At 69.3% G+C, this 113,245-nt stretch carries 101 protein-coding genes and 1 tRNA gene (2 of these 102 only partly in view); 66 read left to right on the plus strand and 36 right to left on the minus strand.

Features of this window, described 5'->3' with window-relative positions; translation table 11 throughout:
• The 6 genes in view from rutF to rutA are tightly spaced (at most 22 nt apart) and all read right to left on the minus strand, a layout consistent with a single transcriptional unit that may run on beyond the window.
• A protein-coding gene (gene rutF, locus BM013_RS32115) for an NADH-dependent FMN reductase RutF (protein ID WP_093132691.1) crosses the window boundary here: on the minus strand, window positions 1-73 show its beginning. 485 nt of this gene lie to the left of the window's left edge; the window shows 73 of its 558 coding nt (coding positions 1-73); the start codon lies at window positions 71-73; its stop codon lies beyond the left edge, outside the window.
• A 12-nt stretch (window positions 74-85) separates the two neighbouring features.
• A complete protein-coding gene (locus tag BM013_RS32120; RefSeq protein ID WP_093132693.1) occupies window positions 86-682 on the minus strand; it encodes a malonic semialdehyde reductase in 597 nt (198 codons plus the stop codon).
• Entirely contained in the window at window positions 679-1,494 is an 816-nt protein-coding gene (gene rutD, locus BM013_RS32125; protein WP_093132695.1) for a pyrimidine utilization protein D, read from the minus strand. The genes BM013_RS32120 and rutD overlap by 4 nt, the downstream gene beginning before the upstream one ends.
• Before the next feature lie 5 nt (window positions 1,495-1,499).
• Window positions 1,500-1,901 (minus strand): pyrimidine utilization protein C, encoded by a 402-nt coding sequence (rutC, locus tag BM013_RS32130; protein WP_093132696.1) that lies wholly within the window; start codon window positions 1,899-1,901, stop codon window positions 1,500-1,502.
• 22 nt (window positions 1,902-1,923) lie between these two features.
• Window positions 1,924-2,715: a pyrimidine utilization protein B gene (gene rutB / locus BM013_RS32135; RefSeq protein ID WP_256221805.1), complete on the minus strand. Its 792-nt coding sequence runs from the start codon at window positions 2,713-2,715 to the stop codon at window positions 1,924-1,926.
• A 14-nt stretch (window positions 2,716-2,729) separates the two neighbouring features.
• The gene (rutA, locus tag BM013_RS32140; protein WP_093132698.1) at window positions 2,730-3,845 is read right to left on the minus strand and encodes a pyrimidine utilization protein A; all 1,116 of its coding nucleotides are present in this window, start codon (window positions 3,843-3,845) and stop codon (window positions 2,730-2,732) included.
• Window positions 3,846-4,062: 217 nt separating this feature from the next.
• Between rutA and BM013_RS32145 the strand changes: the two genes are divergently transcribed.
• From BM013_RS32145 to BM013_RS32155, 3 genes are all read left to right on the plus strand, one after another.
• The gene (locus BM013_RS32145) at window positions 4,063-4,515 is read left to right on the plus strand and encodes a YybH family protein (protein WP_093132700.1); all 453 of its coding nucleotides are present in this window, start codon (window positions 4,063-4,065) and stop codon (window positions 4,513-4,515) included.
• Between the two features lie 68 nt (window positions 4,516-4,583).
• Entirely contained in the window at window positions 4,584-5,630 is a 1,047-nt protein-coding gene (locus BM013_RS32150) for a YheT family hydrolase (RefSeq protein WP_093132892.1), read from the plus strand.
• Between the two features lie 4 nt (window positions 5,631-5,634).
• Window positions 5,635-6,195, plus strand: coding sequence for a DUF2946 family protein (locus BM013_RS32155; RefSeq protein ID WP_093132702.1), 561 nt, complete (start codon window positions 5,635-5,637; stop codon window positions 6,193-6,195).
• 69 nt (window positions 6,196-6,264) lie between these two features.
• Here the strand turns inward: BM013_RS32155 and BM013_RS32160 are convergent, their stop codons facing one another.
• From BM013_RS32160 to BM013_RS32175, 4 genes are all read right to left on the minus strand, one after another.
• Entirely contained in the window at window positions 6,265-6,924 is a 660-nt protein-coding gene (locus tag BM013_RS32160; RefSeq protein WP_093132704.1) for a c-type cytochrome, read from the minus strand.
• A 115-nt stretch (window positions 6,925-7,039) separates the two neighbouring features.
• Entirely contained in the window at window positions 7,040-8,467 is a 1,428-nt protein-coding gene (locus tag BM013_RS32165) for an efflux transporter outer membrane subunit (protein ID WP_093132706.1), read from the minus strand.
• A complete protein-coding gene (locus tag BM013_RS32170) occupies window positions 8,460-11,624 on the minus strand; it encodes an efflux RND transporter permease subunit (RefSeq protein ID WP_093132708.1) in 3,165 nt (1,054 codons plus the stop codon). Before BM013_RS32170 ends, BM013_RS32165 begins: the two co-directional genes overlap by 8 nt.
• Window positions 11,625-11,641: 17 nt before the next feature.
• The gene (locus tag BM013_RS32175) at window positions 11,642-12,952 is read right to left on the minus strand and encodes an efflux RND transporter periplasmic adaptor subunit (protein ID WP_093132710.1); all 1,311 of its coding nucleotides are present in this window, start codon (window positions 12,950-12,952) and stop codon (window positions 11,642-11,644) included.
• Window positions 12,953-13,130: 178 nt separating this feature from the next.
• Here BM013_RS32175 and BM013_RS32180 point away from each other — a divergent pair, with 178 nt between their 5' ends.
• Window positions 13,131-13,802 (plus strand): TetR family transcriptional regulator, encoded by a 672-nt coding sequence (locus BM013_RS32180; RefSeq protein WP_093132712.1) that lies wholly within the window; start codon window positions 13,131-13,133, stop codon window positions 13,800-13,802.
• 43 nt (window positions 13,803-13,845) lie between these two features.
• A tRNA-Arg gene (locus BM013_RS32185) sits at window positions 13,846-13,920 on the plus strand.
• A gap of 402 nt (window positions 13,921-14,322) precedes the next feature.
• Here the strand turns inward: BM013_RS32185 and BM013_RS32190 are convergent.
• Window positions 14,323-14,715, minus strand: a complete 393-nt coding sequence (locus BM013_RS32190; protein ID WP_093132714.1) for a hypothetical protein — start codon at window positions 14,713-14,715, stop codon at window positions 14,323-14,325.
• A gap of 368 nt (window positions 14,716-15,083) precedes the next feature.
• Here BM013_RS32190 and BM013_RS32195 point away from each other — a divergent pair, with 368 nt between their 5' ends.
• The 4 genes from BM013_RS32195 (at window position 15,084) to BM013_RS32210 (ending at window position 17,137) form a co-directional block, all read left to right on the plus strand.
• Window positions 15,084-15,209 (plus strand): YHYH domain-containing protein, encoded by a 126-nt coding sequence (locus BM013_RS32195; RefSeq protein WP_094030734.1) that lies wholly within the window; start codon window positions 15,084-15,086, stop codon window positions 15,207-15,209.
• A 15-nt stretch (window positions 15,210-15,224) separates the two neighbouring features.
• Window positions 15,225-15,518 carry a hypothetical protein gene (locus BM013_RS32200; protein WP_093132716.1) on the plus strand — a complete coding sequence of 98 codons (294 nt, stop codon included), beginning with the start codon at window positions 15,225-15,227 and terminating at the stop codon, window positions 15,516-15,518.
• A 402-nt stretch (window positions 15,519-15,920) separates the two neighbouring features.
• Complete coding sequence (locus BM013_RS32205) at window positions 15,921-16,301, plus strand: hypothetical protein (RefSeq protein WP_093132718.1); 381 nt, start codon at window positions 15,921-15,923, stop codon at window positions 16,299-16,301.
• A 71-nt stretch (window positions 16,302-16,372) separates the two neighbouring features.
• Complete coding sequence (locus BM013_RS32210) at window positions 16,373-17,137, plus strand: hypothetical protein (protein WP_093132720.1); 765 nt, start codon at window positions 16,373-16,375, stop codon at window positions 17,135-17,137.
• A gap of 60 nt (window positions 17,138-17,197) precedes the next feature.
• Here the strand turns inward: BM013_RS32210 and BM013_RS32215 are convergent, their stop codons facing one another.
• On the minus strand, window positions 17,198-18,892 hold the full coding sequence (locus BM013_RS32215) for a phospholipase D family protein (protein ID WP_093132722.1): 1,695 nt from the start codon (window positions 18,890-18,892) through the stop codon (window positions 17,198-17,200).
• A 242-nt stretch (window positions 18,893-19,134) separates the two neighbouring features.
• Here BM013_RS32215 and BM013_RS32220 point away from each other — a divergent pair, with 242 nt between their 5' ends.
• The 3 genes from BM013_RS32220 (at window position 19,135) to BM013_RS32230 (ending at window position 27,427) form a co-directional block, all read left to right on the plus strand.
• Window positions 19,135-19,818 (plus strand): response regulator, encoded by a 684-nt coding sequence (locus BM013_RS32220; RefSeq protein WP_093132724.1) that lies wholly within the window; start codon window positions 19,135-19,137, stop codon window positions 19,816-19,818.
• A 14-nt stretch (window positions 19,819-19,832) separates the two neighbouring features.
• On the plus strand, window positions 19,833-21,668 hold the full coding sequence (locus BM013_RS32225) for a hybrid sensor histidine kinase/response regulator (protein ID WP_143098428.1): 1,836 nt from the start codon (window positions 19,833-19,835) through the stop codon (window positions 21,666-21,668).
• A gap of 65 nt (window positions 21,669-21,733) precedes the next feature.
• Window positions 21,734-27,427, plus strand: coding sequence for an alkaline phosphatase D family protein (locus BM013_RS32230; protein WP_093132727.1), 5,694 nt, complete (start codon window positions 21,734-21,736; stop codon window positions 27,425-27,427).
• Between the two features lie 33 nt (window positions 27,428-27,460).
• On the opposite strand, the gene BM013_RS32235 is transcribed toward BM013_RS32230, so the two are convergent.
• Window positions 27,461-28,225 (minus strand): AraC family transcriptional regulator, encoded by a 765-nt coding sequence (locus BM013_RS32235; RefSeq protein ID WP_093132729.1) that lies wholly within the window; start codon window positions 28,223-28,225, stop codon window positions 27,461-27,463.
• A gap of 132 nt (window positions 28,226-28,357) precedes the next feature.
• Here BM013_RS32235 and BM013_RS32240 point away from each other — a divergent pair, with 132 nt between their 5' ends.
• Together BM013_RS32240 and BM013_RS32245 are read left to right on the plus strand one after the other, a co-directional pair.
• Window positions 28,358-29,176: a sulfite exporter TauE/SafE family protein gene (locus BM013_RS32240; RefSeq protein ID WP_093132730.1), complete on the plus strand. Its 819-nt coding sequence runs from the start codon at window positions 28,358-28,360 to the stop codon at window positions 29,174-29,176.
• Between the two features lie 71 nt (window positions 29,177-29,247).
• Window positions 29,248-29,976, plus strand: coding sequence for a glutathione S-transferase (locus BM013_RS32245; protein WP_093132732.1), 729 nt, complete (start codon window positions 29,248-29,250; stop codon window positions 29,974-29,976).
• A gap of 12 nt (window positions 29,977-29,988) precedes the next feature.
• On the opposite strand, the gene BM013_RS32250 is transcribed toward BM013_RS32245, so the two are convergent.
• Window positions 29,989-30,486, minus strand: coding sequence for a hypothetical protein (locus BM013_RS32250; protein ID WP_093132733.1), 498 nt, complete (start codon window positions 30,484-30,486; stop codon window positions 29,989-29,991).
• A 96-nt stretch (window positions 30,487-30,582) separates the two neighbouring features.
• Between BM013_RS32250 and BM013_RS32255 the strand changes: the two genes are divergently transcribed.
• On the plus strand, window positions 30,583-31,485 hold the full coding sequence (locus BM013_RS32255) for a LysR family transcriptional regulator (RefSeq protein WP_093132735.1): 903 nt from the start codon (window positions 30,583-30,585) through the stop codon (window positions 31,483-31,485).
• Window positions 31,482-32,018 (plus strand): RNA 2'-phosphotransferase, encoded by a 537-nt coding sequence (locus BM013_RS32260; RefSeq protein WP_093132737.1) that lies wholly within the window; start codon window positions 31,482-31,484, stop codon window positions 32,016-32,018. Before BM013_RS32255 ends, BM013_RS32260 begins: the two co-directional genes overlap by 4 nt.
• Here the strand turns inward: BM013_RS32260 and rsmI are convergent.
• On the minus strand, window positions 32,015-32,965 hold the full coding sequence (rsmI, locus tag BM013_RS32265; protein ID WP_093132739.1) for a 16S rRNA (cytidine(1402)-2'-O)-methyltransferase: 951 nt from the start codon (window positions 32,963-32,965) through the stop codon (window positions 32,015-32,017). The two genes, BM013_RS32260 and rsmI, sit on opposite strands and share 4 nt — an antisense overlap.
• Window positions 32,966-33,010: 45 nt before the next feature.
• On the opposite strand from rsmI, the gene BM013_RS32270 reads away from it, so the two are divergent.
• The 15 genes from BM013_RS32270 (at window position 33,011) to BM013_RS32340 (ending at window position 46,234) form a co-directional block, all read left to right on the plus strand.
• Window positions 33,011-33,409 (plus strand): YraN family protein, encoded by a 399-nt coding sequence (locus BM013_RS32270; RefSeq protein WP_093132741.1) that lies wholly within the window; start codon window positions 33,011-33,013, stop codon window positions 33,407-33,409.
• 86 nt (window positions 33,410-33,495) lie between these two features.
• A complete protein-coding gene (locus BM013_RS32275; RefSeq protein ID WP_093132743.1) occupies window positions 33,496-34,137 on the plus strand; it encodes an SIS domain-containing protein in 642 nt (213 codons plus the stop codon).
• A 16-nt stretch (window positions 34,138-34,153) separates the two neighbouring features.
• The gene (locus BM013_RS32280) at window positions 34,154-34,852 is read left to right on the plus strand and encodes a WbqC family protein (protein WP_093132745.1); all 699 of its coding nucleotides are present in this window, start codon (window positions 34,154-34,156) and stop codon (window positions 34,850-34,852) included.
• Entirely contained in the window at window positions 34,849-35,793 is a 945-nt protein-coding gene (locus BM013_RS32285; protein WP_093132747.1) for a glycosyltransferase family 2 protein, read from the plus strand. Before BM013_RS32280 ends, BM013_RS32285 begins: the two co-directional genes overlap by 4 nt.
• Window positions 35,790-36,611: a phytanoyl-CoA dioxygenase family protein gene (locus BM013_RS32290; protein WP_256221806.1), complete on the plus strand. Its 822-nt coding sequence runs from the start codon at window positions 35,790-35,792 to the stop codon at window positions 36,609-36,611. The genes BM013_RS32285 and BM013_RS32290 overlap by 4 nt, the downstream gene beginning before the upstream one ends.
• 48 nt (window positions 36,612-36,659) lie before the next feature.
• Entirely contained in the window at window positions 36,660-37,451 is a 792-nt protein-coding gene (locus tag BM013_RS32295; RefSeq protein ID WP_093132749.1) for a class I SAM-dependent methyltransferase, read from the plus strand.
• A complete protein-coding gene (locus BM013_RS32300) occupies window positions 37,444-38,082 on the plus strand; it encodes a class I SAM-dependent methyltransferase (protein ID WP_093132750.1) in 639 nt (212 codons plus the stop codon). The genes BM013_RS32295 and BM013_RS32300 overlap by 8 nt, the downstream gene beginning before the upstream one ends.
• Window positions 38,079-38,744 carry an acetyltransferase gene (locus BM013_RS32305; protein ID WP_093132752.1) on the plus strand — a complete coding sequence of 222 codons (666 nt, stop codon included), beginning with the start codon at window positions 38,079-38,081 and terminating at the stop codon, window positions 38,742-38,744. The genes BM013_RS32300 and BM013_RS32305 overlap by 4 nt, the downstream gene beginning before the upstream one ends.
• Window positions 38,741-39,664 (plus strand): glycoside hydrolase family protein, encoded by a 924-nt coding sequence (locus tag BM013_RS32310; RefSeq protein WP_093132754.1) that lies wholly within the window; start codon window positions 38,741-38,743, stop codon window positions 39,662-39,664. The genes BM013_RS32305 and BM013_RS32310 overlap by 4 nt, the downstream gene beginning before the upstream one ends.
• A 7-nt stretch (window positions 39,665-39,671) precedes the next feature.
• Complete coding sequence (locus BM013_RS32315) at window positions 39,672-40,088, plus strand: GtrA family protein (protein ID WP_093132756.1); 417 nt, start codon at window positions 39,672-39,674, stop codon at window positions 40,086-40,088.
• Window positions 40,085-40,966, plus strand: a complete 882-nt coding sequence (locus BM013_RS32320) for a class I SAM-dependent methyltransferase (RefSeq protein WP_093132758.1) — start codon at window positions 40,085-40,087, stop codon at window positions 40,964-40,966. Before BM013_RS32315 ends, BM013_RS32320 begins: the two co-directional genes overlap by 4 nt.
• 14 nt (window positions 40,967-40,980) lie before the next feature.
• Window positions 40,981-42,048, plus strand: coding sequence for an acyltransferase family protein (locus BM013_RS32325; RefSeq protein WP_093132760.1), 1,068 nt, complete (start codon window positions 40,981-40,983; stop codon window positions 42,046-42,048).
• 38 nt (window positions 42,049-42,086) lie between these two features.
• A complete protein-coding gene (locus BM013_RS32330; protein ID WP_143098429.1) occupies window positions 42,087-44,108 on the plus strand; it encodes a hypothetical protein in 2,022 nt (673 codons plus the stop codon).
• 35 nt (window positions 44,109-44,143) lie between these two features.
• Window positions 44,144-45,295 (plus strand): dTDP-4-amino-4,6-dideoxygalactose transaminase, encoded by a 1,152-nt coding sequence (rffA, locus tag BM013_RS32335; protein WP_093132764.1) that lies wholly within the window; start codon window positions 44,144-44,146, stop codon window positions 45,293-45,295.
• A gap of 150 nt (window positions 45,296-45,445) precedes the next feature.
• Entirely contained in the window at window positions 45,446-46,234 is a 789-nt protein-coding gene (locus BM013_RS32340) for a BON domain-containing protein (protein WP_093132766.1), read from the plus strand.
• Window positions 46,235-46,287: 53 nt separating this feature from the next.
• Here the strand turns inward: BM013_RS32340 and BM013_RS32345 are convergent, their stop codons facing one another.
• Window positions 46,288-47,196, minus strand: a complete 909-nt coding sequence (locus BM013_RS32345; RefSeq protein ID WP_093132768.1) for an NAD(P)-dependent oxidoreductase — start codon at window positions 47,194-47,196, stop codon at window positions 46,288-46,290.
• An 88-nt stretch (window positions 47,197-47,284) separates the two neighbouring features.
• On the opposite strand from BM013_RS32345, the gene BM013_RS32350 reads away from it, so the two are divergent.
• Both BM013_RS32350 and BM013_RS32355 read left to right on the plus strand, forming a co-directional pair.
• On the plus strand, window positions 47,285-47,770 hold the full coding sequence (locus BM013_RS32350) for a MerR family transcriptional regulator (protein WP_093132770.1): 486 nt from the start codon (window positions 47,285-47,287) through the stop codon (window positions 47,768-47,770).
• Entirely contained in the window at window positions 47,767-49,335 is a 1,569-nt protein-coding gene (locus BM013_RS32355) for an MFS transporter (RefSeq protein ID WP_093132772.1), read from the plus strand. The genes BM013_RS32350 and BM013_RS32355 overlap by 4 nt, the downstream gene beginning before the upstream one ends.
• Window positions 49,336-49,356: 21 nt before the next feature.
• On the opposite strand, the gene BM013_RS32360 is transcribed toward BM013_RS32355, so the two are convergent.
• Both BM013_RS32360 and BM013_RS32365 read right to left on the minus strand, forming a co-directional pair.
• A complete protein-coding gene (locus BM013_RS32360) occupies window positions 49,357-50,493 on the minus strand; it encodes a PilT/PilU family type 4a pilus ATPase (protein WP_093132774.1) in 1,137 nt (378 codons plus the stop codon).
• Window positions 50,494-50,518: 25 nt separating this feature from the next.
• Entirely contained in the window at window positions 50,519-51,562 is a 1,044-nt protein-coding gene (locus BM013_RS32365) for a type IV pilus twitching motility protein PilT (RefSeq protein WP_093132776.1), read from the minus strand.
• Between the two features lie 51 nt (window positions 51,563-51,613).
• Between BM013_RS32365 and BM013_RS32370 the strand changes: the two genes are divergently transcribed.
• Window positions 51,614-52,315: a YggS family pyridoxal phosphate-dependent enzyme gene (locus BM013_RS32370; RefSeq protein ID WP_093132779.1), complete on the plus strand. Its 702-nt coding sequence runs from the start codon at window positions 51,614-51,616 to the stop codon at window positions 52,313-52,315.
• Between the two features lie 51 nt (window positions 52,316-52,366).
• Here BM013_RS32370 and BM013_RS32375 read toward each other — a convergent pair whose 3' ends face one another.
• Together BM013_RS32375 and BM013_RS32380 are read right to left on the minus strand one after the other, a co-directional pair.
• Window positions 52,367-52,834: an Lrp/AsnC ligand binding domain-containing protein gene (locus tag BM013_RS32375; protein WP_093132781.1), complete on the minus strand. Its 468-nt coding sequence runs from the start codon at window positions 52,832-52,834 to the stop codon at window positions 52,367-52,369.
• Window positions 52,835-52,978: 144 nt separating this feature from the next.
• Window positions 52,979-53,419: a hypothetical protein gene (locus tag BM013_RS32380; RefSeq protein ID WP_093132783.1), complete on the minus strand. Its 441-nt coding sequence runs from the start codon at window positions 53,417-53,419 to the stop codon at window positions 52,979-52,981.
• 266 nt (window positions 53,420-53,685) lie between these two features.
• Between BM013_RS32380 and BM013_RS32385 the strand changes: the two genes are divergently transcribed.
• From BM013_RS32385 to BM013_RS32415, 7 genes are all read left to right on the plus strand, one after another.
• Window positions 53,686-54,960 (plus strand): Glu/Leu/Phe/Val family dehydrogenase, encoded by a 1,275-nt coding sequence (locus BM013_RS32385; RefSeq protein WP_093132785.1) that lies wholly within the window; start codon window positions 53,686-53,688, stop codon window positions 54,958-54,960.
• Between the two features lie 64 nt (window positions 54,961-55,024).
• A complete protein-coding gene (locus BM013_RS32390; RefSeq protein ID WP_093132787.1) occupies window positions 55,025-55,546 on the plus strand; it encodes an alpha-ketoglutarate-dependent dioxygenase AlkB family protein in 522 nt (173 codons plus the stop codon).
• Window positions 55,547-55,572: 26 nt separating this feature from the next.
• Window positions 55,573-56,445, plus strand: a complete 873-nt coding sequence (locus BM013_RS32395; protein ID WP_218153708.1) for an ADP-ribosylglycohydrolase family protein — start codon at window positions 55,573-55,575, stop codon at window positions 56,443-56,445.
• A 10-nt stretch (window positions 56,446-56,455) separates the two neighbouring features.
• Window positions 56,456-57,082: a nucleoside/nucleotide kinase family protein gene (locus BM013_RS32400; protein ID WP_093132791.1), complete on the plus strand. Its 627-nt coding sequence runs from the start codon at window positions 56,456-56,458 to the stop codon at window positions 57,080-57,082.
• A gap of 93 nt (window positions 57,083-57,175) precedes the next feature.
• On the plus strand, window positions 57,176-57,919 hold the full coding sequence (locus tag BM013_RS32405; protein WP_371281355.1) for a DUF2242 domain-containing protein: 744 nt from the start codon (window positions 57,176-57,178) through the stop codon (window positions 57,917-57,919).
• Window positions 57,920-57,988: 69 nt separating this feature from the next.
• Window positions 57,989-58,459 carry a MarR family winged helix-turn-helix transcriptional regulator gene (locus tag BM013_RS32410; protein WP_093132795.1) on the plus strand — a complete coding sequence of 157 codons (471 nt, stop codon included), beginning with the start codon at window positions 57,989-57,991 and terminating at the stop codon, window positions 58,457-58,459.
• Window positions 58,456-59,493 (plus strand): FUSC family protein, encoded by a 1,038-nt coding sequence (locus BM013_RS32415; protein ID WP_093132797.1) that lies wholly within the window; start codon window positions 58,456-58,458, stop codon window positions 59,491-59,493. Before BM013_RS32410 ends, BM013_RS32415 begins: the two co-directional genes overlap by 4 nt.
• Here BM013_RS32415 and rocF read toward each other — a convergent pair.
• Window positions 59,490-60,401 (minus strand): arginase, encoded by a 912-nt coding sequence (rocF, locus tag BM013_RS32420; protein ID WP_093132799.1) that lies wholly within the window; start codon window positions 60,399-60,401, stop codon window positions 59,490-59,492. The two genes, BM013_RS32415 and rocF, sit on opposite strands and share 4 nt — an antisense overlap.
• Before the next feature lie 196 nt (window positions 60,402-60,597).
• On the opposite strand from rocF, the gene BM013_RS32425 reads away from it, so the two are divergent.
• A complete protein-coding gene (locus tag BM013_RS32425) occupies window positions 60,598-60,990 on the plus strand; it encodes a hypothetical protein (protein WP_143098430.1) in 393 nt (130 codons plus the stop codon).
• 12 nt (window positions 60,991-61,002) lie between these two features.
• Here BM013_RS32425 and BM013_RS32430 read toward each other — a convergent pair whose 3' ends face one another.
• Window positions 61,003-63,084, minus strand: a complete 2,082-nt coding sequence (locus tag BM013_RS32430) for a prolyl oligopeptidase family serine peptidase (protein WP_093132803.1) — start codon at window positions 63,082-63,084, stop codon at window positions 61,003-61,005.
• 270 nt (window positions 63,085-63,354) lie between these two features.
• Here BM013_RS32430 and BM013_RS32435 point away from each other — a divergent pair, with 270 nt between their 5' ends.
• The 6 genes from BM013_RS32435 (at window position 63,355) to BM013_RS32460 (ending at window position 68,702) form a co-directional block, all read left to right on the plus strand.
• Window positions 63,355-65,091, plus strand: coding sequence for a WS/DGAT/MGAT family O-acyltransferase (locus BM013_RS32435; protein ID WP_093132805.1), 1,737 nt, complete (start codon window positions 63,355-63,357; stop codon window positions 65,089-65,091).
• Between the two features lie 172 nt (window positions 65,092-65,263).
• Window positions 65,264-65,818 (plus strand): hypothetical protein, encoded by a 555-nt coding sequence (locus BM013_RS32440; RefSeq protein ID WP_093132807.1) that lies wholly within the window; start codon window positions 65,264-65,266, stop codon window positions 65,816-65,818.
• A 55-nt stretch (window positions 65,819-65,873) separates the two neighbouring features.
• On the plus strand, window positions 65,874-66,362 hold the full coding sequence (locus BM013_RS32445) for a phasin family protein (RefSeq protein WP_093132809.1): 489 nt from the start codon (window positions 65,874-65,876) through the stop codon (window positions 66,360-66,362).
• A gap of 27 nt (window positions 66,363-66,389) precedes the next feature.
• On the plus strand, window positions 66,390-67,025 hold the full coding sequence (locus BM013_RS32450; RefSeq protein ID WP_093132811.1) for a TetR/AcrR family transcriptional regulator: 636 nt from the start codon (window positions 66,390-66,392) through the stop codon (window positions 67,023-67,025).
• Window positions 67,026-67,111: 86 nt separating this feature from the next.
• Window positions 67,112-67,891: an esterase/lipase family protein gene (locus BM013_RS32455; protein WP_093132813.1), complete on the plus strand. Its 780-nt coding sequence runs from the start codon at window positions 67,112-67,114 to the stop codon at window positions 67,889-67,891.
• Between the two features lie 103 nt (window positions 67,892-67,994).
• Complete coding sequence (locus BM013_RS32460; protein WP_143098431.1) at window positions 67,995-68,702, plus strand: DUF1444 domain-containing protein; 708 nt, start codon at window positions 67,995-67,997, stop codon at window positions 68,700-68,702.
• A gap of 28 nt (window positions 68,703-68,730) precedes the next feature.
• Here BM013_RS32460 and BM013_RS32465 read toward each other — a convergent pair whose 3' ends face one another.
• Window positions 68,731-71,970, minus strand: a complete 3,240-nt coding sequence (locus BM013_RS32465; RefSeq protein ID WP_093132817.1) for a bifunctional cytochrome P450/NADPH--P450 reductase — start codon at window positions 71,968-71,970, stop codon at window positions 68,731-68,733.
• Window positions 71,971-72,169: 199 nt separating this feature from the next.
• Between BM013_RS32465 and BM013_RS32470 the strand changes: the two genes are divergently transcribed.
• Window positions 72,170-73,723 (plus strand): class I adenylate-forming enzyme family protein, encoded by a 1,554-nt coding sequence (locus tag BM013_RS32470; protein WP_093132818.1) that lies wholly within the window; start codon window positions 72,170-72,172, stop codon window positions 73,721-73,723.
• An 18-nt stretch (window positions 73,724-73,741) separates the two neighbouring features.
• Here BM013_RS32470 and BM013_RS32475 read toward each other — a convergent pair whose 3' ends face one another.
• Window positions 73,742-75,004 carry a branched-chain amino acid ABC transporter substrate-binding protein gene (locus tag BM013_RS32475; protein WP_093132820.1) on the minus strand — a complete coding sequence of 421 codons (1,263 nt, stop codon included), beginning with the start codon at window positions 75,002-75,004 and terminating at the stop codon, window positions 73,742-73,744.
• A gap of 22 nt (window positions 75,005-75,026) precedes the next feature.
• A complete protein-coding gene (locus BM013_RS32480; protein WP_093132822.1) occupies window positions 75,027-75,716 on the minus strand; it encodes a TetR/AcrR family transcriptional regulator in 690 nt (229 codons plus the stop codon).
• Window positions 75,717-75,840: 124 nt separating this feature from the next.
• Between BM013_RS32480 and BM013_RS32485 the strand changes: the two genes are divergently transcribed.
• The 4 genes from BM013_RS32485 (at window position 75,841) to BM013_RS32500 (ending at window position 82,673) form a co-directional block, all read left to right on the plus strand.
• Window positions 75,841-77,454: an AMP-binding protein gene (locus BM013_RS32485; RefSeq protein WP_093132896.1), complete on the plus strand. Its 1,614-nt coding sequence runs from the start codon at window positions 75,841-75,843 to the stop codon at window positions 77,452-77,454.
• Between the two features lie 13 nt (window positions 77,455-77,467).
• The gene (locus BM013_RS32490; RefSeq protein ID WP_093132824.1) at window positions 77,468-80,779 is read left to right on the plus strand and encodes a carboxyl transferase domain-containing protein; all 3,312 of its coding nucleotides are present in this window, start codon (window positions 77,468-77,470) and stop codon (window positions 80,777-80,779) included.
• 64 nt (window positions 80,780-80,843) lie between these two features.
• Window positions 80,844-82,172, plus strand: a complete 1,329-nt coding sequence (locus BM013_RS32495; protein WP_093132826.1) for an SGNH/GDSL hydrolase family protein — start codon at window positions 80,844-80,846, stop codon at window positions 82,170-82,172.
• Window positions 82,173-82,298: 126 nt separating this feature from the next.
• A complete protein-coding gene (locus BM013_RS32500; protein ID WP_093132828.1) occupies window positions 82,299-82,673 on the plus strand; it encodes a YXWGXW repeat-containing protein in 375 nt (124 codons plus the stop codon).
• A 59-nt stretch (window positions 82,674-82,732) separates the two neighbouring features.
• On the opposite strand, the gene BM013_RS32505 is transcribed toward BM013_RS32500, so the two are convergent.
• From BM013_RS32505 to purU, 3 genes are all read right to left on the minus strand, one after another.
• A complete protein-coding gene (locus tag BM013_RS32505; protein ID WP_093132830.1) occupies window positions 82,733-84,058 on the minus strand; it encodes a S1 family peptidase in 1,326 nt (441 codons plus the stop codon).
• Between the two features lie 13 nt (window positions 84,059-84,071).
• The gene (locus BM013_RS32510) at window positions 84,072-84,818 is read right to left on the minus strand and encodes a DUF2846 domain-containing protein (RefSeq protein ID WP_093132832.1); all 747 of its coding nucleotides are present in this window, start codon (window positions 84,816-84,818) and stop codon (window positions 84,072-84,074) included.
• Between the two features lie 71 nt (window positions 84,819-84,889).
• On the minus strand, window positions 84,890-85,738 hold the full coding sequence (purU, locus tag BM013_RS32515) for a formyltetrahydrofolate deformylase (RefSeq protein ID WP_093132898.1): 849 nt from the start codon (window positions 85,736-85,738) through the stop codon (window positions 84,890-84,892).
• A gap of 94 nt (window positions 85,739-85,832) precedes the next feature.
• Between purU and BM013_RS32520 the strand changes: the two genes are divergently transcribed.
• From BM013_RS32520 to BM013_RS32535, 4 genes are all read left to right on the plus strand, one after another.
• Window positions 85,833-87,167, plus strand: coding sequence for an omega-aminotransferase AptA (locus tag BM013_RS32520; RefSeq protein ID WP_093132834.1), 1,335 nt, complete (start codon window positions 85,833-85,835; stop codon window positions 87,165-87,167).
• A 274-nt stretch (window positions 87,168-87,441) separates the two neighbouring features.
• Entirely contained in the window at window positions 87,442-87,954 is a 513-nt protein-coding gene (locus BM013_RS32525; protein WP_093132836.1) for a hypothetical protein, read from the plus strand.
• Window positions 87,955-87,968: 14 nt separating this feature from the next.
• Window positions 87,969-89,363 carry a CsgG/HfaB family protein gene (locus BM013_RS32530; protein ID WP_256221807.1) on the plus strand — a complete coding sequence of 465 codons (1,395 nt, stop codon included), beginning with the start codon at window positions 87,969-87,971 and terminating at the stop codon, window positions 89,361-89,363.
• A 135-nt stretch (window positions 89,364-89,498) separates the two neighbouring features.
• Complete coding sequence (locus BM013_RS32535) at window positions 89,499-94,820, plus strand: beta strand repeat-containing protein (RefSeq protein WP_093132840.1); 5,322 nt, start codon at window positions 89,499-89,501, stop codon at window positions 94,818-94,820.
• 105 nt (window positions 94,821-94,925) lie between these two features.
• On the opposite strand, the gene BM013_RS32540 is transcribed toward BM013_RS32535, so the two are convergent.
• Entirely contained in the window at window positions 94,926-95,783 is an 858-nt protein-coding gene (locus BM013_RS32540) for a ChaN family lipoprotein (protein ID WP_093132842.1), read from the minus strand.
• Between the two features lie 72 nt (window positions 95,784-95,855).
• On the opposite strand from BM013_RS32540, the gene BM013_RS32545 reads away from it, so the two are divergent.
• Window positions 95,856-96,911 carry an AbrB family transcriptional regulator gene (locus tag BM013_RS32545; protein WP_093132844.1) on the plus strand — a complete coding sequence of 352 codons (1,056 nt, stop codon included), beginning with the start codon at window positions 95,856-95,858 and terminating at the stop codon, window positions 96,909-96,911.
• A gap of 93 nt (window positions 96,912-97,004) precedes the next feature.
• Here the strand turns inward: BM013_RS32545 and BM013_RS32550 are convergent, their stop codons facing one another.
• Window positions 97,005-97,316 carry a BTH_I0359 family protein gene (locus BM013_RS32550; RefSeq protein ID WP_093132846.1) on the minus strand — a complete coding sequence of 104 codons (312 nt, stop codon included), beginning with the start codon at window positions 97,314-97,316 and terminating at the stop codon, window positions 97,005-97,007.
• Between the two features lie 103 nt (window positions 97,317-97,419).
• Window positions 97,420-98,613 carry a DUF3108 domain-containing protein gene (locus tag BM013_RS32555; RefSeq protein ID WP_093132847.1) on the minus strand — a complete coding sequence of 398 codons (1,194 nt, stop codon included), beginning with the start codon at window positions 98,611-98,613 and terminating at the stop codon, window positions 97,420-97,422.
• A gap of 149 nt (window positions 98,614-98,762) precedes the next feature.
• On the opposite strand from BM013_RS32555, the gene BM013_RS32560 reads away from it, so the two are divergent.
• A complete protein-coding gene (locus tag BM013_RS32560; protein ID WP_093132849.1) occupies window positions 98,763-99,860 on the plus strand; it encodes a fumarylacetoacetate hydrolase family protein in 1,098 nt (365 codons plus the stop codon).
• Here BM013_RS32560 and BM013_RS41985 read toward each other — a convergent pair.
• Window positions 99,833-100,669 carry a helix-turn-helix transcriptional regulator gene (locus BM013_RS41985; RefSeq protein WP_256221808.1) on the minus strand — a complete coding sequence of 279 codons (837 nt, stop codon included), beginning with the start codon at window positions 100,667-100,669 and terminating at the stop codon, window positions 99,833-99,835. The genes BM013_RS32560 and BM013_RS41985 overlap by 28 nt on opposite strands.
• A gap of 109 nt (window positions 100,670-100,778) precedes the next feature.
• On the opposite strand from BM013_RS41985, the gene BM013_RS32570 reads away from it, so the two are divergent.
• From BM013_RS32570 to BM013_RS32580, 3 genes are read left to right on the plus strand one after another with little or no spacing between them, the layout of a single operon-like run.
• Window positions 100,779-102,548 (plus strand): FAD-dependent monooxygenase, encoded by a 1,770-nt coding sequence (locus BM013_RS32570; protein WP_093132851.1) that lies wholly within the window; start codon window positions 100,779-100,781, stop codon window positions 102,546-102,548.
• A complete protein-coding gene (locus tag BM013_RS32575) occupies window positions 102,545-102,781 on the plus strand; it encodes a hypothetical protein (protein WP_093132853.1) in 237 nt (78 codons plus the stop codon). Before BM013_RS32570 ends, BM013_RS32575 begins: the two co-directional genes overlap by 4 nt.
• 39 nt (window positions 102,782-102,820) lie before the next feature.
• Complete coding sequence (locus BM013_RS32580; RefSeq protein WP_093132855.1) at window positions 102,821-103,795, plus strand: Bug family tripartite tricarboxylate transporter substrate binding protein; 975 nt, start codon at window positions 102,821-102,823, stop codon at window positions 103,793-103,795.
• Window positions 103,796-103,867: 72 nt separating this feature from the next.
• Here the strand turns inward: BM013_RS32580 and BM013_RS32585 are convergent, their stop codons facing one another.
• Window positions 103,868-105,088, minus strand: coding sequence for a toxin-antitoxin system YwqK family antitoxin (locus tag BM013_RS32585; protein WP_371281368.1), 1,221 nt, complete (start codon window positions 105,086-105,088; stop codon window positions 103,868-103,870).
• Window positions 105,085-105,498, minus strand: coding sequence for a VOC family protein (locus tag BM013_RS32590; protein WP_093132857.1), 414 nt, complete (start codon window positions 105,496-105,498; stop codon window positions 105,085-105,087). The genes BM013_RS32585 and BM013_RS32590 overlap by 4 nt, the downstream gene beginning before the upstream one ends.
• Before the next feature lie 121 nt (window positions 105,499-105,619).
• Here BM013_RS32590 and BM013_RS32595 point away from each other — a divergent pair, with 121 nt between their 5' ends.
• The 4 genes from BM013_RS32595 (at window position 105,620) to BM013_RS42275 (ending at window position 110,608) form a co-directional block, all read left to right on the plus strand.
• Window positions 105,620-106,855: a TraB/GumN family protein gene (locus tag BM013_RS32595; RefSeq protein WP_256221809.1), complete on the plus strand. Its 1,236-nt coding sequence runs from the start codon at window positions 105,620-105,622 to the stop codon at window positions 106,853-106,855.
• 11 nt (window positions 106,856-106,866) lie between these two features.
• Complete coding sequence (locus tag BM013_RS32600; RefSeq protein ID WP_093132861.1) at window positions 106,867-107,238, plus strand: DUF2946 family protein; 372 nt, start codon at window positions 106,867-106,869, stop codon at window positions 107,236-107,238.
• Between the two features lie 117 nt (window positions 107,239-107,355).
• Window positions 107,356-109,665 (plus strand): TonB-dependent receptor, encoded by a 2,310-nt coding sequence (locus BM013_RS32605; protein ID WP_093132863.1) that lies wholly within the window; start codon window positions 107,356-107,358, stop codon window positions 109,663-109,665.
• A 94-nt stretch (window positions 109,666-109,759) separates the two neighbouring features.
• Entirely contained in the window at window positions 109,760-110,608 is an 849-nt protein-coding gene (locus BM013_RS42275) for a copper chaperone PCu(A)C domain-containing protein (protein ID WP_371270948.1), read from the plus strand.
• 15 nt (window positions 110,609-110,623) lie between these two features.
• On the opposite strand, the gene BM013_RS32615 is transcribed toward BM013_RS42275, so the two are convergent.
• Together BM013_RS32615 and BM013_RS32620 are read right to left on the minus strand one after the other, a co-directional pair.
• The gene (locus tag BM013_RS32615) at window positions 110,624-112,378 is read right to left on the minus strand and encodes a phospholipase D family protein (RefSeq protein WP_093132866.1); all 1,755 of its coding nucleotides are present in this window, start codon (window positions 112,376-112,378) and stop codon (window positions 110,624-110,626) included.
• A gap of 109 nt (window positions 112,379-112,487) precedes the next feature.
• Window positions 112,488-113,245 carry the final stretch of an ATP-binding cassette domain-containing protein gene (locus BM013_RS32620; protein WP_093132868.1) on the minus strand. It continues 1,150 nt past the right edge of the window, so the window shows 758 of its 1,908 coding nt (coding positions 1,151-1,908); the start codon falls outside the window, past its right edge — the gene reads right to left on this strand; it ends in the stop codon at window positions 112,488-112,490.

Consider the following 113,245-nt stretch of genomic DNA (forward strand, 5'->3'; position numbering starts at 1 on the left):
GAAGTCCAGGCAATCCTGCCGGCATGCCGTTCGGGTTCGATGAAACGGTGTGGGAGGCCATGGTGTTCAGCATGTCGCGGCTCCGTCAGGCCAGCACGCAGGCTTCGTCGAAGGGCAGGCGCGGCAGGCGCCCGAACACCTTCGACGCGTCGCCGTGGCCGAGGTTGATGAGGAAGTTGACGCTCCAGTCGGTGCCCTCGAAGAAGGCGGCGTCGACCTTCGCCTTGTCGAAGCCCGACATCGGGCCGGCGTCCAGGCCCACCGCGCGCGCGGCCAGCAGCAGGTAGCCCGCCTGCAGGCTGGCGTTGCGAAAGGCGGTCTCGTGCGCGGCCTCGGGGCTGCCGGTGAACCAGCTGCGCGCGTCGGCGTGCGGGAACAGCGTGGGCAGCTTGTCGTAGAACTTGCGGTCCCACGCCGCGATGACCGTGACGGGCGCGCCCATCGTCTTGTCGAGGTTGCCTTTGGAGAGCGCGGGCGCGAGGCGCTCCTTGCCCTCGGGCGTGCGCACGAACACGAAGCGCGCGGGCGAGCAGTTGGCCGAGGTCGGGCCGAGGCTCGCGAGCGTGTAGATCTGCTGCAGCTGCGCGTCGGTGACGGGTTCACCGGTCCAGCCGTTGTGGCTGCGCGCGGCGGTGAAGAGCAGCGACAGCGCGGCGTCGTCGAGGGTGGTGCGAGTGGTCATGCGGGAAGAGGAGATGGCGCGGGCGCATCGACCCGCGAAAGAAAGGCCAGCAGGGTGCTGTTGAACGCATCGGCCTCGGTCACGCTGTGGGCGTGGCCGCCGTGCGCCATGAGGTTGAGCGTGGCGTTGGGCAAGCCGTCGGTCAGGCGCAGCGAGCAGGTCCAGGGCACGAGCACGTCGTCTTTCGCGGCGGCCACCAGCGTGGGGGCGGCAATGCCGGCCAGGCGCGCGTCGATGTCGAAGGCGCGCAGCGCTGCGATGCGCGCGCGCATGTTGGCCTCGCCGGGGAAATGCGCGAAGGCGTGATCGACCTCGTCCGCCACGCGCTTCGCATGCGCGGCGCACCACGCGGCGGGGTACAGGAAGATCGGTTGCGCTTCCACATACGCGCGCGGACCGACGGCGCCGAGCAGCGCGAGCCGTGCGTCGAAGCAGCGCGCCGAATGCGGGTTGGGCTTCGACCAGGCGTTGATGAGCACCAGGCGCTCGATGCGCGACGGTGCATCAAGCGCCAATTGCAGCCCCACGAGCCCGCCGAGTGCATGGCCCGCGAAGTGGCAGTGCGAGGTGTTCGTGGCGTCGAGGATCTCGCGCACGTCGTTCGCCATGTCGGCGATCGCGTAGGCCTCGGGCAGCGCGGCGGGGCTGCGGCCCGTGCCGCGCTGGTCGTAGGCGATCACGCGGTGCCCCGCGGCAATGAGCGCGCCCAGCTGCGGCTGCCAGAACCCGGCCGAGCCGCCGAGGCCCGACGACAGCAGCACGGTGGCGGCCGCATCGGACGGCCCGTGCACCTCGTAGTGCAGCGCGGTCATGCGGCTCAGCCCTTCGGGTCGATCTTGCCGACGTGCGCGATCGAGGCGATCTCGATCAGCGCATCGGGCTTCACCAGGCCGCACTGGATGCAGAAGCGCGCCGGCTTGGTGCCGGGAAAGAACTCGGCATACACGGTGTTGATCTTCGCGTAGTCGGCCCAGTCCTTGATCATGATCTGGTTGAAGGTCACGTCGTCCATGGTGCCGCCGGCGGCCTCGACCACGCCCTGGATGGTGGTGAGCACGTGGCGCGCCTGCGCGGCCGCGTCGCCCACGTGGACCACGTTGTTGTCCTTGTCGAAGGGCAGCGTGCCCGACACGTAGAGCACGCCGTCGGCGAGCGTGCCGGGAACGTAGGGGGCGAGGGGAACGCCGGTGCCGGGCGGGATGATGGCTTGCTTGGGCATGAGGAAGGCTCCTTGGAAAGAATCAGGCGGTGGCGGCTTCGGCCGGGGCGGTTTGGGCCACGTGTTCAGGCGCGAAGGTCTGGCAGAACCGGTCCACCGTGGAGACCCATCCGAAGAAGGTCTCGACGTTGTAGACCGAGGCCTTCTGGATCGCGGGCCCGCCGAGCTCGTGCGTGGCGTCTTCCAGCATCACCGCGAAGTACTCGAGGTGGAACGCGTCGCGCAGCGTCGACTCCACGCACACGTTGGTCGCGATGCCGGTGAACACCAGGTGGCGGATGCCGCGCGCGCGCAGCGTGCTGTCCAGCGTGCTGTTGAAGAAGCCGCTGTAGCGCGTCTTGGGCACGACGATGTCGCCGGCCTGCGGCTTCATCTGCTCGATGAGCTCGTAGTCCCAGCCGCCCTTGGCGAGGAACTTGCCCTGCAGCTCGGGCCTGGCGCGCATGGTCTTCAGCGCGTTCGACTTGTGCCAGTTCGGCGAGCCGGGGCCGCCGGCCTCGACGTACGACGCGTCCCAGCCGTTCTGCAGGAACACGACCAGCATGCCGGCCGCGCGCGCCGCGGCGATGGCGCGCACGATGCCGGCAATGGTGCCTTGCGCGCCCGAGATGTCGAAGCCGGCCGAGTCGACGTAGCCGCCGAGCGAGGCGTAGGCGTTCTGCATGTCGACGACGATCAGCGCGGAGTCGGTGGCGTGCAGCGCGAGCGGTTCGGGGCGCGCGGGCAGGACCCGCGGTGCGGGCGCGCCGGGCAGGCGCGGCGCGCCCACGGGAATGTTCGAGGTGAGGGTGGCGTTGCGTGCGGGTGTGCTCACTGGGGCTCTCCTGTTCAGGCCGCGAGGCGCTCGGGTTCGGCCACCTGCGAGGGCACCGGGCTGTGCACGTGCGCGCGGCTCTTCATGAGCGGCTGGATTCGCTCGCCGAAGGCTTCCACGCCCTGCACGAAGTCGTCGAAGGTCAGCAGCACGCCTTCGGTGCCGGGCACTTCGGCCACTTCGTCGAGCATGCGTGCCACGCTGGCGTACGAACCCACGAGCGTGCCCATGTTGATGTTCACGGCCGAGGTGGGGTCGGCCATCTGGCGCACGTTGGTGTCGGCGCCCGATTTGGTGTCGGCCGCGCCCTGCTGGCCCAGCCAGGCAATGGCCTCGTGGTCGGCGCCGGCCTTGTAGTGCTCCCACTTGGCGCGCGCGGCCTCGTCGGTCTCGTCGGCAATGACCATCATCAGCACGTAGGTGGTGACGTGGCGGCCGGTCTTGGCGATGGCCTCGATGAGTTTCTCGGCCGCGGGGGCGAAGGCCTTGGGCGTGTTCACGCCCTTGCCGAAGCAGAAGTTGTAGTCGGCGTATTTGGCGGAGAACGCCATGCCCGCGTCGCTCTGGCCGGCGCAGATCACCTTCATGTCGGCCTGCGGCTGCGGGCTCATGCGGCAGTCGTCCATCTGGAAGTGGTCGCCCTTGAAGTCCGACTGGCCGGTGCCCCACAGGTCGCGCAGCACCTGGATGTATTCGCTCAGGTATTGGTAGCGCGTGCCGAAGAACTGGTCGCCGGGCCACATGCCCATCTGCGAGTACTCGGGGCGCTGCCAGCCCGTGACGAGGTTCAGGCCGAAGCGGCCGTTGGAAATGGAATCGATGGTGGACGACATGCGCGCCACGATGGCCGGCGGCATGACCAGCGAGGCGGCCGTGGCAAAGAGCTTGATCTTGCTGGTGACGGCGGCCAGGCCGGCCATGAGCGTGAACGACTCGAGGTTGTGGTCCCAGAACTCCGTCTTGCCGCCGAAGCCGCGCAGCTTGATCATGGACAGCGCGAAGTCCACGCCGTAGCGCTCGGCCTTCAGCGTGATCTGCTTGTTGAGTTCGAAACTGGGCTTGTACTGCGGGGCGTTTTCGGAAAGCAGCCAGCCGTTGTTGCCGATGGGAATGAAGATGCCGACGTTCATGGAAAGGCTCCTGTTGCGGGGTTGTGCAACGCCTTGCATGCGCCGTGCCAGTTGAATAAGTCGTTTTGAATCAATGGCTTAAGAAGATTCGGTGTTCAGGTTTTGACCATTTGGTCCAAAGTGGAGCAGCCGAACGGTCCGGATTGCCGCCGCACGGTGCGGGCCGGACCAAACCGGTGCAGTGCCGCGGTCACGGAGTGCGCGGCAGAATCACGCCATGCCCAAGACCCCACTCCGCGCCGCCGCGGCCATCAGCGGCACTGCCGACGATGTCGAGGCCGCCTTCTACGAAGCGCTGCAACGCGGCGACATCGATGCGCTGATGGCCTGCTGGGCCGACGAGGACGAGGTGTTCTGCGTGCACCCCGGCGGCCCCCGGCTGGTGGGGGCCGTGGCGATCCGCGCGGCCTTCGAGCAGATGTTCGGCAACGGCGCCATCCACGCCATGCCGGCGAAGGTGCGCAAGATCGAGTCGCTGGCCAGCGCCGTGCACAACGTGCTGGAGCGCATCGAGGTGCTCACCGCCGAAGGCCCGCGCCATGCCTTCGTGTTGGCCACCAACGTCTATCACAAGACCGCCGAAGGCTGGCGCATGGTGGCGCACCACGCGAGCCCCGGCAGCGCACGCGAACCGGACGACGCCAACGATCCGCCCCAGACCCTGCATTGATGCCTTCCTTCGTTTCTTACTCCCCTTCTTCCGCGTCTTCTTCGCCGGCATCGTCTTTTCAACCGGCGCTGGCCTACGCCGCGCCGCGCTGGCTGCCCGGCGGCAACCTGCAGACCATCTGGGCCGCGCTGTATGCGCGGCGCTTCGACGGCCCCGCGCCGGTCTACCGCCGCGAGCGCTGGCCCACGCCGGACGGCGATTTCGTCGACGTCGACTTCGTCGATGCGCCTGCTTCGGCCGCCAAGGCTGCGCCCCTGCTTGTGCTGTTCCACGGCCTCGAGGGTTCCTCGCGCAGCCACTACGCGGAGGCGTTCGCCGCGTTCGCCGCCTCGCGCGGCATGGCCTTCGCGGTGCCGCATTTCCGCGGCTGCAGCGGCGAGATGAACCTGGCGCCGCGCGCCTACCATTCGGGCGACTTCGAGGAAATCGGCTGGATCCTGGCGCGCATGCGCGACCAGCATGCGCAAAAGGGCGGCGGGCCGGTGCTGGCCGCGGGCGTGTCGCTGGGCGGCAATGCGCTCATGCGATGGGCTTCGGAAGCGGGACAAACCGCGTCGGGCGTGGTGAGCGCCGTGGCCTCGGTCTGCGCGCCGCTCGACCTGGCCGCGGGCGGCGAGGCCATCGGCCGCGGTTTCAACAAGCTCGTGTACACGCGCATGTTCCTGAACACCATGAAGCCCAAGGCGCTGGCCAAGCTGGCGCAGTTTCCGGGCCTGTTCGACCGCGAGCGGCTGCTGGCGGCGCGCAACCTCCACGACTTCGACAACGTCTTCACCGCGCCGCTGCACGGTTTTCGCGACGTCGACGACTACTGGTCGCGCGGCTCGGCCAAGCCGCACCTGGCGTCGATCCGGGTGCCCGCACTGGTGGCGAACGCGCGCAACGACCCGTTCATTCCCGCGAGCAGCCTGCCCCGCGCCGGCGAAGTGGGCCCGCACGTGACGCTGTGGCAGCCCGAGCACGGCGGCCACGTCGGCTTTCCGATGGGGCCGCCGCCCGGCCATGTGCGCGGCATGCCGGAGCAGGTCGGCAACTGGCTGCAGATGCAGTTGCACATGCAGTCGCACGGCGGCACATTGACTGACGGCGCGGGCCTGCCGGCAGGAAGAGAATGACGCCATGGACGACATCGTCAAACAAGCATTGGCCAAATGGCCCAACGTGCCGCACTGCTACGGCTGGCTCGGCCTCGACGCGCGCGGCAACTGGTACATGCGCGACGACCGCACCCAGGCGCAGGGCCCCTTCCGCAGCGCCAAGGGCTCGATGCTGCGGCACGACAAGCTGATCGACTTCATTCACCGCAACTACGAGCACGACGACGAAGGCCAGTGGTTCTTCCAGAACGGGCCGCAGCGCGTGTACGTGGAGCTGGAAGCCGCGCCGCTGGTGTGGCGCGTGGCCGAGGAGGGCGACGGTTTCACCGTGACCTCGCACACCGGCAAGGCGGTCGAGGTGTCGGGCTGCCTGCTCGACGCGGAAGGCCGGCTCTACCTGGCCTCGCCGATCGGCCTGGGCCTGGTGCACACGCAGGACGTGGGCATTGCGGCCGAGGCCGTCGAGCGCGGCCTGTGGACGCCCGAGGCCGTGCAGGCCGACGAGTTGCCGGCCCGCTTCGGGCATGTGCTGAGCCCGGCGGAGCGCCATGTCGAAGCGGCTCCGGCGCCGTCCAAGCCCTGAACCCGCGTTTTCGACGCCCATGAAAAAGCCGGCGCTGGGCCGGCTTTTTCTTTGGATTAGGGAAAACGCTTACTTCGGTGCAGCGCTGGCCTCGGAGGCCGCAGGGGCTGCGGGCGCCGCTGCGGGTGCTGCGCCTGTCGCAGGAGCAGCACCCGAAGCGCCTTCGGCCGGGGCTGCAGCCGCCGGGCGGTCGGGCACCGGGAACTTGGCGCCGCCGGCATTGGCCATGTAGACCACGGCACGGCCCACTTCGAGGTCTTCGAAGTCGCCGCCGCCCTGGGCAGGCATGGCGCCCTTGCCCTTCAGGGCATGTTCGAGGAGGGTGGCGTAGCCCTGGCCTATGCGAGGGCCCCAGGCCGCGGCGTCCTGGAAGTGCGGTGCGCCGGGGATGCCCGGGGCGCCGTGGCAGGTCGCGCACTGGGCCTTGAAGACCGCTTCGCCGGCCGCCAGGGGGCGGTTGGCGTCACGGATCTCGATGGCACCGATCTTCTTCAGTCGCTCGGCCACTTCGCGGTCGCGCGCTTCCTTGGTCACCCCGTAGAGCGCCATGTTGTCGCCCTCCGCGGTCCCGGCGGGCTTGTTGCCCGAGACCACATAGGAAACAAGTCCCACGATGATCAGGATCGGAATGATGAAGGAGAAAAATACCGCGAGCAGCAGTTGCTTCGGGTTCTTGATCGGCCCGGTGTGGGCTTCTTCTGTGGCCTGGTAATGCGGGTCTGCGCTCATTGGCGTCCTCAATATCGGGGGCTCGTCGGGGGGCGTTTCCTAACCAACCGGCGATTATAGAGAGACCCCCCGCCGAACAGGGCAAGGGACCACCCTTAGAGGACACCTTCGCGTCTCAACCCTTGTTGGCGTCGCGCGTGGCCCAGCCGCCACCCAGGGTCTTGTACAGCGTGACCTGGTTCTGCAGCTGCAGCAGCCGCGTGGTCACGGCCGACTGCTGCGCCGTGAACAGCGAGCGCTGCGCGTCCAGCAGGTCGAGCGCGCTGGCGATGCCGTTGCGGTAGCGCAGGTCGGAGAGCTTGAAGCGCACGCCTTCGGCCTCGGCCTGCGCACGCTGCGCGCGCACCTGCTCGCCCAGCGTGGCGCGGCCCGCGAGCGCATCGGCCACTTCGCGGAACGCCGTCTGGATCGACTTCTCGTACTGCGCCACCGCGATCTCGCGCCCGGCCTTGGCCGAGTCGAGCGTGGCGATGTTGGCGCCGGCATTGAAGATCGGCAGCGTCACCGTGGGCGCGAACGACCAGGCCTTGGAGCCGCGGTCGAACAGGCCCGAGAACTCCGAACTCGCGGTGCCGATGCTGCTGGTGAGCGACACGCGCGGGAAGAAGTTGGCGCGCGCCGCGCCGATGTTGGCGTTGGCCGCAATCAGCTGCTGCTCGGCCGAGCGGATGTCCGGGCGTTCGGCCAGCAGGTCCGACGGCAGGCCGGCGGGCACGTCGGGCATCGGGCTGATGCCGTCCAGGCCCTTGGTACCACCGGCGGTGGCCTCGGCGGGCACCGGCGCGCCCAGCAGCAGCGCCAGCGCGTTCTCGTCCTGCTGGCGTACGCGCAGCTGTTGCGCATACGAAGCGCGCGCGGTTTCCAGCAGCGAGTTCGCGGCCTGGAAGTCGAGCTCGGACGACACGCCGTTGTCGAAGCGCAGCTTCGTGAGGCGCACCGACTCGTCGCGCGTTGCCAGCGTCTGGCGCGTGATCTCCAGCAGTTCGTCGTCGGCCAGCAGCGTGAGCCAGCCGTTGGCGACCGAGGCGATCAGGCTGATCTGCACCGCCTTGCGCGTCTCGTCGGTGGCCAGGTACTGCGCCAGGGCCTGGTCCTTCAGCGCGCGGATGCGGCCGAAGAAGTCCAGCTCCCAGGCCGTGAAGCCGAAGTTCACGGCGTACTGCGAAGACACGCTGCCCTGGCTCGGGTCGATCGCGCGGTAGGCGTTGGGGCTCGAGCGCGAGCCCGTGCCCGTGAGGCCCAGCGCCGGGAACAGCGCCGATCGCTCGATCTGGAACTGCGCGCGCGCCTGCTCGATGTTGAGCACCGACACCCGCAGGTCGCGGTTGTTGGCCAGCGAGGTCTGGATCAGGCCCGCCAGGCGGGCGTCGGTGAAGAAGTCCTGCCAGGGCAGGTTGGCCGCGGCCTGGCCGGCCGGTTGCGACGGGTCGCCCGGGTAGGTGGTCGGCACCGGCGCGGCGGGGCGCTCGTACGTCGGAATCAGCGAGCAGCCGGCCAGCAGCATGGCCGCTGCCAGGGCCGTAGGAATCAGTTTCTTAGTCATGCTTGGGTTCCTCCTCGATGCCGGCGGCGGCGGCATGCCGCTTGTCGGCCTCGCGTTGTCGTGCGCTGCCCTTGAACAGCGTGCGCACCACCACGAAGAAGATAGGTACGAAGAACACGGCCAGGGCGGTGCCGGTGATCATCCCGCCGATCACGCCGGTGCCGATGGCACGCTGGCTGGCCGAGCCCGCGCCCGAGGCGAGGAACAGCGGCAGCACACCCAGCCCGAAGGCCAGCGACGTCATGATGATCGGGCGGAACCGCAGGTGGGCCGCGGTGAGCGCCGCTTCCACGACCCCCTTGCCCTGCGCCTGCAGGTCCTTCGCGAACTCGATGATCAGAATCGCGTTCTTCGCGGACAGGCCGATGATGGTGATCAGGCCCACCTGGAAGTACACGTCGTTCGAATACGAGCGCAGCATGGTCGCCAGCAGCACCCCGATCACGCCCAGGGGCACCACCAGGATCACCGCCAGCGGAATCGTCCAGCTCTCGTACAGCGCGGCCAGGCACAGGAACACCGCCAGGATCGCGAAGCCGTAAAGAATGATCGACTGCGAGCCCGCGAGCTTTTCTTCACGCGACTGGCCGGTCCATTCGAAGCCGAAGCCTGCGGGCAGTTGCGCCGCGAGCTTTTCCATCTCGGCCATCGCGGCGCCCGTGCTGAAGCCGGGTGCCGCGTCGCCGCTGATGCGGATCGCCGGGTAGCCGTTGTAGCGCACCGTCTGCGTGGCGCCCTTGACCCATTTGGTGGTCGCGAACGCCGCAAGCGGCACCGGCAGGCCCTGGCTGTTGCTGGCGTTCAGCTTCAGCAGGTCGTCGGGCTGCATGCGGGCCGGCGCATCGGCCTGCACCACCACGCGCTGCAGGCGGCCGCGGTTCGGGAAGTCGTTCACGTAGCTGGAGCCCAGCGAGGTCGACAGCGTCGAGTTGATCGCGTCGAAGGTCACGCCCAGTGCGTTGGCCTTGTCGCGGTCGATGTCGATCTGCAGCTGCGGCGCGTCTTCCAGGCCGTCAGGGCGAACCTGCGCCAGGATCTTGCTCTGCCCGGCCATGCCCAGCAGCTGGTTGCGTGCGTTCACCAATGCCTCGTGGCCCGCGCCGGCGCGGTCCTGCAGGCGGAAGCTGAAGCCGGTCGCGTTGCCCAGCTCAGGAATGGGCGGCGGGCTCAGCGGGTAGATGAAGGCGTCGCGGATGCCCGACAGCGCACCGAAGGCACGGCCGGCCAGCGCGCTGGCGGAGTGGGCCGGGTCCTTGCGTTCGTCCCAGTCCTTCAGCGTCACGAAGGCAAGGCCGGCGTTCTGGCCCTGGCCCGAGAAGCTGAAGCCCATCACGCCCACCATGCTCTGCACTTCGGGCTGCTTCAGGATGAAGCCTTCGACCTGCTGCATGACCGACAGCGCACGCTCCTGCGTGGCGCCAGGCGGCAGCTGCACGTTCACGATGATGTTGCCCTGGTCTTCCTGCGGCAGGAACGAGCTCGGCAGGCGCATGTAGGCCACCACCACCGCGCCGATGATCGCCGCGTAGATGATCAGGTAGCGCGCCGCGCGGCGCAGCAGGCGCGAGACCACGCTTTCATAGCCCTTGGCCGTGCGCGTGAACACCCGGTTGAACCAGCCGAAGAAGCCGCGCTTCTCGTGATGGTGGCCGGCTTCCACCGGCTTGAGCAGCGTGGCGCACAGCGCGGGCGTGAGCGACAGGGCCATGAAGGCCGAGAACGCGATCGACGCGACCATCACCGCCGAGAACTGGCGGTAGATGTTGCCGGTCGAGCCGGCGAAGAACGCCAGCGGCACGAACACCGAGATCAGCACCACGGTCACGCCGATGATGGCGCCCGAGATCTGCTTCATGGCCTTGCGCGTGGCTTCGAGCGGCGACAGCCCCTCTTCGCTCATGATGCGCTCGACGTTCTCCACCACCACGATGGCGTCGTCAACCACGATACCGATCACCAGCACCATGCCGAACATGGTCAGCACGTTGATCGAGAAGCCCAGCGCCAGCAGCGTGGCGAAGGTGCCCAGCAGCGCCACCGGCACCACGATGGTCGGGATGATCGTGTAGCGCCAGTTCTGCAGGAAGATGAACATCACCACGAACACCAGCGCCACGGCTTCCAGCAGCGTCTTGACCACTTCGGTGATCGAGATGCTCACGAAGCGCGAGCTGTCGTACGGAATCGCCCACTTCACGCCCTGCGGGAAGTACTTGGAGAGCTCGTCCATCTTGGCGCGCACCGCCTTGGCGGTCTGCAGCGCGTTGCCCGAAGGCGTCTGCTGCACGCCCACGCCCACGGCCGGCTGGCCGTTCAGGCGCGCCGAGGTGGCATAGGCCTGGCCGCCCAGTTCCACGCGGGCCACGTCCTTCAGCCGCACGGTCGAGCCGTCGGTGTTGGCGCGCAGCACGATTTCCTTGAACTGGTCGACGTTGGCGAGCTGGCCGTTCACCACCACGGTGGCGGCAATCGCCTGGCCGGGCACGTTCGGCAGGTCGCCGATGGTGCCGGAGGCCACTTGCGCGTTCTGCGCCTTGATGGCGTTGTTCACGTCGGCGGCCGACAGGTTGAAGCCCTGCAGCTTGGTCGGATCGATCCAGATGCGCATCGCGTTCTCGGTGCCGAACAGCTGTGCCTGGCCCACGCCGGGAATGCGCTGCAGTTCGGGAACGATGTTGCGCGAGGCGTAGTCGCCCAGTGCCACCGGGTCGTAGGCCGGGTTGTCGGACGAGAGGATCGTGAACAGCAGGAAGTTGTTGCGCGACTTGTCCACGCGCACGCCCTGCTGCGTCACCGTGGCCGGCAGGCGCGGGGTTGCGCGCGACAGCCGGTTCTGCACGTCCACCTGGGCGAGGTCGGGGTCGGTGCCCTGCTCGAAGCTGATCGTGATGGTGCCGGTGCCGTCGGCTTGCGCCACCGATTCCATGTAGATCAGCCCTGGCGAGCCGTTCATTTCACGTTCGATCACGGACAGCACGCTGTCCTCGAGCGTCTGGGCCGACGCGCCGGGGTAGGCGGCGTTGATCACGATGGCTGGAGGAGCCACCGGCGGGTACTGCGAGATCGGCAGCTGGGTGATTGCGACGCTGCCCATCACCAGGATGAACAGCGCGATCACCCAGGCAAAGATCGGGCGGTCGATAAAGAATTTGGCCATGCGGGCGCGCTCCTAACTTACTTCTTCTCGGCCGGGGCCGAAGCCTGGCCACCGGCCGCGGGGGCCGCTGCGGGTGCTGCTGCAGGTGCTGCTGCAGGTGCCGAGGCGGCTGCCGCGGGGGCGGGGGCGGCGTTGGGGTCCGTCTTCTTCCAGGGCACCGCCTTCACGGGCGTGCCGGGCGGCATCATCTGCAGCTTCTGGAAGCCGTCGACCATCACCTGTTCGCCGGCCTTCAGGCCGTCGAGCACCACCCACTGGTTGTCCTTGGCGGCGCTGATCTTCACCGTGCGCTGGCTGATCTTGCCGTCGGCGCTCACCACCGAAACCGTGTCGCCCTGCTGCGTGCGGGTCACGGCCTGCTGTGGCAGCGTGATCGCGTTGGTGGCCTGGGCCTGCTCCAGCTTCACGCGCACATACAGGCCCGGCAGCAGCTCGCCCTTGGGGTTGGGCACTTCGGCGCGCAGCGTGATCTGGCCCGTGGTCGAGTCGACCGTGAGGTCGGAGAACAGCAGCTTGCCTTCCAGCGGGTAGTCGGAGCCGTCTTCCAGCACCACGCGGATGCTGGCGGCTTCACCGCCGCCGGCGCGCTTGTACTGGCCGTCGGCCACGGCGCGGCGCAGCTTCAGCACTTCGGTGGCCGACTGCGTGAAGTTCACGTACACCGGGTTGATCTGCTGCACCACGGCCAGCTCGGTGGCGTCGCCTTGGCCCACCAGCGCGCCTTCGGTCACCAGCGCGCGGCCGATGCGGCCCGCGATGGGCGAGGTCACGTCGGCGTAGCCGAGGTTGATTCGGGCGGTCTGCACCGCGGCGCGGCCGGCGGCCACGTCGGCCTCGGCCGTCTTCTGCGAAGCCACGGCCGTGGCGTATTCCTGCTTGCTCACCGCGTTGGCCTCGACCAGCGGCTTGTAGCGGTCGGCCAGGGCCTTGGCCTGCACGGCGTTGGCTTCGGCGCGGGCCAGCGTGGCCTGGGCGTTCTGCGAAGCGGCCACCAGCGGGGCGGGGTCGATGCGGAACAGCAGCTGGCCGGCCTTCACGTCGCTGCCTTCGCGGAATTCGCGTTTCAGCAGGATGCCGGCCGCGCGGGCGCGGACCTGGGCAACGCGGGAGGCCTCGAGGCGCCCGGGCAGTTCGGTGACCAGGCCGACGTCGGTCGGCGCAGCCACGACCACGCCCACTTCGGGGGCGGGGCGGGCGCCGCCGGGGGCACCGCCGGCGGCGGGCGCATCGCTCTTGCCGCAGCCCGCAAGGACCAGGAGCACGACGGCAGCCACGGTCGCGAGACGCGGCGAAAAGGACGATTGACGCGAGACATGCAGGAGAGGCATGCGATTCCTTTGAAGCGAAGACGGGAGATGGCGCGTTCTCGGAGCGAACCGGAAACCTGTACAGCCAGGCGGGCCATCGGGGAAGCCGGGTAGTTTACATACATTCATGGATGTATAGTGACAGCCACGCAATGGCCCCACGATACGTAAAGGGCGTTGCCTTTACAAATCAGGAGACTTGGTGGCACGTCGTACGAAGGAAGAAGCACTGGCTACGCGGAATCGCTTGCTCGATGCCGCGGAGCTGCTGTTTCAGGCGCAAGGCGTCTCGCAGACCACGCTGCAGCAGATCGCGCAGCAGGCCGGCGCGACGCGGGGCGCCATCTATTGGCATTTCAAGGACAAGGCCGATCTCTTCAACGCGATGATGGAGCGCGTCATCCTCCCGCTGGAGGCCGGCCCCAAGGCCGCCATTGCCATCGGCAGCGACGACCCGCTGGTCGAGATCGAAGAGGGCATGGTCCACGCGCTCACCCTCATGACCACCGACCCGCAGGTGCGCCGCGTGTTCGACGTGGCCACCCACAAGGTCGAGTACACGCACGACATGGCCTCGGTGCAGCAGCGCCACCTCGACGCGCGCAACGCCTGCGTGGTCGATTTCGAGAAAGCCCTGCGGCTGGCCGCGCGGCGCGACCGCATCAAGCTGCCGGTGCCCGGCTACGTGGCGGCGCAGGGGCTGCACGCGCTCATCAGCGGGCTCATCCAGAACTGGCTGCTCGACCCCGAGGCTTTCGAGCTGGTGCCCACGGGGCGGCGCACGTTCAGGGTCTATCTGGCGGGGCTCGGCTTCGCCCGGCCGCTGCCCGGCGCCCCTGTTGCGAACGAACCCGAAACACTGGCCGCCTGATAGGCCATAATCACGGGCTCCGGCGCGTGCCGGAACCCCCATCCTCGCTGTATTTCAACGGATAGAATTCGGCCCTCCGAAGGCTGAGATCCAGGTTCGATTCCTGGCGGCGGGACCAAATATGAATCCGGAAGAGTGAAAACTCTTCCGGATTTTTTTTTCCGCTCTGGGAACGAGCAATGCGAGCTCGCAGTGGTTCGCCAATGGTTGTGCATCAGCAGGGTGCACGTTCGGCGGCATATTTTCCAGAAGTCGGGCCCATATGCTTCACCGGTTTTTCAGCGTAGCTTGAAGCTCAGTGGAAGAAGGCTCGCGGTGTCTTGTGCAGTCGGGAAAGCCGGGCTGTCGCGATCCGTGGGCCCTACTGAATGACGGCGCTGCGTATGTCGGAGGCGGCTGAGCGATTCATCGTGACGCTTGGAGCCCGCAAGATGAGCTTCAGCGTTGCGCCCAGTAGCAGACATTTGGTCTTCCCGAAAGCAGTCACTGATTGAAAAGGCAGGACCGCCCAAAGCTGTCGTCAGTAGCGCGCGGAAGCAGACATTCGAGACTGGGCTTGGTCGACTATCACCAACCCCGTCTTTTCTCGAAAAATGACCGCAAGTGAGTTCCTGATCGTCTGCCATTCCCAGTCCCCCGGCAGAAACTCAATACGGTATTCGATGTACCCATCAAGTGACGCCGCGTCGTCTTGACTCAGCGTTGCTGTGAAGCCCGATATGCCGAGATCTACGTCGAGGTGGTCGACTCGACGAACGATTTGGTCAACGACCATCACCTCAATTCCGCTTGAATCGGTCTTGCGAATCAGGGAAAAGCAGTAGTCCTGCAGCGGGTCATGGCAATAAATGTAGGCCGCTCCATCGTAGTCGCTGTGCCGCGGTGAAGCACTGACGGTTGCGTGAAGCTGCATTTCACTCCCATATATGTCATTAAGCAGTCCAGCCGGCTGACGTCGGATCTGGCCCGTTGTGATGGTGGCATATGCGCGCCATGGCAATCACTGGATGTTCTCGATTGTGCTGAGAAACTCGGGGTGGCCTTCGCTGGGTACGCTCCAAGGGGACAGCCGCGCGCAACTGCGCAAGACAACGGGCTGTTGGCACGTGCAAAAAAGATGCGCCCGCATCTGACCCACATAACGGCGGATCTGCCATCTCGACAAGCCGCGTCAAAGATCTTTTATCCCTTGCTCCCATGAATATGGGGCCTCGCAAACCCTCGTGGCGCCAATCGCACCGGGCACCACACTTCAGCACTCTTAAAAGCTGAGGAGACAACATGAAGAAGATGGCGGTTTTGATTGCAGCCATTTGCATGAGCTGCGGCGTGCTGGCCCATTCAGGGGGCACGGACAAGAATGGCTGCCATCGAGATCACAAGAACGGCGGTTCCCATTGCCACTGATGCGGAAGGTATGAAATGAAATCGATCATTGTTTGCGCAGCAATCCTGGCGTTGGGCTCTTCCGCTTTTGCCAGGGGCGGCGGTGGGCACAGTTCGAGTGGCCATGGCTCGCATTCATCAAGCTATGGCTCCAGCACTGGGTCAAGCTCAAGTGGTAGCCATTCGACCAGCGGCTACACCAAGAGCAATGGAACTTATGTCGCTCCGAGCCATGCGACCAACCCGAACAGCACGAAGGCGGACAACTGGTCCACCAAGGGCAATGTCAACCCCTACACAGGCAAGGCTGGGACCAAGTCTCAGGATTGACGCCGCAGGAGACTTGCTCTCTGTGCATCAGGAATCAGAGTTGCCGACGCCAGCGATGGTGCTGCCGCGATTGGGCTCGAGGCGCTTCTTCAGAAGATTCCAGTGTTTAGGCTGCTTGCTTGAGCAGGGCGCCATGCGCACGCCCCCTCGATATACTGCGCCCGTCACGCCAAAAGCGTGACCGGGATTGGTCTCCTGAAGCATCTCTGCGACGCAAGCCGCAGTTCCCCGCAGGGTCTGCGGCTTCGTCGTTCGTGCCTCCAGTTTTGGCGGCTCGACGGGCGGGCGCAAGCCCGGCCGGTTCTCGCAAGAGGTGCCCGGTAGACCAACCTGTCGAGCTGCCGCCTTCGATTGGTCTCGGGAGCGGTGGTTTCAGCAAACCGCACCTCTTGGAGGCCATCCATGCCTGATTCCGTCAATGCGTCCGCGCACGACCCTTCATCTCCCGAATCCCTCGCCCTGCAAGCAGACGACGACATCGAGAGCATCCGCAGCGTGCACTGCGCCTACGCGTGCCTCGAAAAGCTCATCCTTCCGCAGCGGGTTGACGACACGGAGGAGCTTCATCCGAACCGCTCCGAACTCGGGGCATTGATGTGCCTCGTGAACGAGACGCTGCAGCGTCGCATCGACGCGGCCGACGTGACGATCAAGTCCTTGCGGGATGCCTTGGGTGATGCTGTGGGTGATGCCTTGCGCGAAGGCCAGACGCCATGGAAGCCTTCGACGCCGAAGCCATCGGCACGCCGAACCCCCTTTCCCCTCTGTGCGTCTATCCCCTGAATGCGGGATCCGCCCGGCACGCCGAGGTCCATAGACTGCCCGTTACAAAAAACAACCGGTAGACCAGGACCATGAAACCCATCAGGCTGCTTGCCTTCTTGTTCGCGGTGTCGGCCGCCCTGCAGGCGCACGCCGTGGGGTTCACCGATCCCACCGGCCTGCGGTGGGAGCTGCCGCCCGATCCGACGAGAAACGCGCATGCGGACATCCTCGAGGACGCATGCCGCAACTTCAAGATCGGCGGCCGGCAGTCTCGCCTGCCGACGTACAAGGAGGCGGCGGCCGTTGAGCGAGGCGGCCACGCGAGCATGAGCGACGAGCAGAAGGCGAACTTCGAGACCACGCGCAACGCCGCCGGCCAGAACTGGCCGAGCGCGGAGTTCGTGGTGCTCGCCAAGTCCGGCGACGACTTCTGGCGCGCCGGCCTGCGCACCAGCAACTACAACCACGCGATCAAGCCGAACGACTTCCACAGCCTGACCATCTGCGTGGGCGACGCCAAGGTGGTCGCCAAGGCGCCGGAGAAGAAGCCCGAGCCCAAGAGCGAGGCGCCTTCCAGGCCGGTGAAGCCGCTGGGCCCGGTGCTGACCCGCGTGCCGTCACACGAGCAGACCGCGGAGCAGCGCGCCCAGCAACTCGCCAAGGCCGAAGCCGACAGCAAGGCGCGCACGGCCGCCGCGCAGGCCAAGACCAAGGCCGAGGCGGAAAAGGGCCTGGTGATCGCAAAGGCCAAGGAAGACAAGCAGCGCGCCTGGTGCGCCGCCGAAACCAACCGCCACGGGTTGTGCTCGTGCATCAAGTTCTATCCCGGACCCGGCAACGCCTGCGGAAAGTAGCCGCGGCGCTGACGTGATCCCGATGTGACCCGGGCGCTGCCGCAAGGCGCGCCGGCCGCGTCACAGCAGATCTTCGTCGACCACCAGTGACAGCAGCGACCACCGCAGCCGCTGCGCCCAGGTCGAGTCGGGCTCCTGGTGCAGCACCCACCGCTGTCCGCCGCGCAGGAAGCTCCACTGCAGCCCGCCGCGCTCCGGCGCCTCGCTCACCGCAAAGCTCGCGGGCATGCGCTCGCGCTCGATGAGGTCCGCGAGTTCGCCCGCCAGCGCGGGGCTGTCGACGACCAGCCCCAGCTCCGTGTTGCAGTGGGCCGAGCGGCGGTCCATGTTCATCGAGCCGACGTAGAACCAGCGCCGGTCGATCACGGCCAGCTTGGCGTGCAGGCGCCCCAGCGAGCCGGCGCCGCGGCCGCTTTCGGTCTCGGCCGGGCGCGGCTCGCTCGCGGGCATCAGCTCGTACAGCGTCGCGCCCAGCGCCAGGATGGCGCTGCGGTGCCGCGCATAGCCGTAGTGCACCAGCGGCTCGTCGGTGGTGGCCAGCGAGTTGGTCACGACCGACACGCGCGCGCCGCCCTGGCTCGCATGCGTCAGCGCGTCGATCATGCGGGGCATGGGCACGAAGTAGGGCGACACGACCAGCACCTCGGAGCGCGCGGTGCGAAACAGGTCGAGGTTCGCGGCCATCACCGCGCCTTCGGTGCCGTCCATGCCGCCGCCCGCATCGCCCGCCACCGGCTGCGCCTGCACCACCGCGTCGGCGACCACGCGCACGCTGGCGGGCACCAGTTCGACCCGCCCTTGCGCCAGTTGCACGCCGACCGCGCCGCGCCCCAATGCATCGCGTTCGCCGGCCGCGGGCATGAAGCGCCCGAGATGGCGCACCAGCGCCGCGAAGCGTTCGCGGGCGTAGGCGGGTGCGGGCCGGTCGCCGGCTGCAATGGCCTCGAAGGGATACGACAGCGGCCCGTTCCAGAACGCGTCGAAGCTCGCGGACAGTTCGCGCACCGCGGGGCCGGCCAGCAGCGCGTCCATGTCGATGAAGTTCGCCGGCTTGCTGCGGCCGAAGTACTCGTCGGCAATGTTGCGGCCGCCCGTGATGGCAAAGCTGTTGTCGGCAATGAAGAGCTTGTTGTGCATGCGCCGGTTCACGCGCCCGATCTGGTGCAGCGACAGCAGCACGCGCGTGCGCAGGCCGCCGCTGCGCACGGGCAGCGGGTTGAACACGCGCACCTCGACGTTGGCGTGCGCGGCCAGGCCGGCCAGCAGCTCGTCTTCGCCGCCCGCGTACAGGTCGTCGACCAGCAGCCGCACGCGCACGCCGCGCTGTGCCGCGTCGCGCAGCTCGCGCAGAAACTGCCGGCCCGAGGTGTCGTCGGCCACCACGTAGTACTGCGCGTCGATGCTGTGCTGCGCGGCCGCCGCGAGCGCGATGCGCGCGTCGAAGGCATCGTCGCCGCCCGGCAGCAGCCGCACGCCGGACAGCGGCCCCGCCGCACCGGGCAGTGACGCGGCGGCGATGTGAGCGAGCGTGCTGTCTTCGACGTCGGTGCGCGCCTGCGAGGCGACCCGCTGCACGTCGCCGGGCAACGCGGCGCAGCCCGCGAGCATCGACAGCGCGACCATGAGCGCGCCGCACAGCGCGCGGCTGATCACGAGGTGCTGCAGCGCCAGGATGCACAGCCGGCACGCAGTGAGCCGCAAGGCAGCAAGGGAAGCGGCGAGCAAGGCGGCGAGGGGCTTGTCGGTGGTGTTCATGGCGGTTCCAGGTGCATCGACCGCGGCGTTGCAATCGATGCGGACAGTCTTCCGCGCGGCCCCCGCCGCAACAATTGAACGCAGCGCCTAGCGGCGGCCTAGTCCCGCGGCGCATCCACGGAGCGGCTTGGGGGTGGCGATCGGACTAGGCCTTTGGTGTAGGTGCGTGCGCTCGCTTATTGAGGTCCTTTGCGCTAACCTGCATCGAGGCGGGGAGGTCAACGCGCTACCGAGAGGGCCCTATGAAGGTTCTGTTGGTCGATGACCATGAAATCGTCTGGAACGGCACGCGCCTCCTGCTGGAGCGCATGGCCGCCGAGATCGAGCCCGGCAACCCCCTTCACTTCGAAGCCGTGCGGGACGCCGAGCACGCCTGCCGGCTGGAGCCCGCGGGTGTCGACCTGCTGCTGCTCGACTACCACCTGCCGCAGCTCTCGGGCGTTGCCGCGCTGAAGGCCGTGAAGGCGCACTTCGAGGCCACGCCGGTGTGCATGCAGTCGGCCGAGAGCTCGCCGCAGCGCGTGCGCGAGGTCATCGAGGCCGGCGCGGCCGGCTTCATACCCAAGTCTTACCGCCTCGAGGACATGGAGGCCGCGTTGCGCGTGGTGCTGCGCCACCGCATCTACCTGCCGGCCGAGTTCGTGCTGGCCGACGACGTGACGCGCGCGCGCCACCCCGACGAGCTGCCGCGCGAAGACCTTGCCGGCTTCCTGCGCGCCGAGCTGTCGCCGCGCCAGCGCCAGGTGCTGGCGCTCGCGATACGGGGCACGCCCGTCAAGCTCATCGCGCGCCAGCTGTCGATTGCCGAGGGCACGGTGAAGGTGCACCTGTCGATGGTCTACCGCGCGTTGGGTGCGCGCAACCGCACCGACGCCATGTGCCGCGTGTTCGACGCGCAGGCGGCGTGGGCGCTCGAGGCGGCCTGAGCGTGGGCACCGGCATGTCTACCGTGCCAGACGTGCCCGCTGCGTCCGCAGCGTCCGTGGCGCCAGAGGTGCCACCTGCCCCCGTCGTGCCGAGCGAGCTCGACGAGCGCCGCCTGCAGGTCGTCGCCGAGCAGGCCGTGGGGCTGCGCTGGCAGATCCTGCTCACCGCGGTGGTGGTGGCCGCCATCGTCTGGCGCGACGTGCCGGCGCCCTTCGTGCTCGGCTGGTTCGCCGCGGTGATCGCCAGCCGCGAGTGGCGCGCCGCCGCGCTCGCGCGCATGGCCGCCGACCGCACGCGCCCCATTGCCGCGCGGCTGCGCGCCACGGTGCGCTGGAACGTGCTGATCGGCGCGTGCAACGGCTCGGCGGCGCTGTTCATGACGCGGCTCGACCCGACGCTCGACGCGGTGCTCACGATGATCCTGGTGTCCTGGGGCGCGGGCGCGGTGTCCACCAGCGCCACCGTGATGCCCGCCTTCCTGGCCTATGCGGGGCTGCTCTTCGTGCCCACGGCCGCCATGTGGCTGGTGTCGGGCGGCTGGCTCGGCTGGTGCGTGGGCGCGCTGGTGCTGATGTTCTTCGGCGTGCAGACGCGCTTCGCCAAACGCAACCTGCAGACCTTCGAGGAGTCGTTCGGCATCCGCGCCGAGAACCAGGCGCTGGCCACCTCGCTGGAGTTCGAGCGCGCGCAACTCGCCATTGCGCGCGACGAGGCGGTGCGCGCCAACAACGACAAGAGCCGCTTCCTGGCCGGCGCCAGCCACGACCTGCGCCAGCCGCTGCAGGCCATGGCGCTCAACGTGGGCGCGCTGCGCCACGTGGGCATGGCGCCCGACGCGCGCGCCATCGTCGACGTGGTCGACACCAGCCTGGAGCAGCTGCGCGCCATGCTCGACGCGCTGCTCGACGTGTCGAAGCTCGACGCCGGCGTGGTGGTGGCGCAGCCGCAGCGCGTGCGGCTCGACCGGCTGCTGTCGGCCGTGATGAGCAGCTTCGGCGCGGCGGCCGCGGCGCGCCAGGTCGAGCTGCGCACCGCCTGCCCCGGCGGCCTGGCGGTGCAAACCGACCCCGACCTGCTGCGCCGCATGCTGGCGAACCTGATCGACAACGCGATCAAGTTCTCGCCTTCAGGCGGACGGGTCGATGTGCGCGTTCGTGCGGAGGACGCGGCGCATGTGGAGCTCGCCGTGCAAGACACCGGCCCCGGCATCGCGCCCGAGAACCATCGCCTCGTGTTCGAAGACCTGGTGCGGCTGCAAGGGCCGGGCGAAGGCAGCGCGCCTGCCGCGGGACACGGGCTGGGCCTGGGCATCGTGCGGCGCATGGCGGAGTTGCTTGGCGTGCCGGTCGAGCTTGAATCGAGCCCCGGCGCGGGCGCCTGCTTTCGGCTGCGGCTGCCGCGCGCGGCGCCGGCCGATGCGCAGGGCGACGACACGCGCGCGCCGTGGAGCCTGGCCGGGCGCTGCGTGCTGGTGCTCGAAGATGACCCGATGGTGCGCGGCGCCTACCTCAACGCGCTGGGCGCAATGGGCTGCCGCGTGCTGTCCGCGGCCACCGTCGAAGAGGCACTGGCCCAGCTCGGCCAACCCGGCCAACCCGGCCAGCCCGATGCGGTGGTGGTCGACTGCCGGCTGGGCGGCGGCGTGTCGGGCTTCGACGCGGTCGAGCGCCTGCGCGCGCAGCGCTGCGACGTGCGCGCATTGCCCGCATTGCCCATCGTCATGGTCACGGCCGACACCGACCCGGCGGTGATCGAGGCGGCGCGCAGGCATGCCCTGCCGCTGCTGCGCAAGCCCGTCGACGACCTCGGGCTGGGCCGCGCGCTGGCCGAGGCCATCGACCGGTCCTGAATCCTCAGCCGCATCCACACGTCCACACGTCCACACGTCCACACGCACGTTGACAGGAGCCGACCATGACGAACGGCAGTCGCCACGACGACCACGACGACCACGACCCGGGCGATCGCCTGCTCTCGCAAGGCGCCGAGGTGCTGGTGCGCGAGATTCTCGCGGCGCCGCCCGGCGCATTGCACTGCGAGGTGCTGGTCATCGGCAGCGGCTATGGCGGCGCGGTGGCTGCGGCGCGGCTCGCGGGGGCCGTGCCCTTGGACGCGCCGCCCGGCGCGGCACCGGTCAAGGTCTATGTGCTGGAGCGCGGCAGCGAGTACCTGCCCGGCGAGTTTCCGGCCAGCTTCGCCGAACTGCCGGGCCATGTGCGCTTCAGCATGCAGGACGGCAAGCCGGCGCGCGGCAACGCCTCGGGCCTGTTCGACGTGCGCCTGGGCGGCAAGGTGAACGCGCTGCTGGGCAACGGGCTGGGCGGCGGCTCGCTCATCAACGCGGCGGTGATGGAGCGCGCCACGCCCGACGCCTTCGAGAGCGGGTGGCCCGCTGATGTCGACCCGCACGCGCTGGCCGACGGCTACGCCAAGGCCGAGGTCATGCTGTCGCCCGAGCAGATTCCGGAGACCGTCTCCAAGCTGGCCTCGCTGATGAAGGCCGGCGCGCGGATGCATGCGGCCTCGAGCGGCAAGGCCCGCGTGGCCATCGCCTTTGCGGACGGCACGCACACGCCGGCCAACGTGGCGATGCACCGCTGCCTGCGCTGCGGCGACTGCGTCAGCGGCTGCAACCACCGCGCCAAGAAATCGCTGGACACCAACTACCTCGCGCAGGCCCATGCACGCGGCGCGCGGCTGTTCACGGGCGCCACGGCTCATCGCATCAGGGCCTTGCCCGGCGATGCGGGCTATGAAGTCGAGTTCTTCTTCACCGACCGGCGCAAGGCACGCACCGACAACACGCGGCCCTATGTGCTGCGCGCGCGCCGCGTGGTGGTGGCCGCGGGCACGCTGGGCTCGACCGAGCTGCTGCTGCGCTCGCAGGCGGGCGGCCTGCCGGTTGCGCCGTCGCTGGGCGCGGGCTTCTCGGCCAACGGCGACATGATCGCGGTGGCGGCCGACCAGCACGACGAGGCGCTGTCCAGCGCGCTGGAAGGCGACGCGCCCGAGCAGCGGGGCATCGGCCCGACCATCACGGGGCTGCTGCGCACCCGCGCGAAAAAGGGTGAGAAGGGTGAGAAGGGCGAGCGCCCGCTGGTGATCGAGGAGTTCGCCATACCCGGCCCGCTGCGCCGCCTGCTGGCCGAGGTGGTCGCCACCACCGACGCGCTGCAGGGGCTCGCGCGCATGGACTTCGATCTTCATTCGCCGGACGAGACGCGCGACCCGCTGGCCGTGGACGACGACATGCTGCGCCGCACGCCGGTCTACGGAATGATGGGCGACGACGGCGCTGGGGGCACGGTCGAGTTCGTCGGCGGCAGCGACGGTGACAGCGATGGCGATGTGCTGGCCGACGCGCAGGTGCGCGTGGCGTGGCCGAAGGTGGCCGCGCTGCCGGTGTTCGCGGCGCAGCTGCGTGCGCTGCGCACGGCGCACGGCGGCTCGGGCGGGCTCGGCGGGCGCGTGCTGCCCAACCCGCTGTGGCAGCCGATTCCGCCGTTCGGCAGCCTCGCGGCCTTCGGGAGCGCGCTGGACGACGTGGGCTCGGTGCTCACGGTGCATCCGCTGGGCGGCTGCCGCATGGCCGACCGGCGCGAAAGCGGCGTGGTCGACAGCCACGGCCGCGTCTACAGCGGCGCGGGTGAAGTGCAGTCGCTGCTGCCCGGCCTGGCGGTGCTCGACGGGTCGATCGTGCCGGTGTCGCTGGGCATCAACCCCTCGCTGACCATCGTGGCGCTGGCCGAGCGCGCGGTGCCGGTGCTGGCCGCCGACTGGGGCCTGGCGCTGGCCGACGCGCCGCCGCCGCCCGCGTCGCAGCGCCCCTTGCGCCGCGACCTCACGCACCCGCGCACGCCCGCACCCACGCGCGTGTCGCTGCGCGAGCGCATGACGGGCCGCGTGCTCATCGACGGCCAGCCCTTCGACCTCAGCGCCGAGGCGGAGTTCGAACCGGTCGACGTGCCCACCTTGCGCGCGGCGCCCCGTTCGCTGTCGCAGCCCGTGGTGACCTTGTGCTTCGGCAAGGGCGACAACGCCCCGGTGGCGCACTGCACCGGCACCGCCGCGATGCTGGTGCGCGAGAAGTGCGACAGCATCGTTCGCATCCTGCGCAGCCATGGGCTCGCGCGCAAGAAGCTGCTGGCGCTGGTGAAGCTCTTTCTCGAGCCGCAAGGCTCGCAAGGCGATGCGCCGGCCGACCCTGCCGATCCTGCCGACGAGGAAGACAACGCCGTCTTCGAAGGCCCGACCATGGCCGACCTGCTCGCGCTGTGCTCCCACCTGGGGCAGGCGCGCCTCATCGAATACGAGTGGACGGTGCAGCGCGTGGAGAACGGCCCGCCGCTGAAGGTGGGTGACCGCCTGACGCTCACCAAGCGCATCGCGTTCGTCGAAGGCGGCAACCCCTGGCGGCAACTGAGCGAAGGCGAGCTGCGGCGCGTCGGGCCCTTCACGTCGCAGGACCTGGGCTGGATGACGCTCGACCCTTCCTACTTCGTCGAGAAGCAGCAGCCCCTGCTGTGCGTGGAGCACCAGCAGGACATGCCCAACCAGCTGGGCGACCTGGCCGAGCTGGCGCTGTGGGTGCTGCGCATCGTGCTGCAGATCCACGTGCTGGACTTCGTGCCGCCGCCGGACTCGCCGAAGACCGAGTGCGAACGCCTGCCCGGCGTGGTGGACGGCGTGACGCCGGAGCCTGTCGATGTCATGTCCTGTCCTGGCGCTCGCGCTGCGCCGCCGCGGCTGCTGTCGCGCTACCGCCCGCCGTCGCCGCGCGCCGGCACGCGGCCCGTGATGCTGATCCACGGCTACGGCGCGAGCGGCTCGACCTTCGCGCACAGGAGCATTCCCGGCAACCTGGTGCACAGCCTGCTCGAGGCGGGACGCGAGGTGTGGGTGCTCGACCTGCGCACCAGCATCGGCTTCCCGGCCCGGCCGCGCGCGTACTGGTCGTTCGACGAGGTGGCCGAGACCGACATTCCCGATGCCGTGCGCACCGTGCAGGCGGCCTATGCAAGCACGGGCACGGACACAGACACGGACACGGGCGTGGCCCCGGTGCAGATCGACGTGGTGGCGCATTGCATCGGCGCGGCCATGTTCAGCGTGGCGGTGCTGCGCACGCCCGGGCTGCACGAGGACATCGGCGCGGTGGTGCTGTCGCAGGTCGGGCCGCTGCTGCGCGCGACGGCGTTCAACCGCTTCCGCGGCTACGTGGCGGGCTACCTGCAGCAGTTCGCCGGCATCGACGAGTTCGACACGCGCCCCGAGCTCACGCGCATGAAGCGCCTGCTGGTCGACGGGCTGCTCGCGACCTTTCCGTACCCCGACGACGACGGCGAGGCGCAGACCCTGAAGACGGCGCCGGGCTTCGCGGCCGTGCGGCACCGGGCCGACGCCATCTTCGGCCAGACCATGCGGCTGCACAACATCGGCAAGGACACGCTGGATTCGCTCGACTCGATCTACGGCTTCGTGAAGCTGCGCGGCCTCTCGCAGGTCGGCTGCTATGCGCGCGAAGAGGTGCTGACCGACGCCGGCGGCCAGAACCGCGCGGTGGCGTTCGAGCAGATCGGCAGGCGCTTCGGCTTTCCTGTGCTGATGCTGCACGGGCGGCAGAACGCGGTGTTCGACTGGCGCGGCTCGTACGACAGCTTCTGGCTGCTCAAGCGCGTGTTCGGCAAGGACGACGGCCTGCCGCGCGATCCGCCCGAACTGCCGGCGCCGGGCAAGGGCGACCTCTTCCTGGGCGAGGGCACGCCGCACCAGCTGCGGGTGCTCGACGCCTACGGCCACCAGGACACGCTGATCGGCGAGAAGGCCTGCGACGACGTGTTCCCGCACATCGTCGGCTTCCTCGACGTCTTCGGCGGGAAGCCGGGCGCCGAGAAGCCGGCCGACCCCGACTGGCTGGTGAGCCTGCCGTGGACGGGGCCGTGGCTCGGCCACGCGAGCCGCGTGGCCGGCAATGCGGGCCGGCTGCATTGCCGCCTGGCGCTGCGGCCGCCGCCGGCGCATGCGTCGGCACGCGCCGTGGTCTTCGTGCCCGCGACACGCGAAAACGGGCAATGGCAGTTCGACTTCTCTTTCATGGTCGGCCGCGTGGCCACGCGCGAGACGCTGCTGCAGGGCGCTGTCGAGGTCGACCTGTTCGACCACATGCTTCCGAAGTACCAGGGCTTTGCCGTGCTCACCGTGCATGACGACCTGCCGATGGCGCGCGGCCCGGTCGAGGTGCTGGGCCGGTCGCTGATGAGCGGGCTCTTCGCCGACCCGCACGACGAGCCGATCGATGCGATCCGCGCGCAGGTGGAGCACATGCTGAAGACCGCGAGCGGCCCGCAGCTGGATCGCGCCGTGGTGCGGCTCGACCCCGCGTGGACCGGCGCCGTGCAGCCCGACGGCACGCCCGCGCAGGACGCGCTGTGCTTTGCGCTCGCGAGCTGCCAGTACCTGCCGGGGCTGGTCGACCGGCTGCCCGCGCAGGCGTCGTACCAACGGCTTGCAGATCGGCTGGAAGGGAAGGAGGGGACCGAAGCGCTCGTGCCGCCGCACAAGCCGCAACTGCTCGTGCTCACCGGCGACCAGGTCTACGTCGACCAGACCGCGGGGCTCTTCGTGCCCGCGGGCGGCGACGACGTGGGGCAGGCCTATGCGCTCACCTTCAGGCTGGAGGCGCTGCGGCAGGTGATGGCGTCGCTGCCGACCTACCCGCTGCTCGACGACCACGAGGTGATGGACGACTGGGAGCCCAGCCCCGACCCGTACGGCAACCCGGCCGAGCAGGTGGCGCTCGACAGCTACTTCGCGCAGCAGCACAAGCTGGTGCACGACATCGATGCGCGGCGGCACGACCAGCGGCCTTTCGACTACCGCATCGCGCCGGCCGGCTTTCCGTTCTACATGCTCGACACGCGCAGCCTGCGCCAGCGCCGTGCGCTGCGCACCGACGCGCCGGCCGCGGCCGTTGCGACCCCGTTGGCGCAGGCCGCCATTCGCGCCGAGCCCGGCATGGCCGACCTGAAGACGTGGCTGGAGGCCGCGCCCGCCGAGGTGCCCAGGTTCATCGTCTCGCCCGTGGCGCTGTTCCCCATGCCGCGCGCGGCCGTCTTCGGGGACCCGGCGCAGCGCCTGGGCATGGACGACTGGAGTGGCTACCCGGCCTCGCAGCGCGTGCTGCTCGAGCTGCTGCGCGACACCACGGCGCGGCATGTGGTGGTGCTGTCGGGCGACCGGCACATGTCGAGCGTGTCGAGCCTCTGGCTGCAGGGCGCGGGCGGGCCGGTGGAGGTGATCTCGGTCGTGTCTTCGGGCCTGTATGCGCCCTGGACCTTCGTCAATTCGCGGCCAGACGAGTTCTGGCTCGACGGCACGGCGGACCTCGGCCCCGCGCCGGACGCCTTCGGCGTGACGATGGTCACGGCGGCGGTGGGCACCGGCAACGGCTTTGCCGTGGTACAGGTGGAGCGCGGCGCCACGGGGCATTGGCGCATCGGCGTGAACCTCGACCTCGACGACGGGCTCACGCGCTGCCTGCGCGACCTGGACCCGGCCGCGGGCGACGGCTGGACGGTGCAGGGGCCGGCGCGCTTCGCCCGCGTGTAGCAGCCGTGCCTGTTCCCGTGCCGACGCCCGCGCCTACGCCATCGCGAAATGCGACGGAGGCCGCCCCAGCGTTCTGCGGAACATGGTCGAGAACGCGCCCGGGCTGTCGTAGCCCATGTCCAGCGCCACCGCCGTCACCGGCTCGCCCGCGGCCAGCCGCGACAGCGCCACCAGCACGCAGGCCCGCTGGCGCCACTTGCCGAAGGACATGCCGGTCTCCAGGCTGAAGCGCCGGTTGAAGGTGCGCTCGCTCACGTGGAGCCGGGCGGCCCACGCAGAAGGCGCCGCATGCACGTCGGGTTGGCGAAGAAAGTCCACGCACAGCGTGGCCAGCGCCGCGTCGCGCGGCAGCGGCACGTGCAGCGGCAGCACCTCGGCGCGGGCCAGCTCGTGCAGCACCAGGCGCATCAGCACGCCGTCGCGGCCCTGCCTGTCGTAGGCCGCCGGCAGGTCGACCGCCTCCATCAGCAACTGGCGCAGCAGCGGCGACACGTTGAGCACCTGGCACTGATCGCCCTGGCGCGGCACGGCGCGCGGCTCGATGTAGAGGCTGCGCGTGCTCACGCCCAGCATGCGCACGCGGTGCGGCTTGCCGGCCGGAATCCACACGCCGCGTTGCGGCGGCACCACCCACGCGCCGTCGTCGGAGCCGACCTCCATCACGCCCGTGGCACCGTAGAGAAACTGCGCGCGGCGGTGGCTGTGCGTGGGCAGCAGATGGCCCGGCGGGTAGTCGGTGCCGATGGCCAGCACCGGTCGGTCGACGGCGTCGACGGTGTCGATGGAGATGTTGCGCATCGCAAAAAGGCTGGCTGTGGGGACCGCTGGGGTTGGCCGAAATGAAAACATCATTGTCGAACATGCGCAAGCGCGCCAGGCGGCCGCGGCCTATCGTCAAGGCCTTCCTTCAACGCTTCCTGGAGTTCCTTCGTGTCGATCTATCTCGTGCTCGCGGCTTTCGGCGGGCTGGCGGGCGTCACCACCGTGCTGTTCGGCTTCGGTGGCGGCTTCGTCGTGGTGCCCTTGCTGTACCGCGCATTGGTCCTCGCGCACGGCGCCGACAGCGCGGTGGGCCGGTCCGCCATGCACATCGCCGTGGCCACGTCCACCTGCGTGATGATCGTCAGCGCGCTGCTCGCCACGCGGCGCCACCAGCGCGCCGGCACGATCGACTGGGCGCTGATCCGCCCGCTGCTGGGCTGCATCGGCATCGGCGCCGTGGTGGGCGCGGCGATGGCCGTGGCCGCCAACGGCGAGTTCGTGCGCTGGGCCTTCATCGCCTACCTGGGCGTGACCATCCTCGACTGCCTGTTTCGCCCCGGCTTCATGACGCACGACGCAGCGGCCCTGGTGCGCCCGCTGTCGCGCGCCGTTGCCACTGTCGGCAGCTTCTTCATCGGGCTGGTCGCGGCCTTCCTCGGCGTGGGCGGTAGCGTGATGACGGTGCCGCTGATGCGCCGCCGCGGCATCGACATGACGCGCGCCACCGCCATGGCCAACCCGCTGTCGCTGCCCATTGCCCTGGCGGGCACGGCCACCTACATGGCGCTGGCGTGGCGTGCCACCTCGACGCTCGAGGGCTGGCACATCGGCTATGTCGACGTGCCCGCGTTCGCCGCGCTGGTGGCCGGCTCGCTGGTGGGCGTGCGCGCCGCGGCGTCGTTCATCGGCCGCATGCCGCACCGCGTGCACACCTGGGGCTACATCGCGCTGCTCGCGCTGGTGCTGGCCGGCATGGCGCTGCGCTGAGCGCGTAGGCCAAGTTCGGCTCTTGGGCCCGGCCTGTTGCGGCGCCGCGCCGAGCCTGACACCATGGCCGCATGCCATACCAACTCCATTACTGGCCCACCATCCAGGGCCGAGGCGAATTCGTGCGGCTCGCGCTTGAAGCGGCCGGCGCCGACTACGTCGACGTGGCGCGCCTGCCCGAGTCCAAGGGCGGCGGCGGGTCCGCGCTGGGCGAGCGGCTGGACGACCCGAACAACGCGCGCCCGGCGTTCGCGCCGCCGTTCCTGGTGGACGGCGACGTCGTGGTCGGGCAGACCGCCGCGATCCTGCTGTACCTGGGGCCGCGGCTCGGGCTGGCGGGCGTGGGCGAGTCCGACGGGCTGTGGACGCACCAGCTGCAACTGACCATTGCCGATGCGGTGGCCGAGGCGCACGACACGCACCACCCGATTTCCACCGGCGCCTATTACGAAGACCAGCGCGAGGCCGCAGAGCAGCGCGCGAAGGCCTTTCGCGACGAGCGCATTCCGAAGTTCCTGAACTGGTTCGAACGCATCCTGCAGCGCAACCCCGCGGGCAGCCTGCACCTGGTGGGCGACACGCTGACCTATGCGGACCTGTCGCTGTTCCAGCTGGTCGACGGGTTGCACTACGCCTTTCCCAAGGCCACCGCGCGGGCGCTGGCCGCAACGCCGGCGGTGGAGAAGCTGCACGACAACATCAAGCGCCGCCAGCGCGTGCGCGACTACCTGCAGAGCCCGCGGCGCATCGCGTTCAACGAAGACGGCATCTTCAGGCGCTACGCCGAGCTCGACGGCTAGCCGCGCGGCCCCTCACGCGACCAGCGCCGCCGCGTCTTTCCACGCGGGCAGCAGCACCAGCCCTTCGACCGTCACCGGCTTGCGTTGCGGGCCGAACAGGTAGCGGTGCGGCACGATGCCTTCGAGGTGGTGCAGCACGTCGGTGCGGTCGTCGATGAAGTGCGTGATGTGCAGCTGCCGGCAGTGGTCGGCCTTCTGCGGCCGCTGCAGGCAGAAGCGCAGGTTGTCGGGCGCCATGCCGGTGCGCTCGAAGAAGCGGTGGTGCCGAAGCCATGCGCGGCTCTTGGCCTGCACGCTGGGCCCGCATTTCGACACCAGCCACACGCGGCCTTCGAACTTGTCGACCAGCGGCGCCACGGCCTCGAACATGCCTTCGTAGGGTGGCGTGTCGAGCGCGTCCTGCAGCGAGCCTCCGATGAACGCGGTGTCGGCGCCGTCGGCGCGTTCGGCGGCGATGAGCACGCGGCCGATGTCGATGCCCAGGCGGGGGATGGGTTGCTTGTTCTTCATTTCTTGTTCCTCTTGTGTTGATGCAGCCGGATCGTAGAAACGAAGGCCATCATCGGGAACTACTGATATTGGATGTGCTATCCATAAAATGGATAGATGGACGTTCCACACATTCCACGCACCAACCTCGACGCGCTGCAGTCGTTCGCCGTGTTCGCCGACACGCTGAACTTCAGCGAATCGGCGCGCCTGCTGCACATCAGCCAGCCGGCGCTGCACGCCAAGGTGCGCAAGCTGTCGGAGCAGCTCGACGCCAAGCTGTACATGCGCGTGGGCAGCGCGCTCGAACTCACGCGTGCGGGCGAGCAGGTCGCGCGGCATGCGCGGGAGCTGTTGCTGCTCAACCAGCGCTTCACGAAGGGGCTGGCCGAGGGGCAGGACACGCCCGTCGTCACGCTGGCGGCGGGCGAGGGCGCTTACCTGTATCTGCTGGGCAAGGCGCTGTCGCAGTTCTCGGGGCCGGGCGCGTCGCCGCACCTGCAGCTGCTCACGCGCAACCGCGACGAGGCCATCCAGGCGGTGCGCGCGGGCCAGGCGCAGCTGGGCATTGCGCCGCTGGGCACGGTGCCGGCGGACCTGCATGCGGTGCGCCTCACGGTGGTGGGGCAGGTGCTGGTGGTGCCGCGCGCGCACGCGCTGGCGTCGCGCAAGGCGGTGCGCTTGCGCGACCTGAAGGGCGCGCAACTGATCGTGCCGCCGGCGGGACGGCCGCATCGCGAGCTGCTCGGGCGGCTGCTGCAGGCCGAGTCGGTGCCGTGGCAGCCGTCGCTCGAGGCCAACGGCTGGGAGCTGATGCTGCGCTTCGCCCAGCTGGGTTTCGGCCTGACGGTGGTCAACGCCTGCTGCCGCATTCCGAAGGGGCTGGCGGCGGTGCCGCTGCAGGGCTATCCGCCGCTCGAATACCACGTGTTCCACGCGGCCGACCGGCCTCCGTCCGCGCATGTGCAGCGCCTGTGGAACGCGCTGCTGGCGCACGCCGATCACTGGAAGACGACATGACACCCGAAGACACGAGCAAGTTCATCGCCTATGTGCTGCGGCACGCGCCGGAGTCCATCGGGCTGCGGCTCGACGCGCAGGGCTGGGCCGGCATCGACGCGCTGGTGGCGGGCGCGGTGGCCGGCGGGCGCGAGCTGGCGCGGGCGGACGTCGTGCGCGCGGTCGATTCGGGCACCAAGAAGCGCTACGAGCTGTCGGGCGACGGGCAGCGCATTCGCGCGCTGCAGGGCCATTCGACGCCGCAGGTCAGCCGCAGCTTCGAGGCAGTGGTGCCGCCGGCCGTGCTTTTTCACGGCACGGCGACGCGCTTTCTCGATGCGATCCGCGAACAGGGCCTGAAGCCGGGGTCACGCCAGCATGTGCACCTGTCCGCCGATGAGGCGACCGCGGTGCAGGTCGGGCAGCGCCATGGCAAGGCGCATGTGCTGCGGGTCGACGCGGCCCGCATGCATGCGCTGGGCCACGCGTTCCATCGCGCGGAAAACGGCGTGTGGCTGGCCGACGCCGTGCCGCCCGAATTCCTGTCGGGCTAGCTTTCTTCGTCAGCGCCGTTGCGGATGCGCAGCGCGGTTTCGTACAGCGTGTTGCGCGGCGCGCCGCTGATTTCGGCGGCCAGCTTCACGGCCGTTTTCACGGGCAGCTCGGCCAGCAGCAGGCGCAGCACGCGCTCGCCTTCGGCACCGTCGTTGCCGCTCACCGCCACGGGGTGCAGCACCAGCGCGAACTCGCCGCGCGTGCGGTCGCGGTCGGCGGCGAACCAGCCGGGCAGGGCGCTGGCCGCCACGGTCGCGATTTCCTCGAACTGCTTGGTGAGCTCGCGGCCCACGGTGACGCGGCGCTCGCCCAGCGTGGCCAGCGCGCGCGCCAGGGTCTCGATGCGGTGCGGCGCCTCCAGCAGCACCACGGCGCGCGGCTCCTGCGACAGGGCCTGCACGGCGGTGTCGCGCTCGCCGGCCTTGCTCGGCAGGAAGCCCGCGAAGACGAAGGCGCTGCTGGCGTTGCCGTCGCCGCCGTCGGCCACCAGGCCGGCCGCGCCCACCAGGGTGGTCACGGCGCTGGCGCCCGGCAGCGGCAGCACGCGCTGGCCGGCCGCGCGCACGGCCGCGGCCAGACGCGCGCCGGGGTCGCTCACGCCGGGCGTGCCGGCGTCGCTGACGTAGGCGACGCGCTCGCCCTGCGCGAGGCGCGCCACCACGGTCTGCGCGGCCTCGGCTTCGTTGTGCTGGTGCACCGCGAGCAGGCGCGAGCCGGGCCGGTCGATGCCGTAGGCGCGCAGCAGGGTCTGGGTGTGGCGCGTGTCCTCGCAGGCGATGGCGTCGACCAGTTGCAGCACATGCAGCGCGCGCAGCGTGATGTCGGCCAGGTTGCCGATCGGCGTGGCGACCACGTAAAGGGTGCCCTGCGGATAATGCTGCGCACCCGCGGCGTCGTGCGCGGCCGCGAGGGCGGCGCCGAAAGAAGCAGGGGCGAGTGAAGCCAAGAGGTTTCTCCGAGAGAACGAAAAGAAGATTGCAGGCAGGGAGCCATGAAGACCACCAGCACGACCACCGGTACCGCCGCCACCACCAAGCGGCGCGGCGATGCGGCCGAGGACGCCGCGCTCGCGCATCTGCAGGACGCCGGCCTCATGCCGCTGGCGCGCAATTATCGGACCCCCGGGCGCGGCGGCGGCGAGATCGACCTGATCATGCGGGATCCGCGGGGTTCTTCCGGCGGCACGCTGGTGTTCGTGGAGGTGCGCCAGCGCAGCACCGGCGCGCACGGCGGCGCGGGCGGCAGCATCACCGGGCCGAAGCAGCGGCGCATCGTGTTCGCCGCGCAGCATTACCTGAGCCGGCTGCGCACGGTGCCGCCGTGTCGATTCGACGTGGTGCTGGTCGAGGAGAAAATCACCTGGCTGCAGGGCGCGTTCGACGCGAGCTGATGCCCCCGCGTGGGGAGCTGAAGCCCTGGTTGCTGGCTCTACCACTCACACTTTTTGTTTCACAACCCCAGTTATCATCCCGCCTCATGCTCGAGCAACGGATTCAGCAGCACTTCATCGACAGTGCCGACCTCAAATACCAGACCGGCCCGGTCCTCAGCAAACCCATCTCTCAAGCGATGCAGGCCCTCTTGGCCTGCGTGACCAGCGGTGGCAAGGTGCTGGCCTGCGGCGCCGGCGTGTCCGGGCTGTTGGCGGCCCAGTTCGCCGCGCAGTTCGTGGGCCGCTTCGAGCGTGAACGGCCCGAGCTCGGCGCCATCGCGCTGCCCGGCGACCCCACCGACCCCGAAGCCGACAGTGCCGGCGCCATGGATTCCGACCGCTTCGCTCGCCAGGTGCGCGCGCTCGGCCAGGCCGGCGACGTGCTGCTGGCGCTCAGTGCCAGCGGGAAGTCGGCCGCGGTGCTGGCCGCGGTGACGGCCGCCCACGAGCGCGACATGACCGTGGTAGCGCTGCTGGGCAACGCGGTGTCGGGGCAGCCTCCGGCGCCCGGCGCTGGCCACAACGGTTCGGGCGGTGCCATCGGCCGCGCGCTGCGCGAAACCGACGTCCAGATCAACGTGCCGCACGAGCGTGCGGCGCGCATTCACGAAGTCCATCTGCTCGCGCTGCATTGCCTGTGCGACGGGGTGGACGCTCAGTTGCTCGGGGACCAGGACGTCTCGTGACGCGCCGCCTGTGTCCATGAAAAGAATCGCCATCGTCCAGTCCAATTACATCCCGTGGAAGGGCTACTTCGACCTGATCGCGATGGTCGACGAGTTCGTGCTCTTCGACGACATGCAGTACACGCGCCGCGACTGGCGCAACCGCAACCAGATCAAGACGCCGCAAGGTGTGCAATGGCTGACGGTGCCGGTGATCGTCAAAGGCAAGTACACGCAGAAGATCAAGGACACCGAAATCGACGGCACCGACTGGGCCGCGCTGCACTGGAAGGCGTTCGAGCAGAACTACCGCCGGGCTCCGCACTACGACGAGGTGGCGCAATGGCTGGCCCCGCTCTACCAATCGCCCGACCTGCCGGCCAACCTGTCGCAGCTCAACCGCCGCCTGATCGAGGCCGTGTGCGCCTACCTCGGCATCCACACGCGGATCACGAGCTCGTCCGACTACACGCTGGCCGACGGCAAGACCGAGCGCCTGGCCGACATCTGCGTGCAAGCTGCAGCGGACGAATACGTCTCGGGCCCCGCGGCGCGAGACTATGTCGACGAGACCGTCTTCGCCCAGCGCGGCGTTGCGCTGCGCTGGTTCGACTATGCGGGCTACCCCGCGTATCCGCAGTTGTGGGGGGAGTTCACGCACGGCGTGACGGTGCTCGACCTGTTGTTCAACTGCGGCAAAGAGGCCGCCGGCTTCATGAGGTATGTGAAGCCATGAAGCTGTCGATCGTCGCGACCCTGTACCAGTCCGAGCGTTACATCGCGGAGTTCTGCGCCCGCGCAGGCGCGGCGGCGCACGGCCTCGTGGGCGAAGACTACGAGATCGTGCTCGTCAACGACGGCTCGCCCGACCGGAGCCTGGAGGTGGCCGTGGAACTCACGGCGCGGGACAGCCACGTGGTGGTGGTCGACCTGTCGCGCAACTTCGGGCATCACAAAGCCATGATGACCGGGCTCGAAGCGTCGACCGGAGAGCGCGTGTTCCTGATCGACAGCGACCTCGAGGAGGAGCCCGAATGGCTCATCCCTTTCGCGCAAGCCATGCATGCAGACGGCAGCGACGTGGTCTTCGGCGTGCAGGACGCCCGAAAGGGCGGGGCGTTCGAACGCTTCACGGGCAGCGTCTTCTACAAATTGTTCCGCCTGCTGACGGGCATCGTGCAGCCCGACAATATCGTGACGGCGCGCCTGATGACCCGTCGCTACGTGGACGCGTTGCTGCTGCATCGCGAGCGCGAACTGAACATCGGCGGGCTCTGGATCATCACGGGCTTCCGCCAGACGCGCCGACAGGTCGAGAAGCACGCCACCAGCCCGACCACCTACTCGCTCTCGCGCAAGATCAGTCACCTGGTCAACGCGGTCACGTCGTTCAGCAGCCTGCCGCTGGTCTTCACCTTCTACTCGGGGCTGCTGATCTCGCTGTCTGCGGTGGTGTATATCCTGCACTTGCTGGCGCGTTATTTTTCGGCTTCGTCGCCCCCGGACGGGTACACATCCATCGTGGCGTCGATCTGGCTGTTCTCGGGGCTCATCATTTTTTTCATCGGCGTGCAGGGCATCTACATCGCCAAGATCTTCTCCGAGGTGAAGCAACGGCCCTATACCATCGTGCGCCAAATCCACGGTCGCAACCCGAACCCAGGGGACTCGCCATGACAGAGTCGACTTTGGGACCAGCGCCGACCAAGGCCTACGGCATCCTGCAACGCACGAGTGCCGACAACTTCATCGAAGAGGCGGTGGAGCAGGTTCGCGCACTGGGCTATGCCGTGCTCGACGCGGGTTTCACGGCGCAGGAGGTCGCGGCACTGTCGCGTGCGTTCGACAGCGTCTGCAAAGGCTATGCGCTGGCCCATGGCATCGATGAACTCAAGGCCATGGACGAACACAACAATGTGCGTCTCATGATGGCGCACGATGGCGCGTTTCTGCGTCTCGCGCTGAACGACAACCTGCTCGCGGCGGTGGGTCAACTCATCGCGGGCAAGTTCATCCTCAATCAGCAGAACGGCGTGGTCAACCCATCGCAGCAGGGCTACAACCAGGGCGCCTGGCATCGCGACCTGCCCTATCAGCACTTCGTCTCGTCGACGCCGCTGGCAATCAATGCGCTCTACTGCATCGACGACTTCACGGTGGAGAACGGTGCAACCTTCGTGTTGCCTGCCTCGCACAAGTCGGCGGCATTCGCTTCGCCTGCTCTCGTGCGCCGCAACGCGTTGCAAATCGAGGCGAAAGCCGGACAATTCATCCTCCTCGACTGCATGATGTTCCACGCCGGCGGTTACAACGCGAGCAGCCGGGTTCGACGTGCCGTCAATCACGTCTTCAATATCCCGTACTTCAAGCAGCAGATCCGCATCCCGGGCAACGTCGACGATTCCGGGCTTTCCGTCGCGGCGAAAGAGATCCTGGGATTCAGCTACCTGGAGCCGGCCACGGTGGCGGATTTTCTTGCGTCGCGCCTTCGCTGACGCGTGAGAGCCGCGTTGCGCATTGTTGTTCAGAACAGAGGTCTCCACATGGCGGTACTTCCTCCGGGAACCCTTCTTCAGTTGATGTACCTTGAAGAGCGGCTGCGGCAGCTTCCGCCGGGCCGATTCGTGGAGGTAGGTCCGGGTAGCGGTGAAATCACGCGCGTGCTGCTGGAGCGCGGATGGCAGGGGCGTTCCTATGACCTGGAGGGCCGAACCATCACCGCGCTGCGCGAGCGATTCGGCGAGCAGATCGCCGAGCGGCGCTTCGATGCACTCAACGAAGACTTCCTCGCAGCACAACCCGGCCCGGCCGATCAGGTCGATCTCGTGATCTCGTGCATGGTGATGGAACACATGGACGACGACGCGGAGTCGCGCTTCATGCGCGTTGCCGGGCGCGTGCTGAAGCCCTCCGGTCTGATGATCGGCCTAGTGCCGGGATCGCCTGCGCATTGGGGTATCGAGGACGACATCGCAGGACATTGCAGGCGCTACACGCAGGCCAGCGTCCGCACGCTGGCCCTTGCCAACCGGTGGAGCCTGATGCACATCGCCGGGTTGACGTTCCCGCTTTCGAATGCGCTGTTGCCGGTTTCCAACTTCCTCGTGCGCCGCAGTGAAAGCGCCAAGCTCGGCATGTCGGCACTCGAGCGCACCAAGGAGTCGGGCCGGCGCACGGTCAAGTTCAAGACGCATTTCCCGTCGATGCTAGGCCTGGTCCTGAACCGCGTGACGATGACGCCGGTACACCTCGTCCAGAAGCTGTTCTCGAAATCCGAGAAAGCGCTGGTCATCTATTTCGAGGCCAAGCCCTCGGCGGAGATCAAGCATGGTTGAAGTCGGCAACGCGGCGCTCCTTTCGGAGGTCGCCGGTTATTACTCCGACAAGCTCGAACAGCACGGCCAGAGTCCGCGCGGCGTCGACTGGAATGGCGAGGAGGGCCAGACGCTGCGCTTTCGCGAACTGTGCCGCGTCATCGACGCGTCGCGGCCGTTCTCGGTGACCGATCTCGGCTGCGGCTACGGCGCGCTGCACGACTTTCTCTCGGCCGAAGGCCGCGCCTTCGACTACCTCGGCGTGGACGTGTCGGGCAGCATGGTCGAAGCCGCGCGCGAGCGCCTGCAGGGCCGGGGAAACGCGAGGCTGCTGCAGGCCAGCGCACCCGACTGCGTGAACGACTACGGTATCGCCAGCGGTATCTTCAACGTGCGCTTCGGGCGTACCGATGCCGAGTGGCAAGCCTATGTGGAGCGCTCGCTCGACGAACTGGACCGCGCCAGCCGCCTCGGTTTTTCGTTCAATTGCCTGACCTCGTATTCCGACGCCGACCGGATGCGCCCCGATCTCTACTACGCCGACCCCGGCCGTCTGTTCGACCTGTGCAAGCGGCGCTATTCGCGCAATGTGGCGCTGCTGCACGACTACGGACTCTACGAATTCACGATGCTGGTGAGGAAGCAACCATGAGCAAGCGCCTTGTGATCTTCGGCGCCGGCGACATCGCGCAGCTCGCCCATCGCTATTTCAGTACCGACTCCGGCTACGAGGTCGCAGGATTCACGGTGGACGCGGCGTTCATCCGCGAGCCCGACTTCTGCGGGCTGCCGGTGGTCGCCTTCGAAGAAGTCGGGCAGCGCTTCCCGCCCGAAGACTTCGATGTGTTCGTGGCCTTGAGCTACGCCAAGCTGAACGCGGTGCGCAAGGAAAAATACCTGGCCGCCAAGGCCCTGGGCTACCGGCTGGCCAGCTACGTCAGCTCGGCCGCGACGCTGCTGAACGACGGCGCCATCGGCGAGAACTGCTTCATCCTCGAAGACAACACGATCCAGCCCTTCGCCCGCATCGGCAACAACGTCACGCTGTGGAGCGGCAACCACATCGGGCATCACTCGATCGTCGCGGACCACTGTTTCCTCGCCTCGCACGTGGTCGTCTCGGGCGGCGTGGAAATCGGCGAGCAGTGCTTCATCGGCGTCAATGCGACGCTCAGGGACCACATCAAGGTTGGCGAGCGCTGCGTCGTCGGGGCCGGCGCGCTGTTGCTGGCCGATGCGGCACCCGAAGGCGTCTACATCGGCCCCGCCACCGAGCGATCGAAGGTGCCCAGCACCAGGCTGCGGGGCATATGACGCAGTCCTGGCGAAAGCTCGGCCTGCTGTATGCCCCGCAGGGCGGGCAGCGGCATCCGAAGCTACTGACGCACGCTGCCAATCCGTTGCCGGTGCTGTTGGAAGGTGACGTCTATCGGGTGTTCTTCAGCGGCAGGGACGCGGTCAACCGCTCGTCGGTCGGCGCGGTCGACATCGACCTCGTGAAGCGCCGGGTGGTGCGCGAACACCACGCGCCGTTCTTCGAGCACGGGCCGGAGGGCTCTTTCTACGCCGACGGCGTGAGCATCGGCAATTGCTATGACACGCCTTCGGGCCGCTACATGCTGTTCATGGGTTGGCAGAACCCGCCCCACGCGCACTGGCGCGGGGAGGTGGGGCGGCTGCGCGTCGGTGCCGACCTCGGTCTCTCGCTCGATGGCAGCGGGCCGTTCATGCCGCTGGACGCCGTCGATGCCGTGAGCCTGTCCTACCCCTGGGTCATGCGCGACGATGCGGGTGCGGGCTACACCATGTGGTACGGCTCGACGCTGGATTGGGACGCAGGCAACGGCGAGATGGTGCATGTGATCAACGGGGCAAGTTCCACGGACGGCAACCACTGGCAGAAGACCGGCCTCGCCGTTCCTTTTGCCGTGGGCACGGCGCAGGCCTTTTCCCGGCCAACGGTGCTGCGCGACGCAGCGGGTTGGCGCATGTGGTTCTCTTACCGCAGCGGGGCCGGCGAAACCTACCGCATCGGCCATGCGACCAGCGCCGACGGACGTACCTGGCAGCTGCGTCTCGAAAACGCCGGCATCGACGTATCGAACGAAGGCTGGGATTCGGAAATGATCGAGTACCCCTTCGTCCTCGCGCACGGCGGCGAGTGCTACATGCTCTACAACGGCAACGGATACGGCCAGTCCGGCTTCGGCCTTGCCGTGCTCTCGGATGGCTGAGGCTTCCATGCCCGCGCGGCCCCGGACCCTGTTCGCCCAATTGCTGAGCTATGCCTTCGTGGGCCTGCTGAGCAACCTGGCCGGCTATCTGGTTTACCTGCTCATCACCTGGCTGGGTGCGGGCCCCAAGGTGACCATGACGCTGCTCTATGCCACCGGGGCCTGCATCGGCTTCTGGGGCAATCGCAGGATCACCTTCAGGCACGACGAGAAGGGCATGGCGGTGGGCGTGCGCTACCTCCTCGCGCACTGCGTGGGCTACACGATCAATTTCGTGCTTCTGTATGTGCTGGTCGACCGCATGGGGTACGCCCATCAGATTGCCCAGGCCTTTGCCATTTTTGTCGTCGCAGGATTTCTCTTCGTGGCCTTCAAGTATTTTGTGTTTCCCGTGCCGGCGACGGCTGCGCAGGCGCCTCGATGAAGCGCTGCCTGCACTGTGACGCCAGCTACGACAGCGGCCTGGCGCATTGCCCGGTCTGCGGGCGCGGCCCGGCCGAAGTCGACGGCTTCGTCGCCTATTCGCCGCAATTCGCGCGCGACGGCGGCGGCTTCAAGGCCGGCTACTACGCCGAGCTCGCGCGCCTCGAGGGCGCCAATTTCTGGTTTCGCGCGCGCAACGCGCTGATCCTCTGGGCCATCGGCAAGTACTGCGGGCGCTTCCAGTCGTTTCTGGAGATCGGCTGCGGCACCGCGTATGTGCTGTCCGGCGTGGCCGGCGCTTACCCGTCGGCCCGCTTGCGCGGCAGCGAGATCTTCGTTGCGGGCCTGGGCTTCGCGGCGCAGAGGCTGCCATCGGCCGAGTTCGTGCAGATGGATGCGCGCGAAATCCCGTTCCGCGAGGAGTTCGATGTGGTCGGCGCGTTCGACGTCATCGAACACATCGAGGAAGACGAACGCGTGCTGGTCCAGATGCATGCCGCGCTGAAGCCGGGCGGCTGCATCGTGATCACCGTGCCGCAGCATGCGTGGCTGTGGAGCGAGACCGACGAATACGCCTGCCATGTGCGGCGCTACAGCGCGAGCGAACTGCATCGCAAGATCGAAGCCGCGGGCTTCGAGATCGAACGCAGCACCTCGTTCGTGAGCGCGCTGCTGCCGGCGCTGATGGCGTCGCGCCTCGCGCGCAAGAAGTCCGCCGGCAAGGCCTTCGATCCGTTGGCGGAGTTCAACATTTCGCCCTGGCTCAACAAGGCGCTCGAAACAGTGCTGGCCGCCGAGCGCGCCTTGATCCGTCTGGGCATCAGCCTGCCGGTGGGCGGCTCGAGGCTGGTCGTGGCGCGCAAGCCGGCCGCCCGCTGACAAGCGATACCACGATGAAACATCTAAGCGACTGCTGCGTCGACCGCAACAACAACTTCAATCTTCTGCGGCTGATCGGCGCCTCGCTGGTGATCTTCGGCCACTCTTACGTAACCTACGGACCGCAAGGTACGCGGGACTGGATCAACGCCCACATACCGCCCGTGAGCGCGGGACAGCTCGGGGTGCAGATCTTCTTCGTGATCAGCGGCTTCCTGGTGTCGCAGAGCTTCGTGAACCGTCCGCACGTGTTCGAGTTTCTCGTGGCGCGGATGTTGCGCATATTTCCGGGGCTCATCGTCGCACTGGCCTTCACGGTGTTGCTCGGTGCATGGGTGACGACGCTGCCGTTGCGCGACTATGTGTCGGACCCGCGCGTGCACGACTACTTCTTCTACAACGCCGTGCTCGACCTGCGCTGGGGCTTGCCTGGGGTCTTCCTGGACAATTCGTTCCCGCAGGTGGTGAACGGCTCCCTCTGGACGCTGCCCAAGGAGTTTGCGCTGTACATGATCCTCATGGTTGCCGGGGCAGCAGGCGGTTTCGGTGCCCGTGCAGTCGCCAACCTGGTCTGTGCACTCGCGGTGGTGCTGCACCTTCAGCAGACAGGCACTTACCACCTGTCGGGCGGCGACATCAACGTCGACAGCGTGATGTTCTGCTTTCTCATCGGTGTGCTGTTCTTCGTGAACCGCGATTACATCGTGGTGTCGTTGCGAGTCGCGATCGTCGCGATACTTGCCGCCGTGGCCTGCGTCAAGTTCGACTACCACAGCTTCGTGGCGCTCCAGGTGTGCATCGCCTATTGCGTGATGGTGCTGGCCTACCACCGCTGGCTCCAGCTCCCGATGTTCCGCAAGACGGACTATTCGTACGGGCTCTACATCTATGCCTTTCCGGTGCAGCAGGCGCTCGCGCAGTCGGGTGTTGTGCATCGGTTCGGCCTTTATGTGCTCGCGTGTTTGCTGCTGATCTTGCCGCTGGCGGTGTTTTCGTGGCACGTCGTGGAGAAGCCCGCCATGCGCCTGCGTGACCGTCTGCGCCGCAGGTTGACCGCGCCCGTTGCGAAAGTGCAGACCTGATGCGCCGTCTCGCTGTCGCACCTGAGGCGGCCGCCTTCTTGTTGATCGTCGGCGCCTTCGTGGCGGCTGAGTTGTGGATCGGGGCGCGTGCCTTTTCGCTCGCGCTGTGTCTTTTTGCGCTGCTGGCGGCAGGCGTCCAGACGCTGGCGGGCGCGCTGGTGTTGCGTGCCGGCGGCATGGAAGGTATCGAGGCACGATGGCCGGCCGCCTATTGCGTGGGCTTTGTCTGCCTCGCGCTGCCGATGTACGCGTTGACCTCGCTGTTCACGATCTCGGCGCTGGCGGCATTCGGGGTCTGCTCGGCGCTCGTGTTGCTCGCACAGCTCATCGCTGGCGACCGCAGGGGCGCGCCGCGGCCAGAGCGCCGCTTCGACGTGCTGGTGGCGTTGCTTCTCACGCTCGCGATCGCGGTGCTCACGCGGGAACCGGTCGCGTCGGCGCACACTCTCGCGACGACGGGCGCACTGCCGATCTGGAGCGACTTCTTCCTGCACGGGGTGACCATCTCATCGTTCGGCGGCCCGTTCGCGAGCGGCATCGACATGGAGCTTCCGGGCGTGGCGCGGGTCTTCTATCACTACGCGCCGTTCCTCATCCCCGCGGCGTTCCAGCCGGTGTCGGGCCTGACCGGGCTGGCGCTCTCGACGTCGGTGCTGCTGCCCATGGGCGTGCTGACGGCGGCCTTGGGTTGCTATGCATTCGCCGTGCAACTCGGCGGGCGGGCCGCAGGGGTGCTGGCCGTGTCCGTTGTCGCGGCAGTGCCTGCGTATCGCGTGCCGCTGCACTCGGGGTGGCTCGACTTCTACTGGATGCTGCTCACGGCGCCCGGTGTCGGCTACGCGATCGGTATGGCGATGGTCGTTGGCGCGGTCGCGCTGCTGTACGTCGAGCGCGGCGGGGCGCGGGCATTCGTGTTCGGGGCGCTGCTGTCGCTGTCGATCATCCTGGTGCGGGTGCACTTTTTCATGCTGCTGGCGCCGGCTCTGGCGCTGTATGTCGGCCTGCGCCATCGTTGGGCCTACGGCCGCGCGACGCGCATCGGCGCGGGCCTCGTGCTGCTGGCGGTCGTGGCCGCGGCGCTGGCGTCGCCGGGGTTGCGGGCTGCGTTCATGGCGCATGCCGATCCTTTCCAGTACCTGGACTTCGCGCTCAGGTACACGCAGTTCCGTGGGCATGCGCTGTCGCTGGCGGCCGAACCATCGGCAGCCATGCTGGTCGTGAAGACCGCGCTCGCACTGGTGGCGGTGCTGGGCGCGTACGCGCTGCTGTATCCGCTGCTGGCCGGTGCGGCGGCGTTGCGCTTCGGGTGGCGGCGCTCCGATCTGCTGGCAGCCTTCATGGTGCTCACCTTCGTGGCGCTGATGCTGTTGGCGCCGACGGCGGGCAACGGTGACTTCACGGAATACAAGCATCGCCACTTTCCGCTGCTCTATGTGATCGTTGCGGTGTTCACCGTGGTCCATGCGTGGCGCCTGGCCGCCGGCGCGCGCGCCGACTCGACGGCGTTCCGGCACGGGGCTTTCGTGCTGTCCCTGGCCCTGCTGGCGGCGGCGGCGCTGGCCGGCCGAGGGCTCAACCCCGCAAAGCCCGATGTCGTCGCCATGCCTTGGGGCGGCGATTTCCATGACCAACACGTGGCTCCGGGTCTGATCGACGCCGCCCGTTTCATGCGCGCGCAATCGCAGGTCGGTGACGTGATGGCCTTGGGTGGTGACGCCGTCAACGGGCAAAGCCGCGTGATCGTCGATTTGATCTCGCTCACCGACATCCCAGCTTTTCTCGCCCGCGCCGAACTGCGCACGCTGAGGGGCGGCTGCGTGGCGCGCACGGTCGCGATGCGCACCGACGCGCTCGGGCAGATCGCGCGGGCTGCGAACTGGCCCGAAGCGCGTGGCCTGTTGCGGGACAATGCAATTCGCTGGTTCGTCGTGCCGGCCGGTGAGACGGTGGCGTGGGACCCGTTGCGGCAAGCCGCCGTGCACTCCGGCGGGGGCATGTCGGTCTACGATGCCGGGCCGCGCGCGCCGGAAGCGCTCCCGCCCACCGAGCCCTGCCGATAGACCCGACGTCACCCGCAAGCCTGCACGGACCGACCATGAAAAAAGACCACATCCCGTTCAACTGGCCCCATATGACGGGCAAGGAGCTCTACTACATCGCGGAGGCGCACTTCAACGGGCGCCTGGCCGGCGACGGGCCCTTCACCGCGCGTTGCCATCGATGGATCGAGGAGCGCACGGCGTGCCGCAAGGCGCTGCTCACGCACTCGTGCACGGCCGCGCTGGAGATGATCGCGCTGCTGATGGACATCCAGCACGGCGACGAAATCATCATGCCGTCCTACACCTTCGTGTCGACGGCCAATGCCTTCGTGCTGCGCGGCGGCGTGCCGGTGTTCGTCGACATCCGCGCCGACACGCTGAACCTGGACGAATCGCTCATCGAAGCCGCCATCACGCCGCGCACGCGCGGCATCGCGGTGGTCCACTACGCGGGCGTGGCCTGCGAGATGGACACCATCATGGCCATCGCCGAACGCCACGGCCTCATGGTCGTCGAGGACGCGGCGCAGGGCGTGATGGCCACCTACAAGGGGCGTGCGCTCGGCAGCATCGGGCAGATGGGCGCCTACAGCTTCCACGAAACCAAGAACGTCATCTCGGGCGAGGGCGGGGCACTGCTTGTCAACGACCCCGCGTTGAGCCTGCGGGCCGAGATCATCCGCGAAAAGGGCACCGACCGCAGCCGCTTTTTCCGCGGCGAGGTCGACAAATACACCTGGCAGGAAGTGGGCTCGTCGTTCCTGCCGGGCGAGCTGATCGCGGCCTTCCTGTGGGCACAATTCGAAGAGGCCGAGCGCATCACCGAGGTGCGGCTCGCGGCCTGGCGGCGCTATCACGAGCTGCTCGAGGAGCTCGAGACGCAAGGCGTGCTGCGGCGTCCCGTCGTGCCTGAAGAGTGCCGCCACAACGCGCACATGTACTACGTGGTGCTCGCGCCCGGCATCGACCGGCAACGCGTGCTGGAGCGGTTCCGCGCGGCGGGCGTGTCGTCGGTGTTCCACTACGTGCCGTTGCACTCGTCGCCGGCGGGGCTGCGCTACGGACGCGCGCACGGCGATCTGGAGGTGACCGTGCGGCAGTCCGAGAGCCTGTTGCGCCTGCCGCTGTGGGTCGGGCTGACCGAAGCGCAGCAGGACACGGCGATCTCGGTGCTACGCAGCGCCGTGACCGATGACACGAGGTAACAGGCTGGCGAAATCGCTGGGCTAAACTTGCCGCAGTCCGCGCCAGAACTTCCGCGCCACGGGCCACTCCATAGCCTACTCGACCTGTTTGCCCAACGCAGCGGGCTCGCAGACCGCCTGCCCCGTCCATCCAATCCAGGAAGCTTGTTCATGACCATGACGACGACACCCACCCAACGTTTCGCCATTGCACTCACCCTCGGCACCGCACTGCTCGCCGGCCTCTCGGCCTGCGTGCCGCTCGTGGTGGGCGGCGCCGCGGTGGTGGGCGTGGGCATGGTGGCGACCGACCGCCGCAGCTCGGGCGCCCAGCTGGACGACCAGGGCATCGAGCTGCGCGCCGCGGCCCGCGTGCGCGACATCGCCAACGACAACATGTACGTGAGCGTCACCAGCTTCAACCGCCAGGTGCTGCTGACCGGCGCCGTGGGCAGCGATGCCGACCGCCGCCGCGTCGAGGACGAGGTGAGCCGCATCGTGAACGTGCGCTCGGTGGTGAACGAACTCACCGTGGGCGCCTCGAGCACCTTCCAGGACCGCTCGAACGACCTCTACGTCACCGGCAAGATCAAGGCCTCGCTGCTCGACGCCAAGGACATCTTCGCGAACTCGTTCAAGGTGGTGACCGAGCGCGGCACGGTCTACCTGATGGGCATCGCCACGCGGCGCGAAACCGATCGCGCCACTGAGATCACGCGCGGCGTGTCGGGCGTGGTGAAGGTGGTGCGCGTGGTCGAGGTGGTGTCCGAAGCCGACCTGGCGGCCAGCCAGGCCGCGAACCAGGCCGCCGCGCAGCGCGGCGGGCAGGGCCCGGCGCCGGTGACGTCGGCCTCGCCGTCGACGTCATCGTCGTCGTCTTCTTCTTCCTCGTCGCGCGTGCCGCTGCCGCCGATGGAGCCGCTGCCCGCGAGCGGCGCGACCACGTCGCCGATCCGCTGAAGACGCCGTATTGAAGGCGTTGAATTGAAAAAGCCCGCATCAGCGGGCTTTTTTCATTTGAGCCGGGTGATCAGGCTCGAGGTGTCCCAGCGCCTTCCGCCGGACTGCTGCACGTCGGCATAGAACTGGTCGACCAGCGCCGTGACCGGCACGCGCGCGCCGTTGCGCTTGGCTTCGTCGAGCACCAGGCCCAGGTCCTTGCGCATCCAGTCGACCGCGAAACCGTAGTCGAACTTGCCTTCGATCATGGTCTTGCCGCGGTTTTCCATCTGCCAGCTCTGGGCCGCGCCCTTGCTGATGACGCCCAGCACGGCTTCCATGTCGAGGCCGGCGCGCTGGCCGAAGGCGATGGCTTCCGACAGGCCCTGCACCAGGCCCGCGATGGCGATCTGGTTGACCATCTTGGCGAGCTGGCCGGCGCCGCTCTCGCCCAGCAGCGTGACCGCGCGCGAGAACGCCATGGCCACGGGCTTGATGCGTTCGAACACGGCCGCGTCGCCGCCGCACATGACGGTGAGCGCGCCGTTCTGCGCGCCAGCCTGGCCGCCCGAGACGGGGGCGTCGATGAAGTGCAGGCCCAGCGCCTGCGCCGCCTTCGACAGCTCGCGGGCCACGTCGGCCGAAGCGGTGGTGTGGTCGACGAAGGCCGCGCCCTTCTTCATGCCGGCGAAGGCGCCGTCGTCGCCCAGCACCACGGAGCGCAGGTCGTCGTCGTTGCCGACGCAGCAGAACACGATGTCCGCGCCGGCCGCGGCTTCGCGCGGCGTGGGCGCATGGCGCCCGGGGGCGCCGAACTCGGCGGCCCAGGCCTGCGCCTTGGCGGGCGAGCGGTTGTAGACCGTGACGGTGTGGCCGGCCTTGGCCAGGTGGCCGGCCATGGGGCCGCCCATGACGCCGAGGCCGAGGAAGGCCACGGTCTGCGCCGGGACGGATTCGTAGGTGCGGGTGTTGATGCTGCTCATGGGGCGACAGCTTAAAGCCATTCCGCGACAGGTGCGATAGGCTCAAACCTGTACGTGAACGTACATGTTTGGCTAGACTTGCCGCACCATGACCGCCGCGAACCCCGCCAGGACCATCACCGTGCGCGATGCCGCGGCGCGGCTCGGCGTGACCCCGCGCACGCTCAAGTACTACGAGGAACTGGGCATCGTGGTGCCGGTGCGCAGCGAAGGCGGCTACCGGCTGTACGAGCAGGCCGACCTCGACAAGCTGGCGCGCGCGCTGCGCATGCGTTCATTGGGGTTCTCGCTGACGGTCGTCACGGCCATGCTGCAGCAGCCGGTGGACGCAGCGCCGCCCGACGGCGGCCGTCCGCGGCTGTCGAACACCTCGCTCAAGGCCTTGCGCGGAACGCTGAGCGAACAGCTCGGCACGCTCGACGCGCGCGTGGCCCAGGTGCGCCGCGAGCTCAAGGAAGCCGCGGCGCTGCAGGCGCAGCTGCGGCGCGACCTCGGCTACGTGGAGCGCCGCCTGGCCGGCGAACCGGTGGAGGAGGCGCTGGAGCAGCGCCGCAAGGAGAGGCCGGCACCATGAACCCGCCGGCCCTGGCGTGGCTCCGGCGCGGCCATCGCGATCCTGGCGGCAGCGTCGCCGTGGCGCTGCTGCCCTGGGCCATCGGCCTCGTCACGGCCATCGACTACTTCGACAACGCGCTGTTCGCCTTCTTCGCCAGCTACATCGCCGGCGGCGTCAACGCCTCGCCCGACGAGCTGGTGTGGGCCTCCAGCGCCTACGCGCTGGGCGCGGTGCTCGGCATCCTGCACCAGCACGCGTGGATCGAGCGGCTGGGCTACCGCCGCTACCTGGCCATCTGCATGTTCGCCTTCGCCGCGGGCGGCTTGGGCGCGGCGCTGTGCGACAGCTCGATGCAGCTGACCGCGGCGCGTGCCGTGCAGGGCTACTTCGTCGGGCCGATGCTGGGCGCCTGCCGCATCCTGATCCAGATCGGCATTCCGCCCGCGCGCCGCGCCAAGGCGCTGAAGGCGTTCATGGTGCTCATCGTTTTCGGCGGCGCGCTGGCGCCCATTGCGGGCGCTTTTCTTGTCACTAATTTCGACTGGCGCTGGCTGTTCGCCAGCACCGCGCCGGTGGCAGCGCTCATCGGCCTGCTGGTGCTGTGGACGCTGCCCGACATCGGCGACGTGGCGCCGCACGAGCGCACCGAGCCGCACTACGTCGCGTACATGGTGTTCGCGCTCGCGCAGGCCGCGCTGCAGGTGGTGCTCACGCGCTCGCACTTCGAGCTCTTCACGGGCTCGCCCGCGCTCATCGGGCTGACGCTGGCCGGCGTGGGCGGGCTCGCGTGGTTCGGCTGGCAGCAGTGGCGGCACCCGGCGCCGCTGGTGCGGCTGCATGCGCTGCGCAGCGCGCCGTTTCGCGTGGGGCTGGCGCTGTACGTCGTCTATTACTACCTGTCGACCGGCTTCAGCTACCTGCTGCCGCGGCTGATGGAAGGCGGGCTGGGCTTCACGGTGGGCAGTACCGGCTACTTCACGGGCGCGGTGTCGCTCGCCACGGGGCTGCTGGTGTTCGTGTACCTGAAGTACTCGGCGCGGCTGGCGCGCAAGAAGTGGCTCATCGTCACCGGCTTCGGCATTGCGGCGCTGGCGGCGTGGTGGCTGTCGCGGGTCACGCCGCAGGTGGGGCGCGAGGCCCTGCTGGGGCCGCTGCTGCTGCGCGGGTTGCTGATGCTGTTCGTGGTGCTCCCGGTGGCCAACCTCACCTTCAAGCCCTTCGCGGCCGAGGAGTTCGCGCACGGCTACCGGCTGAAGAACCTCGTGCGGCAGCTCGCGATTTCGTTCGCGACCTCCACCGTGATCGCGCTGCAGCAGCACCGGCTGGCGCTGCACGAGGTGCGGCTGAGCGAGTCGGCCAACCCGGCGAACGCGAGCTTCATGCAGGCGCTGGACTCATTGACCCACGGCTTCGTTGCGGCGGGCCATGCGGCGGGCGAGGCGCATGCCATGGCGCTGGGCACGCTCTGGCGCACGCTGGAGCAGCAGGCCACCTTCATGGCCTCGCTGGACGGGTTCACCGCGATGGCGGTGCTGGCGCTGGCGGCGGGGGTGTTCGCCGCCTGGCAGAAGACGATCGACTGATCACGCCACCGCGCGATCCGATCAGACGATGGCGAAGTGCTCCGTGCCCGCCGACAGGTCGGTGCTGCGGGCGCGCTGGCTGTTCAGCTTGATCTGCAGGCGCAGGTCGTTCGCAGAGTCGGCGTTGCGGATGGCGTCGTCGAAGCTGATCGAGTGGCCCTCGAACAGGTCGAACAGCGCCTGGTCGAAGGTCTGCATGCCCAGGTTGCGGCTCTTCTTCATGATTTCCTTGATCTCGCCCACCTCGCCCTTGAAGATGAGGTCGGAAATCAGCGGCGTGTTCAGCAGCACTTCCACGGCGGCCACGCGGCCCTGGCCGTCTTCGGTGGGCACCAGCCGCTGCGACACCAGCGAGCGCAGGTTCAGCGACAGGTCCATCAGCAACTGCGCGCGGCGCTCTTCGGGGAAGAAGTTGATGATCCGGTCCAGCGCCTGGTTGGCGCTGTTGGCGTGCAGCGTGGCCATGCACAGGTGACCGGTCTCGGCGAAGGCCACGGCGTGCTCCATGGTTTCGCGGTCGCGGATTTCGCCCATCAGGATCACGTCGGGCGCCTGGCGCAGCGTGTTCTTCAGCGCCGCTTCCCAGCTGTCGGTGTCGATGCCCACTTCGCGCTGCGTGATCACGCAGTTCTTGTGCGGGTGCACGAATTCGACCGGGTCTTCCACCGTCACGATGTGGCCGAAGGAGTTCTCGTTGCGCCAGTCGATCATGGCCGCCAGCGTGGTCGACTTGCCCGAGCCCGTGGCGCCCACCATGATGGTGAGGCCGCGCTTGGTCATGGCCACTTCCTTGAGCACCTGCGGCATGCCCAGGCCGTCGATGGTCGGCAGCTTGGCGGGAATGGTCCGCAGCACCATGCCGACCTTGCCCTGCTGCACGAACGCGTTCACGCGGAAGCGGCCGATGCCGGTGGGCGAGATCGCGAAGTTGCATTCCTTGGTGCGCTCGAACTCCGCCGTCTGGCGGTCGTTCATGACCGAGCGCGTGAGCGCCAGCGTGTGCTGCGCGCCCAGCGCCTGCTGCGACACCTTGGTGACCTTGCCGTCGACCTTGATGGCCGGCGGAAAGTCGGCCGTGATGAACAGGTCGCTGCCGCTGCGGCTCACCATGAGCTTGAGCAGGTCGTTGATGAACTGGCTGGCTTGATCGCGTTCCATGATGTCGGTGCTCCGGAGGGCTGGGTCAGCCAGGGAAGTTTTCTGGGATCTTTGCCTTGCCGCGGGCTTCGGCAGCCGAGATGGTGTTGCGGCGCACCAGTTCCGTCAGGTTCTGGTCGAGCGTCTGCATGCCCTGGCCCTGGCCGGTCTGGATGGTGGAGTACATCTGCGCCACCTTGGCTTCGCGGATCAGGTTGCGGATGGCCGGCGTGCCCAGCATGATCTCGTGCGCCGCCACGCGGCCCTGGCCGTCCTTGGTCTTGCACAGCGTCTGCGAGATGACGGCCTGCAGCGACTCCGACAGCATGGCTCGGATCATTTCCTTTTCCTCGCCCGGGAACACGTCGATGATCCGGTCGATGGTCTTGGCGGCCGACGACGTGTGCAGCGTGCCGAACACCAGGTGGCCCGTTTCGGCCGCGGTCATCGCGAGGCGGATGGTTTCCAGGTCGCGCAACTCGCCCACCAGGATGGCGTCCGGGTCTTCGCGCAGCGCGGAGCGCAGCGCGTTGGAGAACGACAGCGTCATCGGGCCGACTTCACGCTGGTTGATCAGGCACTTCTTCGACTCGTGCACGAACTCGATCGGGTCTTCCACCGTAAGGATGTGGCCGTACTCGTTTTCGTTGAGGTAGTTGACCATGGCGGCGAGCGTGGTCGACTTGCCCGAGCCCGTGGGGCCGGTCACCAGCACCAGGCCGCGCGGCTTGAGCGCGAGTTCGCCGAAAATCTTCGGTGCGTTGAGTTGCTCCAGCGTCAGGATCTTCGAAGGAATGGTCCGGAACACCGCGGCCGCGCCGCGCGCCTGGTTGAAGGCGTTCACGCGGAAGCGCGCCAGGCCGTCGATCTCGAACGAGAAGTCGACCTCCAGGAACTCTTCGTAGTGCTTGCGGTGCGTGTCGCTCATGATGTCGTACACCATGGCGTGCACGCCCTTGTGATCGAGCGCATCGACGTTGATGCGGCGCACGTCGCCGTTGACGCGGATCATGGGCGGAAGACCTGCGGAAAGGTGCAGGTCGGAGGCTTTGTTCTTGACGCTGAACGCCAGCAATTGGGTGATGTCCACAGGGCTCCTCGGCTCGGGTGCGGTGACGTTTTGATACGATTTTGGACGATTATGACGATGATTGGCGACGACCTCCAGCATGTAAACAACCGGATCGCGAAGGCATGTGTAACGGCCGGGCGCAACGCGGGCGAGGTGCGGCTGCTGGCGGTGTCCAAGACCTTCGGGCCGGACGCCGTGCGCGAGGCGCATGCGGCGGGCCAGTCGGCCTTCGGCGAGAACTACGTGCAGGAGGGGCTGGACAAGATCGAGGCGCTGGCCGATCTGCGCGCCACCCTCGAGTGGCACTGCATCGGCCCCCTGCAAAGCAACAAGACGCGGCCCGTGGCCGAGCAGTTCGACTGGGTCCACAGCGTCGACCGGCTGAAGATCGCCGAGCGTCTGTCGGCCCAGCGGCCGGCGCAGCTGGCGCCGCTCAATGTATGCCTTCAGGTTAATGTGGACGGCGGCCCCAACAAGTCGGGCGTGCCGCCGGAAGAGGCCGTGGCGCTGGCGCTTGCTGTGGCGGCTTTGCCACAGCTTCGGCTGCGCGGGCTCATGGCCATCCCCGAACCGGCCGAAAGCTTCGATGCGCAGCGCGAACTGTTCCTGCGCGCGCATGCGGTCTACCGGTCGATTGGCGAGGCGGGCATCGCGCTCGACACGCTCTCGCTGGGCATGAGCGCCGACCTCGAGGCGGCCATCAGCGCGGGCAGCACGATGGTGCGGGTGGGCACGGCGATCTTCGGCGGGCGGGCGCGCAAACCGGCCTGATCCCCCGATCGGCCCAATCGGCTCGACTGGCCTGAAGGGAGCTGTGCGTCGTCAGATGCCCAGCGGGAGCCGCGCGCTGCTCTTCACTTCTTCCATCACCGCATAGGTGCGCGTCTCGCGCACGCCGGGCAACTGCCACAGCACCGTGCCGGCGAACTCGCGGTAGGCGGCCATGTCGGCCATGCGGGTCTTGAGCAGGTAGTCGAAGCCGCCCGCGACCATGTGGCATTCCATGATCTCGTCGCGCACGTGCACGGCCGCCTTGAACTGGTCGAACACGTTGGGCGTGGTGCGGTCCAGCAGCACCTCGACGAACACCGTGAAGCCGCGGCTGAGCTTGTGCGGATCGAGCCGCGCCTCGTAGCCGAGGATGAACCCGTCGCGCGTGAGCCGCTGCACCCGCGCCAGCACCGCCGTGGGCGACAGCGCCACCGCCTCGGCCAGCTTGAGGTTGGTGATGCGGCCGTCTTCCTGAAGGATCTTCAGAAGCCGGAGATCGATGCGGTCCAGGTCGAGCATTGGAGGATTATCCGGCTCGGTCATCGAATCGCGGCGGAAGATGCGGGCTATGGAGGACGGCCATAGGAGATAGAACCAAGGAAATGCCCTTGGCCTACCCTTTGCCGGACGGATCGCACAAACCGCGTGGCCGGCCTTTGCGCGTCAGCGGATGACGCTCGGCGTTGGAGCTTCCGTTTGCGCTCGCGCCTGCGCTTGTGCCGCTGCCCGGCGGTTCATGTAGTCGGCCGCCACCTGGCGATAGCCGGGCTGCGCGGGGTCCGCGCCGGCTTCCCCGTTCTGCATGGCCGCGAGGCCCGACTGGATCCACAGGCGGGTGTCGGCGGCCACCGCGGCGCGCGTGTGGGCCGAGACCACGACGGGCTGCTGCGAAATGCCGTCGGTGTAGCCCTGCGTGGGCGCGGCCTTCAGCCACTGCCGGGCGTCGGCCTCGACGGCGGCGCGCGTGGCCGTCGAGGTCGTCGCCACCGGGCGCGGATCGCCTTCGGCGTAGTTGCCGGCGAAGCTGGGCGCTGCGGTGGCGCCCAGCAGGGTTGCCGATGCGGCGGCGGCGAGAAGGCGGGCGGCGGACGGTTGCGGGGTCATTCGTGAACTCCTTGAAGTGGGTGGCTGTGCCTGGTTGGTGAGCCCACTCTACGAAGCGCATCCGCCGGATCGATAACCCGCCGATGACGGTTTTGTCATGTGCCACAAGCCGCGCCACGACACCCGCCACGACACCCGCCCCGGTGACCCGAAACACCGCGTCCCAACTTCTCTTGCATAACCGCCAGCGCGGCGCGCATAAGCCATGGCGCGCCGCGCGCGAGAGGTCTATCGTTGCGGCCATCCGTTCAACCTAGGGATCTCTCATGAGCGAAAAACTCTCCTTCGTCAACCCGACCGCCAACAGCCCGTGGGGCACGTATCTCTCGCAGGTCGACCGTGTCGTGCCGTACCTCGGCCCGCTGGCCCGCTGGGTCGAAACCCTCAAGCGCCCCAAGCGCGCGCTGATCGTCGACGTGCCGATCGAGATGGACGACGGCACCATCGCCCACTACGAGGGCTACCGCGTGCAGCACAACATGAGCCGCGGCCCGGGCAAGGGCGGCGTGCGCTTCCACCCCGACGTCACGCTCGAGGAAGTGATGGCCCTGTCGGCCTGGATGACCATCAAGACCGCGGCGGTGAACCTGCCCTACGGCGGCGCCAAGGGCGGCATCCGCGTCGACCCCAAGAAGCTGTCGCAGAACGAGCTCGAGAAGATCACCCGCCGCTACACCAGCGAGATCGGCATCATCATCGGCCCGCACACCGACATTCCCGCGCCCGACGTCAACACCAACGGCCAGATCATGGCGTGGATGATGGACACGTACTCGATGAACACCGGCGGCACCGCCACCGGCGTCGTCACCGGCAAGCCGCTGCACCTGGGCGGCTCCCTGGGCCGCGTGAAGGCCACCGGCCGCGGCGTGTTCGTCACCGGCCGTGAAGCGGCGCGGCGCCTGGGCATGGACCTGCGCGGCGCGCGCATCGCGGTGCAGGGCTTCGGCAACGTGGGCTCGGTCGCGGCCGAGCTGTTCGCGGAAGCGGGCGCGAAGATCGTCGCGGTGCAGGACCACACCGGCACCATCGTCAACAGCAACGGCCTCGACCTGGCCAAGCTGATCCCCGTGGCCAACAAGGACGGCGTGGTTGCCTTCAAGGCCGGCGGCGACATCGTGCCGAACGAGGACTTCTGGAACGTCGAATGCGACATCCTGATCCCGGCCGCGCTGGAAGGCCAGATCACCGCCGAGCGCGCGCAGAAGACCACCGCCAAGCTGGTGCTCGAAGGCGCCAACGGCCCCACCGTGCCGCAGGCCGACGACATCCTCGCCGAGCGCGGCGTGCTGGTCGTGCCCGACGTGATCTGCAACGCCGGCGGCGTGACGGTGAGCTACTTCGAGTGGGTGCAGGACTTCTCGTCGTTCTTCTGGGACGAGGACGAGATCAACGTGCGCCTGGACCGCATCATGATGAATGCGCTCAACCAGATCTGGGACACCGCGGACAAGCACAGGATCACGCTGCGCACGGCGACGTATGCGGTGGCGTGCGAGCGCATCCTGATGGCGCGCCAGGAGCGCGGTCTGTACCCCTGAGCCAGGGAGATCGCGCGAAAAAGCGCGAAAGAAGCGCGCCGGGGTCCTTGTATCCTGCGGGCTCATGAACAGCCCGCCCATTCATCTCGATCCCGCGTTCGTCGCGTCGCCCGATGCCCTTTTCGAATGGCTCGGCGCCGCGGTGACGTGGGACGAGCGCATGAAGGCACGCAAGACAGCCAGCTTTGGCGTGCCCTACAACTACTCGCAGATCGCCTACGAGCCGGTGCCTATGCCCGCCGAGCTCGAAGCGCTGTGCGGCCGGATCGAAGCCGCACTCGGGTTTCGCCCGAACAACTGCCTGCTGAACCACTACGCGGACGGCGCGTCGTCGATGGGCTTCCACTCCGATTCCAGCGAGGCGCTGGCGCCCGGGACCGGCGTGGCCATCGTGTCTGTCGGCAGCACCCGGACGATCGCTTACCGCCGCAAGGCCGACAGCGCCGTCCGCTTCGACTACCCGCTGCCCCACGGCTCCCTGCTGTACATGTCGGATGCCGTCCAGCAAGAGTGGCTGCATGCGATTCCCAAGGCAGCCGGTGTGGGCGAGCGCATCAGCCTGACCTTCCGCGCGATCCTGAAATGACCTCCGTGCGACTTCAGCGCGCGCTGGTGGCGCTCGACGGACTCTCCGTCGGCGATGCGTTCGGGCAATGCTTCTTTCAACGCGAAAACGCCTCCGAAGCGCGATGGGTCGAACGGCAGCTGCCGGACGCACCTTGGCTGTACACCGACGACACCGAGATGTCTCTTTCGGTCGTCGCCGCACTGGCGCGGCAAGGCGAGATCGAGCAGGCATCGCTCGCACTCAGCCTCGCGCGGCACTACGACTACGAACGCGCCTACGGGCCGTCGATGCACCGCGTGCTCGCGCGCATTCGGGCGGGCGAGGATTGGCGCACGGTCACCAACGACGCCTTCGAAGGGCAAGGCTCCTACGGCAACGGCGCCGCCATGCGCGCGGCGCCGATCGGCGCCTTCTTCGCGGACGACAGCGCGGCTGTTGCCGAGCAGGCGGCCCTTTCGGCGGCGGTCACGCATGCGCATCCCGAAGGCATTGCCGGCGCGGTGGCGGTGGCCTTGGCAGCGGCGCAGGCTTGCCGGTTCCGCATGGCCGGGCAGCGTCCGTCGCACGCGCAGTTCCTGGGCGGCATCGTCGAGCAGCTTGCACAGGGCGAGGTGCGCTCCAGGCTGGTCCGGGCGCAATCGATGGATCGGGTCGCCTCGCTCGACTTCCCCGTTTCCGTCCTCGGCAACGGCATGGCCATGTCGGCGCAGGACACCGTGCCCTTCGCGCTGTGGTGTTGCGGGCAGGCGCTGGACAACTACCAGGATGCGCTGTGGCTGGCAGTCGGTGCCGGCGGCGATCGCGACACCTTGTGCGCTATCGTCGGCGGCGTGGTCGCTTGTTTCGTCGGCGCGCAAGGCATTCCTGCGGACTGGCTCGAGCGCCGCGAAGTCCTGCCCGAATGGCACCTTTCCTGAGCTCACCTCCATGAACACTGTCGGCACCGTCGAGAACACCCGCATCCAGAACCTGCTCGCCGACGGGCGGCGCAAGCTGCTGGGCCTCGTGGGCGCACCGGGTGCCGGCAAGTCCACGGTGGCCGCCGCCCTGAAGTCGATGCTGGGCGACCGCGCCCAGGTCGTCCCCATGGACGGCTTCCACCTCGCCAACGTCGAGCTGCAACGGCTCGGCCGCGCCGCCCGCAAGGGCGCGCCCGACACCTTCGACAGTGCCGGCTACGTTTCGCTGCTGCAGCGCCTGCGCGAACAGCGCCCGGACGGCGACATCGTCTATGCGCCCGAATTCCGCCGCGAGATCGAGGAGCCGATCGCCGGTGCCATTGCCGTGCTGCCGACCACGCAGCTCGTCATCACCGAAGGCAATTACCTGCTGCACGACGTCGGCCCGTGGGCCGGCGCGGCGGCGATGCTCGACGAGGTCTGGTACGTGGACATCGACGACGCGGTGCGCGAAGAGCGCCTGGTGCGCCGTCACCAGCAGTTCGGCCGCAGCGCGGAAGCGGCACGCGCCTGGGTCGACAGCACCGACGCGCCGAATGCGCGGCTGATCGCGGCGACGCGGGTGCGCGCGCACCACCTGCTGCCCTGGTCCTGAAAATCTCGCGGGCCGGGGAACGCCGGCGCGCGCGAGCGCTCGAAGCCTTGCCGGCGCGGGACGCCGGTTAGCATTCGCCGCCTCATGCCGACCATGCCTCTCACTTCTACTTTCTCTTTCGTTCGCGCCCCGGTTCTGCTCCTGGGCCTGGTGTCCGCCCTCGTGCTCGCCGGCTGCGGCACCGGTTCGCGCCGCGTGACCTACGAGCCCGAGGCCTTCGGCTCGACCACCACCCACACCCGCAACTACGAAGCCACCGAGGCCCAGACCTGCGAGGCCGCGCGCCGCGCGCTGCTGAGCCAGGGCTACATGATCACGGCGGCCAATGCCGACCTGGTGACCGGGCGCAAGAGCTTCCAGCCGGCGGCCGAGGTGCATGTGGAGGTCGAGTTCCGCATCGTCTGCGCGCTCGAGAGCACCCGCGGCGGCAAGGTGACCAGGAGCACCGTGGCCTTCGCCACCGCGCTGCAGGACCGCTACGGCATCAAGAAGGTCAACAACTCGGCCAGCCTGGGCGTGGGCGCGATCGGCTCGCTCTCGCTGCCGTTCTCGGGCAGCGACGACGCGATGGTGAAGGTGGCCAGCGAGACGCTGACGGACGAGCGCTTCTACGACCGCTTCTTCTCGCTGCTCGACCGCTTCCTCGAAGGCCCGGACGGGGACAGCGAGGCCGAGGCGCCCGCCGAATCTCCTGCGGCACCTGCGGCACCCGCGGCACTTGCAGCACCTGCGGCCGTTGCGTCGCCCACGCCGCCTGCCTTGTCAGTGCCGCAGGCCGCCCCGGCCGCCGCGCCCGCTGTCACCTACCCCGTGAACTCGTCGCCGAACCGCGGCTGACCTGGCGGCGCGGGCCGCCGGGGGCATTGCACCTTCCGAAAATAACAAGACGCGTCTTACAATCTGGCCGTGTCTTCCCCCACCCCAGATCCGGCGCTCTGCGCCACGCGCCTTCGCAGCGCGGTGTCGCAGCTGGCCCGCCAGTTGCGCAGCGGCAGCGTTGCGCCCGACGGCCCCAGCGTCGCCAAGCTCAGCGTGCTGGGCCAGTTGCACCTGCATGGGCCGTGCACGCCCACGGCGCTGGCCGCGCTCGAACGGGTCAAGCTCCAGTCGCTGACCCGGCTGCTGGCCGAGCTGGACGCCGAGGGCTGGACCGTGCGCACGCCGCACCCGAGCGACGGGCGCCAGTGGCTGCTGTCGCTCACGCCCGAGGGCACGCGCCGCCTGAAGGCGCTCATGCGCTCGCGCGAGGCGGCGCTGGCCGAGGCGATCGGCGCGCAGCTCGACGCCGGCCAGCGCGCCCTGTTGCTGGAGGCCTGCGGGCTGATCGACGGCATCGCCGCCGCGCTCGACAGCGGCGCCAAGGCACCGACCCCATGAACGGCGCGCCGGCCCAGCAACGCCTCACGGGCTTCTGGCGCCATGGCCGCTGGCGCCCCGGCGTGCAGCTGGCGGCGGCCGTGGCGCTGGCCTGGGCCGTGGCCTCGGCCTTGCGCCTGCCCGAGAGTTTCTGGGCGGTGATGAGCGTGCTGATCGTCATGCGGCCTAGCGCCGGCTCCACGCTCGATGCCGGCTGGGACCGCGTGCGCGGCACCGCGGCCGGTGCGCTGTGCGGCCTGGCCGGCGTCTACCTGCAGCACCACGGCGTGCCCGCGCTGCCCGTCACGCTGGCCATCGTCATGCTGCTGGCCTTCGCCGGCGCCGCGGTGCCCGGCCTGCGCAGTGCGCCCGTGGCGGCGCTGATCATCCTGTCGGCCAGCGGCATTGCCGGGCACTCGGCGCTGCAGGTGGCGCTGCTGCGCATGGCGCAGATCGGCATCGGCGTGGGGGTGGCGCTGGCGGTGTCGACCTTCATGTCGGAATACCACGCGGGCGCGCGTTTCGACGAGGGCTGCGCCGCGCTGCTGCGTGGCATCGCGAAGCGCATGGCCGGCGCGCAGCGGCCTGCCGAAGCGCAGGCGGAACGCATTCATGCCGCCACGCGCGCGTCGCTCGGCCGGCTGGCCCTGCTGGCCGGCAGCGCCGACCTCGAAGCCCGCTGGTGGCGGCGCGGCGCGGCGGCAGGTGGCGCAGGCACGGCCCGCGCCTACCGCGACAAGGCGCGGCTGGCAGCACGCATCTTCCAGGACGCCGTCGTGCTCGACCGTGTGTTCCGGCAGGCGAAGGGCGCCCAGGCCGACCCGTTCTGGCGCGATGCGGCACAGGCCGCGGGGGCGGCCGTGGCAGGCATGGCCGAGGCATTGGCGGGGAAGGGCGCGCCCGATCTGGCGGACCTCGCGCGCGTGGCCACGGTGCAGGCCACGGCGTCCAACGCGTTGCTCATCGCGCCGCTGAGCCTGCTGCTCGACGACCTGCAGCGCATGCAGCGCTGCATCGCCGCGCCGGTCGCTTCGGCCGAGCCAGCTGCGGGTTAGCGCACCAGCGTCGACTTGCCGAACAGGCTCTCGATCAGCTCGACCGCCACTTCGGCCGTCTGGTTGCGCACGTCGAGCGCGGGGTTCAGCTCGACCACGTCGACCGAGCCCAGCCGGCCGGTGTCCGCGATCATCTCCATGCACAGCTGCATCTCGCGGTAGGTCGGCCCGCCGCGCACGCCCGTGCCCACGCCCGGCGCATCGGCCGGGTCGAGGCAGTCGAGGTCGAAGCTCACGTGCAGGTGGGTGTCTTCGTCCACGTCCTGCAGCGCCTCGGTCATGGTGGTGCGCATGCCGTGCTCGTCGATGTGGCGCATGTCGAACACGTTCAGGCCCAGCGTGCGAATGGCTTCCTTCTCGTCGCCGTCCACGCTGCGGATGCCGATGAAGCGGATGGCCTCGTGCGCCAGTGCCGCGCGCTCGCCGCTCCAGCCCGTGAGCACCGCGGGCCCGTGGCCGAGCAGGCACGACACGGGCATGCCGTGCAGGTTGCCGCTGGGGCTCGTGGTCTCGGTGTTGACGTCGGAGTGCGCGTCGAGCCACAGCACGCGCAGCTTCTTGCCGCGCTTGCGCGCATGCCAGGCCACTGCGCTGATGGAGCCGATGGCCAGGCAATGGTCGCCGCCCAGCATCACGGGCACGTGGCCGGCGCCCAGCGCGCCGTCGACCGACGCATACACCGAGCGGTTCCACGCAATCACCTCGTCGAGGTGGCGCAGCCCGTTGGCCGGCGGCGCCCACGGCGTGGCCGGGCCCGCGAGGTTGCCGCGGTCGATGACCTTGTAGCCCTGGCGCACCAGTGCCTCGGGCAGGCCCGCCACGCGCAGTGCGTCGGGGCCCATGCCCGCGCCGCGCACGCTGGCGCCGATGTCGGTGGGGGCGCCGATCAGTTCGAGGGTGGTGTTCATGGCGGGGCTCTCATGTCTGGCGGAGGGGGGCCCCCGCTTGCGGGGCGCCGGGCGACCCATTGTGCAGAGGAACCGATGACGTGCCGATGATCTGCCGTGCCCGGCGCGGGCGCAAGGCGCAAGGCGCAATGTTCACGCCATGTTGCCGGAACAAGATGCGCCGCGGCCGCGCGACAGGCGCCGCACGGAACCCACCATGCGCACCTTCCAAACCACCCTCGTCCTCGAAGTGATCGTTTTCGGCGCCTTGTTCTTGCTGGCATCCGCCGCGGCGGCCATGGTGATCGCCGGCTTCGACGCGCCGCCGCCGGCCGGCGACGAACCCCGCCGCGACGGCCGCTACAGCCTGGGGCAGGCCACGAGCTGCGAGGAGCTCCTGCACAAGCTCGAGCGCGAGGAAGAGCAGCGCCTGCGCTACCGCGAGCCCGAGCGCCAGGTGCCCGACCCGTGCCGGGACGGGCGCTACAGCGAAGGCCGGCCCGCGACCTGCGCGGAGCCGCGCAAGCGGCCGCGGCGGGAGGTGCGTAAGGGGCGTGAGGGGCGAGCGGAACGGGAAGGGCGCGGAGAGCGACAGCTCAGCCCCGGCTGAGGCCGCGCCCGCCTAGCGGATGTGCTGCCACAGGTACGCGTAGCCCAGCGCGTCCATGAAGGCGGATTCCTTGTTGTCCGTGGCCGCGCTGTGGCCGCCTTCCATGTTCTCGTAGAAGCGGCTGTCGTGGCCCAGCGCCACCATCTTCGCGTGCATCTTGCGCGCATGCACCGGGCCTACGCGGTCGTCGCGCGTGGAGGTGGTGAACAGGGCGGGCGGGTAGGCCGCGCCCGCTTTGGCGTTCTCGTAGGGCGAGAAGGTCTTGATGAACTCCCACTCGTCGGGCTGCTCGGGGTCGCCGTACTCCGCAATCCACGAGGCGCCGGCCGACAGCTGCGTGTAGCGCCGCATGTCGAGCAGCGCCACCTCGCTCACGATCGCGCCGTACAGCTGCGGGTACAGCGTGAGCATGTTTCCCATCAGCAGGCCGCCGTTGCTGCCGCCCATGGCGCCCAGGTGCGCGGGCGAGGTGATGTTGCGCGCGATCAGGTCTTCGGACACGGCCGCGAAGTCCTCGCAGGTGCGCAGCCGGTTCTCCTGCAGCGCGGCCTGGTGCCAGCGCGGGCCGTACTCGCCGCCGCCGCGGATATTGGCAATGACGTACACGCCGCCCTGCTCGAGCCACGCGCGGCCGATGCTGCCGCTGTAGCTGGGCTGCAGCGCAATCTCGAAGCCGCCGTACGCGTACTGCAGCGTGGGGTTCTTTCCGTTGGCCTGCAGGTCCTTGGCGGCAATCTCGAAGTAGGGCACGCGCGTGCCGTCCTTGGAGGTCACGAAGTGCTGGCTCACGCGGTAGCGCGAAGCGTCGAAGAAGGCGGGGCTGTCCTTCAGCACCTGGGGCTCGCCCTGGCCGATGGTGCCGATGTAGAGCGTGGTCGGCTGCAGGAAGCCGCTCACGGTCAGGAAGTAGTCGTCGTTCTCGTCCTCGTCGATGCCGCCCGCCGCGATGGTCGAGAGCGCCGGCGCGCCGCCCAGGCTCTCGCGCGTCCACGGGCCCTTGCCGTCGGCCGGCGGCGTGAGCACCTCGAGCCGGTTCACCACGTCGTGCATCACGTTGACGATGAGGTGGTGGCGCGTCCATGAATGGCTGTCCAGCGCGGTGGTGTCGTCGGGCTCGAACAGCACGGTGAGCTCGCGCTTGCCGGCCATGTAGTCGTCGAACTTCGTGGCCAGCAGCGAGCCCGACTTGTAGGTGGCGCCGCCCACGGTCCAGTCGGTGCGCGGCTCGATCAGCATCCATTCGCGCGTGATCTCGGCCAGCGAGTCGTCGGGCACGTCGATCTTGGCGAGCGTGCCGTCGGCCGCGCGCAGCCAGGTCTCGCTGTCGTAGAAGTCGATCTGGCGCGAGACGAAGTCGCGCTCGAAGCCGGGCGTGTTGTCGCGGTAGGCGCCCACGGACATGTCTTCGTGCAGGCCTTCGTACACCGTCACCGCGCTGTCCAGCGGCGTGCCGCGCCGCCACTGCTTCACGATGCGCGGGTAGCTGGAGCTGGTCATGGAGCCGGGGCCGAAGTCGGTGGCCACGTAGAGGTGGTCGATGTCTTTCCAGCCCACGTGGTTCTTCGCCTCGGGCAGCGTGAAGCCGCCTTCGACGAAGCGGCTCGTCTCCAGGTCGAACTCGCGCACCACGTCGGCATCGGCGCCGCCGCGCGACAGCGAGATCAGGCAGCGCTTGTAGTCGGGGTCGAGGCAGTCGGCGCCGTGCCAGACCCAGTTCTCCCGGTCGGCGGCGGCCAGCGCGTCGAGGTCGAGCACGGTCTCCCATGCGGGCTGCGCCTTGCGGTACTCGTCGAGCGTGGTGCGGCGCCACAGGCCCTTGGGGTGGTCCTTGTCGCGCCAGAAGTTGTAGAAGCGCGCGCCGATCTTGCTCACCATCGGAATGCGTTCGTTCGAGTCGAGCACCTCGAGGATGCCCTGCTGGAGCGCCTCGAACGCAGGCGACTTCGCACAGGCCTGCACGGTGAGCGCGTTCTGCTCGCGGGCCCAGGCGAGCTGCTTTTCGCCGTCGATGTCTTCGAGCCAGAGGTGGTCGTCTTGCGAATGCGTCGAAGGCGTCGATTGTGTCGAGGGCGTCGGGGGGAGGCTGGATGTCATGGCCCCAGTGTACGGAGGCCGTGTGAAAGAGGTCGTGCACAAGCCCCCGTACAGGCCCCTGCACAGGCTCCTGCACGCGCGCCTGTGAGCAGGTGTTGCAGCCCCCTTTGAGCGTGCGTGACTTTTTCATTACTTCGAGCGGCTTCGGGCAAACCCCTGTCCCGCCGGTGCCTTCCCCCCGGTGGAAACACTGAAGAACGCGGGGCCCACGAACGCAATGCCCGCGCTATCCTGCCGAACGGCGCATGCCCCACCAAGGAGACACAACACATGAAACACCTGAGCGGTCTTGATGCCACCTTCCTGCACCTGGAAACGCCGGAAATGCCGATGCACGTGGGCTCCCTGAACGTGCTCGACCTGCCCAAGGGCTACAAGGGCGACTTCTACGAAGACGCCAAGAACTTCATGGCCAGCCGCATCCACCTGGCCGACGTGTTCACGCGCAAGCTCGCGCTGATGCCCTTCGACATGTCCAACCCGGTGTGGGTCGACGACGAGGACATCGACCTCGACTACCACGTGCGCCACATCACGCTGCCCAAGCCCGGCACCAACCGGCAGTTGCAGCAGTACGTGGCGCGGCTGCATTCCACGCTGATCGACCGCAGCCGGCCGATGTGGGAGTTCTTCATCATCGACGGGCTGAAGAGCGGCCAGGTGGCGCTCTACACCAAGGTGCACCACGCGGGCATCGACGGGCAGGCCGGCGTGGAAGTGGGCAAGGCCATCTTCGACCTCGAGGCCACGGGCCGCGTGGTGAAGCCGCCGCGTTCGCGCCCGCGCGGCAGCGGCTACCAGTTGGGCATGGCCGAGCTTGCAACGGCGGCGCTGCGCAACACCGCGCAGCAGTACGTGAAACTCTTCAAGATGGCGCCGGCCATCGCGCGCGCCATCGGCGGGCTGGCCAAGCCCGACGAGAAGGCGGCCGAGAAGGACACGGCCGGCGCGCCGAAGAAGTTCAACCTCTTCGCGCCGCGCACCTCGCTCAACGTGTCGATCACCAACCAGCGCACCTTTGCCGGGCGCACCATCTCGCTGGCCGAGACCAAGTACATCGCCAAGCACTTCGGCGTGTCGCTCAACGACGTGGTGATGGCCACGGTGGCCGGCGCGCTGCGCCACTACCTGGCCGACAACAACGAGCTGCCGGCCAAGCCGCTGGTGGCCGGCGTGCCGGTGAGCCTGCGCGAGGCGGGCGACCAGACGGCCAACAACCAGGCCAGCATGATCCTGGTGAGCCTGGCCACCGACATCACCGACCCGGTGCAGCGGCTGAAGGCGATCAACGCGTCGTCGAACTCTTCGAAGTCGACCATGAACCGCTTCAAGGCGGTGATCCTGGACGACTTTCCGACCTTTGCCGCGCCCTGGCTGGTGTCGGGCATCGCCTCGATGGTGGGCCGCTCGGGCCTCGTCAACCTGCTGCCGCCGGCGGCCAACGTGGCCATCTCGAACGTGGCGGGCGCGCCGTTTCCGATGTACTTCGCCGGCGCGCTGGTCACCTGCTACTACCCGGTGTCGATCGCCAGCCACGGCACGGCGCTCAACGTGACGGTGCAGAGCTACAACGGCCGCATGGACTACGGCCTGATCGCCTGCCGCCGCGCGGTGCCCGACATCACCGAGATCGGCGACTACATGCTGGCCGAGCACAAGCTGCTGATGGAGCTGACGCAGAAGCACCCGGCCGCCGCCGGCGCGGCGCCTGCGCCGGTGCCGCCGAAGACCGTGGAAGAGCCTTCGGACGACGAGGCGCCCGCCGCGGCCCCGGCGGCAAGGAAGACGCCGGCCGCGCGCAAGAAGGCGCCGGTGAAGGCGGCGGCGAAGAAGGTTGCAGTGAAGGCCCCGGCCAAGGCCTCGGCCAAAGTCCCGGTGAAGGCCCCGATCAAGGCCGCCGTAAAGCCCGCGGCAAAGAAAGCGCCCGCCAAGGCAGCGCCCAAGCCGGCGGCCCGCAAGGCCGCGCCGGCCAAGCGCGCCGCCGCGCCGCGTGCCGCTGCGGCATGATCGGCGCAGGTCGCCGGGCCTGGCGAAGAAGATTCGGGAGAATTGGGGCAGTTGGACTAGTTTTCCAACCGTTCTAGTTTTCCAGGCCTAGGCCCTGCGGAAGAAGATAGGCCCATCGCGATCGACAGACACCCGTTTCCTTCGCGAGCCCATCAACTTCAAGGAAATCACCATGTCCACGCAAACCACCATCGCTTCCGCAGCCCTTCACGTCGTCGGCCAGTACAACGACGCCGGCAAGACCCTGGTCGGCGCCTACCGCACCGGCGTGCACCGCCTGCTGGGCGGCGCCGCTTCGCGCTACAGCGAATTCCTCGGCAACCGCCAGATCCCGCTGGTGAGCGAACAGGTGAAGGCCAACCTGATCGGCGCGCAGGAAAAGATCAACGGTTTCCTGGCCAACCGCCTGGACATCGACACCGGCCGCATCGTGTCCGTGATGGACCGCATGGCCGCCGGCACCGCCAGCGGCATCGAAACCGTGGCCGGCCGCGTGGCCCGCGTCGAGTCGCCGGTCGCCACCTCGGTGATCAACGCCCTGGGCGCGCTGAACCAGCCGATCGCCACCGTCTCGGTGCAGATCGCCGACAAGATCGTTGCCGGCACCAAGCAGATCGAAGCCCGCGTGAGCGGCGCCGAGCAAGCCGCGCCGGTGCGCACGGTGAAGGCCAAGGCCACCGTGGCCAAGAAGCCGGTTCGCCGCGCTGCCGCCCGCAAGGCGGCCTGACCCCCGGGGCGCCTCGCGGCGCCCTTTCTCATTTTTCCGGTACCTGGAGCACTGCATGGCGACCCGTCCTGACGAAACTGCAAAGTTGAAGAAGAGGGCGGCACCCGCAAAGCCTGCAGGGAAGACGCCTGCGGCGAAGAAAGCCGCGCCCCGCAAGGCGGCGCCCGCGGCCGGCAAGCCCGCGGAACCCGGCAAGGCCGAAGGCCTGCTGCGTGCCGGCCTGAAGGCGCTGGACAACGTGCGCAACGACGTCGCCAAGCGCCAGGCCAACGTCATCGAAGGCCTGCTCGGCATCGGGCAGGGCAAGGTGCCGGGGCTCGACGGCTTCGGCATCCGCAAGTTCGAGGACGTGTTCGACCAGCGCGTCGCCACCGCGCTGCAGCGCCTGGGCATGCCCGGCGCCGAAGAGGTGCAGGCCCTGCGCGACGAGGTTGCGACGCTGCGCGAACGCGTGGCGCAGCTCGAAGGCAGCCAAGGCACCCGAGGCCCCCAGGGCACCGCCGCCACCGCCAAGGCCGCCCCGCGCAGCCGCGCCAGGCGCTGAGCCGCCGAGCGACTACGCAAGCCGTTCGTGGCCAGTTCCAACACCACACGCGACCGCATCCTGCAGACCAGCCTCGCGCTGTTCAACGCGCAAGGCCTCGCCGCCGTGTCGACGCACAAGATCGCGGCCGAGCTCGGCATCAGCCCGGGCAACCTGCACTACCACTTCAAGGCCAAGCAGCTGATCGTCGAGTGGCTGTTCCGGCGTTTCGAGCAGCGGCTCGAGGCGCTGAACGGCTCCTCGGTCGCCATTGCCGCCATCGACGACCTCTGGCTCGCGCTGCACCTGCGCTTCGAGGCCATCGACGAATACCGCTTCATCTACCGCGACATGGCCTTCCTGGCCGGCGAATACCCCGCGCTGGGCCAGCGCGCGCAGGCCATGACGGCGCAGAACCTGCTGGCCGCGCAGGCGCTGTGCGAAGGGCTGGTGGCCTCCGGCGTGATCGAGACCAGCGCGGAGCAGGCGCGCATCCTGGCGCTGCAGATGGTCTTCACCACCACCTGCTGGCTGTCGTTCGAGCGGCTCGTGCCGGGCCGCGACGCGCTCGCGCAGGCCGACCCCGGCCTGGCGGCTTTCTACACACTCACCCTGGTTTCGCCGTATGTTTCCAGCGAATCGAGGGCTTACCTCGACTACCTGAGGGGTAAATACCTCGGATAAATGACGACGTTGTCCGACGGGGCATTGGCTGCCACAGCCCCAGGTTCGCAATGAAGAAGATAAAAACCGACAAGGAGCCATCCACCATGACCACCGCCACCCACGCCAAGGAACCCATCGCACCGCCCTCGCGCCTGCTGCTGCTGGCCGAAGCCCGCGCGCTCTGGGAAACCGGCGCCGGCATCGCCATGTGGCCCCTGCTGCAGCTCACGCCGCGCGGCGACGGCCACCCGGTGATCGTGCTGCCCGGCCTGGTGGCCGGCGACGGCTCCACGCTGCTGCTGCGCCGCTACCTGTGCAGCCGCGGCTACGACGCGCACGGCTGGGGCCTGGGCCGCAACCTCGGTCCGCGCGAAGGCGTGGAAGACGGCATGGTCGAGCTGCTGAAGACGCTGCACGAGAAGAACGGCGAGAAGGTCAGCGTCATCGGCTGGAGCCTGGGCGGCGTGTACGCGCGGCTGCTGGCGTCGTCGTACTCGCACATGATCCGCAACGTCATCACGCTGGGCAGCCCGTTCTCGGGCAGCCCGCGCGCCACCAACGCGTGGCGCGTGTACGAGGGCGTGAGCGGACAAAGTTCACACGATCCGCGGCGCATGAAGTTCGTGCAGCCCACACCGCCCGTGCCGACCACCTCGATCTTCAGCCGCACCGACGGCGTGGTGGCCTGGCGCTGCAGCATCGAGAAGACCGGCCCGCAGTCGGAAAACATCGAGGTGATGGCCAGCCACCTGGGCCTGGGCGCGCATCCCGCCGTGCTGTATGCGGTGGCCGACCGGCTGGCGCAGGCCGAGGGCCAGTGGAAGCCCTTCAATCGCGGCTTGCTGGGGCCGCTGGTGTATCCGGACCCCGATCGCGAGATGTGATTCACGAAAGCACGAAGAAGCCGGCATTGCCGGCTTCTTCGTTTGCGGAACGTGACTTCTGACCTTGGTGCCCCGCGGCCCTGCCGGAACAATGGCGCCCGTCATGAACTGCACCCCGCATCGCACCCATCCCCGCGTCTATCCCCGCATCGCCCACGCCGACACCCTGCGCGGCCCCGGCCCCGGCCCCGGCAGCGCAGTCAGCCCGGAGCCCACCCTCGATGCACTCGACACGCTCACCCCGCGTGGCGTCCGCAGGGCCTTCACCTCGGCGCTCGGCCAGGATGCGAAGCTGGACCTGCAGGTCACCTACACCATCGATTCACCTGCGCCCTCCACCCCTGGCGCCCCCGCCATGCCGTTGACCAGCCGGTGCCTCATGGGCATGGGGCTCGACCCGCAGGCGCTGCACGAGCAGGCCCTGGACAACCTGCAGCGCAAGGCCGGAGCGAACATCGCCACGCAGGACCTCACCGTGTACAAGGCGCTGGTCACGGGCCACGACCTCGAAGCCAGCATGCTGCTGCTGCCCGACCTGTGGGCCCGGCTGTCGCGCGGCTTCAAGGGCGAGCTGATCGCGGCGGTTCCAAGTCAAAACGCGCTCTATTACATGGACAGCGGTGCCGAGCTCGAGATTGCCGGCGAACCGATCTCGGCCTCGACCATGCTGCAGCTCATGTGCTCGTCGGCGGCGCGCGTGAAGGCCGAAGCCGGCGCGCGCGGGCTCTCGGACCAGGTGATTGCGCTGACGCCCGAGGGCTGGAAGGTGCGCGGCACCTTCGAGGCGCACGCCGCGGCGCTGCAGGTCTAGCTGCAGCACCTTCGGTGCCGGAGGACCGTCAGCTGCCGGCCCACACGTCCAGCACGTAGCGCTGGTCGGCAATCATCCGGTCCATCCACGCGGCGCTGTCGTGCCCGTGCTCGCGCGCCAGGTCGCTGAGCGTGCGGCGCACGTCGGGCTCCATGCGCGAGCCGTCGCCGCACACGTAGACCACGGCGCCGGCTTCCAGCAGCTGCCACACCTGTGCCGCCTGTTCGCGGATCAGGTCCTGCACGTAGACCTTGCGCTCGCCCGCGCGCGAGAACGCGGTGTGCAGCTTCATCACGCCGCGGTGCGCCCAGGCGTTGAGCTCGTCGGCGTAGATGAAGTCCTGCTCCGGATGGCGGCAGCCGAAGAACAACAGCGCCTCGCCCACCGCGTGCCCCGCCTCGACCTGCGCCGCGCGCTCCTGCAGGAAGCCGCGGAACGGCGCGAGGCCGGTGCCCGGGCCGACCATGATCAGCGGGCGGCTCGCCTCGTCGGGCAGCCGGAAGCCTTCGGCCGTGGTCTCGCGCACCACGCCGTGCACCGTGTCGCCGGCTTCGGCGCGCGCCAGGAAGTTGGAGCACACGCCCTCGAAGGTGCCGAGGCCCGACTTCGCGGGCCCATTCACCACGCCCACCGTCACGCTGCACCTGCCCGGCGTCATCGTCGGCGAGGAGGAGATCGAGTAGTAGCGCGGCGACAGCGGCGACAGCATTTCCAGGAACACCGCGAACGGCACCTGGCATGCGCGGTGCTCTTCCAGCAGGTCGAGCAGCGACTTGCGCTTGTGCAGCACCTCGGCCTTGTAGGCGGCCTGCGAGGCTTCGTCGCTGCCCGACAGGGCCACCAGCTTCGGTCGGGTGAAGGGGCATTCGGTATGGGCCGCGAGGGTGGCGATCTGCTTGCGCGTGGCCACGTCCTGCAGCTCGACGTAGTCGCCCAGCAGGCGGTCGACCGCAATCACCTGTTCCACCGGCAGTGCCGCCTTGCGGCCCGCGCCCGCATGCAGGCGCACGTGGGCCGTGCGGTCGAAGCCGAAACGCGCCATCGCGCGCTCGACCTGCTTCGGGCTGTTGCGCGGCACCACGCTCAGGTGGTCACCGGCGCGGTAGATCAGGCCCTCGGGCAGCATCAGTTCGACATGGCGCGTGGAGCGGACCGCCTCACCGTCGGGGTTGCCGCTACTGCTGCCGCTGCTGCTTTGCAGCTCGCGGTTCTCGATCACCCGCAGCGCCACCGCGCCCAGCGCGTCGACGATCGCGTTCTTCTGCGGCGGCGGCAGCTCTTCCAGCGTGTAGAGCGGCTCGCTCTGCACGGGCGTGCCGGCGCCGGTCTTGATGTCGAAGGCCTTCACCAGCTCGGGCCAGAGCGCGTCGCTCCAGTCCTGGAAGGCGCCGTCCATGTCCTCGCGCGCATCGCCTTCGCCGCGCGGATGCACGCGCGTGGCGCCCAGCGCCTCGAGCCGCTCGTCGATGCGCCGCGGCACGGCCTGGTAGGTCGCGGCCCAGTCGGTGTTGCCGCAGCCGAACACGCTGAAGCGCACGCCGTTGAGCGCATCGTCGGCCTTGTCGAGCCAGCGGTGGAACTCGGCCGCGTTGTCGGGCGCCACGCCGTTGTACGAGGCGCAGACGATCGCCACCGCGCCGTTGGCCGGCAGGCGCTCGGCATAGTCGTCGAGCGAGGCCAGCTGCGTGGAGAAGCCGCGCATCTCGCCGGCCTCGGCCAGCTGGCGCGCCAGGTCTTCGGCCGTGCCCAGGTTGGAGCCCTGCAGCACCAGCAGCGAGGTGCCGTGGCGCGCAGCCTGCGGCTTGCGCGGCGCGGGTTGCGTGGGCTGCACGGGCGCGGCCGCCGCGTCGGTCATGTTGCCGCGCGGGCGCGTGGCCGGGTCGCGCAGCAGCGCCTTGATCCTGAAGCCCTCGGGCTTGATGGTGAGCGCCTCCTTGATCTTCAGCTGGTAGCCCGTGTGGTCCACCAGGTTGAAGCGCTGCAGGATCATGCCCAGCGTGAGCACCGCCTCCTGCAGGGCGAACTGCCGCCCGATGCAGGCGCGCTGCCCGTTGCCGAAGGGCTTGAAGGCGTTTACCGGCCGTTCGCGCTCGGCCTCGCGCGTGAAGTGGTCGGGGTCGAAGCGGTCGGCGTTCTCGCCCCAGATGCCCTTGTCACGGTGCAGCGCCAGCGCATGCATGATGACCATGTTGTTCTTCTTGATCGTGTACTGCCCGCCGATCGTCGTGTCTTCCTTCGCGCGCATCGAGATGGCCGGCGCGGTGGGGAACATGCGCAGCGACTCCTTCAGCCCCTGCATCACGTACTGCAGCCGGTTGACCTGCGCGTAGGTGGGCTTCTGCGTGGTGTCGGGGCCGAACACGTTGTCGACTTCGGCCTGCGCCTTGGCCAGCGCCTCGGGGTTGTTCAGCAGGAAGTAGATGGCGAACGACAGCAGCCCGCTGGTGGTCTCGTGCCCCGCGATGAGGAATTCGATGCACTCGTCGCGGATCATCTTGTCGGTGAGCTGCTCGCCGCTCTTCTTGTCCACGCCCGCGATCATGTAGCTCAGCAGGTCGGGCTTGGTGGCGATGTCGGCGCCGCTCGCGCGCCGCTCCGCGATGATGTCTTCCACCATCTTGTGCATGTAGCGGATGTCCTTGCGCTGCTGCGCAAGCTCCTTCTTCAGCATGAATTCCTCGAGCGGCAGGCCGCGCCGGTTCTGCACCGTCTCCAGCGTGCGTACCATCGCATCGACGAAGGGGTGGAAGCCTTCGCGGTAGAACGAGTTGAAGCGGTAGCCGAAGCCGCACAGGCCGATGGTGTCGAGCGTGAGCGCGGTCATGTCGCGCACCACGTCCACCTCTTCGTCGAAGTTCAGCCGCTCCCACTTGGTCACCAGCTGGCCCGCGATGTCCAGCATCATCGGGTGGTAGGCCTGCATGGCGCGCTGGCTGAAGTTGGCCAGCAGGATGTTGTGCGGCTTCGACCAGGTCTCCTCGTGCGTGTCCGAGGTGAACAGGCCGTGCGACGCGGCGCGCAGCCGGCGCAGCGCGCCGCGCGTGCTCTTGTCGAAGCGTGCCTCCTCGCAGAGCTCGTCGACCAGCGCGGGCGACGACACCACGATCACCGGCATGCCCGGCATGTCGAGCCAGTAGATGCCGCCGAGGTCCTGCGCGATCTTCCACATGTCGAGCACGGGAGAGTCGGACCCGATCGACAGCAGGTTGCCGACGAAGGGCTTCTTCGCCGGATGCGGGATCGGGTAGAGCGAGTTTTTGCCTGCCATGGGGTGATGTGCCTTTGGAATGGACCCGCTTCGGATATCCGGGATGTAACAACCGGAGTATCCCGACGGCACGGGGGCGGGCGGGGCGGGGATTCCCTTAGGCCCGGCGCCCCGCGGGCGCCGCCAGCCGGTTGACGCAAGCCGGTGCCGGGGGCGCCCCCTACGCTGCGGCCACCCCTTGCTTTCACCCCGCCATGCCATGCCTTCCGCCGGACCCGAGACCGAACTGAAACTCTTCGAAGCCCTGGACCGCGCCGCGCAGCGGCATCCCGGGGTCGAGGCCTACATCGACGGCGAACGCAGCTTCACCTTCGCCCAGGCCGCGCAAGCCAGCGAGCACCTCGCCACGGCCCTGTGGGACATGGGGCTGCGCCGCGGCGGGCGCATCGCGCTGCTGTCGCCGAACCGCATCGAATGGCTGCAGCTCTTCTTCGCGGCCGCGCGCATCGGCGTGGCGGTGGTCGCGCTGAGTCCGCGCTACCGCGACAGCGAACTCGCGTTCATGCTCGCCGACAGCGCCTGCCAGGCGGTGTTCACCGTCGGGCAGGTGGACGACTTCGACTGCGCGGCGATGTTCGAGCGCCTGGCGCCGCGGCTGCCTGCATTGCAGCAGGTGGTGACGCTCGACGGCGCGCGCTTCGCCGCCATGGCGGCGGCGCCGGCGCGGCGCGACCTGCTCGGCGCCGCGTCCGCGGCCGTGCGGGCGGACGACCTCGCGATGGTCATCTACACCTCCGGCACCACCGGGCAGCCCAAGGGCTGCGCGCTCACGCATGCCAGCATGCTCGCCTCGGCCTGGGGGCAGGCCCGCCACACCGGCGTGCGCCCCGGCGAGCTGCTGCAGCTGGGAAATCCGCTCAACCATGTGGGCGGCATCACCTGCGGCGTGCTGTCGCAGCTGCTGGCCGGCGGCAGTTGCGAACTGGTCGGCACCTTCAGGGCGCAGACCGTGCTCGACATGGTCCGGCGGCGTCCGCCCGCCTTGCTGGTCGGCGTGCCGACCATGCTGACCCTGCTGCTGATGCACCCCTCGTCGGCGTCGGTCGACCTGGGCAGCGTGCGGCTCATCGTCACCGGCGGCTCGAACGCCGACGCCACCTTGCTCGCGCAGCTGAAGGCGCGCATGCCGGGCGCGACGGTCATGAACCTCTACGGGCTGTCGGAGTCCTCGGGCGCCTTGGTGATGTCGCCCGCGGACTGCGCCGACGACGACCTCATGCAGGCCATCGGCCAGCCCTTGCAGGGCGTGGAGGTGCAGGTGCGCGCCCCCGGCGGCGCCGTGCTGGCGCCGGGCGAGATCGGCGAGCTGTGCTTTCGCGGCCTGGGCGTGGTGCCCGGCTACATCGGCGCGGCCGCGGGGGCCGGCGCCTTCGGCGAAGGATGGCTGCACACGGGCGACCTCGGCCTGGTGGACGCGCGCGGCTTCATCACGCTCAAGGGCCGCATGAAGGACATGTACATCCAGGGCGGCTTCAACGTCTACCCGGCCGAGGTGGAGGCGCTGATCGCAAGCCACCCCGACGTGCTGATGGTGGCCGGCATCGGCGTGCCCGACGCGGTGCTGGGCGAGGTCGGCCGCTACTTCGTCGTGCCCAGGGACGGCCGCGCGCCGACGGCGGACGCGCTGCTCGCGCACTGCGCCGGCCGCATCGCCGACTACAAGATGCCGCGGCACATCGTGCTGCGCGAGCAGCTGCCGCTGACCCCGGCCGGCAAGATCCACAAGGCGCGGCTGCGCGACGAGCCCTCATGAGGCGCCGGGCGCCCGGCGTCAGGGCCGGACCATCTTGCAGTCGGTGCCCTGCGCCAGTTCGTTGCCGGTGTACACGGCGTCGGTGCGAAAGCCGTAGTTGGTGCCTTCCCAGCCCACCTTCACCGCCTTGCCGTCGACCGGCGCGATGGTGTTCACCACCTGCGGCAGCAGCAGCTGGTGGTCTTCGCCGCGCATGCGCACCGGGCCCACCACCGAGTCGAAAGTGAGGTCTTCGAGCGCGCGCGCCACCTTGATGGTGTCCACGCTGCCCGCCTTGTCGATGGCCGCCGCCAGCAGGCGCGGCGTCATGTCGATGCGCGGCGCGAGAAAGTCCTTGCCCGTCTTGGCCTTGTAGGCCTTGGCCAGCGCGTCGACCTTGGGCGTGTCCGCCTCGCCCGGGTGCCATTCGGCCACCCACGTCAGCTGGCCAAGCTTGGCCTGCGACACCGCCGTGACCGTGCCCGGCACCGAGCCCGCGCTGTGGTTGAAGTAGCGCAGGTTGTAGCCCGCGTCGCCCGCGGCCTTCAACAGCAGCGTCATGTCCTGGCCCCAGTTGCCGGTGATGACCGAGTCGGCCCCGCTCTGCTTCACGTTGGCGATGTAGGGCGCGAAGTCCTTCACGCGGCCGATGGGGTGCAGCGTCTCGCCGACGAACTGGATGTCGGGGCGCGCCAGGCCCACCAGCTGCTTGCCGTAGCTGGCCCACTGCTTGCCGTGCGCGTAGTCCTGGTTCAGCAGGTAGACCTTCTTCACGTCGGGCGTCTTCTTGATGTAGTTGGCCAGCGCCTTCATCTTCATCGCCGTGTTGGCCTCGGTCTGGAAGTGCCAGAAGCTGCAGGCCTTGCCCGTCATCTCGGGGTCGATGGAGGAGTGGTTCAGCACGATCAGCTCCTTGCCCGGGTTGCGCTGGTTCCAGCGCGCCACCGACTGCACCAGCGCCGTGACCACCGACGAGCCCGAGCCGCCCGTCACGATGGCGCGCGCACCCTGGTCGATCGCAGCCTGCAGCGCGCTCTGGCTTTCCTGCGCCGAGAGCTTGCTGTCGAACTGCAGCAGCTGCAGCCGGGTGCCGCCGAGCACGCCGCCCTTGGCGTTGATCTCCTCGATGGCGTACTGCGTGTGCATGAGCATCAGCTCGCCGACGTTGGCGAAGGGGCCCGAGAGCGGGTCGATGTAGGCGATCTTGTAGGTCTGCTGCGCGTGGGCCGCGCCTGCGATGCAAAGCAGAGAGGCAAGGGCGGTCCGCGCCAGTCGTGCCGATGGCGCCTTCTTGAACTTCATGGTGTGTCTCCGGGGATGGTTGTCAGTTCTTCGCTTGCAGGCCGATCACGCGGCTGGCGAGCTTCGTCAGTTCGGCCACCACCTCGTCGGGCGACAGGCGTCCGCCCGGGCGGTACCAGCTGTAGAGAAAGCCCGGCAGGCTGCAGGCCGCGAGCGCGGTGATCTTGGTCTCGCCGAAGTCGAGGTCGCCGTCGCGGCGCGCCTCCTCGAGCAGCGGGCACAGCAGGTCGTAGAAGTGGTGCGCGAGCTTCTTCTGCGCGGCGATGTACTCGGGCCGGTACACCTGCGGCTCGCGGTACGCGAAGAAGGCGCAGGGGTGGTGCGTGACGGTCGCGCGAATCAGCCGCTCGATGCCCTCGAGCACTTTCTCGCTGGCGCGGCGCGGGTCGGCGGCCGCGAAGTCGAGCGCGGTGAAGCAGTCGACCGCGGGGCGCCACGACAGCGTCTCGAAGATCTCCTGCTTGTCGCGGAAGTAGTAGTACACGAAGGGCTTGGTCACGCCCAGCGCGCGCACGATCTGCGCCATGGTGGTGTTGGCGTAGCCCTGCGCCGCGAACAGCTGCGCGGCGGCCTGCAGGATGCGCTCGCGCTGCAGGTCGGTGCCTTGCGTGGCCGCGCGCTGGCGGCCGGTGCCCTGCGGCAGGTGCGGCTGTGCCGTGGTTTCGCTCTGGTCCCCAGAGGGTTTGTGCCGTGTCGCAGAAGTTATACCCATGGGTAGGATTGTTCGTGCACCATGCGGCATTGGCAAGCGCCCGCCATGCGTGGGCGGCTATCGATAACCCTGAGAAAGTGACGCCATGGAGACAAACAAGACCGCAGCACACGCGCCGTACGCGCTGCGCGAACTGCCCGATCGCGTGGAGCAGCCGCTGCACGAGTACCTGCGCACCCACGCCCGCGAGCGCGGCGCCAGCGCTGCCTGCATCTGGTACGGCCAGGCCATGAGCTGGTCCGAGCTCGACCGCGCGAGCGACGCCTTCGCCGCGCGTCTGCAGGCGCTGGGCGTGAACAAGGGCGAGCCCGTGGTGCTCTTCCTGAACAACTGCCCGCAGTACCTGGTGGCGCACTTCGGCATCCAGAAGATCGGCGCCATCGTCTGCCCGAGCGGTCCGCTCAACAAGGAGCACGAGCTGGCCTACCAGGTCAACGATCTGAAGGCCCGCGTGATCGTCGCGGCCGCGCCGCTGCTGCCCGTGGTGCGCAAGGTGCAGCCCGACAGCGCCCTGGAGCACGTGTTCGTGGTGCATTACGCCGACCTGCTGCCGGCCCCCACGTCGATCGACCTGCCGGCCGAGCTGGCCGCGCAACGCAAGGCCGAACGCAGCGTGCCCGAAGGTTGCGAAGACTTCCTCGCCGCGATGAAGACCGGCGCGAAGCCGCAGCCCGTGGCCATCGGCATGGACGACGTCGCGCTCATGACCTACACCTCGGGCACCACCGGGCTGCCCAAGGGCGCGATGCTGAGCTACGGCAACGCGCTCTTCAAGACACGCGCCGCGGCCGACTGCAACGGCGTGGGTCCCACCGACGTGCTGCTGTCCATCGCGCCGCTGTACCACATCGCCGGCATGCTGATGGGCGTGAACGTGCCCGTGCTCAGCGGTGCCACCTCGGTGCTGCTGCACCGCTTCGACCCGCGCGCCGTGCTGCAGGCCGTGGCCACCTACAAGGTGAGCTGGTGGTACAGCATCGCGCCGATGAACGTGGCCTGCATGCAGGTGAGCGACATCGCGGGGTTCGACCTGTCCAGCCTCAAGATGAACCCGGTGACCAGCTTCGGCATCACCTTCACCGAGCCGCTGGCGCAGCAATGGCGCTCGCACGCACCCCACTGCACGTCGTTCGAGGCCGCCTACGGCCTGAGCGAAACCCACACCTGCGACACCTACACGCCGCACCATGCGCCGCGCTGGGGAACGCAGGGCATCGCGGTGCCGGGCGTGACCATCCGCATCGTCGACACCGATACCCAGGCCGACATGCCGGTGGGCGAGGTCGGCGAAATCGTGCTGACCAGCAAGGGCTCCTTCAAGGGCTACTGGAACAAGCCCGAGGCCACGGCCGCCACGCTGCGCAACGGCTGGGTGCACACCGGCGACATGGGCAAGCTCGACGCCGACGGCTACCTCACCTTCATCGGCCGCTTCAAGGAAATGATCAAGGTCTCGGGCTACAGCGTGTTCCCCGAAGAGGTCGAGACCATCCTCATCAAGCACCCGGCGGTGGCGCAGGCGGCCGTCATTGCGCAGCCCGACGCGGAGAAGGGCGAGGTCGTGAAGGCCTTCATCGTGCGCAAGCCCGGCGCCACGCTCGAGGCCGACGCGCTGGTGGCCTGGGCGCGCGACAACATGGCAAGCTACAAGGCGCCGCGCGCCGTGAGCTTCATCGATGCATTGCCGACCACCGGCGCGGGCAAGGTGCTGCGCCGCCTGCTCAAGGACAAGGCCTGAAAGGTTCCCCCACGTGTTCTCCAAAGTTCTGATTGCCAACCGCGGCGAGATCGCCGTGCGCCTGGTGCGCGCCTTGCGCGACCTGGGCATTGCCAGCGTGGCCGTGCACGCCCGTGACGACGCGGCGGCGCTGCACGTGCAACTGGCCGACACCGCCGTCGCGCTCGATGCGACCGGGCCCGCCGCCTACCTCGACGTGGCCGCACTGATCGTGGTGGCCAAGGCACAGGGGTGCGACGCGGTGCACCCCGGCTACGGCTTCCTCAGCGAGCGCGCCGATTTCGCGCAGGCCTGCGCGGACGCCGGCCTCGTGTTCATCGGGCCGACGCCCGAGCAGCTCGGCCTGTTCGGCGACAAGGCGCGTGCGCGCGCGCTGGCCGCGCAATGCGACGTGCCGGTGATGCCGGGCAGCGCGGGCGCGGTGACGCTCGCGCAGGCGCAGGCCTTCTTCGCCGAGCAGCATGCGCAGGGCGCGGGCGTGATGGTCAAGGCCATCGGCGGCGGCGGCGGGCGCGGCATGCGCGCGGTGCTGAACGCCGACGAGCTGCCCGAGGCGCATGCGCGCTGCATGTCCGAAGCCAAGGCGGCCTTCGGCATCGAGGGCGTGTACGTCGAGCGGCTGATGCGCAACGCGCGGCACATCGAGGTGCAGGTGCTGGGCGACGGGCAGGCCGTGGCCAGCCTCGGCGAGCGCGAGTGCACGCTGCAGCGGCGCTTCCAGAAGCTGGTGGAGATCGCGCCCAGCCCGTCGCTGCCCGAGGCGCTGCGCGCGCAGGTCACGCAGGCCGCGCTGCGCATGGCGAAGACGGTGGGCTACCGCGGGCTCGGCACCTTCGAGTTCCTGGTCGATGCGGCATCGGCGACCTTGCCTTTCGTCTTCATCGAGGCCAACCCGCGCCTGCAGGTCGAGCACACGGTGACCGAGGCGGTGACGGGGCTGGACCTGGTGCAGCTGCAGATCGAAGTGGCCGCTGGCCAGCCGCTGAGCGCGCTGGGCGTGGAGGCCGATCGCACGGCGCCGCAGCGCGGCTTTGCGGTGCAATGGCGCATCAATGCCGAGACGCTCGACGCGCAAGGCAACGCGCGGCCGTCGGGCGGCACGCTCGCACGCTTCGAGCTGCCGGCCGGCCCCGGCGTGCGCGTCGACACGCACGGCTATACGGGCCTCGCGCCTTCGCCGCACTACGACACGCTGCTGGCCAAGCTCATCGTGCATTCACCGTCGCCGCGTTTCGAAGACGCGCTGCGCCGCTCGCTGCGCGCGCTGGACGAATGCCGCATCGACGGCATCGCCACCAACCTGGCGCTGCTGCGCGCCATTGCGGCGCGGCCCGAGTTCGCCACGCAGGCGGTGCACACGCGCTTCGTCGAAGCGCACCTGGGCGACCTGCTGGCGGCCGCGGCGCTGATCGAGAAGCACGTAAAGAAGATGGCGGCCGCGCCGGCCGCACCCGCTGCACCCGCCGCGCAAGCAGCAGTTGCCGACGACGAGCCGAACGAACTCACCGTCAAGGCCCCGATGCCCGCGCGCCTCGTGCAGTTCGAGGTCGACGTCGGCGACGTGCTGCCCGCCGGCGCGCAACTCGGCGTGCTCGAAGCCATGAAGATGGAGCACCTGCTGCACGCGCCCGTGGCGGGCCGCGTGGTCGCGCTGCTGGCCGCGCCCGGCGACTACCTCGTCGAAGGCCAGTCGCTGGTGCGGCTCGAGGCCGTCGACGCGCAGGCCGTCGAGGCCGAGGCGCGCACCGAGCACGACCTCGATGCCATCCGCCCCGACCTGCAGAAGGTCATCGACCGCCACGCGCCCACGCTCGACGCCAACCGCAAGGCGGCCGTCGACAAGCGCCACGCGCAAGGCGGGCGCACCGCGCGCGAGAACATCGCCGACCTGTGCGACACCGCGTGCGACCCCGGCAATTTCATCGAATACGGCGCGCTCGCCATCGCCGCGCAGACGCGCCGCCGCACGCTCGAGGACCTGATCGCCAACACGCCGGCCGACGGCATGGTGACCGGGCTGGGCAGCATCAACGCGCAGCAGTTCGGACCTGAAGCGTCGCGCTGCGCCGTGCTGGCCTACGACTACACCGTGCTGGCCGGCACGCAGGGCATGCGCAACCACCACAAGACCGACCGGCTGCTGGCGGTGGCGCACCAGCTCAAGCTGCCGGTGGTGCTGTTCGCCGAAGGCGGCGGCGGGCGGCCGGGCGACACCGACATGCCGATCGTCGCGGGCCTGAACAACCACACCTTCAGCCAGTTCGCGGCGCTGTCGGGCAAGGTGCCGGTGGTGGGCATCGTGCACGGGCGCTGCTTCGCGGGCAATGCCGCGCTGCTGGGCTGCGCGGACGTGATCATCGCCACCAAGGGCAGCAACATCGGCATGAGCGGGCCGGCCATGATCGAAGGCGGCGGCCTGGGCAGCTTCGCGCCCGAGCAGATCGGCCCGAGCAGCGTGCAGTCGCGCAACGGCGTGATCGACATCCTGGTGGAAGACGAGGCCGCCGCCGTGGCCGCGGCCAAGCAGTACCTGTCGTACTTCCAGGGGCCGACCACCGGCTGGCAATGCGCCGACCCGCGCACGCTGCGCCACGTGGTGCCACAGAACCGGCTGCGCGTGTACGACGTGCGCGCCGCGATGCGCGGCGTGGCCGACACCGGTTCGCTGCTCGAGTTGCGCGCGGGTTTCGGCGCGGGCATCGTCACCGCGCTCGCGCGCATCGAGGGCAAGCCGGTCGGGCTCATGGCCAACAACCCGCACCACCTGGGCGGCGCCATCGACGTCGAGGCGGCCGACAAGTCCGCGCGTTTCATGCAGCTGTGCAATGCGCATGGCCTGCCAATTGTTTCGTTGTGCGACACGCCGGGCTTCATGGTCGGCCCCGAAATCGAGGCGCAGGCGCAGGTGCGCCACGTCTGCCGCATGTTCATGGTGGCCTCGCACCTGCGCGTGCCGTTCTTCGCCGTGGTGCTGCGCAAGGGCTACGGCCTGGGCGCGCAGGCGATGACCGCGGGCGGCTTCGACGCACCCGTCTTCACCGTCGCCTGGCCCACCGGCGAATTCGGCGCGATGGGCCTCGAGGGTGCTGTCCGATTGGGTTTTCGCAAGGAGCTGGCCGCGGTGGCGGAGGGCGCCGAACGCGATGCGCTGTTCAAGAAACTCGTCGACCAGCAGTACGCGAACGGCGAGGCGATCCACATGGCGCAGACGCTGGAAATCGATGCGGTGATCGACCCGGCCGAGACGCGCACCTGGTTGGTGCGCGGGCTGAATTCGGCCACGCGGGCGCCGCAACCGGTCTCTTCGTACGTGGACACTTGGTAACCGTGCGCTAGACCTCGTCACGCAAAGGACAAAGCCGCTGCATAAACTGAGCGGCTTTGCCTGCATGACATTGGTTTCCCGTTGGCTCGTTCACTTGCGCCATTTGCGCGAGCTTGCCCTGACGCATTGGCTGGCCGCTTTCTGCCTGGCGGCGCTCGCATTCGGCGTGCAGGCGATTCCCACGGCAAGCACACCCAAGCAACCCGCCGAAGCGCACTGGGTGGCAAGCTGGGCCGTGGCGCCGCTGGATTTCCGCGAGATGGCCGCGAGCCCGAGCGGGCCCAGCTATTCGCTGCCCGGCGGCAATGACCTGCGCGGGCAGACGCTGCGCCAGCAGCTCGAACTCTCGCTGGACGGCGAGCGCATCCGCATCCGCTTCTCGAACCGCTTCGGCAAGACGCCGCTGCGCATTGCCGCCGCGAGCGCGGCGCGCGGCACCGGCGCCGACGCGTTCTCGCCCGCCTCGCTGCGCATGCTGCGTTTCGGCGGCCGCACCAGCCTGACCATCGCACCGGGCGCGGACGCCTGGAGCGACGGCGTCGACCTGCCCGTGCAGGCCGGCCAGACCGTGGTGGTGAGCGCCTTCTTCGATCGCGCCACGCCGTTCTCCACGGTGTCCATGCCCGAGTCGGGCACGACCTGGGTGGCCGCCGGCAACGCCGTGACGGCGGCCAAGCTGAAGAATCCCACGCCGATGGTGCTCAACCAGATCATGACCGGGCTGGACGTGCTCACCACCAAGCCCGTGCGCACCGTGGTGGCCTTCGGCGACTCCATCACCGCGGGCACGTCGGAAGGCACCTTCGGCGCCTACCCCGACATGCTGGCCACGCGCCTGCGCGACACGCAGCCGGCCGGGCAGGACATCGCGGTGCTCAATGCCGGCATCGGCGGCAACCGCCTGCTGACCGACGGCATCGGCCCCAGCGGGCTTTCGCGCTTCGAACTCGACGCCCTGCGCCAGAGCGGCGTGACCCATGCGATCGTGCTGATGGGCACCAACGACATCGGCCGCACCGTGTTCGCGCGCGTGCCGGGCGCCGAGCTGACGCCCCGCGACTGGCCCACGGCCGAGCGCCTCACCGACGGGCTCCAGCAACTGATCAAGCAGGCCCGCGCCAAGGGTGTGAAGGTGCTGCTGGGCACCGTGCCGCCGTTCAAGAACACGCCTTACTGGAACGGCGCGAACGAGGCCTTGCGCGAGGCCGTCAACCGCTGGATCCGCGGACGGCAGGACGTGGACGGCGTGATCGATTTCGATGCGGCGCTGCGCGACCCCGCGGACCCGCAGGCGCTGAACCCGCTGTTCGATTCGGGCGACCACCTGCACCCCAACAAGGCCGGCCACGCGGCCATGGCCGCGGCCGTCGACCTGCGCGAACTGATGGAGTGAGTGAGCGCTCGCAAGAGCATGAAGAGCGCGTCACAGCTTTACACAAGACTTCGCGTACGGCTTACAGGCGGTTCACATGGCGTGGGCAGCATGAAGGCTTCTCCAACAACTCATGAGGAGTCCTTCATGAAAACAATCGCATTGGCTCTTTCCATCGGCGCGGCTTCGCTTCTGTCGGTGGGTGCATTGACCGTTCCCACCGCCGCGCAGGCACAACCCGTGGTCACCGTGCAGGTGGCGCCGCCTCCGCCGCGCTTCGAACGCGTGCCGCCGCCGCGCCGCGGCTACGCCTGGGCGCCGGGGCACTATGAATGGCGCGGCGGCCGCCACGTGTGGGTCCGCGGTGTGTATGTGCGTGCCCGCCCGGGCTACGCCTACCGTGCGCCGGAATGGCGCCAGGACGGCGGCCGCTGGCAATACAGCGCAGGCCGCTGGGACCGCGACGGCGACGGCGTGCCGAACCGCTACGACCGCCGTCCGAACAACCCGAATCGCAACTGACGGGTGCCGGGGCCGTCGTGCGCGGCGGCCCCCGGTCTGCGAATCCCGGCCCTCGAGCTTCAGCGGATGCTGACCAGTTCGAGGGCTTCGTTGAGCTGGAACGCGGCGGCACCCGCGCCGCCCCGTGTCTGCGCCTCGAAGCGCACGACGCGGCCAAGCTCAGTCGAGTACCAGACGTTGGCGCGGTACCGGCCGTACTGGTTGCCGAACACGGCGCCCGCGTCCGGGAAGCGCTGCGTATAGCCCCTGTACTCGATGCGCACGACCTTGAACTCCTTGCCGCCGATGGTCAGCGCGGTGTCTTCCATCACGGTGGCGTTCAAGTCCATGTTCGCGCGTGAGCCGCCCAGCGTGGAGCTGTAGCGTGCGCGCCAGGCCGCTTCTTCCTTGAGGTTCTCCTTGGTCCAGCCGCCCGGCGGCATGACCGAATCGAACTCGCCCGCGATCGCCGAGGTGACGCTGACCACCTCGCCGCCCGGCTTCTCGACCCAGCCCCCGTTGTTGAAGCTGAGGCGCTCGTCCGTCGCCGCATCGGCGCGGTAGATCACCTTGCGGTAGGTGTTGGTGATGCGGTCGTGCAGCTGGTATTCGATGACGCTCGGCCGTGCCGTCGCCGGCATGGTGGAGGCCACGGATGCGAAAGCGGATGCCGATGCCGCAGACGGCGGCAGCTTCTTCGCCGCGTCGACCGCCAGGCGGCCGCGCGCCGGCAGTTCCGTGATCCAGGACGCGGGCATCGCGAGCCTGGCCGCGGCCGAGCCCGCGGGCGCCGCGCTGACGAGGCCGGCCAGCCGGCCCTGCGCGTCGAACAGGCCAGCGCCGCCAAGACCCGCCTCGGGCGCGGCGGCCAGCTGCAGCGCCTCGAGCTCGCCGGCATTGCCGCGGCGCAGGCCGGAGAGCATGCCGATGCCCAATGTCAGCTCCCTGCCCCTGGGCGAACCGACGGCGTACAGCGGCATGCCCACCTGCAGTGCGCTCGCCGGCGTGATGCCGAGGGCGGGCGCGTTGAAGTTCGCGATGCGCAACTGGCAGAGGTCGCGCTCGGCGTCGGGAAACTCCAGCGTCGCGCCGTAGCTGACGTTGTCGCGCTTCACCGCCACCGCGCTGGCTTTCGCGAGCAACTGGCAGCTCGTGACCGCGCTGTTGGGGCCGGTGGCGACCGCGCTGCCGGTGGCGAGCACCTTGCCTTGCGCGTCGCTCGCCTGCACCACCCAGACGCTGGACGACACGCGCGCGAAGAGCGCGTCGGGGGCGAGGTCGGGGCCGTGGCGCGCCTCCTGGGCGGACGCGGTGGCAACCGTCAGCGCGATCGCGAGGGTAGCGAGGGTAGCGAGGGTGGCGGGCGTGGCAAACGCCGGGCGCACCGGGGAAGACTTGAATCTCATGGCAGGTGTGGTCTCAGCGGTTGGCCGGCAGGAGCAGCCGCAGGTCGTTCAGGGGTGTCCTGGCAAACGGCGCGGCCTCGGACGCAGCGGTGGCCGCGACGCGCGGCGGCGGCGCAGGCGCAGGTGCAGGTGCAGGTGCAGGTGCGGGCGCGGGCGCGGGCGCGGGCAGTGGGGTGGGGATCGCCGCGAGAGGTTGGGCTGCCACGGCGGGCTGGGCGGCAACCGCGGCAGCGACCGCGACCTTAGGGGCGGCAGGAGCACCAGGAGCACCAGGAGCACCAGGAGCATCAGGTGCCGCGGCAGCCTTCACGCTGCTGGCGGCGGGCAGGCTGTCGTCGTACGCCAGCGATTGCAGTTCCTTGCGGCCTTCCGCCTCGGACACGCGTTCGAAGCCGGGGCGTCCGACGGCAATGCCGAAGTTGATGCTCATCAGCACGTAGGCCGTCTGCTTGGGCCGCAGCACCACGTTGATGGTGGCTTCGGCCTCGGTCCGGGCGCTGGCCCGGTAGGTGCCTGCCGGGCGGTCGATGTAGAAGAAGCTGTTGGGCCGCGACTTGCCGACCACCTGGCCGTCGACCACCACTTCGGGCTGCAGCGCGGCGCCCATGATCGAGTTCCGGTAGAAGTAGATCCGCCCCTCGTTCTCGCCGAGCGACGGCATGCTGCCCGCCATTTCCGAAAACCGGGGCCCGCTGGCCGAGCACCCGAACAGGCCGGCCGAGAGCACGGCCAGCAAAACTCCACCCATCCAACGTCGCATCGCGCCTCCTCGTTTGGCGCAGGATGCTACACCCGCTTACAAGCGGGTTGAAGGGCTACAGGGGACAGGTGTCAGCGGAAGACGACCGTGCGGTGCCCGTTGAGCAGCACGCGGTGCTCGCTGTGCCACTTCACCGCGCGCGCCAGCACCTGGCTCTCGGTGTCGCGGCCGCGGGCCGTGAGGTCTTCGACCGTGTCGGTGTGGTCGGCGCGGGTCACGTCCTGCTCGATGATCGGGCCCTCGTCGAGGTCGGCCGTCACGTAGTGGGCGGTGGCGCCGATCAGCTTCACGCCGCGGTCGTGCGCCTGGTAGTAGGGCTTGGCGCCCTTGAAGCTCGGCAGGAACGAGTGATGGATGTTGATCGCGCGGCCGGCCAGGTTGCGGCACAGGTCGTTGCTCAGGATCTGCATGTAGCGCGCGAGCACCACCAGTTCGGCGCCCTCGGCCTCGATGATTTCCAGCTGCCTGGCCTCGGCCTGCGCCTTGGTCGCGGCCGTCACCGGGATGTGGTGGAACGGCACGTTGTAGCTGGCGGCCAGCTGGTAGAAGTCGCGGTGGTTCGAGACGATGGCGCGCACGTCGATGGCCAGCAGGCCGCTCTTCCAGCGGAACAGCAGGTCGTTCAGGCAATGGCCTTCCTTGCTCACCAGGATGACCGTCTTCATCGGCTGCGCCGCGGCGTGCAGCTGCAGGTTCATGCCGAAGCCGGCGGCGAAGGTCTGCAGCGCCTCGCGCAGCACGGCCTCGCTGTGCTCGGCGCAGGCGAAGCGCACGCGCATGAAGAACAGGCCGGTGCCGTGGTCGTTGTACTGGGCCGCCTCCTCGATGTTGGCGCCGCGTTCGAGCAGGAAGCCCGACACGGCGTGCACGATGCCCGTCCGGTCGGGACAGGAGAGGTTCAGGATGTAGGCGGGCGCGATGTGCGTGGGCGTAGTGGTCGTCATCAGGGGCGTCATTGTGGCAGGGGTGCCAGAATTGCGATTTTCGTCGACCCCATACCCTCAGGAGCGAGACATGGCCCATCAGGACTTCAACATGGACAACCAGTGGTTGCCCTTCACCCCCAACCGCCATTTCAAGAAAGACCCGCGCGTCTTCGTGGCGGCCGACGGCATGGAGTTCACCACGCACGACGGCAAGAAGGTGATCGACGGGATCTCCTCGCTGTGGTGCGTGGGCGCGGGGCACAACCGCAAGCCGATCAACGAGGCCATCAAGAAGCAGCTCGACACGCTCGACTACGCCACCGCCTTCCAGGTCAGCAACGACCGCGCCTTCGAGGCGGCCGAGCGCATCGCCGCGCTGGCGCCGGGCGACCTCAACAAGGTGCTGTTCTGCAACTCGGGCTCCGAAGCCGCCGACACCTCGATGAAGGTGGCGCTGGCCTACCACCGCGCGCGCGGCGAGGGCCATCGCAACGTGTTCATCGGCCGCGAGAAGGGCTACCACGGCGTGGGCTTCGGCGGCATGTCGGTGGGCGGCATTCCGGGCAACCGCAAGGTCTTCGGCTCGGCCTTCCTGCCGCGCGTGGACCACATGCGCTTCATCCATGACCCGGTGAACCACGCCTACATCCACAACGAGGAACCGGTGTGGACCGAAGACCCGCTGGTCGAGCTCGAGACGCGCATCCTGCCGCTGCACGACCCGAGCAACGTGGCCGCGATCATCGTCGAGCCGGTGGCCGGTTCGGCCGGCTGGTACCTGCCGCCCAAGGGCTACCTGAAGCGCCTGCGCGAGATCTGCGACAAGCACGGCATCCTGCTGATCTTCGACGAGGTCATCACCGGCTTCGGCCGCATGGGCACCAACTTCGCGTCCGACTACTACGGCGTGGTGCCCGACATGCTGAACTTCGCCAAGTGCGTGACCAACGGCGTGATTCCGTTGGGCGGCGTGATCTGCCGCGACAAGCTCTACGACGCGATGATGAAGACCGACGCGCCCGAGCACGTGGTCGAGTTCTTCCACGGCTACACCTACTCGGGCCACCCCGTGGCCTGCGCCGCGGCCGTCGCCACGCTCGACCTGTTCAAGCAGGAGAACCTGTTCTCGCGCGCCGGCGAAATGGGCAAGGTGCTGGGCGATGCCTTCCACAGCACGTTCAAGGGCCTGCCCAACGTCGTCAGCATCCGCAGCCTCGGCCTGGCCGCGGCGGTGGAGCTCGCGCCCATCGCGGGCACGCCGGGCAAGCGCGCGTACGACATCTTCCTGGACTGCTTCCACAAGGGCGCGCTGGTGCGGCCCGCGGGCGACGTGCTGGTGATCGCGCCGCCGTACATCGTGGAGAAGTCGCACATCGACACGCTCGTGAACACGCTCGCGGATTCGATCAAGGCACACGCCTGAGCCGCGGCGGGTTCGCCCGCCATCGACCCGCAGGCCGCAAGGAGCGCTCCGCTCCTTGCGGCTTTTTTTCGCGCGTCTTCAGGCAACCATGCGCGTTCCTGCGTGCTCTCGCGTGCTCTTTTCGCGCGCCGGCGCGCCGCGCGGCCTCGGTGTTGGTTCGGCGCAGTTCTACCGATTCCCGGGATACCGGCCAGCGCACCCGGTCCATAGCATCGCCCTCCAGAAACTTAGCACTTACGAATTCATCGGGTGCGTTTTCCAGAGAGGGATCGTCATGCAACGCGTATTTCTTTTGGCGGTGGCGTGCGCGCCGTTGATGGCACTGGCCAACAACGTCGGCGAGAACACGTCCTGGCAGTTCCAGTCGAGTGCCGACAAGGTCAACCAGGCGGCCATCCAGGACATGGTCCGCAAGCAGAAGAGCGGCTACTACGCGGCCCCGGTCTACAACACGACCATCGGGCGCCAGTACAACTGCAACGTCTCGGCCACCTCGACCGGCAACGACGGCAACAACAGCACGGTGGCCAATTCGCCGTCCAACGCGGGGGCGACCTCGAGCGCTTCGGGCAACGACAGCCGCACGGCGGTCGGCACGCTGGGCGGTGCCACGGTGGGCACGTCGCAGGCCAATGCCGGCGCGGTGGGTTCGGCCGTGGTTGGCGGCACCAGCACGCAGGTGCAGGGCGCGGCCACCCAGGCGCTGAACTCGACCCAGGGCAACGCGGGCGCGCAGACCGCGAGCGTCGGCGGCAGCTCGGCATGCGCCTTCGGCGTGCTCAATTGAACGGGGCACGCACCATGCACATCACCCGCAGATTCACGCTCGCCGCCACGGCGCTTGCCTCCATCGTGCTCGCCGGTTGCGTCGCCGCGCCGCAGCAGCGCTTCGCGCCCGGCGAAGCGCCGGTCGTTCTCGGCCCCTCGGTGCGCGACAACATCACACCCATGGAAGCCGTGCTCGCCTGCTACGCCGACCACGTCGCGGCCACGCGGCGCCCGCCCATCGTCATCGGCGTGGGCGACGTCAAGGACTACACCGGCAAGTACAGCATCAACGAAGGCAACGCCATCACGCAGGGCGGCGCGCTCATGGTGTATTCGGCCCTGGGCAAGCTCGGCGGCGCGGTGAGCATCGCCGAGCGCTTCGACCCGGTGATCGCCGAGCGCGAGCTGGCCTACGCCGACCGCCGCCAGCTCGGCGACGGCCGCGCGCACCAGCTCGGCGGCCCCGGCGGCGGACAGAACGTGCCGTGGCTGCCGTACTTCGGCGGCACCATCAACAAGTCCGACTACTTCATCGTCGGCGGCATCACCGAGCTGAACTACAACATCAACTCGGGCGGCGTGGAGGCCGCGGTGAACCAGGTGGGCGTGAAGGCGCGCACCTTCAGCCAGTCGGTGAGCGTGGACCTGCGCATCGTCGACACCAAGTCGCTGATGGTGGTGCGCACGGTGAGCCTCACCAAGCAGTTCAATGGCTACGAAGTGGGCCTGAACGTGTTCCGCTTCTTCGGCAGCAAGCTGTACGACGTGGACATCGGCGCCAAGGGCCAGGAGCCCGTGCAGATGGGCGTGCGCGCCGCGCTCGAGGAAGGCGTGGTGCGGCTCATGGCGGCCGTCACGCAGGTCGACCACCGGCCCTGCATGACGATGCGCCCGGGCACCGGCGAACCGATTGCGCTCACGCCCGCGGCCGAGCTGCGCAAGGTCGACAACCCCGGCGACGCCACCGCGGGCGGCACGGCGCAGGCCATGCCCGTGGCGCAGGGCGGCGTGGCCGTCAACGCCGGCGGCCCGGGCGGCGCGCGCCTCACGGGCAACGCCACGCAGGTGTCGTTCGACTTCGGCGCCACCACGCTCGGCGGCAGTTCGCTCTCGCTGATCGACCAGATCGCCGGCGCCGCCAGGAAGGGCGCGACCGACATCGTGCTGGTGGCGCGCGACACCGAGAACTGGGACGCCCGCAAGCGCGACGAGCTGACCGACCAGCGCATCGCGGCCGTCACTTCCGCGCTCGCCAACCGCGGCGTGGCACCGGCCGCCATCAGCGTCACCTGGCGCCCCGACGCGGCCGACACGTCGATCCACCGCGACGGGCCGGGCCTGCAGGAGATCGCCAAGCTGCGCGTCGGCAGCCCGGTGGTCGGCGGCGCCGCGCCTTCGGCCGCGGACGGCACCGTCAAGGGCGACTGAGCCACCGCTCCCGCAATTCCCCCAATTCCCTTCATCTCCCCCAGCTCCCGCAGCGCGCCCGTGCCCATGCGCAGCCGTGCGCGCCGCCTTCTTTTTTTCGACCCTGACCGCTTCCAACACCCGAGGAGTCACGCCATGAAAGCACGCAAGATCCAAAGCCGGGCCGCACGCGCGCCCATGTTCAGCCGCAGCACCATCGCCACGGCCGTGGCGACGGCGTTGATCGCCGCCTCCGGGGCGCAGGCCGCGGAAACGCTGGTCGATGCCACCTACCACGGCACGGCCACCGGCACGCCGACGGTGAACTCGGGCAACGCCAATGCCGCGAACGTCGCGGCGGCCATCACCAACGCCACGGTGGGCACCACCTCCACCGGCACGCCGTCGAACCCGAACCCCGTGGCCGCGAGCACCACCGGCAACCTGATCGGCGCCACCGCCACCGGCAACAGCCTCGCCAACGGCATCCAGCCGGCCACGCCCCTGCCGGTGAACAACGCGGCCACGCTCGGCGTGTCGACCAACACGGGCGTGATCAACAGCAGCGTGCTCAACAGCAAGCTGGTGCTCGAGTCGGCCGTGCTGCAAAGCGGCAGCGTGGTGAATGCCGACAACACCATCTCGGCGGCGACCACGCTCAACAGCGGCAGCTCGGTGGTGTCGGGCACGGCCGCGACCGGCGCCGCGCCGCAGGCGGGCAGCTCGGTGCTGACCTACCCGGCCGGCGCGCAGCTGTTCGACGCCAAGGGCAACATCGTGGTGACCTCGCTGCAGTCGGCCACCGGCGGCGGCTCGGAGGCGCGCGTGCAGGGCAGCCTGGTCGACCTGATGCTCACGGCCAACGCGGGCAACACGCTGAGCACGGCGGCGGTGCTCGAACGCAATTCGATCTCCGCCGTGCTCAAGGCCAACAGCGCCACCAGCACGGCCGAGATCCAGGGTAGCGCGTCCTTCGCGGGCTCTGCGGTGGTCGCCAACCTGCAGGCCAACGGCAACGGCATCCTGGCCACGCACTCGGCCGTCAACACGGGCTCGGTCGTCATGGGCATCGTGAGCGGCGCGCCCGCGGGCGGTGCCAACGTGCTGACCGGTTCGCTGTCGGTGCGCGGCAACGACATCTCCAGCGCGGCCACCGGCAACGAGGCGCTCGGCGCGGCCGGCGTGGCGGGCAACCGCATCGTGATCGGCGACCTGAGCGTGGCGGGCACCGGCACCGCCGCCACGGCCGCCAACAACAGCACGCACAACGGCGTGGGCGTGACCACCAACGTCAACAGCGACCTGGCCATCGTCAACAGCCAGGGCAACATCGGCGCGGCCACCTTCGCGCAGACCGACGGCGCGCTGATCCTGGCCGGCGTGCAGTCGAGCAAGGCCGGCGCGGTCACGCTGTCGGACAACGGCATCACGGCGGACGCCACCGGCAACACCGCGTCGAGCGCGATCGCCACCGGCAAGAACGCGGCCTCGTTCACAGGCACCGCGGCGGTGTCGAACCAGCAGGCCAACTTCTCGGCCCCGGTGACGGCGTTCATCACGCCCTCGGTGATCGGCGCGCAGACCGGCGAGGCACCCGCGCCCGGCGCCGGCCAGACCAGCGGCAGCGCGGTCACGGTGGCCGGCAACACCGTGGCGGCCACCGCGCAGGGCAACCAGGTCACGCAGAGCCTGGCGCTGCAGGCCGGCAGCGTGGCCATCGGCAACGGCAACGCCGTGCTCACCGGCGGCACGAGTTCCGACGGGCGCGTGTCCGCCGGCGGCGCCGTGACCATGAGCAACCTGCAGGGCCTGTACGACGGCGGCGTCGCGGCCATCAACATGGGCTCGCAGCTGGCACTGATCGCCAACGGCGGCGGCGCGGACGTCGCCAACAGCACGCTGGCGATGAGCGACAACCGCCAGGAAGCGGTGGCGCTGGGCAACGGCGCCACCCACACGCTGACCTTGAGCGGCAACGCCGTCGGCACGGGCGCGGGCATTGCGAGCGTGCAGATGGCCGATGCGAACTCGGGCGTCGGCGCGGGCCTGTCGAACCCCGAGGCGCGCGTGACGGTGAACGGCAACCTCGCGGGCGGCTCGGCCACGCTCAGCGGCAACCTGCAGCGCGCCATTGCCTACGGCAACGCGGCCACCAACACCCTGGGCGTGACCGGCGGTGCGCTGGCGGCCACGCCTTCGGCCGGCGCGGCGTCGAGCGTGAACGTCAACGTGGCGAGCGGCCTGCCGTTCGACAACAACGGCGCGACCCAACCCACGGTGCGCGCGGCCTACGGCATCCTCAACGACCAGTCGGTGCAGGCCAACATCAACACCTCGGCCACCGGCCCCAACACGCTCGCGGTGACCGTCGGCGGCAACGTGTCCGACGCCAGCGTGGTGAACGACCGCAACGCCCTGGTCGCCGCCACCTACGGCAACGACGCGGCCAGCGGCCTCACGCTGAAGCTCGGCAACGTGGGCGGCGCGAACGCGGCGGTGGCCAACGTCACCAACACGCAGGCGGTCGCGGGCGCGGCCACCGGCGTCTCGGCCATCGCGGCCGGCGGCACGGTGGTGCGCACCACGGTCACGGGCACGCTGGCCGACGGCTCGGTGTCGAGTTCGGGCAACACGGCGCAGGCGCTGGCCTACGGCAGCCGCGCCACCGGCAACACGGTGGCGGTGAAGGCCAACAACATCGACACGGCGGGCTTCGCGCTGAGCGGTGCCACGCTCACGGGCAACACGCTGAACACCAACGCCGCCTTCAGCGTGCAGAACGCGCAGTCGGGCCAGGGCACGGTGTCGGCGCAACGCAGCGGCGGGGCCGAAGTGCTCACCACCGTCGTGGGCGCGGTCGCGGATTCGAAGATCGATGCCAGCGGCAACGCCACCCTGGCCGGCGCCACCAGCAACAGCGCGGTCAACGGCGTGAGCGTGGACGGCCTGGGCGTGGCGACCACCACGGCGGTGCAGAACCTGCAGCTCACCAGTGCAACGGTCACCTCGCTGACAGGGCAGGAAGGCGCGTCGCTCGCGAACAAGGACGGCGTGCGGGTGGTGCTGGGCGGTGCGAGCCTGCAGGGTTCGCAGGTCAGCGTCGACGGCAATGCGGCCAGCGGCTCGGCCACGGGCAACGCCGCGGCCAACCGCATCGACGTGAAGGGCGAGGCCATTGCGGTTGGCAACGGCCTGCCGCTGGGCGGCGCGGCCAGCGTGGCGGGCGCGGCCGGTGCCATTGCCGACCATGCGCTGTCGAACGTGCAGCTGGTGACCGGCACGGCGCCGATTTCCTCCAGGGTGGCGGCGGCCTTCGGCGTGGACACCGTGCCCGGCGCGGCCATGGCCGGCTCGACGCTGAGCGTGTCGAACAACGCGCAGGGCGCCAAGGCGGTGGCCAACACCGCCAGCAATGCCATCGCGCTCTCGGCCACCGACGTTGCCGCCCGCGCTGCGCTGCTGTCGGCGCAGGGCAGCACGGCGGCGGTGTCGTCGCGTTCGTTCATGCAGGCCTTTGCACAGGCCTCGGCCACGGGGTCGTCGGTGAGCATCGCGAAGAACAGCAACACCGCGCTCGGCGTGATCAACGACGTGGACAACAAGCTGAGCGTGGCGGGCGGCAGCTCGGGCGGCGGCCTGCCGCTGCCGGGCGTGGCGCTGCAAGGCGCGGTGCCGTCCGCCAGCCTCGCGCTGGGCGACCAGGTGCTGGTGAACGTGCAGTCGGCCGGCACCTCGGCCACCGCCACGGCCGACACCGCGCTCTACAACGAAGACCGCGCGGTGCCCGTCAACGCGGGGCTGACCAACAGCAGCTTCGCGATCACCGGCAACGCGACCTACGCCGAGGCCGCCGCCAACCGCGCGACCAACGCGGCCTCGCTGGCCGGCGGCGCGTCGCAGTCGGCGCACACCGTGGTGCTGAACGCGCAGGACAGCAACGCCGCGGTGACCGCCAGCGCCAACAACGTGAGCCGCCTCACGCTGACCGGTGCCAACGCGCTGGCCGGCAGCAGCGCCACGCTGGAAGGCAACAGCACCGGCGCCGCCGCCACCGGCAGCGCCGCGACCAACAGCCTCGCCGTGAAGAGCGGCACCATCGCGGGCAGCTCGGCGCTGCCGGCCACGGCGCTGGCGGGCCCGGCGTCGGCCGTGGCCGTGCTGGCCGACCAGGTGCTGGCCAACGTGCAGCAGGGCACCGGCGCGGTGTCGGCCACGGCAACGGGCAGCACGGGCATCGACACCGCGGCGCTGTCGGGCGTGGGCACTTCGACGCTGAGCGTGTCGAACAACAGCCAGAGTGCGAAGGCCGTGGCCAACACGGCGCTCAACAGCGTGGCGCTCGAAGGCGCGAACGTGGCGGCGCGCTCGGCGCTGCAGTCGTCGCAGTCGGGCACGGCACCGGTGACGGCGTCGTCCACGCTGGCGCTGTTCGCGCCGGCCGCGTCGAGCAACTCGGCGGTGCGCCTCTCGGGCAACAGCAACACCGCGCTGGCCGTGACCAACGACGCGACCAACACGCTCGGCGTGGCCGCGGTCAACACGCGGCCGGCGGGCAGCACGGGCACGGCGACGCTGGCCGAGACAGGTGGCCCCGACAACGTGAGCGCCGCCGGCGACCACGTGCTGTCGAACCGCCAGACGGCCGCCGCGACGGTCGGCAGCACGGCCAGCACGTCGATCTACAACGACGACCGCGCCGTGGCCGGCACGCAGGGCCTGGTCAACGGCGCACTCACCGTGTCGGGCAACAGCACCTTCGCCGAAGCCTCGGCCAACCGCGCGGCCAACACGCTGTCGGTGGCGAGCGGCGCCACGCAGGGTGCGAGCGCGGGCATCGCCAACGTGCAGGCCAGCAGCGCCGCGGTGACGGCCACGGCCAGCACCATGGCCGGCGTGACGCTGGCGGGCGCGGTGCCGCTGAACGGCGGCAGCGTGTCGATCGACGGCAACAGCACCGCCGCACTGGCGCGCGGCAATGCGGCGACCAACGTGCTCGAGTCGAGCGGCGGCGCAGGCTACGGCCCCGCGGCGGCGGTGGGCTCGTCGAGCCTCGTGGGCACGCCGCTGGCGCTCAACGTGGGCGCGAGCGCGGCCATCCTGAACAGCCAGACCAACACCGGCGCGGTGAAGGCCGAAAGCATGGGCACCAGCTACCAGGTGGCGCTCAACGGCACGGCACTGGGCGCGGGCGTGTCGAACGGCACGGTCGGCGTCACGGGCAACGCGCTGGCCGCGCAGGCGGTGGGCAACAGCGCCACCAACCGGCTGACCCAGACCGCGTTGAACACCGGCACGCCGAGCGCCGCGGTGGCCAACTACCAAGTCAACACCGGCGCGGTGACGGCCACGGTGACGAGCGTGAACTTCGGCGTGGGCGTGTCGGGCGCGGTGGGCGGCAGCACGCTGCGCACGGCGGGCAACCAGATCACGGCATCGGCCACGGGCAACGCGTCGGTGTCGACGATCTCGGCGCGCTGAGCGAGGCGGGGCCGCGGGTCCATGGACCCGCTGGACGACAAGAAAGCCGCAGGCCTTCGGGCTTGCGGCTTTCTTTTTGTGCGCGCCGTGACGCGGAGGGAGCGTTCAGGCCTTCGGTTGCGGCCTGGACTGGCGCTTGAACTCCGCGCAGTAATCCTTCTCGGGCAGCGGCGGCGTGAACCAGGTCTTGTCGAAATCGCCGGTCACCGTGGCGGTGGTCGCGGGCGCGGCCATCAGCCGCACCGACGCGACCTTGACCTCGTCCGGCAGGTGCTGCGGCACGCCCAGCGTGCGCATCACGTGGCCCGCGCCGGCGATCAGCAGCACCGTCTGGCCCGGCCGCCTGGCCTTGACGATGGCCTGCGCCATCGCGCGGTCGCGCCCGACCTGGATGCGCGTCATCGGCACGATCTGCGATTCGGGGAGCATCCCGCAGTGGCCGTCGCGCACGGCGTCCTGCTGCGCGGCGTAGGCCTCGCCGTTGAGCTGTGCGTCGAGCGAGACGTCGGCCATCGCGTCCTTCATGCGGGCGCGCGGCAGGTTGGCGCCGACCACCGGCACGCCGGCGCGCACCGCCACCATCACCGCCGGGCCGTAGCTGGCCCAGGGCCAGGCCTTGTCGCTCCAGTCGAGCGCGGCTTGCACCTGCGCCTCGGTGGCGGTGGGCGCGACGTGCGCGGTGCTGCGGCCTTCCTCGGCCATCTCGAGCGCCAGCGCGGCGAGGTGGCCGCGCGCGACCAGCGCCTCGACCGTCTCGCGCTCGATCGTGTGGTGCTCGGGCGCGTCGTGCTGCTCGCCGAGCAGCAGCGCGCCCACCGGCTGCAGCGCGTCGACGCGGCGCGCGATGGGGGCATCGGGCGCGTCGGCGCCGGGCGCGAAGGCACCGCAGCCCGCGAAGGTGGCAACTGCGAGCAGGGAGAACAGCAGGCGGGAGGCCCGCGCGGGCCGGTGTGGAGGACGCATCGCGCCATACTATGCGGTCGCTGCGCGCACGCCGTGCCGTCCTTTTCCGCTTTCGCCTGTACGCGCCCGCCCTTGTCTCCTCGCTTCCTCGTTCGCGTGCTGGCCACGCTGCTCCTTGCGCTGGCCGCCGCGGGCGCCTGCCTGGCGCTGCACACGCCGCTGCCCTGGATGATCGGCCCGCTGCTCGCGGTGTCGCTGGCCTCGATCGCCGGGGCGCCGACCGCCAGCGCCACGCCGCTGCGCAACGCGGGGCAGTGGACCATCGGCACCGCGCTGGGCCTGTACTTCACGCCGCACGTGGTGTCGCTGGTGGCGGGCGTGTGGTGGGCGATTGCGCTGGCCATTGCCTGGGCACTGCTGCTGGGCTGGGGCTTCGGGCGCTGGCTGCACCGGATGCACGCGGCGCGCATGGCCCACGTGCCGCCGAGATCGATGAGAGCCACGACTTACTTCTCGGGCGCCATCGGCGGCGCGTCGGAGATGACGCTGATGGCCGAATCGGCCGGCGCGCGCACCGACCTCGTGGCCGCCGCGCACAGCCTGCGGCTGGTGGTGGTGACGGTGACGATCCCGTTCGCGATGCAGTGGAGCGGGCTGCACGGCCTCGAGATCAATCCGCCCGGTGCGCGCGAGGTCGACCTGGGCGGGCTGGCGCTGCTGGCCGCGGCGACCGGCATCGGCGGGCTGGCGATGCGCGCGCTGAAGCGCACCAACCCGTGGTTCATGGGGCCGCTGCTGGTGGCGATGGCGTTCACCGTGGCCGGGCAGTCGCTGTCGGCGGTGCCGGGCTGGATGTCGAACGCCGCGCAGCTGGTGATCGCGGTGAGCCTGGGCGTGCGCTTCAGCCGCGAGTTCCTGCACACGGCGCCGCGCTGGCTGGGCTCGGTGGCGCTGGGCACCTTGGGCATGCTGGTGTTGTGCGGCGCGGTGGCGTGGCTGCTGGCCTGGGCGACGGGGCTGCACCCGGCCACGATGATCCTGGGCACCTCGCCGGGCGGCATCGCCGAGATGTCGATCACCGCCAAGGTGCTGCAGCTGGGCGTGCCGGTGGTCACGGCGTTCCAGGTGTGCCGGCTGGTGGCGGTGCTGCTGCTGGTGGGGCCGATGTTCCGGTGGATCTACCGCTGAAAAGCTGCCGAAGGCGGCCCTTGAATGAAAAAAGCGCCCCGCGGGGCGCTTCTTGCTGCCGGAAGACCGGAAAAGCCGAGGGGCTTGGCTGCCTCAGTGCACCAGGACCGGCGTGTGGGCCAGCTCGGCATAGCCTTCGAGTGTGTCTTCCACTTCTTCCTGGGTGGGGGTGTTGAGCTGCCAGGCGGCGATCTGCTGCTGGAACAGTTCGGCCCACGAGCCGTCGAGGTAGACCTCCTTGCCCGAACGCTTGTCCACGATCTCGAACCCGTGGCGTTCCAGAACCGGCACATTGGGCTGCGCCGGCTCGTCGCCTTCATTGGGCTGCACGTGCACGACGACGAAAGACTCCGAGTCATAAAGCATGTTCATGGCGGGCCCTGTGAGAAAGTCGATGGCGTTCATGGGGGTTAGATAGCAATCAACGCGCCAGTTTCAAGTCTGGTTGTCTTTTTGTAAAACTAACGGTTTACTTTTTGCCTTTGGTCCCGATGATGTGACTTTCTCCTCAGTTTGCAGGTCCGGCGGGTAGGGGTTTGCGCAATTGGGCGTCAGCGAAGTCCCCGTTGGGTTCCGTCTGCTTGATGCGCACCGGCAGGTAGCCGTAGGCCGGGGCCAGCCACAGTTCTAGCTTTCGGTCGAACTCCTTGCGCGGGATGCGGGTGAGCTTGCGCGCGGCGTACTCGCCGGCCGGCAGGCTCACTTTTTCCTCGTCGCCGACCACGAAGACCCACACATCGGCATCGCGCGGCCCCACCGTCTGCACCGAGATCCGGGTGCCAGCCGGGTAGCGCTGCGGGCTGGCCGCCAGCAGCCCGCCGAGCTGCATCATCACGCTCATGCGGTCCTGCGCGCCGGGCAGCAGCGGCACCGGGGGCACGTTGCTGCTGAACACGATCTGCCCCTGGTCGCGCACGAAATGCGAGGCCACCTCGGACTTGCGGCTTTCGGAGTAACGCTCCGGCTCCAGGCCTGAAGGGCCGATGCGGCCGGTGCTGTGCCAGTTGAGCAAGGTGAAGAACACGGCCTTGAGCGTCAGCCGCCCGTCGTAGCGGGTGCCGTCCTGCAGCCACACCAGTTCGCCGAACACGCCCCGCTGGGGCGAGGCCCCGATCTGGCCCGTGGCTTCGAAGTCGAGCGTGACCGAGCCCGGAATCCTCAGTGCCTCGGTGCCGGCGATGGTGCCCGAGGCTTCGCCGCCGGCGGCCGCGGTGCCGGTTCCGGTGCCTCCGGCGGGGGACGATGCAGCCGCTGGCGCGCTCGCCGCCGCATCGGGTGGCGCCGCGCCTGCGTCGGGCGTGGCCTGGGCTACCGGTTCGGGTGCGTCCGTGGGCGGTGGCGTGGATGCGTCCGGTTCCGGTGCCACGGCAGCCGGGGCCGGGGTCGGCTTCGGGCGGGGCGGCGTCGGCGCGCGAGGGCGCCTCGGCTTGGGCGGCGGTGCCGGCCTGGCCTCGGCCGGTGCGGCCGCGGCCGGCGCCGGGGGGGTGTCGGAGGCGGGCGGCGCGATCACGATGGTGCGCGTGATGAACTTGTTCGCCAGCGGCGAGGGCTCCGGCCCGATGGCCATCGGCGCCAGCCCGAGCAGCAGCAGGTGCAGCAGCGCGACCAGCAGCGTGAGCCCGGCCATCGCCCGCCACGACGGACGCCCGGGCAGGCCGGGGGGCAGCGAAGGCAACGAGGACGGGGCGACGGACGTCGACATCAGTGTGTGGAGTGGGGCGCCGGCACGGAGGTTCACCAAGACCACCTCGGTACACTGCCGCCCGTTCAACCAGTTTAAGTGGGAGCGGCGCCCGGCCTCGTGCGTGCGCCGTGTCCTTCGTCCTCACGCACGTACGCACGCACCGCACCATGAAACTCGCCACCCTGAAGGACGGCTCCCGCGACGGCCAGCTCGTCGTTGTCTCGCGCGACCTCACGCTCGCCCACTACGCCACCGGCATCGCGAGCCGGCTGCAGCAGGTGCTGGACGACTGGGGCTTCATGAGCCCGCAGCTGCAGGACCTGTACGACGCCCTCAACACCGGCCGCGCGCGCCACGCCTTCCCGTTCGACCCCGCCATGTGCATGGCCCCGCTGCCGCGCGCCTACCAGTGGGCCGACGGCTCGGCCTACCTGAACCACGTGGAGCTGGTGCGCAAGGCGCGCAACGCCGAGGTGCCCGAGAGCTTTTATCAAGACCCGCTGATGTACCAGGGCGGCAGCGACGACTTCCTCGGCCCGACCGACGACGTCGTCGTGCCCAGCGAGGCCATGGGCATCGACTTCGAGGCCGAGATCGCGGTCGTCACCGGCGACGTGCGCATGGGCGCCACGCCCGAGCAGGCGCTGAAGGGCATCCGCCTGGTGATGCTGGCCAACGACGTGAGCCTGCGCAACCTGATCCCGGCCGAGCTGGGCAAGGGCTTCGGCTTCTTCCAGAGCAAGCCCGCCACCGCCTTCAGCCCGGTGGCCGTGACGCTCGACGAGATCGGCGAGGCCTGGCAGAAGGGCCGCGTGCACCTGGCGCTGCACAGCAGCTGGAACGGACGCAAGGTCGGCATGTGCGACGCCGGCCCCGAGATGACCTTTCACTTCGGCCAGCTCATCGCCCACATCGCCAAGACGCGCAATGTGCGCGCCGGCAGCATCGTCGGCAGCGGCACCGTGAGCAACAAGGGCGTGGAGAAGAACGGCCACATGGACTGGCCCAAGGGCTACTCGTGCATTGCCGAGAAGCGCTGCATCGAGACCATCCAGAGCGGCCAGCCGTACACCGAGTTCATGAAGTTCGGCGACACCATCCGCATCGAGATGAAGGGTGCCGACGGGCGCTCGCTGTTCGGCGCGATCGACCAGGAGATCGTGGCGGTCGGCGGTCGGCCGAAGGAGGCGCCGGTGTCGCTGGTGAAGCCGCAACAGGGCGACGCGCCGCCGAAGGCTCAGGAAGAGGCGGCTTCCGAGGACTGAACCGAAGCGGCGGAAGCGGCGGAAGGGGAAGAAGGGGCAGGCGCGCCGCGCAGCAGCTCCTTCTGCGACCGGATCCCCAGCCGCCGGAAAGCCCGGTACTGGTGCGTGCGCACCGTCGTCAGCTCCACGCCGAGTTCGCGGGCGGCTTCTTTCGCCGTGCGGCCCGCCATCAGGTGGCCGATGACCTCGCGCTCACGCAGGCTCAGCGCGAGCAGCCGCGAGGCCAGTGCCGGCTCCGCGGCCTCGCGCACCGCCACTACGCTGCGCCCGTGCGCCGCGGTGGCGTCGGCCAGCAGCGTGGCGTGCGCCTCGATGCGGGCGAAATCGGCCGCATCGAATTCCGGCTGCGCCAGGCTGCGGTAGAAGCTCACCGCCACGCGCTGCCCGGTGGGCAGCAGCAACAGCACCGACGCACGCTCGCGGATGCCCACGTCGCCGTAGCAGACCGCGCGGTACGCGGGGTCGGCCACCTCGTCGGCGCGCTGGTGGCCCAGCCACAGCTGCGCGCGCTGGGGTAGCTTGCGCGCCGCGAGCCATGCCATGTTGGGGTCGAGCAGGTCGAAGCGCTGCGCCACGTAGCGCTCCGACGTGCGCTCGGCCGTGCTGCCGTAGCTGCTGGCGGCCGACACCGTCTCGATGCGCCCGGTGGCGCTCACCGAGAACACGGTGCAGAAGGTGACGGGCATCACGCGCTGCATCGCCTTCAGGTAGCTGTTGGCCAGGTGCGCCGTGCCCACGCCGGACAGCGCGTCGCCGACCACGGCGGCGGCCAGCGGGGTGTCGGTGGGGTGGATGCGCCAGCGTCTCATGCGGGTCGGAACTGAGGAAAAGGCAAAGCGGGAAATTCGGGCTAGGGGTAAATACCTCGTACGAAGTTATGACATTGCGGCGGCCCGCGCATCGGGACAATCCCGTCGCATGACGAACCCTTCCGCCGCCACCCCGGGCGATGCCGCCAGCGGCCCCGTGCCGCCGCCGGCCAGTGCCACCGAACTGCCGCCCTCCGTCGGCGCCTTCCACTACACGCGCTACAAGCCCTGGACGCCGCCGCTGGAGGGTGATGTCGAACCCGGTCGCCATCCGGTGGTGATCGCCGGTGGCGGGCCGGTCGGCATGGCGCTGGCGCTGGGGCTTGCGAACCACGGCGTGCGCTGCGTGATCCTCGAAGCCGACGACACGGTGTGCGCGGGCAGCCGCGCGGCCTGCATCTCGCGGCGCAGCCTGGAGATCATGGAGCGCCTGGGCGTGCTGAAGAACTTCATGGCCAAGGGCCTGCCGTGGAGCGTGGGCCGCAGCTTCTACAAGACGGCCGAGGTGTTCCGCTTCGAGATGCCGACCGACGCGCAGCAGAAGCTGCCGCCCATGATCAACCTCGAGCAGTACTACGCCGAGCACTACCTGCTGGAGGAAATCTTCCGCCGCAACGAGCAGACGCCGGGCCTCATCGACATCCGCTGGGGCACCGAGCTCACGGCGCTCGCGCAGGACGACGAGGGCGTGACGCTCGACGTGCGCAACGCCGAAGGCGCCTACCGGCTGCACGGCCAGTGGCTCGCGGCCTGCGACGGCGGCCAGAGCTTCGTGCGCAAGGCGCTGGGTCTCGCGCTGGAAGGCACGGGCTACGAAGGCCGCTACGTGATCATCGACATCGAGCTGCACAGCGGCCACCCGACCGAGCGCCGCGCGTGGTTCGACCCGCCGTGGAACCCGGGCTCGACCGTGCTGATGCACCGCCAGCCCGACGACATCTGGCGCATCGACTACCAGCTGCGCCCCGGCCAGAGCACCGAGGAGGCGCTGCAGCCGCCGGCCGTGGCCGAGTTCGTGCAGCGCCACCTCGACGCCATCGGCGAAGGCCACCTGCCGTGGAAGACGGTGTGGACCTCGGTCTACCGCGCGGGCGCGATGACGCTCGACAGCTACCGCCACGGCCGCATCGTGTTCGCGGGCAACGCGGCGCATGCGATGCCGATCTTCGGCGTGCGCGGGCTCAACTCGGGCTTCGACGACGCCGACAACCTCGCGTGGAAGCTGGCGTTCGCGGCCAAGGGCCTGTCGGACGCGGCCCTGCTCGACTCGTACTCGCAGGAGCGCATCGCGGCCTTCCACGTGAACGCCGAGAACGCGATGCGCAGCACCGAGTTCATGTCGCCGCCGTCGCGCGGCTTCGACCTGCTGCGCGAGGCAGCGCTGTCGCTGTCGGAAAAGCACCGCGGCATCGCGCAGCTGATCAACCCGCGCCAGACGCAGGCCGTGCGCTATGCCGGCTCGCCGCTCTCGAGCGAAGGCGAAGGCGAGGGCAACGACCTGCCCGCCGGCCCGCTGCCGGGCGAGGTCATGCCCGAGCAGCCGCTCGCGCAAGGCCACCTCAGCGACTGGATCGCCCCGAGCTTCACGCTGCTGGTGCTGCGGCCCGACCTGGCCGTGCTGCCGGCGGCCGACGTTGCGCAGGCACTGCAAGGCGCGCTGCCTTTCGTGGTGCGCCGCATCGCAAGCTTGGGCACCGAAGGCGCCGACGCGCATGCATCGCCCGCCGTGTTCGACGCGCTCGGCGCACAGGACGGCGCGGTGTACCTGCTGCGCCCCGACGGCCACGTGGCCGCGCGCTGGCACCGGTTGCCCGCGGGCGCGCTGCAACCCGCGCTGGCCCGCGCCGCGGTCCGGCAAGTCCAGGAGATGTCCGCATGACCACGACGACCCAGCCCCTCTCTCCCGTTCACCCCCTGCACCCCGATGCCCGCGACCGCCTCTACGCCGAGTGCGCGCGCGCCATCACCGAAGCGGGCGCCGAGCGCGAATCGCTGTTCCTCGCGCGGCTCGCGCTGCTGCTGTTCGAGCAGGTCGGCGACGAGGCGCGCTGCCGCGCCGCGCTGGCCGACGCACTGCACGCGTTGCCCGTACCATCGCTGTCCGCTTCGTAAGCAAGCCTCTCAATCAACAAAGCAACTGGAGACTGATCCATGGATCGCCGCACCCTTCTCGCCACGCTCGCCTCCGGCGCCGCCGTGGCCGCCTCGCCCTTCGCCCATGCGCAGGAATATCCCGCGCAGCTCATCAAGTGGGTCGTGCCCTACCCGGCGGGCGGCGGCACCGACGTGATCGCGCGCGTGCTGGCCGAATCGATGCGCCAGACGCTGGGCCAGCAGATCGTGGTGGACAACCGCCCCGGCGCCTCGACCAACATCGGCGCCGACCTGGTCGCCAAGAGCAAGCCCGACGGCTACACCGTGCTGTCGGCCGACAACGCCGTGCTGGCCTTCAACGAGCACCTGTTCAGCAAGCTGCCGTTCAACCCCGAGAAAGACTTCACCTACATCGGCGCGATCGGCAAGTTCCCGCTGGCGCTGGTGGTGCACCCGGACTTCCCGGCCAAGACCTTCAAGGAGTTCCTGGCCTACGTGAAGGCCAACCCCGGCAAGGTCAACTACGCCTCGCCCGGCAACGGCTCGCCGCACCACCTGGCGATGGAAATGTTCAAGGTGCGCACCGGCACCTTCATCACCCACATTCCGTACCGCGGCGCGGCACCGGCCATGGCCGACGTGATGGGCGGGCAGGTGCCCTGCATGTTCCTGGACCTGGCCTCGGGCCTGTCGATCATGCAGGCCAACAAGGTGCGCGTGCTGGCCATCGGCTCGGGCGCGCGCAGCAAGCTGCTGCCCAACGTGCCGACGCTGGCCGAAGTGGGCGTGCCCAACACCGAGGTGTTCGCGTTCCAGGGCATCCTGGGCCCGGCCGGCTTGTCCGCCGCGGTGGTGAACAAGCTCAACGGCGACCTGAACAAGGCCTTCGGCACGCCCGCCGTGCAGAAGCGCTTCGAAGATTTCGGCATGGAAGCGATGCCCGGCACGCCGGCGCAGTTCGCGGCGCTGTCGCGCGCGGAGTCGAACCGCTGGGGTCCGATCATCAAGCAGGCCGGCATCAAGCTGGACTGACGCCCTGACGCCCTGACGCCCTGACGCCCTGACGCCCGCAGCGGGCGTTCGCCTTGTGCGGCCTGTCGGCTGCTATTGAGCGAACGCCTTGCGCGAGCCGTCCTCGAAGACCTCGTCGTCGCGCTGCAGCTCGCCGTTCTCGTCCCACACGCGTTCGCGCGTGATGCGGCCCTTGGCGTCGAAGGTCGATTCGGCCAGCAGCTTGCCCTTCTCGCTGAAGCGCTGGTGGGTGCCCACGGGAATCTGCCGGCTGCGGCCCACCACCTGGTAGCGGCCCTGCGCCGCGCGCTCGCCGCTGTCGTAGAACTCGGTGATCTCGACCGTGCGCATGTCCCCGCTGTTGCCGTAGGCCGACTTGCTGCTCGGCTGGCCGTTGAGGTAGTAGCTGTCGTCGACGATCGGCTCGCCCGCGCTGTTCCAGCGCTGGTCGCGCACCAGCGTGCCTTTTTCCGAGAACGCCTGCTCGCGCACGCGCACGTTGGCGCGCTCCACCAGCAGGTAGGCCGTTTCGCGGCGCTTCACGCCTTCCGACGAATAGTTCTGCTCGGTGCGCTGGTTGCCCACCGTCTCGTCGAGCACCGCCGTCTTGCCGTTGTCGTAGAAGCTCTGCGAGCGCGTGCGCTTGCCTGACACATACGCGAGCCGAGAGCGCAGGTTGCCCTGCGCGTCGAACAGCTCGACCTGCGACGCGCCGGTGCCCGCGAAGCCGCAGAGCTTGGCGTCGTCGACCGCCGGGGAGAGCGTGGGCGCGTCGGCGCAGCGCAGCGCCGACAGCTGGCCGCGCTCGGTGAACTCGGCCGAGGCGCGCTCGCTGCCGTTGCCGGTGTCGGGGTAGAAGACGACCCGGCGCAGCTTGCCGTCGGGGTAGAAGCTGCGCACCAGGCCGCGCTCCTGGCCGTCGTCGTAGGTGGCCTCGCGCAGCACCCGGCCGGCCGGCGAGAATTCGCGCGCGCGGCCCTGGATGTTGCCCTTGGCGTTGACGCTGTGCTCCTTGGCGAGCTTGCCCTTCTCGTAGATGCGCACCAGGCCCATGTACACGCCGTTCTGCAGCTGCTCCTCGCGCTGCAGCTCGCCGCTTGCGCGGTCCTTGCAGCGCATGAGGCCGGTCTTGCCGTCGGTGCTGGCGCCGTTGGAGGGGTTCACGCTGCGGCCATTGAGGTCGCAGTCCTGCTGCGCATGCGCGGCGGCCGCGCCGAACAGCGGGACCAGCGCCGCAAGCCCGAGCCGCAGCCATCGCCCCGGCTTGCCCGTGGGCGCGGCGGGTCTGCAGGGGGCGGCGCGGCGCGGGATCACTTGTCGTAAAGCGAGTCGAGGGAACGGAAACCCTTGACCTCGATCGGATTGCCGAACGGGTCGCAGAAGAACATCGTCCATTGCTCGCCCGGCTGGCCCTCGAAGCGCACCTGCGGCTTCAGCACGAACTCGGTGCCGGCGGCCTCCAGGCGCGCGGCCAGCGCCTGCCAGTCGGGCAGGGCGAGCGCCAGGCCGAAGTGCGGCATGGGCACCATCGCGTCGCCGACGCGGCCGGTGCGGGTGGTGGCGAAGGGTTCGCCCAGGTGAAGCGAAACCTGGTGGCCGAAGAAATCGAAATCGACCCAGGTGTCGGTGCTGCGGCCCTCGGCGCAACCGAGGACGTCGCCGTAGAAACGGCGGGCGCCGTCGAGGTCACGAACGTGAAAGGCAAGGTGAAAGATGCTCTGCATGGTTTCGGATTATGGGCAGCGGTGCTGTGAGAATGCCGGACTTTCTTTCATCGTGGAGCAAGCCTTGCGGATACTCCGGATCCTCGTCGCAAAGATGCGCGACATCGATTTTTCGACGCCGATGCGCCTCGTGCAACGCATGCCGCGCCAGCTCCTGGCGGGCACGTGCTGCGTGTTCACTTTCGCGGCCCCTCTCGCCGCCCACGCCGCCTGCCCCCCGTCGGCCATCGCCAGTCTCGAGAAGCCGGGCACGGCGCTGCGCAACGGCGTGGACCGCGGCGTGCTCTGGCGCATCGAGCGCGGCGGGCGCACCTCGTGGCTCTACGGCACGCTGCACGTGGGCCGCGGCGACTGGGTGCGGCCCGGCCCGACCGTGCAGAAGGCGCTGACCCAGAGCGACACGCTCGCGCTGGAGCTCGACTCGCGCGACGACGCCACCGCCCAGGCGCTGGCCCGCCCGGCCGACCCCGAGCTGCTGGCCCGCCTGCTGAGCGGCGAGCGCGCGCGCCGGCTGGAGCGCCAGGCCTCCGAGGCCTGCGTGCCGCCGGGCAGCCTGTCGCGGATGCAGCCCATTCTTCAGGTGACGGCGCTGTCCGGCCTGGTGGCGCGCGCCGACGGGCTTTACCCCGAGTTCGGCGTCGACGAATCGCTGGCCGTCTCGGCGCGCAACAGCAACAAGCCGATCGTGGCGCTCGAAAGCGCCGCCGAGCAGCTCAAGGTGCTCACCGGCGGCTCCGAAGCCGAAGAAGCCGAGCAGGTCGACGCCGCGCTCGACGAGCTGGAGTCGGGCAAGCTGCGCGGGCAGATCAAGGAGCTGGCCGACGTCTGGGCGCGCAGCGACGCGGCCCGGCTGGCGCGCTATGCCGACTGGTGCGACTGCGTGAAGACGCCCGCCGAGCAGCGCCTGATGAAGCGCCTGCTGGACGACCGCAACCCGAACCTGGCCGACGGCATCGAGCGCCTGCACGCCAGCGGCAAGGGCGTGTTCGCGGCGGTCGGCGCGCTGCACATGATCGGCCCGCAGGGCCTGCCGACGCTGATGGCCGCGCGCGGCTTCACCGTGACGCCGGTGCTGGTCGACGCGCAGGCGCAGACCGCGGCGCCCATTGCGCCCATGCCCGCGCCTTCGGCGGCGCCCAGGGCCACGGCGCGCGGCGGCAAGGCCGTGAAGGGCCAGCACGGCCAGAAGGGCGCACCGGCGGCCGCCGCCAAGGGCGGCAAATCGGCCAAGGCTGCGCCGGCTGCCAAGGGTGGCAAGGCCGCCGCCAAGGCACCCGCCAAGGCAGCCACCAAAGGCGCGCCCAAGGCCGCCTCCAAGGCCGCCGCCCCTGCCGCCAAGGGCAAAGTGCGCAGATAATCGCGACCGCCATGCACCTGCAGCGTCTGCCCACCCGCCTCGTCGGCCTCCTCGGCCGCTGGGTGCTGCTGTGGTTCGTGCTGTCGCTGGGCGTGGCGGTGGCGTCGCCGCTGGTGCATCCGCAGGCGATGGAGCTGGTGTGCTCCAGCGTCGGCTCCATCAAGGTGGTGGTCCACACCGAGGACGGCGCGCAGGAGCTGGGCGCCTCCCACATGGACTGCCCGCTGTGCGTGCTGACCGGCGCCCCGCCGCCGGCCATGGCGGTTCCCGCCTTCGATCTGCCCTTGCCGCTGGGCCGCGTGCTCCAGCCGATTCCCGCCGCGCGCGTGGCCGCGGCCACCGCCGCGCCGTTGCCGGCGCGCGGACCCCCGACTTTCTCCTGACGCTCTCAAAACCATAGCGGCATGCGCACGACTGACGTGCGCGTGCGGCTTTCTTGGCTCGAAGTTTCGTGGAGAAGGTTCCCTGTGAAAAAGCATTCCCGTGCCCTGGCGATCGCCATGGCATTCCCCATCGTCCCGTTCAGCGCGCCCGCGCTGGCACAGCAGGCGAGCGCCGCCGACACGCCTGAAGCCTCCGGCGGCGGCCGCGCGCTCGGCACCGTCACGGTGACCGGCGGGCGCCCCACCTCGCTGCCCGCGCAGATCCCGACCACCATCGAAGGCGTGACGCACGAGCAGATCGTGGAGACCGTCAACGCCACCGACAGCGAGGACGCGCTCAAGTACCTGCCGAGCCTGGTGGTGCGCAAGCGCTACATCGGCGACTTCAACCACGCCGTGCTTGCCACGCGCGCCTCGGGCACGGGCAACAGCGCGCGCTCGATGGTGTTTGCCGACGGCATCATGCTGTCCAACCCGCTGGGCAACGGCGCCACCTACGCGCCGCGCTGGGGCATGGTGTCGCCGGAAGAAATCGAGCGGGTCGACGTGCTGTACGGCCCGTTCTCGGCCGCGTATCCCGGCAACTCGGTGGGCGCGGTGGTCGACTACGTCACGCGCATGCCCACGCAGCTGGAGGCGCACGTGAAGCTCAGCGGCTTCGTGTCGAACTTCGATCTCTACAACAGCCATTCGTCGCCGGCCGGCCAGCAGCTCGACCTGTCGCTGGGCAGCCGCAGCGGCGACTGGTCGTGGTGGCTCAGCGCCTCGCGCACCCACAGCAAGGGGCAGGCGCTGGTGTTCGGCAACCGGCTGCTGAGCGCCGGAACCGTGGGTGGCGTCGGCAACGCGGGCACGCCCGTCACCGGCGCGGTGCCGGGGCTGAACCCGTCGAACCAGCCCTGGTGGCTGGTGGGCGGATCGACCGTCTACGACACCACGCAGGAGCAGGCCAAGCTCAAGCTGGCCTACGACTTCTCGCCCACCGTGCACGCCACCTACACGCTGGGCGCCTGGAACAACACCACGCACGGCGGCGTCGACACGTACCTGCGCGATGCCCTCGGCCGGCCGGTGTATGGCGGGCGCGTGAACATCGCCGGGCGCACGTACAACCTCGATTCACCGAGCGCCGCGCTCGCGCCCACCGAGACCGCGCTCACCCACTACATGCACGGCCTCGCGGTGAAGAGCCACACCGGCGGCGTGTTCGACTGGGAAGTGGCGGCCAGCCTGTTCGATTATTCGAGCGACACCTCGCGCACGCCCACCACCGCTCTGCCCGGCGCCTTCAACGGCGGCCCGGGCCGCACCACCGACATGGGCGGCTCCGGCTGGAACACCTTCAAGGCGGCCGGCACCTGGCGGCCCACCGGCTCGGCCGAAGGCGTGGGCGCGCACGTGGTCGACTTCGGCTTCCAGCAGGACACCGCGCGGCTGCGCACCAGCGTGGGCAACACGCTCGACTGGACCGGCGGATCGCCCGTCACGCCGTTCTCGGCCTTCAACGGCAACACCCGGCTGCAGTCGCTCTACGTGCAGGACACCTGGCGCTTCGCGAAGGACTGGAAGACCACGCTGGGCCTGCGCCACGAGCGTTGGGAGGCCTACGGCGGCCAGCTCGGCAATGCCACCACGCTGCTGGACTTCAAGCCGCGCAAGAACAGCTACGACTCGCCCAAGGCCGCCATCGCCTGGCAGGCCACGTCCGACTGGCTGCTGAAGGCCTCGACCGGGCGCGCCGTGCGCATGCCGACCGTGAGCGAGCTCTACCAGGGCTCGATCAATGGCAACCAGATCGTGGCCACCGACCCGAACCTGCGCCCCGAGCGCTCGTGGACCACCGAGCTCAGCGCCGAGCGCGACCTGAAGGGCTGGGGGCTCGACGGCGTGCTGCGCACCACGCTGTTCTTCGAGAACACCAGGGACGCGCTGTACAGCCAGGCCCTCAGCAACCTCGTGAACACGGTGCAGAACGTCGACGCCATCCGCACGCGCGGGCTCGAGGTGGCGCTGAACGCGGTCGACGTGGGCGTGCAGGGCTTCGACCTGAGCGGCAGCCTCACGCTGACCCGCTCGAAGATCGCCGCCAACAGCGGCTTTGCGGCCAGCGTCGGCCACGACCAGCCGCGCGTGCCCAAGGTGCGCGCGTCCTTGCTGGCCACCTACCGGCCCGACGCCAGGTGGAGCTACACCGTCGGCGCGCGCTACAGCGGCAAGCAGTACGGCACGCTCGACAACAGCGACCCCAACGGCTTCGCGTACATGGGCTTCTCGAAGTTCTTCGTGGTCGACGCGCGCATACGCTACCGGATCGACCGGCAGTGGAGCGCGTCCTTCGGCATCGACAACCTGAACAACAACAGGTACTGGGCCTTCCACCCGTACCCGCAACGCACCTACGTGGCCGAACTCAAGTTCGACCTTTGACTCCCACAACCACCTTCAAGGACGACACCACATGAGCCCGAAGAATCTGACGACTACTCTCAAAACCATAGCGACATGCGCAATGCTGACGGGCGTGAGCGCCGTTTTCGCACACGTCACGCTGCCGCCGGGCGCCGCCACCGTGGGCAGCGACTACAGCGCGGCCTTCCGCGTCGGCCACGCCTGCCAGGGCGCCAAGGCGACCACCGGCCTGGCGGTGCGCCTGCCCAAGGGCTTCGTGCTGAGCGACGCGCAGGCGCGCAAGGGCTGGAAGCTCGACGTGCAGAAGAGCGGCGACGGCGAAGTGCGCTGGACCGCCGAGACCCCCGACAGCGCGCTGCCCAGCAGCGAGCGCGCCGAGTTCGTGCTGCGCGGCAAGGTGCCCGCGGCGCCGGGCACGCTGTGGTTCAAGGTGCTGCAGACCTGCGACACCGGCGCGGCCGACTGGGCCGAGGTGCCGGCCTCGGGCAACTCGACGGCCGGCCTGAAGAGCCCGGCCGCCAGGCTGAACGTGGTGGCGCAGGGCGTGGCCACGGTCGACGTGCGCGACGCGTGGGTGCGCCAGTCGGTGCCGGGCCAGAGCGGCACCGGCGCCTTCATGAAGCTCACCGCGCCCACCGGCACGAAGCTGGTGAGCATCTCGACCCCCGCGGCCGGCAACGCCGAAGTGCACGAGATGAAGATGGAAGGCGACGTCATGAAGATGCGCGAACTCCCCGGCGGGCTCGAGTTGCCCGCGGGCCAGACTGTCGAGCTCAAGCCCGGCGGCTACCACGTGATGATGACCGACCTGAAGGGCGCATTGGCCAAGGGCGCCAGCGTGCCGATGACGCTGAAGTTCGAGGACGCCAAGGGCGTGAAGACCGCGCTGGATGTCACGCTGCCGGTGGGCGCGCCCGAGGGTGCCGATGCCGCCGGTGCGGCGCACGAGCACAAGCACTGACGCTGCCGGGCTTCTTCAGAGCAGCGCGTCGGGCGCCAGCGGTCCGAAGAGCCTGAGCATCAGCCGCAGCGACAGGCTGGTGTCGGGCTCGGCGGTGGCGTCCTTCAGGTCGCTGTCCTTCGGGGCGCGCCACACCAGCGCGCCGTCGACCAGTTCCACGTGCCACGAGCGCTCGGCCATGCCGCGCTCGATCTGCGCCGACGCCGCGCGCGACAGCTCGTTGCTGCGGATCAGCAGCGCGATCTCGGTGTTCTGCAGCTGCGAGCGCAGGTCGAGGTTCATCGAGCCGACCACCAGCAGCCGGCCGTCCATCACCAGCACCTTGGAATGCAGCATCGCGCGCGATTCGCCGGTGACGCTGCCCGCTCCGCTCCCTGCACCGCTCCCGCCACCGCTGCTTCCCGTGGAGCCGAACACGCTGCCGAAGCTCGTCTGCTCGCTGCGCAGCTCGTACAGCTCGATGCCCATCTTCAGCAGCGCCTCGCGGTGGCGTGCGTAGCCCACGTGCGCCACCGGCGCGTCGTTCGATGCCAGCGAGTTCGTCAGCACCCGGATGCGCACGCCCCGCGCACGCGCCGAGGAGAAGGCCTGCAGCATGTCCTTGCCGGGCACGAAGTAGGGCGAAATGATGAGCAGGTCGGAGCGCGCCTGGCCGATCAGCTGCAGCAGGCCCTCGACCACGGTGTCGCCGCCGGCGGCCAGGTCGGAGGCGGCTTCCAGCGAGGCCACGCCGCGCGAGGCGCTCGCCTTGTCGTCGGGCCGGCTGACCACGAGGCCGGGCGCCTTGGCGGCGCCGGGGCCGGAGTCGGCGGCGATCTTGCCGGGCTTGTCGGCCAGCATCACGGCCGGCGCCCAGACGAAGGTGGCGGTGCGCAGGTCGAGCGGCTTCTCGTCCCAGGCGCGGGCGCGCTGCTCGGCGGTGGGGGGCGCGTCGGCGCCGGGCTTGTCGTCCGGGTCGCGCGTGGCTTGCTCGACCAGTTCCTGGTCGGCCTTCTTCGCGCGCTCGCGCATGGCCTGCAGCTCGTCGCGCGTCACCAGCGACTGCACCGGGTAGGCGCGCTCGTTGTTCCAGTAGCTGTCGAAGCTGCGCGACAGGTCCTGCACGATCGGGCCGGCCGCCAGCACGTCGACATCGACGAAGTTGCCGTTGGTCGCATTGCCGAAGTAGGCGTCGCCCAGGTTGCGCCCGCCCGTGACGCCGAGCACGTTGTCGGCCAGGAACAGCTTGTTGTGCATGCGCTGCTGGATGCGCGAGGCGTCGTCGATCGAGTTGAAGAGGCGGCTGAAGGTCGAGTCGCGTGAGCCGGCCAGCGGGTTGAACAGCCGCATCTCGATGTTGGGAATGAAGGCCAGGCCCAGCACCAGCGCGTCGCGCCCGGTGGTGTGGAAGTCGTCCAGCAGCACCCGCACGCGCACGCCGCGCTCGGCCGCCGCGCGCAGGCCGCGCACCAGCCGGCCGGTGCTGGCGTCGGCGTGGATGGCGTAGTACTGCAGGTCGAGCGTCTTCTGCGCGCCTTCGACCAGCGCGAGCCGGCTGCCGTACGCGGCCTGCGGGCCGCCCAGCAGCAGGAAGCCGGAGTCGTAGCGCGCCTTCTCGGCCTGGCGCCGCTGCTGCACCAGGTCGGCCAGCGCGGTGCCGGTGGCCGGCGCCTTGATCGCGGTCGACACGGGCCGTTCGACGTTCTGCGGGAGTTGCGCGCAGGCGCCGAGGATCAGGAGCGCGAGCAGCGCGGCGGACCGGCGGAAAAACGGCTGGAAGGAAGAAGGCATGCGGCTTTCCCGGGGCTTGGAGGGAGAAGCCGCATGTATAGCCTAGTCGGCGGGCGCCGCGCGTCGGACGGGCGGACGACCGCGCTGGCGTTTCCTTATGGCGTCGAACTCAGCGCGCGGCGCCGAGTTCTTCCTGCCGCTCGAGGGCGGCGAGCAGTTCGTCGTCGATCTTCGCGTGGCGTTCGGCCAGCTCGGTGGCGCGCGAGGCGTCGCTGGCGTAGAGGGCGCCGCCGTCGAGCTCGAGCATTTCCGTGATGCGCTTCTGCTCGCCTTCGAGGGCCTCGATCTGGGCGGGGAGGGCCTCGAGCTCGCGCTGTTCCTTGTAGGAGAGCTTCTTGCGGGCGCCGGCCGCCTTGGGGGCGGTGGCTTCCGCGGCCGGTGCGGAGGCGGGTGCCGCCGCCGGCGAGGGCGCCGGGGCCGCGGCTTGGCGCTGCTCGGCGATCTCGCGGGCGCGCTTGGACTGGACCAGCCAGTCCTGCACGCTGCCTTCGTACTCGCGCCAGCGGCCGTCGCCTTCATAGGCGATGGTGCTGGTCACCACGTTGTCGAGGAAGGTCCGGTCGTGGCTCACGAGGAACACGGTGCCGTCGTAGTCCTGCAGCAGGCTCTCGAGCAGCTCGAGCGTGTCGATGTCCAGGTCGTTGGTCGGCTCGTCGAGCACCAGAACGTTGGCCGGGCGTGCGAACAGGCGGGCCAGCAGCAGGCGGTTGCGTTCGCCGCCGCTGAGCGAGCGCACGGGGGAGTTGGCGCGCGCGGGGGAGAACAGGAAGTCCGACAGGTAGCTCTTGACGTGCTTCTTCTGGCTGCCGATCTCGATCCACTCGCTGCCGGGGCTGATGAAGTCTTCCAGCGTGGCGTCGAGGTCGA

The sequence above is a fragment of the Variovorax sp. OK605 genome (assembly GCF_900115445.1).
In the GTDB taxonomy this organism is placed as follows: Bacteria; Pseudomonadota; Gammaproteobacteria; order Burkholderiales; family Burkholderiaceae_C; genus Variovorax.

Bases quoted from the DNA above. Each gene is read 5' to 3' on its own strand.
- BM013_RS32120 (WP_093132693.1), bottom strand. From the start codon at position 682: ATGACCACTCGCACCACCCTCGACGACGCCGCGCTGTCGCTGCTCTTC.
- rutD (WP_093132695.1), bottom strand. From the start codon at position 1,494: ATGACCGCGCTGCACTACGAGGTGCACGGGCCGTCCGATGCGGCCGCC.
- rutC (WP_093132696.1), bottom strand. From the start codon at position 1,901: ATGCCCAAGCAAGCCATCATCCCGCCCGGCACCGGCGTTCCCCTCGCC.
- rutA (WP_093132698.1), bottom strand. From the start codon at position 3,845: ATGAACGTCGGCATCTTCATTCCCATCGGCAACAACGGCTGGCTGCTT.
- BM013_RS32145 (WP_093132700.1), top strand. From the start codon at position 4,063: ATGCCCAAGACCCCACTCCGCGCCGCCGCGGCCATCAGCGGCACTGCC.
- BM013_RS32155 (WP_093132702.1), top strand. From the start codon at position 5,635: ATGGACGACATCGTCAAACAAGCATTGGCCAAATGGCCCAACGTGCCG.
- BM013_RS32160 (WP_093132704.1), bottom strand. From the start codon at position 6,924: ATGAGCGCAGACCCGCATTACCAGGCCACAGAAGAAGCCCACACCGGG.
- BM013_RS32165 (WP_093132706.1), bottom strand. From the start codon at position 8,467: ATGACTAAGAAACTGATTCCTACGGCCCTGGCAGCGGCCATGCTGCTG.
- BM013_RS32170 (WP_093132708.1), bottom strand. From the start codon at position 11,624: ATGGCCAAATTCTTTATCGACCGCCCGATCTTTGCCTGGGTGATCGCG.
- BM013_RS32175 (WP_093132710.1), bottom strand. From the start codon at position 12,952: ATGCCTCTCCTGCATGTCTCGCGTCAATCGTCCTTTTCGCCGCGTCTC.
- BM013_RS32190 (WP_093132714.1), bottom strand. From the start codon at position 14,715: ATGCAGCTTCACGCAACCGTCAGTGCTTCACCGCGGCACAGCGACTAC.
- BM013_RS32195 (WP_094030734.1), top strand. From the start codon at position 15,084: ATGAAGAAGATGGCGGTTTTGATTGCAGCCATTTGCATGAGCTGCGGC.
- BM013_RS32200 (WP_093132716.1), top strand. From the start codon at position 15,225: ATGAAATCGATCATTGTTTGCGCAGCAATCCTGGCGTTGGGCTCTTCC.
- BM013_RS32205 (WP_093132718.1), top strand. From the start codon at position 15,921: ATGCCTGATTCCGTCAATGCGTCCGCGCACGACCCTTCATCTCCCGAA.
- BM013_RS32210 (WP_093132720.1), top strand. From the start codon at position 16,373: ATGAAACCCATCAGGCTGCTTGCCTTCTTGTTCGCGGTGTCGGCCGCC.
- BM013_RS32215 (WP_093132722.1), bottom strand. From the start codon at position 18,892: ATGAACACCACCGACAAGCCCCTCGCCGCCTTGCTCGCCGCTTCCCTT.
- BM013_RS32220 (WP_093132724.1), top strand. From the start codon at position 19,135: ATGAAGGTTCTGTTGGTCGATGACCATGAAATCGTCTGGAACGGCACG.
- BM013_RS32225 (WP_143098428.1), top strand. From the start codon at position 19,833: ATGTCTACCGTGCCAGACGTGCCCGCTGCGTCCGCAGCGTCCGTGGCG.
- BM013_RS32230 (WP_093132727.1), top strand. From the start codon at position 21,734: ATGACGAACGGCAGTCGCCACGACGACCACGACGACCACGACCCGGGC.
- BM013_RS32235 (WP_093132729.1), bottom strand. From the start codon at position 28,225: ATGCGCAACATCTCCATCGACACCGTCGACGCCGTCGACCGACCGGTG.
- BM013_RS32245 (WP_093132732.1), top strand. From the start codon at position 29,248: ATGCCATACCAACTCCATTACTGGCCCACCATCCAGGGCCGAGGCGAA.
- BM013_RS32250 (WP_093132733.1), bottom strand. From the start codon at position 30,486: ATGAAGAACAAGCAACCCATCCCCCGCCTGGGCATCGACATCGGCCGC.
- BM013_RS32255 (WP_093132735.1), top strand. From the start codon at position 30,583: ATGGACGTTCCACACATTCCACGCACCAACCTCGACGCGCTGCAGTCG.
- BM013_RS32260 (WP_093132737.1), top strand. From the start codon at position 31,482: ATGACACCCGAAGACACGAGCAAGTTCATCGCCTATGTGCTGCGGCAC.
- BM013_RS32270 (WP_093132741.1), top strand. From the start codon at position 33,011: ATGAAGACCACCAGCACGACCACCGGTACCGCCGCCACCACCAAGCGG.
- BM013_RS32275 (WP_093132743.1), top strand. From the start codon at position 33,496: ATGCTCGAGCAACGGATTCAGCAGCACTTCATCGACAGTGCCGACCTC.
- BM013_RS32280 (WP_093132745.1), top strand. From the start codon at position 34,154: ATGAAAAGAATCGCCATCGTCCAGTCCAATTACATCCCGTGGAAGGGC.
- BM013_RS32285 (WP_093132747.1), top strand. From the start codon at position 34,849: ATGAAGCTGTCGATCGTCGCGACCCTGTACCAGTCCGAGCGTTACATC.
- BM013_RS32290 (WP_256221806.1), top strand. From the start codon at position 35,790: ATGACAGAGTCGACTTTGGGACCAGCGCCGACCAAGGCCTACGGCATC.
- BM013_RS32295 (WP_093132749.1), top strand. From the start codon at position 36,660: ATGGCGGTACTTCCTCCGGGAACCCTTCTTCAGTTGATGTACCTTGAA.
- BM013_RS32300 (WP_093132750.1), top strand. From the start codon at position 37,444: ATGGTTGAAGTCGGCAACGCGGCGCTCCTTTCGGAGGTCGCCGGTTAT.
- BM013_RS32305 (WP_093132752.1), top strand. From the start codon at position 38,079: ATGAGCAAGCGCCTTGTGATCTTCGGCGCCGGCGACATCGCGCAGCTC.
- BM013_RS32310 (WP_093132754.1), top strand. From the start codon at position 38,741: ATGACGCAGTCCTGGCGAAAGCTCGGCCTGCTGTATGCCCCGCAGGGC.
- BM013_RS32315 (WP_093132756.1), top strand. From the start codon at position 39,672: ATGCCCGCGCGGCCCCGGACCCTGTTCGCCCAATTGCTGAGCTATGCC.
- BM013_RS32320 (WP_093132758.1), top strand. From the start codon at position 40,085: ATGAAGCGCTGCCTGCACTGTGACGCCAGCTACGACAGCGGCCTGGCG.
- BM013_RS32325 (WP_093132760.1), top strand. From the start codon at position 40,981: ATGAAACATCTAAGCGACTGCTGCGTCGACCGCAACAACAACTTCAAT.
- rffA (WP_093132764.1), top strand. From the start codon at position 44,144: ATGAAAAAAGACCACATCCCGTTCAACTGGCCCCATATGACGGGCAAG.
- BM013_RS32340 (WP_093132766.1), top strand. From the start codon at position 45,446: ATGACCATGACGACGACACCCACCCAACGTTTCGCCATTGCACTCACC.
- BM013_RS32345 (WP_093132768.1), bottom strand. From the start codon at position 47,196: ATGAGCAGCATCAACACCCGCACCTACGAATCCGTCCCGGCGCAGACC.
- BM013_RS32350 (WP_093132770.1), top strand. From the start codon at position 47,285: ATGACCGCCGCGAACCCCGCCAGGACCATCACCGTGCGCGATGCCGCG.
- BM013_RS32355 (WP_093132772.1), top strand. From the start codon at position 47,767: ATGAACCCGCCGGCCCTGGCGTGGCTCCGGCGCGGCCATCGCGATCCT.
- BM013_RS32360 (WP_093132774.1), bottom strand. From the start codon at position 50,493: ATGGAACGCGATCAAGCCAGCCAGTTCATCAACGACCTGCTCAAGCTC.
- BM013_RS32370 (WP_093132779.1), top strand. From the start codon at position 51,614: ATGACGATGATTGGCGACGACCTCCAGCATGTAAACAACCGGATCGCG.
- BM013_RS32375 (WP_093132781.1), bottom strand. From the start codon at position 52,834: ATGCTCGACCTGGACCGCATCGATCTCCGGCTTCTGAAGATCCTTCAG.
- BM013_RS32380 (WP_093132783.1), bottom strand. From the start codon at position 53,419: ATGACCCCGCAACCGTCCGCCGCCCGCCTTCTCGCCGCCGCCGCATCG.
- BM013_RS32385 (WP_093132785.1), top strand. From the start codon at position 53,686: ATGAGCGAAAAACTCTCCTTCGTCAACCCGACCGCCAACAGCCCGTGG.
- BM013_RS32390 (WP_093132787.1), top strand. From the start codon at position 55,025: ATGAACAGCCCGCCCATTCATCTCGATCCCGCGTTCGTCGCGTCGCCC.
- BM013_RS32400 (WP_093132791.1), top strand. From the start codon at position 56,456: ATGAACACTGTCGGCACCGTCGAGAACACCCGCATCCAGAACCTGCTC.
- BM013_RS32405 (WP_371281355.1), top strand. From the start codon at position 57,176: ATGCCTCTCACTTCTACTTTCTCTTTCGTTCGCGCCCCGGTTCTGCTC.
- BM013_RS32415 (WP_093132797.1), top strand. From the start codon at position 58,456: ATGAACGGCGCGCCGGCCCAGCAACGCCTCACGGGCTTCTGGCGCCAT.
- rocF (WP_093132799.1), bottom strand. From the start codon at position 60,401: ATGAACACCACCCTCGAACTGATCGGCGCCCCCACCGACATCGGCGCC.
- BM013_RS32425 (WP_143098430.1), top strand. From the start codon at position 60,598: ATGCGCACCTTCCAAACCACCCTCGTCCTCGAAGTGATCGTTTTCGGC.
- BM013_RS32430 (WP_093132803.1), bottom strand. From the start codon at position 63,084: ATGACATCCAGCCTCCCCCCGACGCCCTCGACACAATCGACGCCTTCG.
- BM013_RS32435 (WP_093132805.1), top strand. From the start codon at position 63,355: ATGAAACACCTGAGCGGTCTTGATGCCACCTTCCTGCACCTGGAAACG.
- BM013_RS32440 (WP_093132807.1), top strand. From the start codon at position 65,264: ATGTCCACGCAAACCACCATCGCTTCCGCAGCCCTTCACGTCGTCGGC.
- BM013_RS32445 (WP_093132809.1), top strand. From the start codon at position 65,874: ATGGCGACCCGTCCTGACGAAACTGCAAAGTTGAAGAAGAGGGCGGCA.
- BM013_RS32455 (WP_093132813.1), top strand. From the start codon at position 67,112: ATGACCACCGCCACCCACGCCAAGGAACCCATCGCACCGCCCTCGCGC.
- BM013_RS32460 (WP_143098431.1), top strand. From the start codon at position 67,995: ATGAACTGCACCCCGCATCGCACCCATCCCCGCGTCTATCCCCGCATC.
- BM013_RS32465 (WP_093132817.1), bottom strand. From the start codon at position 71,970: ATGGCAGGCAAAAACTCGCTCTACCCGATCCCGCATCCGGCGAAGAAG.
- BM013_RS32470 (WP_093132818.1), top strand. From the start codon at position 72,170: ATGCCTTCCGCCGGACCCGAGACCGAACTGAAACTCTTCGAAGCCCTG.
- BM013_RS32475 (WP_093132820.1), bottom strand. From the start codon at position 75,004: ATGAAGTTCAAGAAGGCGCCATCGGCACGACTGGCGCGGACCGCCCTT.
- BM013_RS32480 (WP_093132822.1), bottom strand. From the start codon at position 75,716: ATGGGTATAACTTCTGCGACACGGCACAAACCCTCTGGGGACCAGAGC.
- BM013_RS32495 (WP_093132826.1), top strand. From the start codon at position 80,844: ATGACATTGGTTTCCCGTTGGCTCGTTCACTTGCGCCATTTGCGCGAG.
- BM013_RS32500 (WP_093132828.1), top strand. From the start codon at position 82,299: ATGAAAACAATCGCATTGGCTCTTTCCATCGGCGCGGCTTCGCTTCTG.
- BM013_RS32505 (WP_093132830.1), bottom strand. From the start codon at position 84,058: ATGAGATTCAAGTCTTCCCCGGTGCGCCCGGCGTTTGCCACGCCCGCC.
- BM013_RS32510 (WP_093132832.1), bottom strand. From the start codon at position 84,818: ATGCGACGTTGGATGGGTGGAGTTTTGCTGGCCGTGCTCTCGGCCGGC.
- BM013_RS32520 (WP_093132834.1), top strand. From the start codon at position 85,833: ATGGCCCATCAGGACTTCAACATGGACAACCAGTGGTTGCCCTTCACC.
- BM013_RS32525 (WP_093132836.1), top strand. From the start codon at position 87,442: ATGCAACGCGTATTTCTTTTGGCGGTGGCGTGCGCGCCGTTGATGGCA.
- BM013_RS32530 (WP_256221807.1), top strand. From the start codon at position 87,969: ATGCACATCACCCGCAGATTCACGCTCGCCGCCACGGCGCTTGCCTCC.
- BM013_RS32535 (WP_093132840.1), top strand. From the start codon at position 89,499: ATGAAAGCACGCAAGATCCAAAGCCGGGCCGCACGCGCGCCCATGTTC.
- BM013_RS32540 (WP_093132842.1), bottom strand. From the start codon at position 95,783: ATGCGTCCTCCACACCGGCCCGCGCGGGCCTCCCGCCTGCTGTTCTCC.
- BM013_RS32550 (WP_093132846.1), bottom strand. From the start codon at position 97,316: ATGAACGCCATCGACTTTCTCACAGGGCCCGCCATGAACATGCTTTAT.
- BM013_RS32555 (WP_093132847.1), bottom strand. From the start codon at position 98,613: ATGTCGACGTCCGTCGCCCCGTCCTCGTTGCCTTCGCTGCCCCCCGGC.
- BM013_RS32560 (WP_093132849.1), top strand. From the start codon at position 98,763: ATGAAACTCGCCACCCTGAAGGACGGCTCCCGCGACGGCCAGCTCGTC.
- BM013_RS41985 (WP_256221808.1), bottom strand. From the start codon at position 100,669: ATGAGACGCTGGCGCATCCACCCCACCGACACCCCGCTGGCCGCCGCC.
- BM013_RS32570 (WP_093132851.1), top strand. From the start codon at position 100,779: ATGACGAACCCTTCCGCCGCCACCCCGGGCGATGCCGCCAGCGGCCCC.
- BM013_RS32575 (WP_093132853.1), top strand. From the start codon at position 102,545: ATGACCACGACGACCCAGCCCCTCTCTCCCGTTCACCCCCTGCACCCC.
- BM013_RS32580 (WP_093132855.1), top strand. From the start codon at position 102,821: ATGGATCGCCGCACCCTTCTCGCCACGCTCGCCTCCGGCGCCGCCGTG.
- BM013_RS32590 (WP_093132857.1), bottom strand. From the start codon at position 105,498: ATGCAGAGCATCTTTCACCTTGCCTTTCACGTTCGTGACCTCGACGGC.
- BM013_RS32595 (WP_256221809.1), top strand. From the start codon at position 105,620: ATGCGCCTCGTGCAACGCATGCCGCGCCAGCTCCTGGCGGGCACGTGC.
- BM013_RS32600 (WP_093132861.1), top strand. From the start codon at position 106,867: ATGCACCTGCAGCGTCTGCCCACCCGCCTCGTCGGCCTCCTCGGCCGC.
- BM013_RS32605 (WP_093132863.1), top strand. From the start codon at position 107,356: ATGGCATTCCCCATCGTCCCGTTCAGCGCGCCCGCGCTGGCACAGCAG.
- BM013_RS32615 (WP_093132866.1), bottom strand. From the start codon at position 112,378: ATGCCTTCTTCCTTCCAGCCGTTTTTCCGCCGGTCCGCCGCGCTGCTC.